Annotated in this window: 91 protein-coding genes and 1 pseudogene; 52 read left to right on the top strand and 40 right to left on the bottom strand. The window is 60.6% G+C overall.

The window, feature by feature from the left end; genetic code table 11:
- The first annotated feature begins 918 nt into the window (after nucleotides 1–918).
- From NKH04_RS18980 to NKH04_RS18965, 4 genes are read left to right on the top strand one after another with little or no spacing between them, the layout of a single operon-like run.
- A complete protein-coding gene (locus NKH04_RS18980) occupies nucleotides 919–2,139 on the top strand; it encodes a glycosyltransferase (protein WP_352472459.1) in 1,221 nt (406 codons plus the stop codon).
- Nucleotides 2,136–3,392 carry an O-antigen ligase family protein gene (locus NKH04_RS18975; RefSeq protein WP_352472460.1) on the top strand — a complete coding sequence of 419 codons (1,257 nt, stop codon included), beginning with the start codon at nucleotides 2,136–2,138 and terminating at the stop codon, nucleotides 3,390–3,392. Before NKH04_RS18980 ends, NKH04_RS18975 begins: the two co-directional genes overlap by 4 nt.
- A gap of 4 nt (nucleotides 3,393–3,396) precedes the next feature.
- Complete coding sequence (gene asnB, locus NKH04_RS18970; protein ID WP_352472461.1) at nucleotides 3,397–5,391, top strand: asparagine synthase (glutamine-hydrolyzing); 1,995 nt, start codon at nucleotides 3,397–3,399, stop codon at nucleotides 5,389–5,391.
- Nucleotide 5,392: 1 nt separating this feature from the next.
- Nucleotides 5,393–7,609, top strand: coding sequence for a GumC family protein (locus NKH04_RS18965; RefSeq protein WP_352472462.1), 2,217 nt, complete (start codon nucleotides 5,393–5,395; stop codon nucleotides 7,607–7,609).
- Between the two features lie 295 nt (nucleotides 7,610–7,904).
- Here NKH04_RS18965 and NKH04_RS18960 read toward each other — a convergent pair whose 3' ends face one another.
- From NKH04_RS18960 to NKH04_RS18940, 5 genes are all read right to left on the bottom strand, one after another.
- Nucleotides 7,905–8,954 (bottom strand): class I SAM-dependent methyltransferase, encoded by a 1,050-nt coding sequence (locus NKH04_RS18960; protein WP_352472463.1) that lies wholly within the window; start codon nucleotides 8,952–8,954, stop codon nucleotides 7,905–7,907.
- A gap of 99 nt (nucleotides 8,955–9,053) precedes the next feature.
- Nucleotides 9,054–10,103 carry a glycosyltransferase family 2 protein gene (locus tag NKH04_RS18955; RefSeq protein ID WP_352472464.1) on the bottom strand — a complete coding sequence of 350 codons (1,050 nt, stop codon included), beginning with the start codon at nucleotides 10,101–10,103 and terminating at the stop codon, nucleotides 9,054–9,056.
- On the bottom strand, nucleotides 10,100–11,467 hold the full coding sequence (locus tag NKH04_RS18950) for a lipopolysaccharide biosynthesis protein (protein ID WP_353044753.1): 1,368 nt from the start codon (nucleotides 11,465–11,467) through the stop codon (nucleotides 10,100–10,102). The genes NKH04_RS18955 and NKH04_RS18950 overlap by 4 nt, the downstream gene beginning before the upstream one ends.
- 343 nt (nucleotides 11,468–11,810) lie before the next feature.
- Nucleotides 11,811–12,914, bottom strand: a complete 1,104-nt coding sequence (locus tag NKH04_RS18945) for an NAD-dependent epimerase (RefSeq protein WP_352683283.1) — start codon at nucleotides 12,912–12,914, stop codon at nucleotides 11,811–11,813.
- A 279-nt stretch (nucleotides 12,915–13,193) separates the two neighbouring features.
- Nucleotides 13,194–13,904: a helix-turn-helix transcriptional regulator gene (locus NKH04_RS18940; RefSeq protein ID WP_352472466.1), complete on the bottom strand. Its 711-nt coding sequence runs from the start codon at nucleotides 13,902–13,904 to the stop codon at nucleotides 13,194–13,196.
- A gap of 358 nt (nucleotides 13,905–14,262) precedes the next feature.
- Here NKH04_RS18940 and NKH04_RS18935 point away from each other — a divergent pair, with 358 nt between their 5' ends.
- Complete coding sequence (locus tag NKH04_RS18935) at nucleotides 14,263–15,930, top strand: PAS domain S-box protein (protein WP_353020669.1); 1,668 nt, start codon at nucleotides 14,263–14,265, stop codon at nucleotides 15,928–15,930.
- Between the two features lie 183 nt (nucleotides 15,931–16,113).
- Here the strand turns inward: NKH04_RS18935 and NKH04_RS18930 are convergent, their stop codons facing one another.
- A complete protein-coding gene (locus NKH04_RS18930) occupies nucleotides 16,114–16,791 on the bottom strand; it encodes a LuxR C-terminal-related transcriptional regulator (protein WP_023675618.1) in 678 nt (225 codons plus the stop codon).
- A 511-nt stretch (nucleotides 16,792–17,302) separates the two neighbouring features.
- On the opposite strand from NKH04_RS18930, the gene NKH04_RS18925 reads away from it, so the two are divergent.
- The 6 genes from NKH04_RS18925 (at nucleotide 17,303) to NKH04_RS18900 (ending at nucleotide 23,482) form a co-directional block, all read left to right on the top strand.
- The gene (locus tag NKH04_RS18925) at nucleotides 17,303–18,025 is read left to right on the top strand and encodes a nucleotidyltransferase family protein (protein ID WP_023675619.1); all 723 of its coding nucleotides are present in this window, start codon (nucleotides 17,303–17,305) and stop codon (nucleotides 18,023–18,025) included.
- Between the two features lie 53 nt (nucleotides 18,026–18,078).
- Nucleotides 18,079–19,215, top strand: coding sequence for a DegT/DnrJ/EryC1/StrS family aminotransferase (locus tag NKH04_RS18920; protein WP_352472522.1), 1,137 nt, complete (start codon nucleotides 18,079–18,081; stop codon nucleotides 19,213–19,215).
- Nucleotides 19,212–19,886, top strand: a complete 675-nt coding sequence (locus NKH04_RS18915; RefSeq protein WP_352817195.1) for a sugar transferase — start codon at nucleotides 19,212–19,214, stop codon at nucleotides 19,884–19,886. Before NKH04_RS18920 ends, NKH04_RS18915 begins: the two co-directional genes overlap by 4 nt.
- A 74-nt stretch (nucleotides 19,887–19,960) precedes the next feature.
- Nucleotides 19,961–20,965 carry an SDR family NAD(P)-dependent oxidoreductase gene (locus tag NKH04_RS18910; protein WP_352472469.1) on the top strand — a complete coding sequence of 335 codons (1,005 nt, stop codon included), beginning with the start codon at nucleotides 19,961–19,963 and terminating at the stop codon, nucleotides 20,963–20,965.
- Nucleotides 20,962–22,233 (top strand): hypothetical protein, encoded by a 1,272-nt coding sequence (locus NKH04_RS18905; RefSeq protein WP_352472470.1) that lies wholly within the window; start codon nucleotides 20,962–20,964, stop codon nucleotides 22,231–22,233. Before NKH04_RS18910 ends, NKH04_RS18905 begins: the two co-directional genes overlap by 4 nt.
- A complete protein-coding gene (locus NKH04_RS18900) occupies nucleotides 22,220–23,482 on the top strand; it encodes a polysaccharide biosynthesis/export family protein (protein WP_352541721.1) in 1,263 nt (420 codons plus the stop codon). Before NKH04_RS18905 ends, NKH04_RS18900 begins: the two co-directional genes overlap by 14 nt.
- A 58-nt stretch (nucleotides 23,483–23,540) precedes the next feature.
- Here NKH04_RS18900 and NKH04_RS18895 read toward each other — a convergent pair whose 3' ends face one another.
- Nucleotides 23,541–24,839: an HlyD family type I secretion periplasmic adaptor subunit gene (locus tag NKH04_RS18895; protein ID WP_352472472.1), complete on the bottom strand. Its 1,299-nt coding sequence runs from the start codon at nucleotides 24,837–24,839 to the stop codon at nucleotides 23,541–23,543.
- 239 nt (nucleotides 24,840–25,078) lie between these two features.
- Nucleotides 25,079–26,830, bottom strand: coding sequence for a type I secretion system permease/ATPase (locus NKH04_RS18890; RefSeq protein ID WP_352472473.1), 1,752 nt, complete (start codon nucleotides 26,828–26,830; stop codon nucleotides 25,079–25,081).
- Between the two features lie 399 nt (nucleotides 26,831–27,229).
- Here NKH04_RS18890 and NKH04_RS18885 point away from each other — a divergent pair, with 399 nt between their 5' ends.
- The gene (locus tag NKH04_RS18885; RefSeq protein ID WP_352472474.1) at nucleotides 27,230–27,922 is read left to right on the top strand and encodes a N5-glutamine methyltransferase family protein; all 693 of its coding nucleotides are present in this window, start codon (nucleotides 27,230–27,232) and stop codon (nucleotides 27,920–27,922) included.
- Nucleotides 27,923–28,021: 99 nt separating this feature from the next.
- Here NKH04_RS18885 and NKH04_RS18880 read toward each other — a convergent pair whose 3' ends face one another.
- The 8 genes from NKH04_RS18880 to NKH04_RS18845 form a co-directional block, all read right to left on the bottom strand.
- Nucleotides 28,022–28,288, bottom strand: coding sequence for an acyl carrier protein (locus NKH04_RS18880; protein ID WP_023675628.1), 267 nt, complete (start codon nucleotides 28,286–28,288; stop codon nucleotides 28,022–28,024).
- A 56-nt stretch (nucleotides 28,289–28,344) separates the two neighbouring features.
- Nucleotides 28,345–29,901, bottom strand: coding sequence for a class I adenylate-forming enzyme family protein (locus NKH04_RS18875; RefSeq protein ID WP_352835880.1), 1,557 nt, complete (start codon nucleotides 29,899–29,901; stop codon nucleotides 28,345–28,347).
- Entirely contained in the window at nucleotides 29,898–31,919 is a 2,022-nt protein-coding gene (gene asnB / locus NKH04_RS18870; protein ID WP_352835877.1) for an asparagine synthase (glutamine-hydrolyzing), read from the bottom strand. The genes NKH04_RS18875 and asnB (NKH04_RS18870) overlap by 4 nt, the downstream gene beginning before the upstream one ends.
- A 3-nt stretch (nucleotides 31,920–31,922) precedes the next feature.
- Nucleotides 31,923–32,906, bottom strand: a complete 984-nt coding sequence (gene nadE / locus NKH04_RS18865) for an NAD(+) synthase (RefSeq protein ID WP_352472523.1) — start codon at nucleotides 32,904–32,906, stop codon at nucleotides 31,923–31,925.
- A complete protein-coding gene (locus NKH04_RS18860; RefSeq protein ID WP_502896435.1) occupies nucleotides 32,903–35,641 on the bottom strand; it encodes an AMP-binding protein in 2,739 nt (912 codons plus the stop codon). Before NKH04_RS18860 ends, nadE begins: the two co-directional genes overlap by 4 nt.
- A 253-nt stretch (nucleotides 35,642–35,894) precedes the next feature.
- Entirely contained in the window at nucleotides 35,895–36,143 is a 249-nt protein-coding gene (locus tag NKH04_RS18855) for a hypothetical protein (RefSeq protein WP_352472478.1), read from the bottom strand.
- A 486-nt stretch (nucleotides 36,144–36,629) separates the two neighbouring features.
- Nucleotides 36,630–37,529 (bottom strand): proline iminopeptidase-family hydrolase, encoded by a 900-nt coding sequence (locus tag NKH04_RS18850; RefSeq protein WP_352472479.1) that lies wholly within the window; start codon nucleotides 37,527–37,529, stop codon nucleotides 36,630–36,632.
- A gap of 173 nt (nucleotides 37,530–37,702) precedes the next feature.
- Nucleotides 37,703–38,428, bottom strand: coding sequence for a LuxR family transcriptional regulator (locus NKH04_RS18845; RefSeq protein WP_245274646.1), 726 nt, complete (start codon nucleotides 38,426–38,428; stop codon nucleotides 37,703–37,705).
- Between the two features lie 329 nt (nucleotides 38,429–38,757).
- On the opposite strand from NKH04_RS18845, the gene NKH04_RS18840 reads away from it, so the two are divergent.
- The 10 genes from NKH04_RS18840 (at nucleotide 38,758) to NKH04_RS18795 (ending at nucleotide 49,397) form a co-directional block, all read left to right on the top strand.
- The gene (locus tag NKH04_RS18840) at nucleotides 38,758–40,401 is read left to right on the top strand and encodes an ABC transporter substrate-binding protein (RefSeq protein ID WP_353044752.1); all 1,644 of its coding nucleotides are present in this window, start codon (nucleotides 38,758–38,760) and stop codon (nucleotides 40,399–40,401) included.
- A gap of 107 nt (nucleotides 40,402–40,508) precedes the next feature.
- On the top strand, nucleotides 40,509–41,537 hold the full coding sequence (locus tag NKH04_RS18835; protein WP_352921058.1) for an ABC transporter permease: 1,029 nt from the start codon (nucleotides 40,509–40,511) through the stop codon (nucleotides 41,535–41,537).
- Entirely contained in the window at nucleotides 41,537–42,511 is a 975-nt protein-coding gene (locus NKH04_RS18830) for an ABC transporter permease (RefSeq protein WP_352541714.1), read from the top strand. Before NKH04_RS18835 ends, NKH04_RS18830 begins: the two co-directional genes overlap by 1 nt.
- Nucleotides 42,501–43,526: an ABC transporter ATP-binding protein gene (locus tag NKH04_RS18825; RefSeq protein ID WP_352472482.1), complete on the top strand. Its 1,026-nt coding sequence runs from the start codon at nucleotides 42,501–42,503 to the stop codon at nucleotides 43,524–43,526. The genes NKH04_RS18830 and NKH04_RS18825 overlap by 11 nt, the downstream gene beginning before the upstream one ends.
- Complete coding sequence (locus tag NKH04_RS18820; RefSeq protein ID WP_352472483.1) at nucleotides 43,523–44,515, top strand: ABC transporter ATP-binding protein; 993 nt, start codon at nucleotides 43,523–43,525, stop codon at nucleotides 44,513–44,515. The genes NKH04_RS18825 and NKH04_RS18820 overlap by 4 nt, the downstream gene beginning before the upstream one ends.
- Nucleotides 44,516–44,826: 311 nt before the next feature.
- Nucleotides 44,827–46,035 (top strand): ABC transporter substrate-binding protein, encoded by a 1,209-nt coding sequence (locus tag NKH04_RS18815; RefSeq protein WP_352921060.1) that lies wholly within the window; start codon nucleotides 44,827–44,829, stop codon nucleotides 46,033–46,035.
- A gap of 11 nt (nucleotides 46,036–46,046) precedes the next feature.
- Nucleotides 46,047–46,820 carry an ABC transporter ATP-binding protein gene (locus tag NKH04_RS18810; RefSeq protein ID WP_352472485.1) on the top strand — a complete coding sequence of 258 codons (774 nt, stop codon included), beginning with the start codon at nucleotides 46,047–46,049 and terminating at the stop codon, nucleotides 46,818–46,820.
- A complete protein-coding gene (locus tag NKH04_RS18805; protein ID WP_352472486.1) occupies nucleotides 46,813–47,523 on the top strand; it encodes an ABC transporter ATP-binding protein in 711 nt (236 codons plus the stop codon). Before NKH04_RS18810 ends, NKH04_RS18805 begins: the two co-directional genes overlap by 8 nt.
- A gap of 7 nt (nucleotides 47,524–47,530) precedes the next feature.
- Nucleotides 47,531–48,418: a branched-chain amino acid ABC transporter permease gene (locus NKH04_RS18800; protein WP_352921062.1), complete on the top strand. Its 888-nt coding sequence runs from the start codon at nucleotides 47,531–47,533 to the stop codon at nucleotides 48,416–48,418.
- A 1-nt stretch (nucleotide 48,419) separates the two neighbouring features.
- Nucleotides 48,420–49,397, top strand: coding sequence for a branched-chain amino acid ABC transporter permease (locus NKH04_RS18795; protein WP_352683173.1), 978 nt, complete (start codon nucleotides 48,420–48,422; stop codon nucleotides 49,395–49,397).
- Between the two features lie 19 nt (nucleotides 49,398–49,416).
- On the opposite strand, the gene NKH04_RS18790 is transcribed toward NKH04_RS18795, so the two are convergent.
- Genes NKH04_RS18790 through NKH04_RS18775 form a run of 4 tightly spaced genes read right to left on the bottom strand, consistent with a single transcriptional unit; the run spans nucleotide 49,417 to nucleotide 53,446 of the window.
- The gene (locus tag NKH04_RS18790; RefSeq protein WP_352683176.1) at nucleotides 49,417–50,592 is read right to left on the bottom strand and encodes an ABC transporter ATP-binding protein; all 1,176 of its coding nucleotides are present in this window, start codon (nucleotides 50,590–50,592) and stop codon (nucleotides 49,417–49,419) included.
- On the bottom strand, nucleotides 50,585–51,727 hold the full coding sequence (locus tag NKH04_RS18785; protein WP_352683178.1) for an extracellular solute-binding protein: 1,143 nt from the start codon (nucleotides 51,725–51,727) through the stop codon (nucleotides 50,585–50,587). The genes NKH04_RS18790 and NKH04_RS18785 overlap by 8 nt, the downstream gene beginning before the upstream one ends.
- 22 nt (nucleotides 51,728–51,749) lie before the next feature.
- The gene (locus tag NKH04_RS18780; protein ID WP_352821405.1) at nucleotides 51,750–52,571 is read right to left on the bottom strand and encodes an ABC transporter permease; all 822 of its coding nucleotides are present in this window, start codon (nucleotides 52,569–52,571) and stop codon (nucleotides 51,750–51,752) included.
- Complete coding sequence (locus NKH04_RS18775) at nucleotides 52,568–53,446, bottom strand: ABC transporter permease (RefSeq protein ID WP_352851013.1); 879 nt, start codon at nucleotides 53,444–53,446, stop codon at nucleotides 52,568–52,570. Before NKH04_RS18775 ends, NKH04_RS18780 begins: the two co-directional genes overlap by 4 nt.
- A 248-nt stretch (nucleotides 53,447–53,694) precedes the next feature.
- Here NKH04_RS18775 and NKH04_RS18770 point away from each other — a divergent pair, with 248 nt between their 5' ends.
- The 7 genes from NKH04_RS18770 to NKH04_RS18740 all read left to right on the top strand — a co-directional run bounded on the left by NKH04_RS18770 (nucleotide 53,695) and on the right by NKH04_RS18740 (nucleotide 60,655).
- Nucleotides 53,695–54,621: an ArsR/SmtB family transcription factor gene (locus NKH04_RS18770; RefSeq protein WP_352683182.1), complete on the top strand. Its 927-nt coding sequence runs from the start codon at nucleotides 53,695–53,697 to the stop codon at nucleotides 54,619–54,621.
- A gap of 4 nt (nucleotides 54,622–54,625) precedes the next feature.
- Nucleotides 54,626–54,787: a hypothetical protein gene (locus NKH04_RS18765; RefSeq protein ID WP_352541706.1), complete on the top strand. Its 162-nt coding sequence runs from the start codon at nucleotides 54,626–54,628 to the stop codon at nucleotides 54,785–54,787.
- Between the two features lie 18 nt (nucleotides 54,788–54,805).
- Nucleotides 54,806–56,317 (top strand): arabinosylfuranosidase ArfA, encoded by a 1,512-nt coding sequence (gene arfA, locus NKH04_RS18760; RefSeq protein WP_352921066.1) that lies wholly within the window; start codon nucleotides 54,806–54,808, stop codon nucleotides 56,315–56,317.
- A 49-nt stretch (nucleotides 56,318–56,366) separates the two neighbouring features.
- Nucleotides 56,367–57,458, top strand: a complete 1,092-nt coding sequence (locus NKH04_RS18755) for an ABC transporter ATP-binding protein (RefSeq protein ID WP_352921068.1) — start codon at nucleotides 56,367–56,369, stop codon at nucleotides 57,456–57,458.
- A gap of 19 nt (nucleotides 57,459–57,477) precedes the next feature.
- The gene (locus NKH04_RS18750; protein WP_502896440.1) at nucleotides 57,478–58,395 is read left to right on the top strand and encodes a carbohydrate ABC transporter permease; all 918 of its coding nucleotides are present in this window, start codon (nucleotides 57,478–57,480) and stop codon (nucleotides 58,393–58,395) included.
- The gene (locus NKH04_RS18745) at nucleotides 58,392–59,240 is read left to right on the top strand and encodes a carbohydrate ABC transporter permease (protein WP_352921072.1); all 849 of its coding nucleotides are present in this window, start codon (nucleotides 58,392–58,394) and stop codon (nucleotides 59,238–59,240) included. The genes NKH04_RS18750 and NKH04_RS18745 overlap by 4 nt, the downstream gene beginning before the upstream one ends.
- A gap of 95 nt (nucleotides 59,241–59,335) precedes the next feature.
- Nucleotides 59,336–60,655: an ABC transporter substrate-binding protein gene (locus tag NKH04_RS18740; RefSeq protein WP_352921074.1), complete on the top strand. Its 1,320-nt coding sequence runs from the start codon at nucleotides 59,336–59,338 to the stop codon at nucleotides 60,653–60,655.
- A gap of 284 nt (nucleotides 60,656–60,939) precedes the next feature.
- Here the strand turns inward: NKH04_RS18740 and minE are convergent, their stop codons facing one another.
- Genes minE through minC form a run of 3 tightly spaced genes read right to left on the bottom strand, consistent with a single transcriptional unit; the run spans nucleotide 60,940 to nucleotide 62,763 of the window.
- A complete protein-coding gene (gene minE / locus NKH04_RS18735; protein ID WP_352683186.1) occupies nucleotides 60,940–61,212 on the bottom strand; it encodes a cell division topological specificity factor MinE in 273 nt (90 codons plus the stop codon).
- Nucleotides 61,209–62,024: a septum site-determining protein MinD gene (gene minD / locus NKH04_RS18730; protein WP_023677152.1), complete on the bottom strand. Its 816-nt coding sequence runs from the start codon at nucleotides 62,022–62,024 to the stop codon at nucleotides 61,209–61,211. Before minD ends, minE begins: the two co-directional genes overlap by 4 nt.
- Nucleotides 62,025–62,043: 19 nt before the next feature.
- Nucleotides 62,044–62,763 (bottom strand): septum site-determining protein MinC, encoded by a 720-nt coding sequence (minC, locus tag NKH04_RS18725; RefSeq protein WP_352817232.1) that lies wholly within the window; start codon nucleotides 62,761–62,763, stop codon nucleotides 62,044–62,046.
- Nucleotides 62,764–63,001: 238 nt separating this feature from the next.
- Here minC and NKH04_RS18720 point away from each other — a divergent pair, with 238 nt between their 5' ends.
- Entirely contained in the window at nucleotides 63,002–63,862 is an 861-nt protein-coding gene (locus tag NKH04_RS18720) for an alpha/beta hydrolase (RefSeq protein WP_352851241.1), read from the top strand.
- Nucleotides 63,863–63,956: 94 nt separating this feature from the next.
- Here NKH04_RS18720 and NKH04_RS18715 read toward each other — a convergent pair whose 3' ends face one another.
- The gene (locus NKH04_RS18715) at nucleotides 63,957–65,063 is read right to left on the bottom strand and encodes a glycosyltransferase (protein ID WP_352921077.1); all 1,107 of its coding nucleotides are present in this window, start codon (nucleotides 65,061–65,063) and stop codon (nucleotides 63,957–63,959) included.
- 8 nt (nucleotides 65,064–65,071) lie between these two features.
- Nucleotides 65,072–66,622 carry a GumC family protein gene (locus NKH04_RS18710; RefSeq protein WP_352472503.1) on the bottom strand — a complete coding sequence of 517 codons (1,551 nt, stop codon included), beginning with the start codon at nucleotides 66,620–66,622 and terminating at the stop codon, nucleotides 65,072–65,074.
- Nucleotides 66,623–66,789: 167 nt separating this feature from the next.
- Here NKH04_RS18710 and NKH04_RS18705 point away from each other — a divergent pair, with 167 nt between their 5' ends.
- Nucleotides 66,790–68,103 carry a VpsF family polysaccharide biosynthesis protein gene (locus NKH04_RS18705; RefSeq protein WP_352472504.1) on the top strand — a complete coding sequence of 438 codons (1,314 nt, stop codon included), beginning with the start codon at nucleotides 66,790–66,792 and terminating at the stop codon, nucleotides 68,101–68,103.
- An 18-nt stretch (nucleotides 68,104–68,121) separates the two neighbouring features.
- On the opposite strand, the gene NKH04_RS18700 is transcribed toward NKH04_RS18705, so the two are convergent.
- Nucleotides 68,122–69,564 carry a glucosamine inositolphosphorylceramide transferase family protein gene (locus NKH04_RS18700; RefSeq protein WP_352821397.1) on the bottom strand — a complete coding sequence of 481 codons (1,443 nt, stop codon included), beginning with the start codon at nucleotides 69,562–69,564 and terminating at the stop codon, nucleotides 68,122–68,124.
- Between the two features lie 201 nt (nucleotides 69,565–69,765).
- On the opposite strand from NKH04_RS18700, the gene wecB reads away from it, so the two are divergent.
- From wecB to NKH04_RS18685, 3 genes are read left to right on the top strand one after another with little or no spacing between them, the layout of a single operon-like run.
- Nucleotides 69,766–70,920, top strand: a complete 1,155-nt coding sequence (gene wecB, locus NKH04_RS18695) for a non-hydrolyzing UDP-N-acetylglucosamine 2-epimerase (RefSeq protein WP_352472506.1) — start codon at nucleotides 69,766–69,768, stop codon at nucleotides 70,918–70,920.
- Nucleotides 70,913–72,244 carry a UDP-N-acetyl-D-mannosamine dehydrogenase gene (gene wecC, locus NKH04_RS18690; protein ID WP_352921080.1) on the top strand — a complete coding sequence of 444 codons (1,332 nt, stop codon included), beginning with the start codon at nucleotides 70,913–70,915 and terminating at the stop codon, nucleotides 72,242–72,244. The genes wecB and wecC overlap by 8 nt, the downstream gene beginning before the upstream one ends.
- Nucleotides 72,241–73,044, top strand: coding sequence for a WecB/TagA/CpsF family glycosyltransferase (locus tag NKH04_RS18685; protein ID WP_031211886.1), 804 nt, complete (start codon nucleotides 72,241–72,243; stop codon nucleotides 73,042–73,044). Before wecC ends, NKH04_RS18685 begins: the two co-directional genes overlap by 4 nt.
- A gap of 31 nt (nucleotides 73,045–73,075) precedes the next feature.
- On the opposite strand, the gene NKH04_RS18680 is transcribed toward NKH04_RS18685, so the two are convergent.
- Together NKH04_RS18680 and NKH04_RS18675 are read right to left on the bottom strand one after the other, a co-directional pair.
- Nucleotides 73,076–73,924, bottom strand: a complete 849-nt coding sequence (locus tag NKH04_RS18680) for an isocitrate lyase/PEP mutase family protein (RefSeq protein ID WP_352541697.1) — start codon at nucleotides 73,922–73,924, stop codon at nucleotides 73,076–73,078.
- Between the two features lie 267 nt (nucleotides 73,925–74,191).
- On the bottom strand, nucleotides 74,192–75,631 hold the full coding sequence (locus tag NKH04_RS18675; protein WP_352541696.1) for a lipopolysaccharide biosynthesis protein: 1,440 nt from the start codon (nucleotides 75,629–75,631) through the stop codon (nucleotides 74,192–74,194).
- Between the two features lie 169 nt (nucleotides 75,632–75,800).
- Between NKH04_RS18675 and NKH04_RS18670 the strand changes: the two genes are divergently transcribed.
- A complete protein-coding gene (locus NKH04_RS18670; protein ID WP_353044751.1) occupies nucleotides 75,801–76,919 on the top strand; it encodes a glycosyltransferase family 4 protein in 1,119 nt (372 codons plus the stop codon).
- Here NKH04_RS18670 and asnB (NKH04_RS18665) read toward each other — a convergent pair.
- Both asnB (NKH04_RS18665) and NKH04_RS18660 read right to left on the bottom strand, forming a co-directional pair.
- Nucleotides 76,893–78,818, bottom strand: coding sequence for an asparagine synthase (glutamine-hydrolyzing) (asnB, locus tag NKH04_RS18665; RefSeq protein WP_352683199.1), 1,926 nt, complete (start codon nucleotides 78,816–78,818; stop codon nucleotides 76,893–76,895). The two genes, NKH04_RS18670 and asnB (NKH04_RS18665), sit on opposite strands and share 27 nt — an antisense overlap.
- A 167-nt stretch (nucleotides 78,819–78,985) precedes the next feature.
- The gene (locus NKH04_RS18660) at nucleotides 78,986–80,227 is read right to left on the bottom strand and encodes a glycoside hydrolase family 5 protein (RefSeq protein WP_352683201.1); all 1,242 of its coding nucleotides are present in this window, start codon (nucleotides 80,225–80,227) and stop codon (nucleotides 78,986–78,988) included.
- 116 nt (nucleotides 80,228–80,343) lie between these two features.
- On the opposite strand from NKH04_RS18660, the gene NKH04_RS18655 reads away from it, so the two are divergent.
- From NKH04_RS18655 to NKH04_RS18645, 3 genes are all read left to right on the top strand, one after another.
- Nucleotides 80,344–82,272, top strand: a complete 1,929-nt coding sequence (locus NKH04_RS18655; protein WP_352821392.1) for a heparinase II/III family protein — start codon at nucleotides 80,344–80,346, stop codon at nucleotides 82,270–82,272.
- Between the two features lie 239 nt (nucleotides 82,273–82,511).
- On the top strand, nucleotides 82,512–83,507 hold the full coding sequence (locus NKH04_RS18650) for a sterol desaturase family protein (RefSeq protein WP_352821389.1): 996 nt from the start codon (nucleotides 82,512–82,514) through the stop codon (nucleotides 83,505–83,507).
- A complete protein-coding gene (locus tag NKH04_RS18645) occupies nucleotides 83,504–84,673 on the top strand; it encodes a GNAT family N-acetyltransferase (RefSeq protein ID WP_352472515.1) in 1,170 nt (389 codons plus the stop codon). Before NKH04_RS18650 ends, NKH04_RS18645 begins: the two co-directional genes overlap by 4 nt.
- Before the next feature lie 145 nt (nucleotides 84,674–84,818).
- Here the strand turns inward: NKH04_RS18645 and NKH04_RS18640 are convergent, their stop codons facing one another.
- From NKH04_RS18640 to NKH04_RS18615, 6 genes are all read right to left on the bottom strand, one after another.
- Nucleotides 84,819–85,130 carry a UBP-type zinc finger domain-containing protein gene (locus NKH04_RS18640; RefSeq protein WP_352821385.1) on the bottom strand — a complete coding sequence of 104 codons (312 nt, stop codon included), beginning with the start codon at nucleotides 85,128–85,130 and terminating at the stop codon, nucleotides 84,819–84,821.
- Nucleotides 85,127–86,818, bottom strand: a complete 1,692-nt coding sequence (locus NKH04_RS18635; RefSeq protein ID WP_352921086.1) for an FAD-dependent oxidoreductase — start codon at nucleotides 86,816–86,818, stop codon at nucleotides 85,127–85,129. Before NKH04_RS18635 ends, NKH04_RS18640 begins: the two co-directional genes overlap by 4 nt.
- 359 nt (nucleotides 86,819–87,177) lie before the next feature.
- Entirely contained in the window at nucleotides 87,178–88,104 is a 927-nt protein-coding gene (locus tag NKH04_RS18630; protein ID WP_352449638.1) for an NADP-dependent oxidoreductase, read from the bottom strand.
- A gap of 113 nt (nucleotides 88,105–88,217) precedes the next feature.
- Complete coding sequence (locus tag NKH04_RS18625; RefSeq protein ID WP_352472517.1) at nucleotides 88,218–88,655, bottom strand: CBS domain-containing protein; 438 nt, start codon at nucleotides 88,653–88,655, stop codon at nucleotides 88,218–88,220.
- Nucleotides 88,634–88,786, bottom strand: a complete 153-nt coding sequence (locus NKH04_RS18620; RefSeq protein ID WP_353044750.1) for a hypothetical protein — start codon at nucleotides 88,784–88,786, stop codon at nucleotides 88,634–88,636. Before NKH04_RS18620 ends, NKH04_RS18625 begins: the two co-directional genes overlap by 22 nt.
- A gap of 375 nt (nucleotides 88,787–89,161) precedes the next feature.
- The gene (locus NKH04_RS18615) at nucleotides 89,162–90,037 is read right to left on the bottom strand and encodes an AraC family ligand binding domain-containing protein (protein ID WP_502896436.1); all 876 of its coding nucleotides are present in this window, start codon (nucleotides 90,035–90,037) and stop codon (nucleotides 89,162–89,164) included.
- Nucleotides 90,038–90,235: 198 nt separating this feature from the next.
- On the opposite strand from NKH04_RS18615, the gene NKH04_RS18610 reads away from it, so the two are divergent.
- From NKH04_RS18610 to NKH04_RS18585, 6 genes are all read left to right on the top strand, one after another.
- The gene (locus NKH04_RS18610; protein ID WP_352921088.1) at nucleotides 90,236–91,702 is read left to right on the top strand and encodes an alpha-glucosidase/alpha-galactosidase; all 1,467 of its coding nucleotides are present in this window, start codon (nucleotides 90,236–90,238) and stop codon (nucleotides 91,700–91,702) included.
- A 120-nt stretch (nucleotides 91,703–91,822) separates the two neighbouring features.
- Nucleotides 91,823–93,907, top strand: coding sequence for an ABC transporter substrate-binding protein (locus NKH04_RS18605; protein ID WP_352541688.1), 2,085 nt, complete (start codon nucleotides 91,823–91,825; stop codon nucleotides 93,905–93,907).
- 112 nt (nucleotides 93,908–94,019) lie between these two features.
- Entirely contained in the window at nucleotides 94,020–95,027 is a 1,008-nt protein-coding gene (locus tag NKH04_RS18600) for an ABC transporter permease (RefSeq protein WP_352452370.1), read from the top strand.
- Between the two features lies 1 nt (nucleotide 95,028).
- On the top strand, nucleotides 95,029–96,162 hold the full coding sequence (locus NKH04_RS18595) for an ABC transporter permease (RefSeq protein WP_352467677.1): 1,134 nt from the start codon (nucleotides 95,029–95,031) through the stop codon (nucleotides 96,160–96,162).
- A 10-nt stretch (nucleotides 96,163–96,172) separates the two neighbouring features.
- Nucleotides 96,173–97,840 carry an ABC transporter ATP-binding protein gene (locus NKH04_RS18590; protein WP_352541732.1) on the top strand — a complete coding sequence of 556 codons (1,668 nt, stop codon included), beginning with the start codon at nucleotides 96,173–96,175 and terminating at the stop codon, nucleotides 97,838–97,840.
- 21 nt (nucleotides 97,841–97,861) lie between these two features.
- A complete protein-coding gene (locus tag NKH04_RS18585; RefSeq protein WP_352921090.1) occupies nucleotides 97,862–99,232 on the top strand; it encodes an alpha-glucosidase/alpha-galactosidase in 1,371 nt (456 codons plus the stop codon).
- A 26-nt stretch (nucleotides 99,233–99,258) separates the two neighbouring features.
- Here NKH04_RS18585 and NKH04_RS18580 read toward each other — a convergent pair whose 3' ends face one another.
- Nucleotides 99,259–100,461 carry an ROK family transcriptional regulator gene (locus tag NKH04_RS18580; RefSeq protein WP_352921092.1) on the bottom strand — a complete coding sequence of 401 codons (1,203 nt, stop codon included), beginning with the start codon at nucleotides 100,459–100,461 and terminating at the stop codon, nucleotides 99,259–99,261.
- Between the two features lie 243 nt (nucleotides 100,462–100,704).
- On the opposite strand from NKH04_RS18580, the gene NKH04_RS18575 reads away from it, so the two are divergent.
- From NKH04_RS18575 to NKH04_RS18545, 7 genes are all read left to right on the top strand, one after another.
- Nucleotides 100,705–101,976, top strand: coding sequence for an ABC transporter substrate-binding protein (locus NKH04_RS18575; protein ID WP_352969756.1), 1,272 nt, complete (start codon nucleotides 100,705–100,707; stop codon nucleotides 101,974–101,976).
- Between the two features lie 71 nt (nucleotides 101,977–102,047).
- On the top strand, nucleotides 102,048–102,932 hold the full coding sequence (locus NKH04_RS18570; RefSeq protein ID WP_023677182.1) for a carbohydrate ABC transporter permease: 885 nt from the start codon (nucleotides 102,048–102,050) through the stop codon (nucleotides 102,930–102,932).
- Nucleotides 102,932–103,783, top strand: a complete 852-nt coding sequence (locus NKH04_RS18565; protein WP_352921098.1) for a carbohydrate ABC transporter permease — start codon at nucleotides 102,932–102,934, stop codon at nucleotides 103,781–103,783. The genes NKH04_RS18570 and NKH04_RS18565 overlap by 1 nt, the downstream gene beginning before the upstream one ends.
- Before the next feature lie 61 nt (nucleotides 103,784–103,844).
- Nucleotides 103,845–104,984: an ABC transporter ATP-binding protein gene (locus NKH04_RS18560; RefSeq protein ID WP_352921100.1), complete on the top strand. Its 1,140-nt coding sequence runs from the start codon at nucleotides 103,845–103,847 to the stop codon at nucleotides 104,982–104,984.
- A gap of 18 nt (nucleotides 104,985–105,002) precedes the next feature.
- A complete protein-coding gene (locus NKH04_RS18555) occupies nucleotides 105,003–107,144 on the top strand; it encodes a beta-galactosidase (RefSeq protein WP_352921102.1) in 2,142 nt (713 codons plus the stop codon).
- Between the two features lie 223 nt (nucleotides 107,145–107,367).
- Nucleotides 107,368–108,609 (top strand): acyl-CoA dehydrogenase family protein, encoded by a 1,242-nt coding sequence (locus NKH04_RS18550; RefSeq protein ID WP_352541731.1) that lies wholly within the window; start codon nucleotides 107,368–107,370, stop codon nucleotides 108,607–108,609.
- 7 nt (nucleotides 108,610–108,616) lie between these two features.
- Nucleotides 108,617–109,633: a phosphotransferase family protein gene (locus NKH04_RS18545; protein WP_352769551.1), complete on the top strand. Its 1,017-nt coding sequence runs from the start codon at nucleotides 108,617–108,619 to the stop codon at nucleotides 109,631–109,633.
- A gap of 43 nt (nucleotides 109,634–109,676) precedes the next feature.
- On the opposite strand, the gene ftsZ is transcribed toward NKH04_RS18545, so the two are convergent.
- Nucleotides 109,677–110,684 (bottom strand): cell division protein FtsZ, encoded by a 1,008-nt coding sequence (ftsZ, locus tag NKH04_RS18540; RefSeq protein WP_023677189.1) that lies wholly within the window; start codon nucleotides 110,682–110,684, stop codon nucleotides 109,677–109,679.
- A 222-nt stretch (nucleotides 110,685–110,906) separates the two neighbouring features.
- The gene (locus tag NKH04_RS18535; RefSeq protein ID WP_352817273.1) at nucleotides 110,907–112,025 is read right to left on the bottom strand and encodes an NAD(P)/FAD-dependent oxidoreductase; all 1,119 of its coding nucleotides are present in this window, start codon (nucleotides 112,023–112,025) and stop codon (nucleotides 110,907–110,909) included.
- Nucleotides 112,026–112,191: 166 nt separating this feature from the next.
- Between NKH04_RS18535 and NKH04_RS18530 the strand changes: the two genes are divergently transcribed.
- Nucleotides 112,192–113,568: an aspartate aminotransferase family protein gene (locus tag NKH04_RS18530; RefSeq protein WP_352823277.1), complete on the top strand. Its 1,377-nt coding sequence runs from the start codon at nucleotides 112,192–112,194 to the stop codon at nucleotides 113,566–113,568.
- Nucleotides 113,569–113,958: 390 nt separating this feature from the next.
- Here the strand turns inward: NKH04_RS18530 and NKH04_RS18525 are convergent.
- Nucleotides 113,959–114,228, bottom strand: a pseudogene (locus NKH04_RS18525) (transposase); the annotation flags it as partial.
- Nucleotides 114,229–114,306: the final 78 nt, after the last annotated feature.

Raw genomic sequence — 114,306 nt, 5'->3', positions numbered from 1 at the left:
TAGCGCCCCGCGGATGTCTGCCTACTAGAGGGTGTATATTAGCGCCAAATCACATACCTGCAGGCTCTGATAGAATGGTTGATCGCCAATAGGAATGCTGCACGGAAGGAGTAACTTCCATGGACATAATAAATAAGTAACAAGAATATGATCCCATCAAAAGGGCCGTGTTTTATCCAGCCCATCTGGTTAGATTGAAAGACAGATAGTTAAATATCTAGAGCGTATCTTGCAGATCGCTGAAATAAACTTGTAAATTATGTTTCTATCTAACTGTTCACCCGCGCATTGAGAGATCAGACAGACGTTCACCTAAGAGCCAGACCCCTCCACAGTCTCAATCCCGCAACCAATTAGTTGTGGATAATTCGTAGGTGTCCGCGCGTTCGTCGCGTGAAATCGGTCGGCAGATCAGGTCGCCGGCGTCGGAACGGTCCGAATCGGCTTATCCGCTGGTCGCAAGGAGGCAGGTTGCGCCAGGAGTTGTGGCTGAGGGGTCGACTATCATGCCTGGTAGCACAAGCGGGACAAGCTGAGGCGCGAACCCGGACCGGGAGCTTAGGAATCCGACGCGCCCAGCGTAGAGCAGCCGTACAACGCACGACTGTCGGAAGCGCTTTCTTCGGTTGCCTTATCAGTTGCAAGTCCGGCTTGGCCGAACCCCTAGAGTTCGAGGCGCAATTCATCACCGTACCCGTTCCTATGCACCACCAGATGCCGTCGAGGCGGTTCGCGATACCCGTAAGGCCGTGATCCCCATGCAGTTTGCCTCATTCAAACAGACGAGGACAGTATGCAAGCCTCCTCCTACCGTATCCTTTCACGCGCACAGAAGTAACGAAGCAAAACCATGAAAGCAGATGCGAAAGGCAGTTACTTCACGCGACCGGAACACGGCGCACGGACGGGAGCTTCGGGATGAATCCGCATCTCGTTTGTGTGGGAGGCGAAGATCACGCCCTGAGAATTCCGTTCCTAATGTCGCTGCGCGAAAGCGGCTTCCGGGTCACGGCAGTTTCAACCGGCGATGAGGCTGCGTTTTTGCGGCATGGCATTCCGCATCGCCGCTACGGTTTCGACCGATTTGCCAGCGGCACTGGCGAGTGGACCGCTGTAAGAGCGATTCGGAAATTGCTTGCGGAACTTCGGCCTGACATCGTCCAAAGCTTCGATACCAAGCCTAACCTGCTGACACCCATTTCGGTGCGCGGAACGGTCCCGGTCGTGCGCACGATCAACGGCCTGGGCTGGACATTCTCATCGTTGGAACCGCGTGCTCTGGCCTTACGTCCAATTTTTTGCGGACTACAATGGCTTGCCTCCTTCTGGACGGCAGCGACGGTATTTCAGAATCGGGACGATGAGGCTTTCTTCAAGCGCTTTCGATTGATTGAACCTGGCAGCGGAAGAGTGATCCGCAGTTCTGGCATCGATGTCGATGCGTTCGCTATGGCGAGGCATCTTGCTCCGCCGGCGGCGAAAATGCGCCAGGAACTCGGGCTCCAGTCAGCAGAGATCGTAATTTTTGTGGGCCGGCTAACCCGCCAGAAGGGCATCCCGACGCTGCTCCAAGCAGTCCCCCGCGTCCTTTCTAAAAGGCCTAATGCGCGTTTCGTGCTTGTCGGCCCTTGGGAGTCCGAAGGTCCATTTGCATTCGACAAGTCGGAAATCGATAGACACGCTCCTCATATCATCGCGCTAGGCCCACGACGCGATGTTCCAGCCCTTCTTGGCATGGCCGACGTGTTCGCCTTCCCCACACAATATCGAGAAGGAATCCCGCGCGTCCTGCTCGAGGCAGGGCTGGCGGGATTGCCCATGGTCGCCTCAAAGATGCCCGGCTGCAATGAGGTGGTCGAGGATGGATGGAACGGCTACCTAGTCCAACCCTACGACGCCGATGGCCTTGCATCTCGAATAGTCGACATCCTGTCCGACCGCAGTCACGGAAAAATCATGGGCGGTCGTTCTGTCGAACTCGTCCGTGAGCAGTTCGCGCTGCCGCGGGTGGTCGCTCAGTATTGCGATCTGTACGAAAATATCCTTGGCGCCAAATCCCACGGTGGCCTCGCCCGACCGGCGTATCCGGTCTTAATTAGAGACGATGCTGTCAGCGGTAGATTGGATGTGCGCCGATGATCCGGGACGCGATCCTGGCCTGCGGGCTCGCAACGACCTATGCGGAGCAACTCGACATTCCCGGGTCGCCCTTGGGGATTGGCGAACTGTTCCTCGTGCTTTGGATCATGCTGTCGATCGCGCGCGTCCTTGCCGGCGGTCGCCTGGAGACCAGGCCGGCGCTGACACTCCTTGCAAGTTACTGGACGATCATGGCGCTGGCTCTGGGGGTCGGCACCGTTGTCGGCTATCTGACCACAGTTCTATACCTGACGGGCCTGATGCACGATACGATGGCCTACCTGCTGTTGGTCAGCGTCACCTGCCTTGCCGCTGCAGAACCCGACGCCGACCGCCATCTCCGTCGTACTGGCTGGTGGGTCGTGGGTATCGCGAATATGGCCCTTGCCATTCAGCTGGGACAGGGCTGGGGCTGGATCCCCCGAGCTGGCGTCGATCCCTGGTACTGGGACCGCTTTCGCGGCTGGTCGCACAATCCAAATCAGCTCGCGCTCTACTGCGCAATCTTTGGCCCGCTAGCCTTGCATCTTGCGACCACCACCAGCAATCGATGGGGCAGGTTTCTTGGGATCGCCAGCTTGTTCCTAACCTTCTATGTCGGGAGGCTGACAAAGAGCGATACCTATTTGTATACCAGTATCCTGACCTGCCTGACGTTCCTCGGGCTGCGGATCAGGACATGGCTCAAGACCGGTGGCAACAGGGGCAGCTTTTCACGGCAAGCCGTCCTCCTGTTGCTCGTCGGTATCCTTCCGTTGGCGATCGCGATAACCCCCTACGCCGTGACGGAGGCGAGCGTCCTCGAAAACTTCGCCAAGGGCCTGACCAAGGACAAGGGCGGCGAGGCCACTGCCGAAACCGCCGCACTCCGCGTGCATCTCTGGGACGAAGCAATAGAGAAGGGCGCGGAATCCGGGTCGTTGGGCCTTGGTCCAGGTCCGCATCTCGAGCGCCCATCAGTGTTCGAATCGCAATTTCTGGAACGACCCTTCGAGGCTCACAACACGATCCTCGACCTGTACACTCAAGGTGGACTTATTGCGGTTCTGGCGCTGGTCTGGATCGTCAGCGCCGCCATCGTGTCGGTATGGCGTGCGAAGCTCGACGCGCTGTTAGCGCTCGTGGTGTCAATCGCTATTTTCGGAATGCCGCACCTGATCATCCGTCACCCGATCGTGTGGTTTGCGCTGACCATCTGCCTTGTCGCCGGTGCTCCGAAAGCAGTTTCTGCAATCTCCAACAATCCGGGTTAATGGCATGTGTGGTATTGCCGGAATTCTTCTTGCCCCCGATTCAGCCGACACGAAGCCGCTCAAGGCAATAGAGCAAATGACGGCCGCGCTTCGTCACCGCGGACCGGATGGCGAGGCATTCTGGATACACAGCGAAGCCGGGCTTGCCTTCGGTCACAGGCGTTTGGCCATTGTTGATCTGTCGGAGGCGGGCTGCCAGCCAATGCATTCCGAAAGCGGCAGATACGTCATTACGTTTAACGGCGAAATATACAATTTCCGCGATCTGCGCTGCGAGCTGGAAAGTACAGGTAGTCATTTCAGGGGCACCAGCGATACCGAGGTCATGCTTGCCGCCATTGAGAATTGGGGCCTCGAAAAAGCACTCACACGCTTCGCCGGAATGTTCGCGCTAGGACTATGGGATCTGAAGACGAGGACGCTCCATCTCGCCCGCGACCGAATGGGCAAAAAGCCGCTTTATGTCGCCTCAACACGTGATGCGCTTGTTTTTGCCTCTGAGTTGAAGGCGATCACCCGTTTTCCAGGTTTTTGTCAGGAGCTCGATATCAATGCGGCCGCGGCGATGCTTTCGAACGGATGGGTACCGGATGACAGCTGCATCTGGCGAGGCGTGTTCAAATTACCGCCGGGTTCGGTCCTGTCGGTGACGGCCGCTGACTTCGCCGCGTCGCGAAGTGCCGCCTCGCTAGCGCATCGTATTCGATACTGGTGGTCGCTAGCCGAAACCGCCGCCAAAGGGCGGGCGGAGCAGGTCGTCGGCAGTGACGAAGAACTTACCACTGAACTGGATGGCCTGCTTCGACTTGCCGTTCGGGAGCGCATGATCGCTGACGTTCCGCTCGGGGCCTTCCTGTCGGGCGGAATAGACAGCTCGACGGTTGTAGCCCTGATGCAGGCTCAATCGGACAAGCCGGTGCGCACGTTCACGATCGCTTTCGGAGAGGGCGGGTTCGATGAGGCTCCCCACGCGGCGGAAGTCGCGCGGCATCTGGGCACCGACCATACCGAACTCCACCTTTCGGCTGCCGTAGCGCGCGAAGTCATTCCAGAATTGCCGCAGATCTGGGACGAGCCTTTCGCTGACGAATCGCAGATACCAACTCTGCTGGTGGCGCGGCTCGCCCGCCGGCACGTTACGGTGGCTCTGTCGGGTGACGGTGGCGACGAATGCTTCGCCGGCTACGCCCGCCACTTCATGGCTGCCCGCCTGCGACGACAGCATACTCTGCCGTCGGCACTGCGTCGGGCGCTCGCGGCAGGCACTGGGTTACTGGCCCGTGCAGCCCGTCACGATCTCGTCGGGAAGCTGCCGCTTTCGGAGGGTGCACGGCATGCGCTGCGGGGCGACCGGCTGGATCGCCTCGCTCAGCTACTCGCTGCAGCCGATGAGGACGAGTTGTTTCGGCGACTGACGAGATCGTCGACCGAGAACCTCAGCCTGCACCAGCCCCCCTCATCAATCCACGTCGAGCACCGGCTTGATGGGCTGCTGTCCCGTCTTTTGTATGACGATATGGACGGCTACCTGCCCGGCGATATATTGGTGAAGCTGGACCGCGCCAGCATGGCCAACAGCCTCGAGGGGCGGTGCCCGCTACTCGATCATCGGGTTGTCGAATTCGCCTGGCGCCTGCCGACGAATACCAAGGTTCGTAATGGCAAAGGTAAGTGGATCCTTCGTCAGCTGTTGCGCCGGTACGTTCCGCAGCGACTGATCGAGCGGCCAAAGCAAGGTTTCGATGTTCCTATAGCAGTCTGGCTGAGGGGCCCGCTGCTCAGTTGGGCAAACGATCTTGTCGCCGATATGCGCATCTCCGGAGACGGAATTTTCGACCTTGCGAAGGTGGATGCGTGCTGGCGCGGTCACGTCGATGGCAGGCACGACCATTCTCGCGAATTGTGGCCGGCTTTGATGTTCCAGGCCTGGCACAACGAGGCAAGGCGGCCATCGCCGCCAGCAACGGGTTCTCGCGTGCCCGAACTTACAGGAGATTAAGATGGAAGGGTCCATAGTTAGCCGCATCCACCTTCCGCACGTTACCGAAATGCACTTGCCTGCGCGCGAAATCACTCCGCGCATGAAACGGCCGTTACGTGAGCAGATGGACACGCAAACCCCGCTCCATCAGCTCCTCGTTACCCTCTCAAGAAAAAAGTGGTTCCTCCTGGCCATGGTCGTCGCAGGCGGTGTCTTGGCCGCGCTTGGAGGGCTTGCACGGCCTGCCCTATACGAGGCCACCACGCAGGTAATCGTCGACGCACCTAGTAGAGCAGCCCCTGCCGGCGGCTTGATCTCTGCTCAGGATCAGCTGGATTCCAGCATTGACGACCATATCACCATGCTCTCATCGCAAAGCCACCTGCGAAGCGTAGTGGCAGCGCTGCGCAAAACGGATGCTGCCAATGGTGCTAAACAGGCTGGTGCTCGAACCGGAAACCATCCTCCGAAGCCTGTTGGCGTCGAGCCGCTGAATTTGCGCTCGGTTCCAGCCGATTTGCTGGCCAAAATTTGGCCGCGAAGCACGCCGGCGGCGCCAGATGCGGCTGAACTCAAGGTGCTGCGTGAAGGTATGAGGATCGGCCAGGAGCTGCGATCGAGAGTTATCAGTGTCGGCTTCACCGATCACGATCCGGCGCGAGCCGCTCTGATCGCCAACACGTTCGTCGAAGTGTATATTGGCGATCTGGCAAGGAAAAGCCAAGCGTCGGACAGGCTGGAACTCGACTCGATAGTCTCCGGGCTGCCGACTATACAAAGCAGTCTGGCAGAAGCGACCGATCGTCTGGAGAGATATCGGTTGAGCCATGGCGCGGTCGATCAAGGTGCGGCGGACAATGCTGCCAAGGAGACAGCCGAACTCACTCAGCAAATTTCCTTGTCGAAAGCGGACCTCTCCGCAACGGAATCCCGACTCCAACACATTCAGGACTTGCGAAAGGGGGGCGCGCCCGTTGCCTCGGTAGCCGAAGCCATCGGATCACCCTTGCTGGCCGATCTCTTGGCAGGCCAGGCCAACGGCACGGCAGATGAGAATGTCACAAATGCGATCGATCGTGAGATCGAACAAGAAATCGCCCGCGTCGCTGCTGAGGCAAACATCTATCGCTCCCAGATTGCGGCGCTGCAAAAGCGTAAGGATGTCCTAGATGCGGTTGTGGCCGATACAGCCGGCCGGCTTTCCGGACTGCGTGCTCTCGAGCCGCAGGTCAGCATCCTGACGCAGCGCTACAACGACCTTTTGACCCGGCAACAGGACTTGATGCGGCGTATTGCAAGTCCATCCCCCGGAGTCAGGCTTCTCTCAGCGGCGTGGCCCCCTACCAATCCAACGACTCTTTCGCCAATTTTTCTTATTCCGCCTGGCATGGTCGTGTTTGGCCTGATTGGAGGGATTTTCATACTTGTCCGCCAACGCTTCGATCGCACTTTGCGCGGAGAGGCCGAAGCTGAAGCAGCGCTCAAGGTTCCGTGCCTCGGGCTAATACCCCAGGCTCCCACAACGCACGCGAAGCGACTGCAGCAGCTGGTTTCAGGCCAGCAGGGGTGCAGATACAGCCGCGCCGTGACGTCCCTGCTTGTCGCCGCGGCGCCCCAACAGGCAAGGGATTACTCGAACATAATCTTGATAACATCCTGCGGTGAGGATGATGGCAAGACCGAGCTCGCATGGAGCATGGCCTTGGCGGCCACCAGACTTGGAGGGCGAGTACTCTTCATTGATCTGGACCGCACGGACCACCGCCTTACGGGCGAGTTTGTGAAGGAATTCAGCGCACGTAAGCCGCACAATTTTTTCGGAGACTATGTGAGTGACCGTTGTGCACTGCACGATGCGATAGCAGGAATGTCGGCGATCGGGATCGACTTCATGGCGCTCGCACCGTCGGAGGATCTGCTGCCCTTGCTGTCCAGTGTCGACGGCTCCCCTTTCAAAGATGAACTGCACTCGATCTATCGGGTCGTCATCATAAATGGACCGCTGGGGCTTGAGGGACCAGAGGCCAGGCTCCTGACAGGCTGGGGTGACGTGGTTCTTTTCGCCGTTCGCTGGGCGAAAACGCGACGCAGCATCGCGCGAGGCGTTCTGGACCTGCTTGCGGGCGATGCACCAGCTTCGGTCCCCGTCGCAAGCGTTCTCACGAAGGTTAATCTCAGGAAGCACGCTGGTTACCGGTTCGGGGACAGCGCTGACCTCTTGCTGGAGAGGACATGACGAGCGCGGCTCTTGTTGTTGCGCACTTCCCGCTTGGTTGAAAATCACCGCGCTAGGCGCTGCGCCGATCGGCTGCTGGGCGCGGGCCATCCGGCAGTAGCTGGGGTTGTCGCGGAGAGATCCATCCGGAGCGTGGGTCCGAAGTGTCACAACGGAACCTACGGCCAGGAGCCGCCGGACGGGCATTCATGAATTCCGGACCCCATCTGAGGCAACGCGCCTGACGCCGTCCTTCGTCTGCTTGGCGTTCACCGCGCGCCTAGTGGTGTCGAAATCACCCTTCACGCGGACCCGCTCATCGCTGCTTGGCTTGGCGATGAATCCGTAGCGCAGGTGACGAGACTTTGTCGATCTTTGCCCAGAGTGCGCTCCCCCCCATCGTCGATGCATTCCTGACCGCGTATGCCCATGCCGGCAACCGCGATGGTGAAATCGCAAGGGCAGTCAAACCTTGCGCAATCCGTTGCGCTTTGCTTCGCGGCAGGGCGCGCACGAACTCACTCACGCTACCTGGTTTCTCTCCCTTTCGGAAAAAGCTGTGGACGATGTCTTGTTTCAGGAATTTGGCGAGATTGAACGGCTCCCGCTCGCACTTGCTCAATTGCAAGCCGTGCCGCTGACATATGGCATCGAAGGCTTCTTTCGTCCATCGGCCGATGTGGTTTGGTGGCATGTCTATGAGCGAGCCATGGGACTCCATGTAGTAAGTTCTGTTTTCATTTGGCACGGCGATAAAGGCAGATCCTTGCGCCTTCAGAAGATATTTCAATCGAGCAAAAACGTCGTCCACTTGGTCCATATGCTCGAAGACTTGAAACATGAAAATAAAGTCGAAGGACTCTTTCATAGAATCGAAGCTGTCCATCCGAAAATCGCCTGAATAGGTCTTAAAGCCTTTCGACGCCAGTACAGACCTCGCCGTTTCGTTGTAGTCGACCGCAGAGATGTCGGAAACATGGAAGAATTTATTCTTGATGCGATCGAGAAAATATCCGAACCCAGACCCCACTTCGAGGGCAGTTTTTCCGCCAGTCTTCAGGCCCGCGAGCTCTTCGATAGTCCTTGAATATTCCCATTTCATGGTCGGATAGGAAGGGTACGCCCAGGCTAAGTTATAAAATTCAACGCCGCCAGCGACGAAGGGATCTGCAAAACCGAATCCGCAATCTGCGCATTTGCGGATATCGCATGTGTTGCTGCCCCAGAGATCCGACAGGTGGCTTGTTAATTTTCGAGAGCGGTCGGGGTCCTGACGCGGATTGATGAAATGTCGAGAGGCCTCATCTGCTGTCACTTCGAACAATTTCGCGGTTGATACACTGGCACACGCCGGACAAATGGTCATCTCGCTTACCCCTAAAGGCCAGACCGAAGGAAAGCCGCCTTCGACGGTATATGATGCGCCCCAGCCCGCCCGCCGTCGCGCTCGACGATGCCGCCATGCTCAGAAGCTAAATCGTCTCAGGCTACGCAATCGACCCAGTCTCGGGCGGATCGCGAACACGTAAGTAAGAATGTGCTGGCTCGCTATTTTCATAACTGACGGGCGAAGAATTTGCATCGCATCTCGGATCGTCGCCCGCCAGGGTTGCTGGTGGAATCTGCTGGGAAGACGAGCAACCCGCAGCGCCCGTAACAGAGTCTCAGGGCAGGGAAGATGTTTACGATCCTCGATGAGGTTCCAGTTAAGCTCTTTGACGGCAAGCGTTACCTGATCGACCTCATCGAAACTCTTGGTTGTAGTGATGCTCGGGTGGTTCGTCGCGTCGTAGAAGATCAAGCCATCGTTTATCGCGACCATGTCTCCGTGGCAGGCCAGATCGACAAAGAACAGCTGGTCGACTCCAGCTGGGATTGAATTATGGGCGCGCATCAGGCAACCCGCGTGAATGACGTCGCGGTTGATCAAAAGCGTCGATGGGATGATCCCAAGGCTCCGCGTCGTGCGGACCAGATAGAGGTCCGTCAGGCATTGCTGGCTTGAGTAGACGGAAATTCGTTGCCGCCCCTGCGGTGGCAATCGGAATTTCATCCGATCGTCCTCAATTATATTGGCTGCACAGGTCATGAATGCAGCTGAGGGATGCTTGGTGGAAACCTCGGCAAAGGTCTTGAGTGCGCCCGGGGCGAGCCAGTCATCGTCATGGAGCAGCTTGATCCATTTTCCGGCGCAAGCGAGCATGGCATTGTTGGTATTCTCTACCTGACCGCGGCCCCGGCAGTTTTCGACAATTCGGATGCGAGGCTCGGTCCGCGCATACTCGGCCACGATTGCCCAGGTCGGTCCGTCCCGGCCCTCGTCGTCGCTGACGACCAACTCCCAACTGGAAAAATTCTGACTCAGAATGCTATCCATTGCCCGGCGGATCGTGTCCGGTCGGCGAAAGGTTGGGATTGCAACTGAAATGAAAGGGCGCAGTCGCGAAGCATCAGCGCGATGATGTTGGTCAACCACAGCGGTCGTTTGGAGCTGATCAAGCTGCGATTGTTTCATGGTGCTTTTCCCTCGAGATGATGACCTTGTTTTGGTATGGCAGCTCCCGCTGGTTTAATGGCATGGCTCAAAATATACAGAGAGGCCGCCGTTTTCAGTGCAAACCCGACGCCGCCGCCGGCCGCCATCAGATAAATGACCTTGAGTGGTTCCCAACCTGCCTCAGCACCGGCAAGAAGCGGACCAAACACCAGCGCCGTCCGCGCGCCGTCGACGAGAAGCCGTAGCTCCTGCCGGCGCAGGAGAGCTGGGACATCTTGAAGCGGCGTCGCCAACGCCTGCGCAGCCCCCATGAACGCCAGCGCGGTCATAATGTCTGCGGCGGGAACCCAGGGCGGGCCCAGCAGGGGGACGACAATATATGGCGCAGCCAGGCCAAGCGCCAATATTGGCAATGCAGTGAGGCAGGCTGAAAGCATCAAGAGGCCGCGTGCGGTGCCGAGCAGATGTCTGCGATCACTGTTTTTGTTCGCCTCGGAGACAAAAACATTGCTGAGCGGGGTGGCGATCAGCGTGACCGGCGCAGTCACCAGCCGCGCTGCCACTCCCAGGTAACCCGCAAAAGCGGCGCCAAACAGCGAACCAACAAGTATTGCGGGAAGATTGATAATGGCGAAACTCGCGAGAGCTGAGGGAATGTCAAATAACGGAAACTTGTATTCTCGCCTGGCGACGGCAAAGACGGTACGCCACGGCGCTCGGGCGACGCCGTGTAAGTCCTTCCAGCTCAGAATCCGAGAGCCGAGGAGTCCGATAAAAATGAATTGGCTCAGGATATGGGCATGTACCATCGACTCACCTCCGAAATGGGCGAGCCCAAAAATCAATTGCAGCAGGGCCATGGTCGCCGGCAAGATCAGCCGGCCGAGGGCGAAGTCTCGTAGCAGGCCTGCGCGCAGGCTCCAGCAGTTCATGGCTTCGACGAGACCTGCGCCCGCCATCCCAAGTGGAACGAGCCAGGCGAGGTGGCCGACCCGCGCTGGAGCGATGCTCGCCCACAGCAGTCCTGCCGCAAAGGCGAGGACACTCGTCACCGACACAGCCAGGAGAATGAGCTTAACAGTCACATACGCCCGCGCATTGTCCTTGACACCATAGAGAGAGGCCTCGAAACGCAGTGCTGCGATCGCGCCGAGGATGTTTACGATCGAAAGATAAATCGTGAAGATCCCGAAATCTGCCGGGGAATAGAGCCGGGCCAAAACGGGAATAGCGGCGACGAGAGTCAACTGACCGGCAATCGCCATGGCCGAAACGCCTCCTGCCGCGCGCAGAATACTGCCGATCGGGCTTGGAGGAACACGGGTGATTATTTTCTCGACCGTAGGAACCGTCCTGGATCTCAGAAAGTAGCTTTGGGACATGAGCTCGCGATTCCGAGGAGGCAAAATGCGGTTGACCGGAGCTTACGATGGGGCCTGAACGTCACCATCATCCATCTGAATGACATCGTTCGGCGGAGCGGCGATGTAGCGAATTCTTTGTGCTCCGGGCGGGGCACAACTGCAGCTCTGAAATTGAGACCGCTCGTTGGACTTGCCCGCGATGAACTGATTTCTGCGGGGATCGCGCGGGCATCGATGCTCGGGAATGTCGTCGTCACGTTATGCGGTACCAACTGGATCTTTTGACCAGACCAGCAGCCGCGACAAGGATGGCCGACGCGTGGATTCGTCGCTCCGACAAGGCGCGGATTACACGGTGGGCTTACACATGCATTAACGTTTGTTGCTGTGTGCTGGCTGCGATGTTCGTTCCATGAAAGTCCCGGTACCATTCGACAAAGCGTTGCACTCCGTCCTCGAGCGTTGTCGCCGGGGCGAAGCCGACAGCGTTACGAAGATCACTCACGTCGGCGCGAGTCTCCAGAACGTCGCCCGGTGGTAGAGGCACTTCCACGCGAATCGCCCGGCAGCCAAGGGCGGTCTCGATGAGCGAAATCAGCCGGTTAATCTCCTCCGGCCGGTCGTTGCCAATATTATAGACGCGGTACGGTGCAGAACTTGTGGCGGGATCTGCGGTAAGAAAATCCCAACCCGGGTCGGGTCGCGGCGGTGCAGCGAGTGCTCGAACCACCCCCTCAGCGACGTCGTCGATATAGGTGAAGTCTCGCCACACGCGGCCGGCATTGGCTACTTCGATTGGTTTCCCCTCGATAATCAAACGCGTGAACATGTAGACTGCCATGTCGGGCCTGCCCCAGGGGCCATAAACGGTGAAGAAGCGCAGTCCGGTCACGGGCAAGCAGAATAAATGACTGTATGAATGCGCCATGAATTCGTTTGAACGCTTGGTTGCGGCGTACAGACTGACAGGATGGTCTGCGCCGTGATGCTCAGAAAACGGTGTGGTTCGATTTGAGCCGTAGACGGAGCTCGACGAAGCGTAGACGAGATGACTAACGCCGAAATGCCGGCAGCCCTCAAGGACGTTGAGAAACGCCACTATGTTCGATTGCACATAGCAATGCGGGTCAGCAAGTGAATGACGCACGCCGGCCTGAGCCGCGAGATGGACAAAGTGTGAGGGGCGAAATTCTGAAAACAGCAACTGAACGCGGGCGGCATCCGCCAGATCAATTCGCATCGAAGTGAAGCCCGGCTCGGCACAGAGACGTGCAAACCGCGCTTCCTTGAGTCGTGGATCGTAGTAGGGGGTGAAATTGTCGACGCCGATGACTTCGACACCCAGACGCAAAAGCCGCAAGGCGACGTGAAAACCAATGAAGCCTGCAGCACCGGTGACGACGATCGGTCCTATCGGGGCGAGTTCCTTCACGGCGCGGTCTGACCGGGATCGGGCGGTTTCCATATTTTCCGCAGAAAGAACGGAACCACCGTTTAAATCATGATCCAATTTTTTGCCCCTTCGACGTCACTCGACAGTGTCGAATTGCCTATTCCGAGATCCCGGCCAATTGTGCCGGGATGTTATGTGCCGGGGCGTCGGCGTTCGGCACAGGTGAGCAGGCGCCGGCCATGCGCTGCGCAACGTGACCTGCCAAGCTGGTTGGAACGGCCTCCAGCACCGGTCGACCAAGCCCCGTCGCATGTGGATGCCGCCAACTAGACCCCAACAACTGCGCGGCCCTTACGGCAGGACCGAAATACGCCCAAGAAGGGCCACCAGTTCCGCCTGGCGTTTTGTTTCGGTCTTGGCGAACAGCGAGGCAAGCTGGGAACGGATCGTGGTGCGGCTGAGACGCCAGCTGCGAGCGATCTCCAAAGGTGCGTCGCCCTGGGCCAAGCGCAAGGCGAGGTGCGTTTCTGCGCTCGTCAAGCCAAACATTCTTTGCAGCGTCCGAGGATTTGGCCCCGACCTGTTGTCGCGATCCAGCAGCGCCACAATGCTCGTTCCGTCGGGAGCTATAACGCCGTTCTCGTTCAGTATCACCGGTCGGTCGCCCCTGCTGCGGATCACCACCCAAGACAATGAGCCCGGCAGGAATTGGCCCGGAACATTCGCGATCAGCCGCCTTAGGGCGGCCGTAAGTCCGCTCGCCGTGTCGGCCGCTTCGCCCTGGCGCTCAAGCGTGGTTTGGGCGGCTGCGTTCCACTCGACTACTTTTCTTTCGCGATTCAACACGAGATAGCCACAGCCAATGCGATCAAGCACGCCGGTTATGGATTCCAGACTGCGGCCTTTTGGTTCGCCGAACCTTGCGCCCAATGGATCCGATGCGCGATCGGGAAGGTGACCAGAAGAGGGCCGCGTATTCCGCGCTTCAAAATCATACTTGGTCCTCGTAACAATATACCGATTGTTCGAAGAAGCATCGACCTGTCTATCGATCAGATTCATTTTCTACCCCTAACCCAAAGTTTCACACGCCCGAAATAAGTATTCGGGATTCATGTAGTCTTCTATGTGTAGCTGGATTATAGTCTTCTATGCGCTGACGGATAATACGTTCATCATCACCTTGAAAACTTAATATGATCCGACAGTTCTAAGGCAGCTCTTAGGCCCCGCTGCGTCCGATAAAATGCGCGCTATGATAGCGGTATGGCAATCCGGCAGTGGTACTAAGCTGTACGTTTTTTGCTCTAGTCTCGACGGGCTAGTCAGAAGGTTGTAGTCTGTGTCCATGAGCTCGCAGTCGCGCAGGTCGAATTCGAACCCGTCGGGCAGATTGCTAACTCATATTGCGTCTGCATCGGTGTTAGCTGCCACACTGATATTTGAAATAAAATCGTCAGCCTATATTGGGCAAGGCGCAAGTTTTCTGGAATTTATTCCGGCTATTATTATTATCGCTTATCTCGAAGACCGCGTACCTGCGCTCGCTGCGACCATTCTGATGGTTGCTGTCGGGCTGTGGGCACGAGGACACGATCAGATTTCAAGTGGAGACTGGGCACGCGCAATCCTGCTTCTGGTTTCGGGTGGCGTGATTGCCATGACCTTCCATCGTCTGCGGCAGGACTTGCGTGAGTTGCTGGAAGTCGCGGAGGCCAGGCTCGCTGCCGTCGAGGCGACCGAAAGCCGCTATCGTTGGGCCTTCGAACGTGCTGCCATGGGATTCGCGAACACCAACAAGAAAGGTGAGTTGCTGCAGTCCAACAGACGCCTTTGTGAGATGACCGGGTACAGGGAGGAGGAGCTTGCCCAATTACAGCTTGATACGCTCGCCCATCCGAACGACCGGGATACCTTGGCGCAATTGCTGGCGAGGCTGGGCAATGACATTTCTTCGTTCGTTTCGGAGGTGCGTCTGTCACGAAAGGACGGTACGGCATTCTGGGCCAGGCTAACGCTTTCTTCGTCCGTGCCCGAGGGTGGCCTCTCGGAGAGCATCTTCGTGGTGGTCGACGATATTTCGGAACGACGCGCTGTTCACGAAGCGCTTCGGGCCCAGAAGGAATGGCTGGACCTCGCTCTGTCTGCTGGACGCTTGGCCACGTGGCGCATAGACCTTAAAGACGGGATAGTCACGGGCTCGGACACGTTCTGGGACATTCTCGGCCTGGCCCAGGCCAATAGCCGCAGTTTGGAGGAGCTGTCAGCTGTCGTTCATCCGGCGGACTGGCCGAAGCTGGCGGCATCGAGAAAGGCCGCACCATCGGTCACGAATTACGATGTCGAGATACGCGTCCGCCGACCGGACGGACATATCCGCTGGGTTGCGCTGCGCGGAAGGGAGGAAAGACATGATGATGGTGGACAGCGGCTTGGAGTGGCCGCCGACCTGAGCGAGAGACGACAAACCACGCTGCTGCGCGCCGCGGCAAAGAAGCGGGAGCGCATTATGCTCGAACAACGCCACAGGTTCGGCAACGTTTTCGCGGTGATCACTGCGCTCGTGAAAATGGTCGATGCTCCTGGAAACAATGTTGCCAAATACAAGGAAATGCTGATCGACCGGATACGCGCGCTTGAGGCAACCCATCTGCTTCTTTCACGCAACGGCAGCGTATCGGGGACGCTAAACGATCTCGTTGCTCAAGAATTGCAACCATATATGGGAACACGCGCCATATCGGTCGGCGGTCCTTCCGTGACGATGTCGGGAGGCGCCGCCGAGAGTTTTGCGATGATCGTTCACGAGCTTGCCACCAATTCCATGAAGTATGGAGCGCTTGGCGATCCAAAAGGCCGGATCGACGTAAGCTGGACGTTCGCACCTGAAGACACAGGCAGCGAGATCGGGTTCGAGTGGGTGGAATCGGGGCGGCGGCGGACCTCGAGCGTAGTCCGTCATGGCTTCGGTTCCATGATAATCGGAGTGGATGGAGCGCCGCTTGTCGGTCACTCTCCCAGGCTGGAAATATCGGACCAAGGGTTACGGTATTCGCTGCGGCTGTCACGCAAGGAAATCGGATTGTAGTGCAGTGCTCCAATCGGAAAGCAGATATCTAAAGGCGGGTCGCGCTGAGCGGCCTTTGAGATGCGCAGGGTTCCTTCCAAGAATGTCGTCGGCCCAAAGCTGCGCCGCGGCTTTGGGATATGCAGTAAAATGCATGAGGAGTCTTGCGACGCCGTTTGCACGTCCAAAAGGACGCGCGGCGCTCTAGCTGGCATGTCTCGAAAGCCAAGTCTTCAGCATAACGGCAGCCTCGGTCCGATTGCGTACCCCCAATTCACGCAGAACCGCAGCAGCGTGGATTTTCGTGGTCGCCTCCGCGATTTCCAGATCGCGCGCAATTTCCTTGTTTGAATAGCCTTCCGCCATCAGCTTGAGGACTTCCTTTTGCCTCGAAGTCAGCCTGCCAAGGTTGACGCCAGCGGTACGCCTCTGTGGGCCTTTGTCGTCGGAATGGGTATGCGCGTGGGTTGTTTGCGTCGCTCCCGGGCGTGACAGAAGTGCAGGAACATAGATGCGGCCGGAGAGGATTTCATTGACGGCCAAAACAACCTCTTCGTCCGTCTGCGATTTTACGATGTAGCCGTGAAGCCCGATCGACAGAGCTGTGAGTATTTCCGAGCGTGAATCGTTTCCGGAAACGATCGCAAATCGCGTGTCCGGATAGGCAGACAGGATCCCGCCGAGCACTTCTTGATTGAACAGGCCCGGCATATTCAGATCCAGGATCGCAAGATCCACGAACGACTGCTCCGCCAGCAAACTGAGCACCGCGTCGAAACAGGACGCTTCAAAGATCTCCACACCTGGAATGCCTGCGGTCAGTGCCAATCGCAAGCCGCGACGATACAAGCCGTGATCGTCGGCGATGACGATTCGATACATTGAACTACCCCAACGCCTATCTGAATGGATTGAACGGTAATGGCCTGAAAATCGTGGCCATCCACTCGTCGATTCATCCAGCCGACGCTGCGGCACCCCCAACACCGCAAACGCCAGATTTCTAATATAATCTTAAATGACGGGAAACGCTCCTCTTTTTTTGCCCCTTGTGAGCGAAACCCGCCGAACGTCGTCGAACATACGTTCTGACCTTTTGGACAGCTGACAGACCGGCCGGTCGTTCAGCAGTGCTATAGGCCTAAAGATATAGAACAGCAAAACGGCTGAATTGTTACCATTCGAATGCACGACGACATCCACCCTGACGGCCACATACCATCCAGATGCAATGTCCGGATCAGGGGACAGTGGAGTAATCTCACCGGTCTTCTACGGGAAATCTCACCGGTTCTTCTGAGGGGACAAGAACGCGTTTCCCGGGTGCTGACCAGGGCAGGATAGCCGGCCCGTGACGATGGCGTTCAGGCCGAATGAACAAGGGAGGACCAGGATGAAAGCGGTTATTCAATGTGGAGGAATGGGAACACGCCTCCGCCCCTTCACTTCGGTCTTGCCGAAGCCGCTCATGCCGATCGGCGCACGGCCGGTTCTCGAGATGCTTCTGAAATGGTTGCGACGCAACGGCATTCAGGAAGTTTATATTACAACCGGGTATCTCGGCCACTTGATCCGCACCGTGTGTGGAGATGGCTCGCAGTGGAACCTGAAAATTCGATATACGCAGGAGATGGAGCCGCTTGGCACCATCGGGCCACTGTCTTTGATCAGGGATGAACTGACGGAGCCATTCATCGTTCTCAATGGCGATGTCCTCACGGATCTAAGCCTCAGTCGATTTGTAGCAGCGCACCGTAAGCACACCGATCCAGTGACAATCGCAACAGCCTGTCGCCTGATCAAGATGGATTTCGGCGTCATCGACGAAGTCGACAATACCGTGCAGGTCTTTCGCGAGAAGCCGACGCTTTCGCATCTGGTCAGCATGGGAATTTACTGCATGAACCCGGATGTTCTGCAGTTTATCCCATCCGGCATACCCTTTGGGTTCGACGACCTGATGCTGCAGATGATGCAGAACGGCACAACCGTGCACGTGTACAAGCATGAGGGTCTCTGGCTCGATATCGGGCGCGTCGACGATTTTCAGAACGCACAGACCATTTCCTGGGAAGACCAGTCGGCCTCGATCGAGGTCACTGCGACGGCTGCATGATGATGATGAAGTCACGAGCCCGGTTCCCACAGTTATCAGTCTAGGAGGTTGTGATGCTCTTGGTCAGTGCCCCGATCTTGGGTGTGCCGGAGAAGACTGCTTTGACCAGGGTCATCGACAGCGGCTGGCTGACCATGGGGGAGCAGGTACGAGCCTTCGAACAAGCTTTTGCCGACGTTCATGATGCGGAGGATTGCGTCGCGGTCAGTTCTTGCACCGCAGCGCTTCATCTCATTTTGCACGCACTTGGCATCGGACCGGGCGACGAGGTGCTGGTGCCATCCTTGACGTTCGTGGCGACCGCAAATGCGGTCCTCTATGTCGGTGCGACGCCGGTTTTCGTCGACATCGAGTCAGCCGACGTGCCGCTGATGTCGATCGTGGAAGCCGAAGCGAAATGCACGGCCCGCACCAAGGCAATCATTCTCGTTCATTTCGCCGGCTACCTCGCCGATCGGGAACAATGGCAGAGGTTCGCCCGTGCCCGGGGGCTACACATCGTCGAGGACGCCGCGCATGCGCCGGGCTTGAAGGAGGTGGGGACATTTGGTGCCGCGGCCGCCTTCAGCTTCTACGGCAACAAGAACATGACCACGGCGGAAGGCGGGGCTGTGATCGCCAGGGATGCCGGTCTGCTCGAGACAATCCGCCAGGCGCGTGGACATGGGATGACCACCGGGACACGTCAAAGGCTGAACAGCCGCACCCCTCAGTATGATGTCACCATGCTCGGATTCAACTATCGCATGGATGAATTGCGGGCTGCGATCGGACTGGTCCAGCTGCAAAATCTGCAAGAGTGGAATGAGATCAGGCGTATCCTGGTCATGCTGTATCGTCGTCTCATAGCGAAGCATTGCCCAGCCGTGACCATCCCGTTCCACGAGCCGCGGACGTCGGCCTACCACATCATGCCTATCCTTTTGCCACGTTACGCCGACAGGCAAGACGTCATCGACGCACTGCGCGGGCAAGGGATACAAACCACTATCCACTACCCGCCGGTGCACCAGATGACGCTCTATCGTGAGCTCATTCCCGGTACTCACTTACCGCGCACTGAAGATTTCGCCCAGCGCGAACTGACTGTACCGCTGCATCCGCAGATCACCGCACCTTTGGTCGAAACGGTGGTGGTCGCTCTTGCCGCGGCGGTCAATAACTGCGCTCAGACAGGAACGGCCGCATGAATGCCCTGGACCTAGCCATTCACAGGCCTAACGGCTCGAGCGCCGCCCATGGGTCTGCGAGACGAGCAATCGATCTCGTCATTGCTGCAGCCGCGGCGATCGTCTTTGGCCCGCTGATGCTGCTGATTGCCGTGGCGCTGCTGCTGGAAGGCGGTCGGCCCATCTTCTTCACACAGACCCGCGTCGGGGCCGGTGCTCGCCCATTCCGCATGTACAAGTTTCGCAAGTTCAGCGTGCAATGTGATCCCGGTGGCTTGGCTCTGACCATGGCCGATGACAGCCGCATGACGCCGATAGGACGGTTCCTCGCGGTCACCAAGTTCGACGAACTGCCACAGCTTTGGAACGTCTTCAGAGGCGAGATGGCAATCATCGGGCCACGCCCGGAGAGCCTTGCCTTCGCCGATTGTTTTCGCGGGGGCTTCGAAGACATTTTACAATACAAGCCAGGCTTGCTGGGTCCAGCCCAGGTTCTCTTCCGGCATGAAGCCCGTTTCTATCCGCGATCGATGGACCCGCTACTGTTCTATCGCCAGGTTCTGTTTCCTGCCAAAGCCAGGCTCGACCTTTCCTATTATCCGCAGCGCACGATCGGCTCCGATGTTGTGTGGATGGTGCGCGGCTTGCTGGCGGTGCTTGGCGTGGTTTCGCCGTCGCCGATCGGAACTTGAGAGCAGGTGGAAAACCCGCGCTCTCGTGGATTTGCAAAGTCAGTGCCTCACGTCATAGGGGGAACGCTTGGGTCATGGCATACAAGGGCAGGAAAGTTCTGGTTACCGGTGCCGACGGATTCATCGGGTCGCATCTCACCGAAGCACTCGTCCGTAGCGGCGCGGACGTCACTGCGCTGGCTCTCTACAATTCCTTCGACAGCCACGGCTGGCTGGACGATTTGCCGGACACCATTCGAAGCCAGTTGAACCTCATCCGCGGCGATGTTCGTGACAGCGCCTTCCTTAACCGGATCGTGCGTGGCCAGGCGGTCGTGTTTCATCTCGCCGCACTGATAGCTATCCCATATTCGTACGCCGCGGCCCAGTCCTATGTAGAGACGAACATCCTGGGCACGGTCAACGTCCTCGAAGCGGCGCGCCAATGGGATACGGAGCGTGTGGTGCACACCTCGACAAGCGAGGTTTATGGCACCGCGCTGACAATGCCTATCAGCGAATCGCACCCGTTGCAGGGACAGTCACCATATTCGGCATCCAAGATCGGCGCGGACATGATGGCGGAGTCCTACGCCAGATCGTTCGACATCCCTGTGGTTATCATGCGGCCCTTCAATACGTACGGCCCGCGCCAGAGTGAGCGGGCCATAGTACCGACCATTATACGCCAGGCTCTCGACAAGAAATGCCCGGCGATCATGGTGGGAGACACAAGCCCGATCCGCGATCTTACTTTCGTGGAAGACACCGCGGCGGCGTTTTTGACCGCAGGTTCCGCCGAGCTCGAATTTGGCCATGCCTACAATGCCGGAAGCCAGCGCGCCGTGACGATCTCGGACATATTGGATCTGGTGATCGAGTTGAGTGGCTGCAAGAAACCAATCCACCGGGACGAGCGCCGCCTGCGGCCGCAGAATTCCGAGGTGCGTGCCTTGCTGGCCGATTCTTCGCTCCTCGAAAGCAAGACTGGATGGCGTGCCCAGACCAGCCTGCGCGAAGGCCTGGAGCGGACCATCGGATGGTGGCAAGGGCGCCTCAGCGAAGGCCGGGTGCGACACGAGATGGGCTACATGACATGAGCTTTCGCCCGGGAGGATTGGCTCTGTTGATTGCGGCTGCCTTGTCGTTGGATTTGACCGTGGCAGGCAGTCGGCAAAGCAGCGCGTCGAGACAATTTGTTGCGCCAGTGACGATGGACTTGCCCGATTATCTCCAACCCGCGACCGACCCAGCCTTCGGGACAATTTTCATGCGCATTACCAAGCCTGGGGCCCTTGGGAATGGAGTCGTATGCGAGAAAAAATTCTGCAGCCACCGTTATTCCAGCGCCCAGGCCTGGAATTCGGACCAGACTCTCCTCGTCATCACCAACGGCTGCAATGGCATGTGCTTTTTCGACGGGCAGACCTATGTCCCGCTCTTCCGTCGTGCTCGATCGGCTGAATGCGAATGGCATCCGCAAAATGCCGATCTGATGATCTGCGTTCAGGACCGGAAAATTTCGACCTGGGCGCCGCGGACCAATCGCGAAGACGTCCTGTTCGTTTCACCGAATTATCGTGATCTTCAGTTCGGGCCGTCCAAAGGCAATCCCAGCCGTGACGGCGATCGCATAGCAGTGCGCGCAATCCGTGGGGATGGCGCGATGGTTGTATTTGCCTATGATCTCAAGCAGCGCCGGAAATTTCCGGACATCGATCTTGCTCAGCTTGCCGGAACCGTCAGCGCCTGCTCGATCTCCCCGCTCGGTGCGAACATCCTGTGCTTTCAGAATGTGAACGAGGACACAGAGCAGCGGGCTATTTTCTCCGTCGACGGGACGTTGCGGCAGAGGTGGACTGACCATCATCGCCCCGGCCATGGCGATATGACGGTGGATAAAGATGGCAGCGAAGTTTTCGTGGGCATCAGCAAGTCCGACCCTGACAAATATCACGTCATCAAAAGGAGGCTGGCCGACGGAAAGGTCACCTCACTTATGAAGTTTGGCGAAGCCGAGCATGCATCCCTGCGGGCATTGGACAGGCGCGGTTGGGTGTTCGTAAGCTATGGCGGCAAGCCGGAAGAGATATCTGCCAATCCCGACTGGGCGCCATATGCGCGAGAGGTGATCGCGCTTCGCCTCGACGGCAGCGGGGAGGTTCGACGCGTCACGCAAACTCACAACGTCCCGTCCGATTACTGGAGCGAGACCCATGCCTCGCCATCCCCCGACGGCTCACAGGTAATCTGGTCGAGCAACTGGGGCGTGCCTGGCGGGCCGGTCTACGAATTCGTCACCCGTCTCGATTGGCCGGAAGAGCCGCGGTCGAACCAGAAGGAGATTGCCGCCAATGGTCCTCGTTGATCGAATGCTTCTTGTCGTGTTCGGTATGCTGGCTGCCATGAATACGGCTGCTGCAGCGGAACCGCGGGTCGCCTATCGACTTTCTGCCGGCGACACCGTCGAGATTGGAATTGCCTCCATCCCGGAGCGAACGCAACGTGCGGTGGTCCAGATGGACGGCACGATCGCGCTTCCCGAAGTCGGGATGGTTTCGGTGGGGGGCTTAACTCCGGCTGAACTGCAAACGCGCATGCAGACGATCTTGCCGACCAAGATATTCCACCAGCGTCTGCCTGATGGGCGGGAGCAAATGATCGTCATCAAGCCGACAGACGTGACCGCCGTGGTTGCGGAGTACAGGCCGATCTATGTGACCGGCGACGTGCTCACTCCCGGACAGCAGGCCTACCGCCCGCTGATGACCGTGCGGCAGGCGATTGCCGTGTCAGGCGGTTTCAGCCTTTTGCGGTCCCGGGCAAACCAGGTTGGCCCGGATCCGGTGGATCTGCGGCGCGATTACGAGTCGCTTTGGGGGGAATATACGAGAGATTATTTTCATAGCGCCCGCATCCGCGCCGAACTTCAGGACAAACCGACTTTCGACATGCAGCCACCACAAGGATCTCCCTTGCCGGCAAGTTTTGCGTCGGCGATCGCGCAGGCTGAAGCGGAAGGGCTGAAGCTCTCGTTGGACAACTTCCGGCAAGAGCAGGGCTTTCTCGAAAAAAGTGGCAAGGATGCTGCTGCACAAACCGAGACCCTGCTCAAGCGCGAGCAGGCCGAAGCGGATGGAGTGAAGGCGGACGAAGACGAGCTGGCGCGCGTAAGGAAAGCGTTTGAGTCCGGAAATCTAACCAATACCCGGCTTGCCGATGTCCGGCGCGCTTTGGTTCTTTCTTCCAGCCGGGCACTCGAAACGTCGGTTGAGCTTATGAGAGCACGACGTCAGCAGGACGATTTTACCAGACAGCACGAACGCAATGTCAACCAAAGAAGAATGGGTCTGCTGACTGAGTTGAAGGATACCAACGTGCGTCTTGCCGACGTTGGCGCAAGACTTCGCGCCGCCAGCCAGAAGTTGCAGCCCACGGGAGCGGCCGCTCTGCCGTTGCCGGTTGCCGGCGAAACGATCCAGGCCGAGGTCACGATCATTCGCAAGGTCGGCGAAGAATGGCGAAAACAGCTTGCCCAAGAAGACACCGAGGTCATGCCGGGAGACACGATCGAGGTCAGATTCAGCAGCGCTCTCGAAAATGCGGCGACCCGATAGATCGGCTGCGCCCCGATCCAATCGGCCGCCGCACTGTCGGTTGAGTGTGGCAACCGCTTTACTGCCTGAAAGCTCTGGAAAACTGGTCGGTGAGGGGCTTCATCAAGTAGGACCAGACACTGCGCTCGTCGGTTCTTATGTGGACTTCGGCGGGCATGCCCGGTTTGAGGATTTTCTCTCCTGTCAGGCACGTCGCTTCATTCTCGACGTCGATACGCGCCGAAAAAAAGGAAAGCTGGCGTTGCTGATCCTTGATCAGATCCGCTGAGACGCGCTTGACCGAGCCTTCGCAAGCAGGTGTGGTGCCGGCGTCGAACGCTGGAAAGCGGATCGACACCTGCTGTCCGGGATGAATCTCGTCGATACGCGACGGAGGAATGGAAGCGTCGACGACAAGGTTGTCGGAATCGGGCACAATCATCATGAGCACCTCTCCCGCGCCAATCACGCCTCCTACGGTATGGACCGAGGATTCTTGTACTGTGCCCGATTGCGGGGCACGAATGTCTGTCCTGCTGAGTTCGTCTTCGGCCACCACCTTGCGCTCACTGAGCTCGGTCTGCTTGGCTTCCGTTTCGCGAAGTTCGTTGGTCACGTCGCTCCGCATTTGTTCGTCGAGCTGAAGCACCTGCAGGTCCGTTTCACTGATGTGAGCTTGGACCTCTGCTATCGCTGCGACAAGGCGTCCCGATTCGCCGCGAGCCCGGGTCTTGTCCAGGCTGACATTGCTCAACCTCTCCTTGGACACCAACTTCTTTGCGTAGAGAGATTCGACATCCGCAAGGTTCTTGGTCAGCAGATCCAGAGACTCGTCCGTTGCAGACTGCTGCGATTTGAGGCCATCGATCTGACGTTCCAGCTGCTTCGCGCGGCTTTGTAATTGTGCCTTCTGGCCAGCCAGCGCCGCAGCACGGCTTTCAAACAAGGCACGCTCGCCACTGACAAGTGCCGCCACTTGCGGGTCGCCCATTTGAGCGCGAAGGTCGGGCGGGGTCTGCATTTCCGGCAGACCCTGGCGCTCGGCCTCCAGTCGGGCCAGACGAATGGTGGCGCGATTGAGGTCCTCGGTGACTATCTGCAGGTTTGCTCGGGTCAATGTGTTGTCCAGCCTGACCAACACATCGCCGGCCTTCACATGATCGCCGTCCTGAGCGAAGATTCCGCCGATGGTGCCGCCGGTTTGATGCTGGACTTTTTTAATGTTGCTTTCGACCACCACGGTTGCGGGCGCAATCACCGCGCCGGCAATCTTGGTCAATCCCAACCAGAGCCCTCCGCCAAAGATCAACAGCAAGCTGGTTGCCAGGCCCAAGAGCAGATTGGCCCGGATGCCATCCGGCTCTGGCTTCGTCTCCAACGAACGGCCTTCGCCACCGGCTGCGACGTATGACACGGCAACAGCAGAGCGATACCTCGCATATGCCCGGCTGCACCCTTGTGCGGCGGAACGACAATGTGCTGCTAGGCTCCGGACCAGAGTACCCCAGGGTAGATTGGCTCGAATCCCATCCGGTTGCGGCTTCTGCCCGGTCGGCGGGCCTTCGCCGCCAACCGCAGCATATGACGACATGGTCACGTTAGACACTAAGCAATACCTCACGCATGCCCGCTTGCACCGTGCTGCAGCGGAACGACAATGTTTGGCTTGTCCGGGCGCGGGAAGGGCCGGACCACATTTGCCAGAACGTCTTCGCGCGAGCCGAACGAATGGAGCATCCCGTTCGACAGGACGAGTACCTGATCGATGTTGACGAGAGCGGAGGGGCGATGCGCAACGACGATCACGATACCGCCGCGCCGACGCACTGCCAGGATTGCGCCGGCCAAAGCAGCATCACCGTCTGCATCCAGATTGGAATTTGGTTCGTCAAGAACGACGAGGAATGGATCGCCGTAAAGTGCCCTGGCAAGCCCGACGAGCTGCCTCTGCCCAGCCGAAAGGGCCGCGCCGCCTTCTCCGATGCGTGTTTGAAAACCCTGCGGAAGACGCATGATCATCTTGTCCACGCCCGCAGCCTTGGCAGCTGCCAGCACGCCTTTTGCGTCGCTTTTACCGCCGAACCTCGAAATGTTGTCGGCGATCGTCCCGTCGAACAGCTCAACGTCCTGCGGCAGGTAGCCAATATGAATGCCGAGCAGTTCTGAGTTCCACTGATCGAGCGAGGCGCCGTCCAATCTTACCGTGCCACGAAGCGGCTTCCATGCGCCGACCAAAGCGCGCACGAGCGTGGTCTTGCCGGAGCCGCTCGGGCCGACGACCGCCAACCCTGCGCCTCTCGCCAAGCGGAAGCTTACATTGAAGATGGTGGGCTTCTGCAGGCTTGGTGGCGCGACGGTCAATTCCTCGACCGCAAGCTCAGCCTTCGGGCCGGGCAGTTCCATTGGCTCTTGCTGGCTATCAAAAGCATCCAGGGCTGCCGCCAGCTCGGAATAGCTTTTGCGGGTTGCCAGAAACCCTCTCCAGTTTGCGATCGCCACATCGACCGGTGCCAGCGAGCGGCCCAGCAATATGGACGATGCAATGATCACGCCGGGCGAGGCCTCGCCGCCGATCACAAGGTAGGCACCAAGCCCCAGCACACATGATTGCAGGGCCATTCGGAGCGTCTTCGACAGTGAGCTTGCTGCGCCGACGACGTCGGAGAGCCGTTCCTGGTTCTTCAGATAAAGATGACTGACCTCGTTCCAGCGCCGGCTAAGCGGGGCGGAAAGGCCCATCGCCTGAACAACCTCTGCGTTGCGGCGGCCGGAGTCGGCCAGAAGCCGCTGCGCTACGAGTGTCTCAGATGCACGAGCCGCTGGTTTGCGGCCGATGATCTCGGCAACCACCGTCAAAAACACAACGGCACATGCGCCGAGCGTTGCCAGCACGCCAAGCGCGGGGTGCAGCAGATAGATGACCACCATATAAAATGGTATCCAGGGAGCGTCGAACAAGACTGTCGGCCCGAGCCCGGAAAGAAAGCCACGTAGCTGGTCCAGATCACGAAGCGGGTGTACCCGGTTCGCATCCGGCCCGGCGACGAGGGGCAGGGAAAGCGAGGCTGCGAACGCTTTTTGCTGCAGATTTCTATGCAGGCGGCTGCCGATGCGGACCAACAGGCGAAGCCTCACGAAATCGAGGAGCCCATAGGCCGCGTAAAGTCCCAGCATCCCGACTGTAAATCCGATAAGAGTCGGCACGCTCTGCGAAGGCAGCACGCGGTCATAGACCTGGAGCATGTAGACGGAGCCGGTCAAGGCGAGGATATTTATCAATGCCGAGAAAACGCCTACGCCGACGAGGCCGTGCACACAGCCGAACATTGCGGAGCGGAGATCGAGCGAGCGCCCTTTGGTCGACTTCATGATGTGCGCTCGTTGACGCGAAATTGCCGCGCAATCTCGTCGATTCTTTCGATGAGGGACAAACTTTAACCTTCCGGGAAGCAGCAGCCCCGCCCCGCTGCTGAACATTACGAATTGCTTACATACGTGCCTTCTTTGATTAAAATGTAGCAAAATCGTGACGCCAGGCTGAGAATTCGGCAACTGGCTCGCCAGGCTGGGGATAACCGGGTCAGGTAAGGAGATATTCCTAATCATGACACCCGGCAGAAGCTTATGATCATCTTTGTAGCATCAAGGCTTCAAAGCGTCTGGCGACGGATGGGTTTTGATTTTGTCGATCGAGAGTTAAACGGTTTTGAGATACACTTCATCGGTACGTCGGCCACCAACGCCGGCTAAATCGGGGAGGCGAGTGTCGTGAGCGAAGAGATCAATGTTGCCGATGCCTACGGCAGGGGGCGCAGCACCTTCATGGGATTGCAGTTGCTGGTCTCGCCCGGTGCGCTTGTTCCTCGGCCGGAAACGGAACTGCTCGGCAAGGCCGCTCTCGATGTCCTGAGCCAACTGAACCTGCCGGTGCCTCGCGTTGTCGACATGTGCTGTGGGGCGGGCAATCTGGCGTGCGCCATCGCGCACCACGCTCCCACCGCGCGCGTGTGGGCAAGCGATCTTACCGACGGATGCGTGGAGGTCGCGCGCCGCAACGTCACCCATCTTAAAATCGAGGACCGGGTAACGGTGCTTCAGGGCGACTTGTTCAGCGCCTTCTCAGGCTTGGAGCTCGACGGCACTATCGACGTGATCGTTTGCAACCCGCCCTACATTTCGGAAAAACGGCTCGAGGGCGACCGTTCGCATCTGGTCGAGCTCGAGCCGCGTGAAGCATTCGCAGCCGGCCCCTACGGCCTGAGCATCCACATGCGGGTGCTCAAGGAGGCGCCGCGCTATTTGCGGCGCGGAGGCATCCTGCTTTTCGAAGTGGGGCTTGGCCAGGACCGGCAGGTCATGAGTTTGCTCGAGCGTTCCAAGGCCTATGAGAGTATCCGGGCAGTCACCAACCAGGCCGGTGAGGTCAGGGTGGTTGTGGGACATACGAGGGCGCAGGCGTAAGCATCGCAGCCGCGGCAGGTAGACGCGCTGTCGCGGCTAGAAACGGCCGGGAAGCTGAAACAGAGTTGCGCGAGATTTCGGAAATCAGTTTCTCTTGCGTCAGTTTCTCTTGCGCATGACGTATTGCGCAATTCCCTCGATGGAATCGAGATTCTCCGGCAGCAGCTCGCTGTCTTCGACCGTGATGCCGAAGGTCTCCTCGATGAAGCCGATAACCTCGAGCACACCCGTCGAGTCCACGATGCCCTGGTCGAGGAGCGAGGTGTCGCTCTCCAGGCTCTCGGGATCGGCTATATAGAAATTCGAGGCCAGGAAAGCGCGAATTTGTTCGCTGCAGGTATCGGTTCTATCCTTGGTAGATAACATTTATTTCGCCTCCGGTACAAAAGATGAATGCTGATCAACTTCGCCCTGGTACCGACTCATGACAGGGCCGTTTTTTTGAGCTTACCCGTGTCGGTCATCGGCAGACTGGGTACGATGACGATGGACTTCGGAACCATGAAGTTTTCCAGCCGTCTCTGGCACTCTTTCTGCAACTGCTTTTCACCGATCATGCTTCCCTGCTCCATCACGACAAATGCCTTCACTGCTTGCCCGAGCAGTTCGTCCGGAACGCCGATGACCGCGGCTTCCCGTACGCCCGCAATGTTCATCAACACGTTTTCTACCTCCTTCGGCGCTATCTTCTCTCCGCGCGATTTTATGATCTCGTCGCCGCGACCGACGAAGTAGAGGTAGCCCTCGGCGTCCATCCGGCAGTAGTCGCCGGTGTATAGGACCTGCTCACCCGGCAGCGGGCCGGGCTTGAGCTTCCTGGCTGTCGCCTCCGGTTTGCCCCAATAGCCCTTCATCACCGTCGCTCCGCGGATGACGAGCTGACCAACGATGCCGGGGCCGACCCGCCTGTCATGCTCGTCGACAATCCACATTTCCGTATTGGGGATGGCGATCCCGACGCTCGACGGCTTTCGCTCCAGATCCTCCGGCGGCAGGTAGGTGCAGCGCTTGCATTCGGTAAGGCCGTACATCGAATAGATGCGGGCGCCAGAAAACAGCTCTTGCAGCAGGAGAATGTGCTTGAGCGGCAGGGCGGCCGCAGTGTTCGTGACGTAGCGAATACTCGAAAAATCCTGATCCCTGAGAGACCTGAGCTCCCCGAGTGCGGCGAAGATGGTCGGTACGCCGGGAAAACCCGTCACCCTTTCTTGCTTGATCAGCCCAAGGATCTGCGCCGGGAAGGCGAATGAGCGCTCAAGCACCAGCCGGGCGCCCGCGCCGAATGCCATGATCATCTGGTAAAGACCGTAGTCGAAGGCGAGCGGCAGGACATTGAGGATCACCTCGTCTTCGGCAAGCGCCAGGTATGAGGAAATCGAGGCGCACGCGGCGATCATGTTTCGATGCGTCAGCATCACGCCCTTGGGCTCGCCCGTCGAGCCGGACGTATAAATGATCGCAGCGAGATCGATGTCGATGCAGCGGCGCCAGGGCGGCGTGCTGCCGGCTGCCGCGACCGCAGCGTCCCAGCGCACAGCATGCGGCAATTCTTGCAGGTCGCTGTGTTCGATCGGCCCGGAGACGATCATGCGGCGCAACGATGGGCAATTCCGCGCCGGCTCCCTGAAAATCGAGTGCAGGTGTTTGTCGGTGATCAGTGCCGTCGGGCGGCAATCGTTGAGCAGATAATCAAGCTTGTCGCTTTTGGTGAGCGGATTGACGATGCACACCACGGCGTTGGCCTTTAGCACCGCCCAGAACGCAATGACGGCCTCGACAGTGTTGTCGGCGAAGACCACCACGCGATCGCCACGCGCAATTCCGGCATCGGTCAAATGGTGCGCTATGGCGTTCGAACGCATATCGAGATCGCCATAAGTGACGCGTTGATTGCCGCACACCAGGGCCACCTTCTCGCCGAGCCGGCTGGCAGAGTGGGTGAGATAGTCGTGCAGGAGCGGTACGGCGCCATGCATCATGCGAGCACCTCTTCGCGGTGTTCGCGGTCGATATCGATGCTGAGCTTGAGCGTGCGGGCCCCACTTGGACGGCTCGCGATAAATTGCCGATGGAGAAGCTGCGTCGACAGCACTCCGACCAGCGCCATATTGTCGGAGTTGGACAGGTCGCCGCCGCCGGCGCTGGCCTGGCACTTGCTCAAGAGCCGGGTAACCGACTTGGGATCGAAGACGTTCGCTTCGCGCAGCGCCGCCTCCGAAAGTGCTTCGCGAATGTAGGCCGGAGCGCCATCTGCGACAAAGCAAAGCGCGTTGGGAGCCCGGTAAGGCTGCTTCTTGCGGGTGACGATTTCCGACGGCACGATCGGTTGCGCTACGCGCTTCAGCACATGCTTTTCATCGAGCACGCGCAGCTTGTAGGCGGCCGGAAGCGAATTCGCGAGTCTCACGAGTTCATGATCGAGGAACGGGAAGCGCCCCTCGACGGAATGAGCCATCAGCATTCTGTCCCCTTGTGAGGAAAGCAGGTATCCCGACATCAGCGTCTGAATCTCGATATACTGGTCCTGCGCAAGAGAGCCCCATCGCGAAAACTCCGGCGGCAGGCGGGCAAGCAGCTCGGACACGGCGTTATGGCGCTCCGTTTGGGCGCGCATGTCTGCCGAAAACAGCCGCTTGATGGCGCTTGTGGTTCGCCAGCGCGTGCCATGCGCAAAACCAGGCGCGTCACAGGCGTGGATGTCGCGCCCGAAGAACTGGCGTGCCATCGCCTGCTGCTGTACCGGCGAGCGGCTGAGATAGGGATAGAGGCGCTCCAGCAGCCGCGAGCGTCGCGTCGAGGCGGGCTGGCGTCCCCAGAAGCGGCGGACCTTGCCTTCGCGGAACAAATCGTAGCCGGCGAACATTTCGTCGGCCCCTTCGCCGGTCAGCACGACCTTGATGCCATGCTGGCGCACCAGTCTCGAGAGCAGGAACAGCGGCGCCGGCGCGGTCCTGAGGATTGGCCGCTCGGTGTGGTAGATCACCTCAGGGAAGATGCCAGCGATATCGCTGCGCGAAACAACCACCTCATGATGGTCACTGCCGGCCACGCCGGCAACCAGGCGCTGGAAATGCGTCTCATCATACTCGGCGTCGGCAAAACGCAGCGAGAAAGTCTGGAAGCGCTCGCCCGCGAAGCGTCTCCCCAGCGTGGCGACCAGCGAGCTGTCGAGCCCGCCGGACAAATAGCAGCCGACCGGCACGTCGGCGCGTACTATCCTGAGCGCCGTCGCGGCGTCCAGGGCGCTGCGCACTTCCTCCACCGCGTCATCAAGCGAGCCGGTGAATTCATCATCGCCGGGTCCGTCAACCTCTGGATAGTCAGGCTTCCAAAAAGCCCGCTCCCGGACGACGCCGCTGTCATAAATGCGGATATGCCCCGGCGTGAGTTCGCTTACTCCTCCAAACACGCCTTGTGGCGGCGCGACAGTCCAGAGTGTGAAAGTCTGATCGATGCCGGCTGGATCGAAGGCGCGGGGTATATCCGCATCGGCCGCGAAAATGGCCTTCACCTCGCTGGCGAAGTAAAGCCGCCCGCCATGCTCGCAAAAGTGCAGCGGGCAAATGCCGAACCGATCCCGAGACAAGACGAGACGAGCTGCCACGGAGTCCCAGATGGCGACTGCCCACTGCCCATTCATTCGCTCGAAGGCGGCCTCGCCCCACGCATGATAGGCATGGACGATGACCTCGGTGTCGCTGCGTGTGCGGAAGCAATAACCGAGCGCAACCAGATCTTGTCGCAGCTCGACGTAATTGAAGATTTCGCCGTTGAAGACGATCCACATTGTGTCGCCCGCGCCGGCGAGTGGCTGCTGGCCGCTTGCGAGATCGATGACGGACAGGCGGGCATGCGCCAATCCCGCACGTCTGTCCCGGTAAAGGCCGCGTTCGTCCGGGCCGCGATGCGCCAGCGCCCCCGCCATGCGTATCAGCGCATCCCGGGAAGGGGGCGCCGCTGCGGCGCTCAGCGACACAATTCCGGCGATGCCGCACATCGCCTAGCCCTCGCCCATTGAAGAGGACACCAACGGCCGCGCGTGAAGATAACGTGCGGCGCGCCGCTTGCTGTCGATATCCTTGAAAACCTTCTGGACCTGCATCACCGTGAGGCTGGTTGCCTCAGCGACGTCTTCGTCGGCGATCCCATGGTTCAAGCCGTAGAGGCACAGATCCATCAGATAATAAGGAAGCGCGAAGTAGAACTCCTCCTGACTCTGCGCCATCGAGAAGGTGTCCGTGGTGGGCGGTCTGCGCCGGACCTCTTCGTCCACCCCAAGATATTCGGCCAATTGGTAGACCTGGGTCTTGTAGAGGTGGACGATTGGCATCAGGTCGGCAATTCCGTCGCCCTGCTTGACGAAGAAGCCCTGGTCGTACTCCAGGCGGTTCGGCGTGCCCGCTACCGCGTAGTTGAGGCGGTCGGCATGGTAGTATTCGGTCATCTTGCGCAGGCGCTGCTTGTAGTTGGTTGCAGCGACGATCTGCAGATAGGCTGCCGACGGCAGGCGCACTGTGTCGGTCCTGCCCTCGGGGTCCTGAACCGTGAGGCGCGTGATGTTGAGACCGTTGCTCTCGAGAACCGAGGCGAGCACCAGCTTGCATTTCCAGCCGTCCCCATATTCGGGAACGACGGTCTGGATTGCTTCGGTCTGCCGTCTATAGGCGCCGGTCGCTTCCAGGGCCGGCGTTATATCCTCCAGGATCGTTTCGATACCAAGGTGTGCGGCGACAATGCGGCCGAGCCTCAGTGAGTCGCCGGAGGAATGGCGCTCCGGCATGAATATCCCGAGGACCTTGCCTTTCCCAAAGGCGCGAACACACAACGCCGCAACGACGGAGCTGTCGATGCCGCCTGAGAGGCCGACAACCACGCCTCGACGTCGCAGCGTGCCAAGGACCTGCTGGCGCAAGATCTGGACGATGCGATCGACTTCCGCGCCAGCGTCGAGCACCAGGGCGTCTTTGCCGAATGATGAGATCAGGTCGATGGCTTGTACTCCAGTTTGCGAGACTCGATTGGCGAATAGGTTTTCGCCACCGCTTTCTCGATAAGGGGACGATTGGTGGTAAGGTGAGGCTCTACAACCAGATCGATGTGGCTGCCGACGATCGGAATCACGTCCAGATGGGCGAAGACGTTATCCCAGCCGATTGCCAGAGGCATTCCGGGTCGAGCACAGCGGAACAGGGTGCCTGTGATCGGCAGAGCCGGCTTTGGCTCGGCCACCCACTGGAAGAAGGCTTGCGCGCGCAAAACCTCTTGCAGTTCTAGTTTGGTTCTAAAGCTCGTCGCGTTGAACTGTCCTTGAGCGAAGCGGTCGAGAAACTGGACCAGTTGTGCCTCGCGCTTCATTGCCACGGCAACTTTCGCGAGGGCGCGGCAAGCCATCCGGTAAGCGGACACGCGGTTGGTTCGGATTCGATTGACTGTGCGCGTAAACGTCTCCCAGCGGGCGCTTCGCTCCCCGACGAGGCTGGTGTCGAGGATGCCGAGGAACTTTACGGTTCGCCCCGCTGCCAGCAGCCGCGCCGCAACTTCGAAGGCAACAGCGCCGCCGAGCGAATGGCCGAGAAGTCGTACATGGCCCGAGGGTTGGGCGCGGCGGATCTGGTCGACGGCGGCGTCGGCCATATCGGCGAGGCTGTCTTGTCCGCGCAGTATCATAGCCAGGGCCGGATACCTGATCGGGGCAACACGGGTCACCTTGCCCATCGCTGCTGCAAAGGCAGCAAGGCTCGGGCCATAGCCGACGGACCCGGGGAACAGAAAAAGAATGGGAGGGTCGTGCTTCTGGGCGCGCGCGCTTTGATCGCCTGCCTGGGCGGACACGACCGCCTTGATCATTTGCTCCAGGCTCATCCCGACGGTGAAGGCCTCAAGGCCGAGTTCCTGCCCGATGGCGCTTTCGATTTCCATGACGCAGTGCAGCAGCTTTAGCGAATCTCCTCCGGCGTCATCCCAGCGTCCTGCCGCTACGCGCGTATTGAGAATGCTGGTCCATGCCCGCTGGACGACCTGCTGCGCGGTCAGCTTGCCTTGCGGCTCGAGCGGACGCGCGGTCGCCGCTGTCTCTCTGGCTGAAAGATCCATCTCTGCAAGTGTCGTGATGTCGACTTTGCCGCTCGGCAGACGCGGAATCTCGGCGATCGTGTGCAACCGCAAGGGACGCAGCGGCGGCGGCAGATTGGTCCTGACAAGCTGGCGAAGCTCGTCCGAAAAGGTCGCTTCGGCCGAGCGCCGAGGAATAGCAAAGGCGACAAGCTCATTCGCGGCCGTGACGATTGCCACGGCATCCGCGACAGAGGGTGCACAACGCAGCACCCGTTCGAGTTCGGCTGGCTCGACGCGTCGACCGTTGATTTTTACCTGGCGCCCCTTGCGACCGACGATGTGCAGTAGGCCTTGATCATCAAGTCGAACGAGGTCACCTGTCGCGAAAATCCGAAGGCCTGGATCGTGCGGGTCTGATGTTGCCGGCACAACCGCCCCCTCCTCCCAATGGCCAAGCAGGACATACGGGCTCCTGGTCAGAAGCTCTCCGCTGCGGCCCGGTTGAACGCGGCGGCCCGCTTCGTCGACAATTGCGAAGGCGATTCCAGGCAGCAGCCAGCCAACTGGAACCGAATCTCCATGCTCTGGCCAGTCTCGCGGCAGGAACCATTGCGAGCCGGTGGTCTCGGTTGACGAATAACCGATCTGGATAAGGCACGTATCGGAGACGGCCTTGCGCAGCAGGGCGATGTCGGTCCAGGGCACCTTCTCGCCACCGATCCGGGCGACTCTGAGTGAATGGAACGCTTCTGCAGGTCCGTCTGCCATAAGCGCGCGAAGCAGTGCCGGCACCAGATAGGTGATTGTCACGTCTTCGGATCGCACCAGGCGTTGAACGGCGCGCAAGCCGACCGCTTCGACTTCGACCAGATGCAAGGTGGCGCCGGTGAGAAGAGCAGCAAGAATCTCCCGGCACCCGGCGATTGTGGCCGGTCCGGTCAATGGCAGGAAAACGTCATCCGAGTTGATGTGGCACGCATCGACATATTGCTGGACCCGGCACAGCAAGCTGCGCTGGCTGTTAACGATGCCTTTGGGCCGGCCCGTACTCCCTGACGTATAAAGCACGATGGCGGGCGCATCGACCGAGACGGAATAAGAACGAGGCACTTGCCCAGCCTGCGAGGCCGCACTGGTCGACACATCGATCCAATTGACCAGGTGAGGCAAACCATCGGGTCGGACATTGCCCTCGCCCAGGACAGCCGAGAGCCGCGCCCCGGCCACGATTTCAAGGATACGCGAGCTAGGATCTCGCGCGTTGAGTGGCACCGAAGGCCGCCCAGCCGTCATGCTTGCCAGCATGGCAATGGGATACCAGGCCGAGTTGGCCTGAAGAATCCCTATCGCCTGTCCGTCTGGGACGGCCGCCGCGATCTGGTGGGACAGCGTCTCGACTGACCGGAGGAGCTGGGAATAGGTCAGACGATTGGCGCCGTCGCTGATTGCAAGCTTGTCGGGGTACTGGCGGACGACATTTCTCAGGTGATCGAAGGCCGCAATGTTGGTAAAATCGACGCCCAATCTTTGAAATGGGCGCAGTACGGGACCACCCTGATCCAGTGCGTATTGTGGGACACTTGACCAATTATCCGAGGTCGTTGTCTGACAATCCACCGCTAGATCCTGATCCGCGACTTCTGATCCCAAATATGCCGAAGACATGAGTTGCCTACGCTAAGATTAGGGTCACTTATCGCCCCCCGCCCCAATCTTTTCATCGATCATTCTGATGATGCCCCGATCTTCGCTCAATGACGCTTGGTTAGTCACTTCGCCTGTTTCGCAAGCCGCCGGCAGAGCCAATCATGCCGGGCTCGCTGGCTGTTGTGGTGCGCATGACACGGACACATGCCAAGGCGGGCTCGAAGACCAAGGTGGGGTCGAAGATGGAATTGCCGCTATTCAGGCATATTGCCTATTCGGTGGTTCTTCCGGACGATACCGCCGATGTTTCGGTGTCGGAATAGCTGCCGGGGACGAAACAATAGGCATAGATCTGTCCCCGATTTTCGTCGGTCACGCGGATCCAATCCTTTTCCCACGTTCGGAAGGTAATACGCCCGCCCGTCATCATAGCTGCGGCTCTGAACGGACTCGGCGCGTTGACAACGCGCACCGAGATAACATCGTCGCCGTCCATACGCTCGACGAGATACGTCTGCATGAAAGCCTCCCCATGCCCCGCTAGATCACCCGCACTTTAACGCCGGCTAATGAATTCGGTTGCAACTGCTTGGCGAAACTTTGGGTCCGATACTTTCCGTACCCACCGGCAACTTGGTCCTCCGTATCCGTCAGGTTTTTCAGCGACGGGATGCCAGTTCAGGGGATGGCAGGCTGATTGCGGCCATGCCGGCGACATGCCAATCTGCGCCGCAACGTTAGGCCTTCGCCTCCGCGGGCAATGGAAAAGGCGCTCGAATGGGCTCCTTTATGCTGTCCGTGATCTGGCATTCTGCCCGTGATTTGGCCTCATCGGACGACCCTGCAGGCCTTTGCGAGACATCCACATAGCGTGGCGTCGCCATCACCGAGGCATAGCAATGTGCGTCGGCGGAGAAATGGGACGGTTCGAGGTTTTCTGAACCTGCCTCACGACGACTGCGTCGTGTCGACGATCCGTTGGAACAGATGGCCTGGTGCTGGAACGTCAATCGTATTTGGCCAGGAAGCGCCCGACGGCGCTGAGGCAGTCGTGCTTTTCCTCCACATGCGGCATGTGGCTGGAATTCGGGAAGACCAGGCCTTCAACGCACGGGATAAGATCCAGAAAGGGCTGGACGCAGGCCTCGGTCGCTTCGTCGTAGAAGCCGCGGAAAACCAGGGTCGGCGCCTCGATCCGATGCAGGCGGTCAACGATGGTCCAGTTCCGCATCGTGCCGATGACGTGGAACTCATTCGGACCGTTCATGGTGTGATAGACGGTCGGATCTTCCTCGATTGCCGCAAATGTCCGGGCGACCTCTGGCGGCATCGGAACGACGCGACAGACATGACGGTCGTAGAAAGCCTTCGTCGCCGCAACATATTCGGGCTGATCGGTGGTTCCCGCCGCTTCGTGCCGGTCGAGCGCACTTTGCACATCGGCTGGCAACTCGGCGCGCAATTGCCGGGCTCCTTCCACCCACAGCGCCATCGAGGCCAGCGAATTGGCCAGGATCAATGCCTTCAGCCCCTCAGGGCGGCGCACGGCGTGCTCGGCCGAGAGTATGCCGCCCCAGGACTGGCCGAGCAGGGCATAATGGCCGGCAATGCTGAGATGGGCGAGCAACGCATCGAGTTCGCCCAGGAAGAAATCGACGGTCCAGAAGTCGCCGCCCTTGTCCGGCAGATGGGTCGATTTGCCGTTGCCGATCTGATCGTAGTGGATGACGGCTCGCCCGGTTCCGGCAAGCTCCTTGAATGAGTCCACATAGTCGTGGGTGCAGCCCGGTCCACCATGAGCGACGACCAGGGGCACCTTGCCCGACCCGATGTCCCCGGTCACACGGTACCAGGTGCGATAGCCCTTGTAGTCGCTAAATCCTTCGGTGATCGCATGTGCCGTCACAGTCCAAGCTCCGCATCATGGCGCGGCAGGAGCCACTTTGGTGCACCCCTCCCAAGCCTTGTTTGCGGCCGACGGTACTAAGCGGCCCAGCGCATTTACAGCTAGCACTATTTATAGGTTCGCCGGTTATGGGTTCGCCCGAGGCAAGGCCGATCGCCCGCAGGTCGCGAGCCTCAATGCTCCGGTTCGAGCAGCCGGTAATGGGCGGCGAGCGCGATGGCATGGAAGCGGTTGCGCGCGCCAAGCTTTCGCGTCGCCGCGTTGAGGTGCAGCGTTGCGGTAGGCACCGCGCGGCCAATCTCACGCGCAACCTGCTTGGCCGTCAGTCCGGCAGCGGCCAGGCGCAGGCACTGACGTTCGCGCGACGTCAGATGGACATGTTGGCAGGTGCGGATTCCGGCGTCGAAACCGGCGTAGGCGGAGTCATGCAGCAGATGACCCAGATCTCCGATCTCGGCGATCAAGGGTCTGGCTTCGAGCTCGAACCCGGCCTCCGGATCGGCACGGATCGCAGTGAAGGTGGCGAGATCGCCGCCGGCAAGGCGAATGGGTACGGTGACGCCGCAGGTCATCCTGGTGTCAAGCAAATAGCTGACCACAGGATCGTGCTTGGACTGGAGCACGCGCTGCATGACGGTGCTCTGAACGCCGCTGTGCGACCAGAGAAACGGTCTCGATACGGTGAGCGCGGCCTCCTGCACCGGGTCAAGCTGATAATATCCGCCCTTGCACCAGAGATCCTGCATGTCGCGCGGCACGTTGCGCAGAGCCATCAACGAGGGCGTGATAAGCTCGCCCTTGTGACTGACCGGCACGGGCGTATAGTCGTAGATGAATGCGGTGAAACCGATAGGCTCCAGCACCTCCGTTGCCACCGCCATGGCAGCGTCGATGCTCATTCCGGTTTGGAACCGGCTCTCTAGATCGCCTGGAAGGCTTTGCATCGGGCAAGCTTACCCGCTGATGATTGCTTGTCAAATAGCCATGTCGGCCGGCTGCTCAACAAATAGGCGGGGATAAGCCTGTCCGACCCTATCTATCTTAATAGCTATCCCGTCCGGCTTCGCTCGCCGTAGTCTTTTGCGATTGGGCCAAGTAGCGGACACCGTTCGCAAACCCAGACTGTTTCAGCCGCGCAATGGTCGATCGACCGGGCTCAGCGCGGCAAAAGCCGAGACGCCTCCATGAGGGAACAAATATGCGACCCCAAAAAGCATTTGCAGCGTTGATGCCCTGCCTGGCTCTGCTCGGCGTGTCCATGATGTCGCCGGCAAACAGTGCCCTGGCCACCGAGGGCAAGCCAGGCGGCACACTCCGACTGCTGGCCAATGCCGCGGCAGGCACCGCCGATCCGCACATCAACTACACGCTGCAGTATTTCCAGATCAATTATGTCCTCTACGATGGCCTGGTGACCTACAAGAAGGCCGGGGACAAGACCGGTTTCGAAGTCGTCGCGGACCTGGCGGAAAGCCTCCCGCAGGTCGAGAACGGCGGCAAGACCTACGTCTTCAAGCTGCGCAAGGGCATCAAATTCGCGGATGGCTCGGATGTCACCACGAAGGACGTGGTGGCTTCGTTCCAACGCATCTTCAAGATCAGCGGGCCGACGGCCGGGACCTTCTACAAAGGCATCGTCGGCGCGGATGCGTGCTTGAAGACGCCTGCGACGTGTACCCTCGAAGGTGGCCTGTCAGTCGACGACGCCGCCGGAAACATTACCTTCAATCTGGTCCAGCCGGATGCCGAGTTCCTGCAGAAGCTGGCTGTTCCGCATGCGTCGATCCTGCCGGCGAGCGCGCCGCCGAAGGACGCCGGCACCGATCCGATCCCGGGCACCGGACCCTACATGATCGCCAGCTACGATCCCAACAAGCTGATGAAGATTGTGCGCAACCCTCATTTCAAGGAATGGAGCAAGGAAGCGCAGCCGGCCGGATATCCGGACGAGATCGACTACGAATTCGGCCTAACCGACGAGGCGGCGGTGACCGCTGTCGAGAACGGCCAGGCGGACTGGATGTTCGACCCGCCGCCGTCCGACCGTCTCGCTGAACTCGGCACCAAATATGCCAAGCAGGTCACGGTTCATCCGCTGACAGCGATGTGGTACGCGCCGATGAACACCAATCTGGCGCCGTTCAACGACATCCGCGTTCGCCAGGCAGTGAACTTCGCGATCGACCGCGCCGCGATCGTCAAGCTGTTCGGCGGCAGCAATCTGGCGCAGCCGGCCTGCCAGATCCTGCCACCGGGCTTCCCGTCATTTGCGGCCTATTGCCCGTTCACCGCCAATCCAGGCGAGAAGTGGTCAGCACCGGATATGGACAAGGCCAAGCAATTGGTCGCTGAATCGGGAACCGCAGGTCAGGAGGTGACGATCATCACCGAGGACACCACGGTCTCCAAAGCGATCGGCGTCTACCTGCAGGATGTGCTCAACCAGCTTGGCTACAAGACGTCGGTCAAGCCGATCTCGCAGAACATACAGTTCACCTACATCCAGAACACCAATAACAAGGTGCAGATTTCGATCTCGCAATGGTTCCAGGACTACCCGGCGCCATCGAATTTCCTGCAGGTCTTGTTCAGCTGTGCCTCGTTTACGCCGGGCTCCGACGCCTCGGTCAATATTTCGGGGTTCTGCGACAAGTCGATCGACGCATCGATGGATGAGGCAGAGGCAGCCACCATCGCCGATCCGGCCAAGGGCGCGACACTCTGGACCGCCATCGACAAGGCTGTGACGGACAAGGCTCCGGTCGCTGTCCTGTTCACGCCAAAGCGCGTCGATATGATCTCTTCCAGGCTGAAGAACTTCACCTTCAGCCCGCAATTCTACTGGATTGTCAGCCAGTCCTGGGTGGAATAGCCGACCGGAGCCAATGCAACGGAGTGCCGCTGGCTCTCCGTCGCATTTCCTTTTCCGGCGGATCAGCGCATCTTCCAGGCCGCGATTTTTCCCAGGCAATCCTGTTCATGGTCAATGTCATTGCGGATCAGCCTGCCATCCCGGTTCGCCGGGCCACCGATGGCCCGTGGCGCACCGCTTGGCGCAAGCTGAAAGGCGATCGTTCGGCAATATCTGCCTTCGCCGTGCTCGTCGTCATCGTGATCGCCTCGCTCGCGGCGCCGCTTTATGCGCGATACGTCTCCGGCACCGATCCATTTGTGACCAATCTCAATGGCGAGATCGTCGTCGATGGGGTGACCCAGCCGGTGCTGCAGCCCTCCACCGAAGGCCTTGGCCTCGGCATGACGCCGGTCGGGCCGACCTCGCGCATCGGACCCTATATGCTGGGTGCCGACAACCAGGGCCGTGACGTCGCGGCGCGGCTGCTTTACGGCGGACGGGATTCGCTGTTGATCTCGGGTGCTGCAGCCGTGCTGTGCCTTGTCCTCGCGACATTCCTTGGGGTCGTTTCCGGCTTCTTCGGCGGCATCGTCGACATCGGCCTGTCGCGCATTCTCGACGTGCTCTGGGCTTTTCCGATTTTCCTGTTGGCAATTTCATTGTCGATCGTGCTGATTGCGCAGAGTATCCAGATCGGTCCGTTCGAAATCCGCTCCGGCAGCCTGTGGCTACCGGTCTTCATCATCGGCATCGTCTATGTGCCCTATGTGGCGCGGCCGATCCGCGGCCATGTCCTGACCTTAATGCATGCCGAATTCGTCACCGCTGCGATCGGCCTTGGCGCATCGCCCTGGCGCATCCTTTTGCGCGACATCATGCCCAATGTGGTGACCCGCATCATCGTTTTCGTGCCGTTGATCCTGGCGCTCAACATGATGACGGAATCCTCGCTGTCGTTCCTGTCGATCGGCGTGCAGCCGCCGGATGCCAGCTGGGGCACGATCATCCAGGACGGCCAGGGCCTGCTCTATTCGCGGCCGGTCGTGGCACTGGCGCCGGGGCTAGCCATTGTGATCACGGTGCTGGCTCTAAACATTCTGGGCGACGGCGTGCGCGACGCGCTCGATCCGAAATCCTCGCCGAGGGGCGTCTAGTGGTTGCCGCGCTCGGCTTCCGGCTTGGCCAGATGGTGCTGGTTATGTTCGGTATCAGCGTCGTCGCTTTCCTGATCTTCTTTGCGACGCCTGGCGCTGATCCATCGGCGCGCATTGCTGGCCGCAATGCTTCGCAAGAGACGCTGATCCAGGTGCGCCACGATTTCGGTCTCGACCGGCCATTGCCGGTGCAATATGGGCTGATGATGAACCGGCTTTTCGTCAGCCGCGATCTCACCTCCTTCGTCAATCGCGGGCAGCGCGTCATTCCGACCGTGATAAGCGCCATTCCCGTGACGCTGTCGCTGGTCGGCGGCGCGGCAGTGCTGTGGGTGCTCGGCGGATTGATCGTCGGTGTGATCGCAGGCGCAACGCGCGGTACATTCATTGATCGCGCGCTGATGATCCTGAGCCTGGTAGGTGTGTCGATCCCGGTCTTCTGGCTGGGCGAGGTCGCCAACCTGCTGACGCAAAGCCGCTGGCACGACAACTGGCTGTTTTCCTGGGTTCCTCCGCTCGGCTACATCCCCCTGACCGAGAATCCCTGGGGCTGGTTCAAGGCGCTCGTCATTCCGTGGTTCACGCTGGCAACCCTTTATGTCGGCCTCTACGGCCGGGTGCTGCGGGCAAGCCTGATCGAAATGATGCAGGAGGATTTCATCCGCACCGCCCGGGCCAAGGGGATCGGCGAACGCCGGGTGCTGCTGCATCATGGCCTCAGGACCTCTTTGGTCGCATTCGTCACCATGTTCGGCCTCGATTTCGGTGCCTTGGTCGGCGGCGGCGCGCTGTTGACCGAAGTGGTCTTCGGATTGCAGGGTGTCGGAAAACTGACGTATGAGGCGCTGCAGACCCTCGATCTGCCGATGATCCTGGCCACGGTGATTTACGCCGCCTTCTTCGTGGTGATGGCAAACTTCGTCGTCGACGTCGTCTTCGTCATAATCGACCCGAGGGCGCGCAATGTCGGCTGATGCTCCCCTTCTGGTGGTCAAGGACCTCACTGTCTCCTTCCGCAGCGACGAAGGCCTGGTGCGGGCGGTGGGAGGTGTTTCGTTCTCCGTCGAGCAGCGCGAGATCGTCGGTGTGGTCGGCGAATCCGGTTCGGGCAAAAGCCAGACCTTGCTCGCCATTATGGGGTTGATCGACAGCCCCAACGCTATCGTCTCCGGTTCCATCCGTTTCATGGGACAGGAGCTGATCGGGCTCAAGCGGCGTGCGCTCGATGCCATCCGCGGCCGCCAAATCGCGATGATCTTCCAGGATCCGATGTCTGCGCTCACCCCGGTGCATACGATCGGCAACCAGATCGGCGAGCAGGTCCGCGCGCATGAAAAGGTGTCGGCGAAAGCGGCACGGGCGAGGGCCGTGCAATTGCTGGATGCCGTCGGCATCGCAAATCCGGATCGGGTCATCGACAGCTACCCGCACCAGCTTTCCGGCGGTATGCGCCAGCGCGCGGTGATTGCCATGGCGCTCTCGTGCAACCCGGCGCTGCTCGTCGCGGATGAACCGACTACAGCCCTCGATGTTACCGTGCAGGCGCAGATCCTCGAACTGATCGGACGATTGCGCGACCAGTTCGGTTCCGCTGTGATCCTGGTCACGCATGATCTTGGCGTCGTCGCCGAAGTCGCGGACCGGGTACTGGTTATGTATGGCGGACGCTTTGTCGAGGAGGGCGGCAAGAGCAGCGTGTTCCGGGCGCCGCTGCATCCCTACACATGGGGCTTGTTCGGCTCGATCCCGCCGATGGAGGGACCACGTCCAGCCCGGCTCGCTGCCATTCCGGGAATTCCGCCGTCGCTCTCCAACCTGCCGAAAGGCTGCGCCTTCAGCCCCCGCTGCGCCTTTCGCCACGACGCCTGTCTGGTTCAACTGCCGATCATGCAAGGCGAGAGCCATCGCGCCGCGTGCCTGTTGCCGGAGCCTACGCGCAGACAATTCGCTGCCCAGAGGCCTGGCGGCGTGGTGGAGATGCAACGATGAATGCCATGCCACGCGAACGTCCGCTGCTTCGTGCCGGCGACCTGTCGAAGCGCTATAGCGTCGGCCGCTCGATCTTCCCGGCGCAGCGCCGGACCGTGCATGCGGTTGATACGGTGTCGCTAGACATCTGGCCCGGGGAGACCCTCGGCATCGTCGGCGAGTCCGGTTGCGGCAAATCCACGCTTGGCCGGTGTCTGGTGCGTCTGACCGAAATCAGCTCGGGGTCGCTGGAATTCGAGGGCCGCGACATCAGCGACGCCTCCCAGCGCCAGCTTCGTCCGTTGCGGCGGCAGATGCAGATGGTCTTTCAGGATCCCAGCGCTTCGCTCAATCCGCGCCGGCGGGTCGGCGATCTGCTGGCCGATCCGTTCCGCATCCATGAACGCCTCTCGGCATCGGAAATGGCGGACCGCGTGGCCGAGCTCCTGCGCCGGGTCGACTTGTCGCCCCAGCACGCATCGCGCTACCCGCACGAATTCTCCGGCGGCCAGCGCCAGCGTATCGGCATCGCCCGCGCGCTGGCGCTGCGGCCACGGCTGATCGTGGCCGACGAGCCGGTCTCGGCGCTCGACGTGTCGATCCAGGCGCAGATCGTCAATCTGCTCGCCGACCTGCGCGAGGAGTTCAACTTGACCTATGTGTTCATCGCCCACGATCTTTCCGTGGTGCGTCAAATCTCGAGCCGTGTGGCGGTGATGTATCTGGGGTCAATCGTGGAGAGCGGGCCGACCGACGAGGTCTTTGCGGCGCCCAGACATCATTACACCGCGGCGCTGCGTTCCGCCGTGCCGATACCCAGCATCGACCGGGCGCGGCGCGGCCGGCTGGTGCTCAAGGGTGATCTGCCCAGCCCGATGAACCCACCCTCGGGGTGCCGGTTCCACACCCGTTGCCCAGCTGCCACCCCGATCTGCCGCAGCGAGCGCCCGCTTCTCCAAAGCATTGGCGAGGGCCGCCTGGTTGCTTGCCATCATCCAGCCGGCGGTTGACGAGGGAATTCTCGTTCAACGATATCCGGACCGTCAGCCGTAATCATTGCTTCGGCGAGAATAGAGGCCGATCTGGACGCCGCACGATCCGGCGCTATGTTGCGCTTCGGCGGCCGGGCATCGCGGATGCCTAATACTAAAGTAACTGTTCTCGCGTTGCCGAGCGATGCTACGATTTGAAGGACGGCGGCCGTACAGCGCTGCGTGATTTTGCGCCGGCGAGGACGGAATGTGGGAGGCCACTCTTCGTGCTGCAGCAGGCTGCCGCCGACATGTTGCTCGGTTGTCGACCATAAGGGAGGAAGTCACCAATGAAGATATCGTACCTGGTCTCGGCCGCGCTTCTTGCAGCGACCGCGATGCCTGCCGCAGCCGCCGAGATTTCCGACGGCAAGATCAAGATCGGCATTCTCAACGACCAGTCGGGCGTCTATGCCGATTTCGGCGGCAAGTGGTCGGTCGAGGCCGCCAAGATGGCGGTCGAGGATTTCGGCGGCAAGGTACAAGGCTCGCCGATCGAGATCGTCAGCGCCGACCACCAGAACAAGCCGGACATCGCCTCCAACATTGCGCGGCAGTGGTATGACACCGAACAGGTCGATTCCATCATGGAACTGACCACCTCCTCGGTGGCGCTCGCCGTCCAGGGAATTTCCAAGGAAAAGAAAAAAATTGACATCGTCACCGGCGCCGCGACCACCGAGCTAACCGGTAAACAGTGCTCGCCCTATGGCTTCCACTGGGCCTACGACACGCATTCGCAGGCAGTGGGGACTGGTGGCGCTCTCGTCCAGCAAGGCGGCGACAGCTGGTTCTTCGTCACAGTCGATTATGCATTCGGCTATTCGCTGAAGGAGCAGACCGCAAAGTTCGTCGAGAGCCATGGCGGCAAGGTGGTTGGCGAGGTGCGTTACCCGCTCGGCTCGACCGACTATTCATCCTTCCTGCTGCAGGCGCAATCGTCGGGCGCCAAGGTTATCGGCCTGGCGAATGCCGGCCTCGACACCTCCAACTCGATCAAGCAAGCGGCCGAATTCGGTATCGTGCAGGGTGGTCAGCGGCTTGCAGCACTTCTGTTCACGCTGGCCGAGGTGCATGGGCTCGGTCTCGAGGCGGCGCAAGGCGTGGTGCTGACCGAAGGTTTCTACTGGGATCGCGACGACAAGAGTCGCGAGTTCGCCCAGCGCTTCTTCAAGCGCACCAACCGCATGCCGAATATGATCCAGGCCGCCACCTATTCAGCGGTGACCCAGTATTTGAAGGCGATCGACAAAGCCGGCACCGATGGAACCGAGGCGGTCGCAAAGGAATTGCATGCGATGCCGGTGAACGATGTCTTTACGGCAAACGGCAAAGTGCGGGCCGACGGCAACATGGTTCATGACATGTATCTTTATCAGGTCAAGTCGCCGAGCGAGAGCACCAAGGAGTGGGACTATTACAAACCGCTCGCTACGATCCCCGGTAACGAGGCGTTTCTGAGCCCCAAGGAGAGCGGCTGTCCCATGGCAGGCGAGTGATTGGCGGACCGATGGCGCCGCCTGAACCGGATCGGCCGCGGGTGGTGCTTTCCGCCCGCGGCCTGCGGCGTGACTTCGCCGGCTTTGTTGCGGTCAGGAATGTCGATCTCGACCTCTACCACGGCAACATCCACGCGCTGATCGGACCCAACGGCGCCGGCAAGACCACCGTCTTCAACCTGCTCACCAAGTTCCTGCCGCCGACCAGCGGCAGGATCGAACTGCTCGGCCACGACATCACCCGCACCTCGCCGGCCAAGGTCGCGCGGATGGGCCTGGTGCGCTCGTTCCAGATCTCGGCGGTGTTTCCACATCTCAGCGTGCTCGACAATGTGCGTGTTGCGCTGCAGCGGCCGGGCGGGCTCAGCGTTCAGTTCTGGCGCTCGCTGTCTGCGCTCGATCGATTGACGCCGCGCGCCGAGGAGCTTTTGCGGTCGGTCGGCCTCGACGATGCCAAGAACAGGCCCGCCGCCGATCTCTCCTATGGCAGGAAACGCGTGCTCGAGATCGCCACGACGCTGGCGCTCGACCCGAAAGTGCTGCTGCTCGACGAGCCGATGGCCGGCATGGGGCACGAGGATGTGCGCACGGTTTCCGACATCATCCGCTCGGTCGCCAGGGAGCGTGCGGTGCTGATGGTCGAGCACAATCTGACTGTTGTAGCCGATCTTTGCGACTGGATAACCGTCATGCAGCGCGGCGAAATCCTTGCCGCCGGCGACTACTCCACGGTCAGCCGCGACGAGCGGGTGAGGATCGCCTATATGGGCACCGCCGATGAGTGACGCCGCGCCGCTTCTCGCAGTCCGCGGCCTCAACGCCTGGTATGGCGAGAGCCATGCGCTGCACGGCGTCGATCTTGAGGTCTTTCCAGGTGAAACTGTGACGTTGCTGGGCCGCAACGGCGTCGGCAAGACTACGACATTGCGCGCCATTATCGGGCTGATCCGCCAGCGGACCGGCCAGATTTTTTTCGACGGCAAGGATCTGATGCGCCTGCCATTGCACCGGACCGCGCATCAAGGCATCGGCCTGGTGCCGGAGGAACGCGGCATCTTTGCGACGCTGACCGTGGACGAGAATCTGGTTCTGCCGCCGATCGTCGCCGAGGGCGGCATGAGCGTGCAGGAAATATTCGATCTTTTCCCCAATCTGAAGGAGCGCCGCAACAGCCCGGGCACCAGGCTGTCGGGCGGCGAGCAGCAGATGCTGGCGATCGCGCGCATGCTCAGAACCGGCGTGAAAATGCTGCTTCTCGATGAGCCGACCGAGGGCCTGGCTCCGGTCATTGTGCAGCGCATCGGCGATCTGCTGGCGACGATGAAAAAGCGCGGCATGACGATCCTGCTGGTCGAGCAGAATTTCCGCTTTGCCAGCCGCGTCACCGACCGTTTCTACCTGATGGAGCACGGCAAGGTCGTGGCGGGCTTTCCGGTCGGCGAACTGCCGGATCGCATGACGCTGCTGCATGAAGTGCTGGGTGTATGATGGCGCCATGACGATGATCTTCGGGATACCCGTTCAGGCATTCCTCGGCCAATTGCTGGTCGGCCTCATCAACGGCTCGTTCTACGCAATGTTGAGCCTGGGCCTGGCTGTCATATTCGGCCTGTTGCGCGTCATCAATTTTGCCCACGGCGCGCTCTATATGCTCGGCGCCTTCGTCGGGTACCTGCTTCTCACCCGGTTCGGCATCGGCTACTGGCCGGCTCTGATCCTGTCGCCGCTGATCGTCGGCGGCTTCGGCGTCGTGGTCGAGCGCCTGGCGCTGTCGAGGCTTTACGGCATCGACCCGCTTTACGGGCTGCTTTTCACCTTTGGCCTCGCGCTCGTGCTCGAAGGGGTGTTCCGTTACTACTATGGCGTATCGGGAAGTCCTTATTCCGTGCCGCCGCTGCTCTCCGGGGGAACCAATCTCGGCTTCATGTTCCTGCCCAATTATCGCGGCTGGGTGGTGGTCGCCTCGATGATCGTCTGTTTCGGCACCTGGGCGCTGATCGAGAAGACCAGGCTGGGCTCCTATCTGCGCGCGGCGACGGAGAACCCCGGCCTGGTGCAGGCTTTCGGCGTCAACGTGCCGTTGCTGCTGACCCTCACCTACGGCCTCGGCGCCGCTCTTGCCGGACTTGCAGGGGTTCTCGCCGCGCCGATCTATCAGGTGAGCCCGCTGATGGGATCTGACCTCATCATCGTCGTCTTCGCCGTCGTCGTGGTCGGCGGCATGGGATCGATCCTCGGGGCGATCGTCACCGGTTACATGCTTGGCCTCGCCGAAGGCCTGACCAAGGTCTTCTATCCCGAAGCCTCCAATCTGGTGGTCTTCGTCATCATGGCAATCGTGCTTCTGGTCCGGCCAGCCGGCCTGTTCGGAAGGGATGCCTGAGATGGCCGAACTGACACTTCGCGAGACGCGTGCCAAGAATTCGGCACGGCTTGAATGGGCGCTGGTCGGGCTCGGCATCCTGGCGCTGCTGGTGGCGCCTTTCTTCGTCTATCCGATCTTCCTGATGAAGATGCTGTGCTTTGCGCTGTTTGCCTGCGCGTTCAACCTTCTGCTCGGCTACACCGGGCTGTTGTCCTTCGGCCATGCGACATTCTTCGGCGGGGCGGCCTATTTCACCGCATACGCGGTCAAGGTCTGGGGCTGGCCACCGGAAGCGGGCATCCTGCTCGGTGTCCTGGGTGCCGCGCTGCTCGGCCTTGTGATGGGCTTCTTTGCCATCCGCCGGCAAGGCATCTATTTCGCCATGATCACGCTGGCGCTGTCGCAGATGTTCTTCTTCTTCTGCGTGCAGGCGCCGTTCACCGGAGGTGAGGACGGCATCCAGGGCGTGCCGCGCGGCAGGCTGCTTGGAATGCTCGACCTGAACGTCTCGATGAACATCTATTATTTCGTGCTGGCGGTCTTCCTGATCGGCGTGTTCGCCATCTGGCGCATCATCAACTCGCCTTTCGGCATGATCCTGCGTTCCATCCGGGAAAACGAGAGCCGGGCCATTTCGCTTGGCTATTCCGTCGCCAACTACAAGCTGGCGGCTTTCGTCATGTCGGCAACATTGGCCGGGCTGGCCGGCGCGCTCAAGGCGATCGTTTTCCAGTTTGCCACACTCACCGACGTCACCTGGCAGATGTCCGGCGAGGTGATCCTGATGACGCTCCTCGGCGGCATCGGCACCATGGTCGGGCCGATCATCGGCGCCAGTCTGGTCGTCGGCCTGGAGAACACGCTCGCCACCTCGAATTTTCCAGTGACCATCGCCACGGGCCTGACCTTCATGGTCTGCGTGCTGGTTTTCCGGCGCGGTATTGTCGGTGAGATCTATGCGCGATTTCTCGGGCCAAAGGGTGACGCGAAAGACTGAACGGGTCAGCGCCGCCTCGCTAGGCGATGCGTACACCTTGCGCGTCGAGAAGTACGCAACCCAGCGGGTCGAAGCAGACATCGACCGTTTCGCCTTCGCGCAGCGGCTGTCCGTCGATCAACGTGTTGGCGCGCACCAGCGTGCCGGCGCCGATGTCGATCTCGTAGACCGCATTGCCGCCGAGATAGGAGGTCGAGACGATCCGTCCCGCCAGCCTGTTGGCAGCACCGGCGGTACCGACGGTAAGCTTCTGCGGGCGAACGACGACGGTGACCGCGCTGCCGGTCGCGAGCGCCTTCGGCGCGGCCGCCTTTACGACATGGCCGGTGGCCAGCGCGATCGTCGCCATCTTGCCGTCCATCACTGTCACGCTGCCGGGCAGCATGTTGGCCTTGCCCAGGAAATTGGCGACGAATGCGGTGGCCGGCTGGTCATAGACCTGCGCGGGGGAGCCGATCTGCTCGATCAGGCCGGCGTTCATCACGACGATGTGGTCGGACATCGACAAGGCTTCTTCCTGGTCGTGCGTCACGAAGATAGCGGTGATGCCCGTCTCCCTCTGGATTTTCTTGATCTCGACGCGCATGTCCTCGCGCATATTGGCGTCGAGCGCCGACAAGGGCTCGTCCAGCAGCAGCACTTCCGGCTCGAAGACGATGGCGCGGGCCAGTGCGATGCGTTGCTGCTGGCCGCCCGAGAGCTGCGACGGCAGCTTTGTCTCACTGCCGGGCAGCCGCACCATATCCAGCGCCTTCTTGACCCGGCGCACGATTTCCGGTTTCGGCACGTTCCGGTATTTCAGGCCGAATGCGACGTTGTCGAAGACGTTCTTGTGCGGAAAGAGCGCGTAGTTCTGGAACACCAGACCAATGTTGCGCTTATAGATCGGGATGTCGTCGACCCGCTTTCCGCCGATCGAGATCTGGCCACTGGAGAGGTCGACCAGGCCCGCGATCGAGCGCAGGATCGTCGTTTTGCCGCACCCGGACGGCCCCAGCAAGGTGACGAAACTACCTTTGCGGATTGCCAGTGAAAAATCGCGCACAGCGGCGAACTTGCCGTAGAAAATATCGATGTCGCGAAACTCGACCGCAGGCTTTCCTATCGGCTGCCGCTCGCTCTGGGCGAGCGGGTCGCCATCAGCCCCGGCCGAAGCCGGCCGGGGCTGCTGGTCGTGGCTGTTGTCGTCATGCACCTTTCGACACCCTGTCCCATTGCTTGGTCCAGGCGTCTTCGTTCTTCGCCCAGTAGAGCGGATCGGCGAAGGTCAGCGATTTCATCGATCCAGTCGGGTCGAAGGCCGGAAGCGCCGCGATCTTGTCGGTCAGCTTCACCTTGGTGGGGTCAAGCGATGGCGGATAGTTCTGGCCCTCGGCGACGGCGATCGAGGTGGCAGGATCCAGCATGAAGTTGATCAGTTCCTCGCATTCGGCCATCGGCGAACCCTTGAGCACCAGCATGTCCTCCATCCACGCGTATGAGCCGGCAGGGTCGAGATAGCCGATCGGCTGGCCCTGCTGCTGCAGGGCGGCGACACGTCCTGACCAGGCGTCGGTGACGACGATCTCGTTGCGCGACAGGAGGTCCATCAGTTCCGCGCCGGAACTCCAGAATTTCTTGGCCAGATCGCGGGTCTCGCGAACCTTGGCCCAGACGACGTCCATGTCCTGGATGTTGTTGGGGTCCTGTTTCGTCTGCAGCGCCGCATACCAGACGCGCGTCGTCATATCGGCGTAGCCGCCGATCTTGCCGGCATATTTCTTGTCGGTAAGCAGGTTGGCGCCCTTTTCCTTGGCTTCCTCCGGCGAGATGACCTTGTTGTTGTAGGCGATGCCGGTGGTGCCGTAATCATATGGCACTGCCGACAGCTTCGGCGTGATCTTGCGGAACGGCTCGATCATGGCGGTCAGGACATTCGCCATGTTCGGAATGTTTGCCTCGTTGATCTCCGAATTGAAACCGCCATTGACGTATTTGATGTAGTAGTTGACGCCGGAAGAATGGACGATCTGGAAGTCGCCTGGTTTCGACGTCTTGATCTTGGTGATGATCTCGTTCTCGTCGCCAAAGGTGCCCTGGACGACCTTGACCTTGGACTTGGCGGTATAAGGCTGGAACGCGTACTTATCGATCGCCTCCTGCACCACGCCGCCCCATCCGTCGAAGCGCACTTCCGAAACCGCGGCCAGCGCCCGTCCCATCCAGGGCATGGAAAGCCCGGTGGCGGCAGCAGCGGCGGCCGTCAGCGTCAGGAATGATCGCCGGCTGATGTCGCCATTGGCATAGCGTTCGTTGAGCCGTTCCAGTCGTTTGGTGGTTGTCAGTTTCATTTCCATTCTCCCATTTTCATTTTCACTTGCCTGCCTTGAACCAGGTGAGGCTTTGCAGGATGAGCCCGCCTGCCAAGGGAATGCCGACCGTCAAAAGGATCATGACGGTTCCGAGCGCGTTCACCTCAGGGCTGATCGAGATCTTCAGCATCGAAAGGATTTGCGTCGGCATGGTCTCGACGCCGGCCGGCCGCCAGAACAGGCTGGCCGAGGTGTTGTCGAACGAAATGGTGAAAGCGAGCAGAACACTGGCAAGCACTGCGGGAATGAGCAGCGGCAGCGTGATTTCGCGGAATGTCGACACGCGCGGCGCCCCGAGCGAAAGCGCCGCCTCCTCATAGGAACGTTTTATGCCGACCATGCGCGCCTGGACGATCAGCACCACGTAGGGGAGCGTGAGCATAATGTGGCCGAGCACCAGCAGCGTCATGCTGCGCGGCTGGTCGACGGCTTTGATCATGACCAGCAGGCCGACGCCGAGTATCGTTTCGGGGACCAGCGCGGGAAGAATGACAAGCGTGTTGATCGCCTGCTTGCCACGGAACTCGAAGCGCACCAGCGCCAATGCCGCCATGATGCCGAGCAGCGTCGTCACCGTTGCCGTCACCAGGGCAATCCACATCGATGTCCGGAAGGCGTCGAGAACCGGCTCGTTGGTGAGCAGCTTTTCGTACCATCGCAGGCTGAAGCCGGTGAGGGGAAAGCCGCCGAACATCGAGGCATTGAAGGAAAGCACGACCGTGGCGAGGATCGGCGCAAACATGAAGACGTAGACGCACACCGTGATCGCGCCGGTCAGCCGCCACACCCATCTGCCTTCGCGATCGGGATGGTCCGCTCTCATGCACTGAGGCCCTTCATGATCTGCGATAGGCCCATATAGCGGCTATAGGCGGCCGCGGCCGCGCCGAGCAGGACGAACAGGACGATGGAAAGCGTGGCGCCCATCGGCCAATTGAGCTGCCCCATGATGGTGTCGTAGATCAAGTTGCCGAACAGCGCATCGCGGCTGCCACCGAGCAGCTGCGGCGTCACATAGGAGCCGGCCGCCAGCACGAAGCAGAGCAGCAGCCCGGCGCCCAGCCCGGGCATCGATAGCGGCAGGGTCACTTCGCGAAACGCCTGCGCGCTGGTACAGCCCATCGAGCGGGCGGCGGCGATCAGCGTGCGGTCGATGCTTTCCAGGCTGACATAGACGTTCAGGATCATATAGGGCAGCAGAAAATGCAGCAGCCCCATGATGACGGCGCCCTCGGTGTAGAGCATCGGCAACGGCTCGTTGATAATCCCCAGCCTGATGAGCACGACGTTGATCAGCCCCTGTTCGCCGAGAATATGGATCCACGAGAATGTCCGGATGGTGAAGCTGATCCAGAACGGCACGATGAGCAGCAGCAACAACAGCCATTTGTGCCTGAAGGTCGTGGCCCAGATGAAATAGGCGGGAAAATAGCCAAGGATCGCGCAGATCACAGCGGTGATGGCGCCGACGCGAACGGTCTTCCAAAGAAAACCGTGATAGTAGCTGTCGGTGAGGAATTCCTTCCAGTTGTCGAAGGTCAGCACCGCCGACTCCACCCCCGCGGTGACGAAGGTGAAAAACGTGTAGACCGTCATCATCGCGATCGGCAGCAGCAGAAGCAGGGTAAGCAGTAAAAGCACAGGCGCGACGAGGACCCAGGCCAGTCGCTGATCGTATAATTTCCACCCTTTGGTCACGACCCGTCCAACCCCTTTATGTGCAAGCCGCCATCACCGGGCTCGGCTCCGGACTAGATTGGGCGATCGGCGTTCAGGTGTCCACTCTGCATATGGCTCCTGCACAAATTCTGTGCAGGGCCCCGCGCGACCCTCGCCCTGCCGGATTCAACAAATTGCCCGGCGTTCCGCCTGCACATTGATTAAATCAGGTATCCCGATATACAGGGTAATTTCGGATATGGATTTTACATGGGCCGGGCAATTTCATGAGTCGCAATTTTCTGGTGATTGAACCTGAGGAAGGCATTGCCGTGCTCAAGGGGCTTGCCTCCTCGGCGCGGATCTCGATGCTGAAACTGCTGCATGAGAAGGGGCCGATGAATGTCAACGAAATCGCCGCCGTGCTGTCGCTTCCGCAGTCGACCGTCTCGACCAACATCCAGGTGCTGGAGGATGCGGGGCTGATCCGCACCGAGAACCTGAAAGCGAAGAAAGGCAGTCAGAAAATCTGTTATCCGACGGCGGAAGAAGTGCTCGTCGTGTTCAAGAGCGAATATCGTGCGGTCAAGAACGACGCGATCGAAGTGTCGATGCCGATCGGGCTTTATACCGGCTTCGAGGTTACCGCGCCCTGCGGCCTTTGTTCGCCGGACGGCATCATCGGTCTACTCGATGTGCCGAACACTTTCCTCGATCCGGACCGCATGAAAGCCGGTCTGCTATGGTTCACGCGCGGTTTTGTCGAATACCAGTTCCCCAACAATGCCAAGCTCGCCAATGCCGAAATCACCGGACTCGAAGTTGCGATAGAACTGTCTTCGGAAGTGCCGGGCACCAGCGCCGATTGGCCCTCGGACATCACGCTGACGATCAATGGCGTCGATGTCGGCACCTGGACGTCGCCGGGGGATTTCGGCGACAAGCGCGGCGTCTTCACGCCCTCCTGGTGGAAGCTCAAGGGCTCGCAATACGGTAAGCTGAAGAACTGGCGAATTGCCAATGACGGCACCTATGTCGACGGCCTCAGGATGTCCGAAACCGGGCTCGCCGCACTCGATCTGAAGAGCCATCATTCAATCCGCGTCCGTATCGGCGTCAAGGACGACGCCAAGCGCCCCGGCGGGATCAATATTTTCGGCAAGGGCTTTGGAAATTACGATCAGGACATCCTGCTCAGGATCAAAACTGGTTGATATCATGAAACCGGGTTCTGAAGATAACGCAGCAATTTCAACTATCTGGCTTTCTGCTGTTCCAAAGCGTTCGTCTAATTGTCCTACATTTGGCTATTTTGGCTTGACGAAGGGCTGCCAATTCCTCTTTGATATCGGGCAAGATGATTTAAATCATCGTTTGTGATATCGATGGGAGGAATGCATGAAGGCAGCCGTTACGGCTCATCCGCACTATGTTGTCTCGGAAATCGATCCGAGGCTCTACGGATCCTTCATCGAGCATCTGGGGCGGGCAGTTTACACTGGCATCTATGAGCCCGGCCATCCGACAGCGGATGCCAACGGCATGCGTCAGGACGTCATCGATCTCGTCAGGGAACTCAATGTTCCGATCGTCCGCTACCCCGGCGGCAATTTCGTCTCGGCCTACAATTGGGAAGACGGCATTGGCCCCAAGGAACAGCGTCCAGTGCGCCTCGACCTCGCGTGGCACACGTCGGAAAGCAACGAAGTCGGCCTGCATGAATTTGCCGATTGGTGCACCTCCGCCAACACCGAGATGATGCTTGCCGTCAATCTCGGCTCGCGCGGCCTCGATGAAGCCCGCAACCTGCTGGAGTACGCCAACCATCCCGGCGGCAGCAAATGGAGCGACAAGCGCATCGCCAACGGCCGCAAGGAGCCGTTCGACGTCAAGCTCTGGTGCCTCGGCAATGAAATGGATGGCCCCTGGCAGATCGGCCACAAGACCGCGGACGAGTATGGCCGGCTGGCGCATGAGACGGCCAAGGCCATGCGTGCCTTCTCCAACTCACTTGAGCTGGTGGTCTGCGGCTCTTCGAATGCCAAGATGCCGACCTACCCTGAATGGGAAGCGACGGTTCTCGACCATACCTACAACGAGGTCGACTACATCTCGCTGCACATGTATTTCGACAACGAAGCCAACGACGCTCCGAACTATCTCGCCATGAGCGAAAAGCTCGACGACTACATTGTCTCGGTCGCCGGCGTCATCGAGTATATCAAGGCCAAGAAGCGCTCCAACAAGCAGGTCTACATCTCGTTCGACGAATGGAACGTCTGGTACCATTCCAAGGAGCAGGACAGGAAGATACTCGGCGGCAGCAACGGCTGGCCGTTCGCCCCGCCGTTGCTCGAAGACATCTATAATTTCGAGGATGTGCTGCAGGTCGGCCTGATCCTCAACACCTTCATCCGCCGTTCCGATGTCGTCAAGATCGCCTGCCTGGCACAACTGGTCAATGTCATCGCGCCGATCATGACCGTTCCGAATGGCCCGGCATGGCGGCAGACGATTTTTTATCCCTATCTGTTTGCTTCTAACTATGGTCGCGGCAATGCGCTGGATCTCAAGGTGGAAAGCCCGACCTACAAATCCAGCGTTGCGGGCGATGTCGCTTATGTCGATGTTGCCGGCGTGCACGACAGGCAAACCGGCCACGTCACCTTCTTCGCGGTCAACCGCCATTCGAGCGAGGCAATCGAAACAGTGGTCGACCTCACCGGCTTCGGCGCGGCGGAGATCGTCGATCACCAGGTGATGGCACACGCCGATCTGAAAGCCGTCAATTCGGCCGAAAACCCTGGCAATGTCGGCCCCAGGAAGGGCGAGGGCGCCTCGCTCGCCAGCGGCAAGCTGAGCCTGTCACTGCCGCCCTATTCCTACCAGGTCATACGCCTGAGGCTCTGAGTTCAGGCGGATCATCGAGAAAGCGCAAACGCTGAGGAGGAGCGTCGACGTGACGGCCGATATCGAGATCAGGAACGTGAGCAAGCAGTTCGGTGCCATGACGGTGCTGGATCATCTGTCGCTCTCCATAAGGGCACGCGAATTCATCGTGTTCCTGGGCCCGTCCGGCTGCGGAAAATCGACGCTTCTTCGAATGATTGCCGGGCTCGAAGCTGTCGATAGCGGCGAGATTGCCATCAACAACGAGCGCATCGATCATCTGCCACCGGGCAAGCGCGGCATTGCCATGGTGTTCCAGTCCTATGCGCTTTATCCGCACATGACGGTGCGCGACAACATGGCCTTCGGGCTTGCGAATATCGGCGTTCCAGGCAAGGTCATCGAGGCGCGCATCAACGAAGCCGCCCGCATCCTCGAAATGCCGCATCTGCTCGATCGCAAGCCGGGCCAGCTCTCCGGTGGTCAGCGCCAGCGCGTCGCCATCGGCCGTGCGATCGTCAAGGAGCCGAAGGCCTTTCTGTTCGACGAGCCGCTTTCCAATCTCGATGCGGCGTTGCGCACCCGCACCCGCATCGAGCTTGCCCAGCTTCACCAGCGGCTGCAATCGACGATGATCTTCGTCACCCATGACCAGGTCGAGGCAATGACGCTGGCCGACCGCATCGTCGTCATGAACAATCGCAAGATCGACCAGATCGGTACCCCGATGGAGATCTACGAACGCCCGGCGACCAAATTCGTCGCGGGTTTCGTCGGCGCGCCGGCGATGAACTTCGTCGATGCGACGCTTGACAGATCCGGCGAGAACGCCACGGCCAGGTTTGCGGACGGCGTCTCGGTGCAGACCAAGATCGCCTCCAGCCAACTGACCGATGGCAAGTACACTTTCGGCATCCGTTCTGAAGACGTGCGCATCGTTGCCGCCGGACAGGGCAATGCCGGCGGCGTGGTCGATGTGCTCGAGCGGCTCGGCGAACGCACCCTGATCTACGCGCGGCTGGGCGATGGCCAGCAGATCGTCGGCTCGGATGCCGGCAACAGCCGCGTCGCCGTCGGCGACAGAATCGGGCTCGCCTTTGACGGCCAGAAATCGCATCTGTTCAACGAGACCGGCCGCGCCTGGCATGCGAGGGAGGCCTGAGATGGCTGACCGGCTGGCGATGTCCCCGACCGCGACACTTGCTGTCGGCGTCAGAGCCCCTACCGCCGACATCTATGCGCCGCAATGGCGAAACGTCATTTTCGTTGCGCCATTCTTGTTCTTCTTCACCACGCTGCTGCTCTTCCCGCTGCTCTGGGGGATGTGGCTGAGTTTCCACAAGGCCGACACGTTCTCGTCCGGAAATTTTGTCGGTCTCGGCAATTACGCCAGGCTGTATCACGACAAGGTCTTCCTGCAATCGATCTGGAACACCTTCTATTTCGTGCTTCTGACGGTGCCGACGCTGGCGCTGATCGGCCTTTTCCTGGCGCTTTGCCTCAACCGCCGCACGCGCGTTGCCGCGGTTTTGCGGACGCTGTTCTTTTCCTCGTCGGTGCTATCGGTCACCATCGTCACGCTGATCTGGCGCATCGTCTTCATTCCGAATGTCGGGCTGTTGTCGACGATTTACGGATGGTTCGGCGCAACGGCTCCGGCCTTCATTTCCGATCCCAGCTTGGCGATGGTCGGCATCGCCATTGCCACCATCTGGTGGTGCATCGGCCTGCCGATGATGCTCTTTCTCTCAGCACTCCAGCAGATCCCGCAGGACATTTACGAGGCGGCAGCGCTGGACAATGCCAATCGCTGGCAAACGCTGCGGTCGATCACGCTGCCGTCGATCAAGCGGACCTTCATCCTGGTGATCATCATCCAGATCGTGCTGCAATTCCAGCTGTTCGGCCAGGCCTGGCTAATGACGCGCGGCGGTCCGAACAATCTGACCAAGCCGATCGTGCTCTATATCTACGATACCGCATTCCGTCGCTGGGATCTCGGCCTGGGCGCCGCCGCATCGGAAATCCTGTTCATCCTCATCCTGGTCGCGGCCATGGCCCAGTACCTGGTGACACGCAGCAGGGGAGACCAGGCATGAGCGCCCCAGCAGCTTCCATCAAGGGCCGGGCATTTGGCGACCATTTGTTATTGGCCCTGGTCATCCTGCTTTCGATCGTCATGATCGCGCCGGTTCTGTGGGTCGTCGGTCTATCACTCAAGGACAATACGGAGCTGATGGCCGATCCGAACTCGGTGTTTCACGCACCCTATACGCTGAAGAACTACATCAACACCGTCGGCACCTCGTCCGTGTTCATCTGGGTGCGCAACAGCATCATCGTCTCGGGCGGATTGACGCTCGGCACGTTGATCCTGTCGTCGCTCGCGGGCTACGGTTTTGCACGGCTGAATTTCCCCGGCCGAGACGCGCTGTTCGTGATCGTTCTGTTCGGTCTGGCGGTCCCGGAACAGGCCGTGCTTGTCGCCCGTCACCAGATCTTCAGCATGCTGAAGTTCCACAACACCTATCAAGGGCTCATTCTGCCGGGCCTTTCGGCTCCGTTCGGTGTCTTCCTGATGACCCAGTATTTCAAGGCCATCCCGAAGGAGCTGGACGAAGCCGCCATGCTCGATAACGCCAGCCGGCTCAGAATTTTCTGGAAGGTGCTTCTGCCGCTCACGCTGCCTGCGCAGGCGACGCTCGGCATCTTCACCTTTCTCGGCGCCTGGAATGACTACTTCTGGCCGCTGATTTCGGCGACGAGGAAGGACATGTTCACGCTGACGGTCGGCATGGCCTCGACCCAGACCAACTTCGCCCAGTCCGAAGGCATCGGCTTCCTGATGGCGCAGGCGGTGTTCGCCGGTGCACCGATCCTGATCGTCTACCTGTTCTTCCAGAAATACATCGTCACGGCAGTCTCCGGCGCTGCGGTGAGATAACGAAGATTGCCTGACGGCCGGGGGGAATGCGCAGCAATTGAAGCACGAAAGCCAATCCAGGGTGGAGCGGCGGAAACTCAGTAGGAGGAACTGATATGAAACTGAAGAAAATACTGTTTGCCGCAGTCTCTGCGGGCGCAATGATGCTCGCAAGTCCAAGCTTCGCGGCCACGGAGCTGAGCGTGCAGCGCTTTTTCGGCGCCTGCGATGCCGATTTCGGCACCAACACCGATGCCACCAAGGCCGTTGGCGAATGCGGCATCATCACCTCGCTAATCAACAAGTTCAACGCCGACAATCCCGATGTCCATGTCAACGTCACCACCGTGGAATGGCCCGGCTATGATCAGCTGACCGCGCAGTTCGCTTCAGGCGACGCTCCGGACATCGTCACGATCCATGAATCCGTACTGTCGGATTATCAGTCGAAGGGCCTGTTGATGCCGCTCGACGATCTCTTGAAGTCGGTCGGCGTGACACCCGACGCCTTCACCGACGCGGCACGCAATGGCGCCACCAAAGACGGCAAGGTCTATGGCCTGCCGATCGACAGCTGGACGATGCTCTATCACGTCAACATGGATCTTTTCAAACAAGCCGGCCTGGTCAATGCCGACGGCACGCCGATTTTTCCAAAGTCGGCCGAGGAACTGCTCGCCCAGGCCGAACAGTTCAAGCAGAAGACGGGCAAGCCTTATTTCGTCCAGAACCTGACCAATGAGACTGCACTCTACACACGCAACCTCTATACCTATCTTTTCCAGCAGGATTCCGATTTCTTCGCCGATCCGAAGCATGTGAAGTTGAATACGCCGGAAGCCAAGAAGGTCATCGAGATGTACAAGGCGATCTTCGAGAAGGGCTACACCACCAAGGATCTCGATTATGGCGGGTCGATCAACGCCTTCCTTGCCGGCGAGGGTGGCGTCCACCTTAACGGCACCTGGGTGGTCGGCGATTACAACGCGCAGTCCGAGACCAAGGGTACGGCGCTCAACAAGGGCGGCTATGCGGTCTATCCGTATCCGCAGCTGTTTGGCGGCGCCCACGCGCAGTATGCCGACGGCCACACCTGGGCCGTTTCGCAGAAAGACCGCACGCCCGAACAGATCGCGGCCATCGGTAAATTCCTGAAGTTCTTCGCCGACAACGACTTCGAATGGTCGCGCACCGGTCACCTGCCGGCCTATAAGGCCGTCATCACCTCGGACGCCTTCAAGGCCCTGCCGCATCGCAACACGATCTCTGCGGTCGCTGATCTCGGCAAGCCGCTGCCGTCCGCCGTACAGCGTCAGTTTGCGATCCAGGACATTATCGGCGAAGAGATGAGTGCAGCAATCAGTGGCCAGAAGGACATCGACACCGCCCTTGCCGACATGGAAAGCCGCGTCAACGAATTGCTCGCCAACATCTGACCACCGGTTTCGAAAGGCCCTCCCAAGGCACCCCGCGGCTGGAAACGGCCGCGGGTTTTTAGTGAGGCAGTGATTATTGTCCTCGAATTGCGCGACTTGCCGGTGGCGACCGGGTCAAACACGCCAACCACGGCGCCGCAACCTCGGCAGCAGCCGACGCAAGCCCTGACTGGAGGATTCCGCTAAGCATTTTGCAGCCAAGTGGAACCACTTGGCGTCGCACAAATGCGGCTGAAACAAACAGATAGAGCGGAATGCCCGATTCGATCCAAATGCATTCCGCTCTAGAACGCCGCGGCTATGGGCATTGCGACCTTGTTGGGGATCTGGATGTCGATCTCCAATCTCGACGTCGTTTCGCCGTGATCCATGCTCACCTGCAGGAAATCCTGGTCGACCTGAACATGCCGGGCGATCACCGCCATGATCTCCTCGCGCAACACCGAGACGAGATCGGGCTGGTTGCGGCTTCGACGCTCGTAAGCCAACAGCAGTTGCAAGCGCTCGCGCGCCACCGGCGCGCTGCCGCGGCGCTTGAAGATATCGAGCAGGTTCATGCTGCCCTCCTTCCCAACAGCCGGTCGAGGAGGCCCCTCCGCTCGAAAGGCAGAATGACCGGCAGGTCCTCGCCCTCGAGTCTTCTTGCCGCGTCGATATAGGCGCGTGCGGCGGGGTTAGTGTTTTCGCTGAGCGTAACCGGCGCGCCCACATTGGATGCGCGCAGCACGTCCTGGCTCTCGGGAATTATTCCCAGCAAGGGCGTCGACAGGATCTCGAGCACGTCATCGATGCTCAGCATCTCGCCGCGGGCAGCGCGCGCAGCATCGTAGCGCGTGACGAGGACGTGTTTGACAATCGATTCACCTTGCTCGGCTTTCATCGTTCTAGAGTCGAGCAGGCCGATGATGCGATCGGAATCTCGGACCGAGCTCACTTCCGGGTTGGTGACGATTACCGCCTCGTCGGCAAAGCGCATGGCAAGTTGCGCGCCCCGCTCTATGCCGGCCGGACTGTCGCAGAAGACGTAGTCGAAAACGGAGCGCAGCTTGTCGATGACGTCGGCGACGCCTTCCTCGGTGAGAGCATCCTTGTCGCGCGTTTGCGAGGCCGGCAGCAGGAACAGCGTTTCGAGCCGCTTGTCACGGATCAGCGCCTGCGAAAGCTTGGCGGTTCCCTGAATGACGTTGACGATATCGAAAACAACGCGCCGCTCGGCGCCCATGATCAGATCGAGGTTGCGCAGGCCGACGTCGAAATCGACGAGAGCCACCCGCTTGCCGGTTTTCGCGACCGCGGCGCCGAGAGCGGCCGTCGAGGTCGTCTTGCCGACACCCCCTTTGCCGGATGTGACAACCACTACCTTGCCCATATTTGTGCCTCCAATGTTGTTAGTTGAGCGGTGCGACGCAAAGTGCGCCGTCCTCGAGAAAGGCCTGTACCGGCCTTCCTCGCGAGGAGGCGTCCATCTCCTCGGCAGTGCGGTACCAGCCGTCCACCGCCAGAAGTTCGGCTTCGTTTTTCCGGCAAAAGATGCGAGCCGCGGAATTTCCCGTGGCGCCGGCGAACGCACGTCCACGCAGCGTGCCGTAGACGTGGATCGATCCTCCGGCGATGATCTCGGAACCGGAACTGACGGAGCCGACAATGACCACATCGCCATCGGGATGAAAGATCGACTGGCCGGAGCGGATCGGTGCCTTGATCATCAATGAGTTCGGCGCCTGCGGCTCTTCCGTCTTGGCCTCAGCTGCGGCCTTCGGGTCCGGCTGCACGTAAAGCGCGTCGGCGGTGGCCTCCTTGGCGCCAACGAGGAGCGGCGGCAGATCGGCATCGAGAGCTACATTGCCATCGGCCTCGATCGCGTAGATGCGAATCCCGCGCTCCGCGAGTTGTAAGACCAGATCCCGCATCTCGCCCACCTCGGGCTTGAGTATATTCAGATCGAGCACGACCGGGCGGCCGGCAAAGAAGCCGGGAGAGTTTTCGGTCCAGTGATCGAGGCTTTGCAGCCATTCCCCTAGCGGGGCCTCAGGGGTGAGGGTGAAGGCTACAAACGAGCGCGCTCGAAAGCGTATGGACTTGTTTTGAATGGGAGCGACGCAGGTCACAGAGGCGAGTCCTTACTGATTGGTTAAGGCTAGCCCGGCATGGTTAACGAAAAGTTAATGGCGGCTTTCCGAGGCGTTGGCGGAGGCATTCTTTTTGTCCCTGATCGTCCCGCCGGCGCCCTGCTTCCGGTGCACGACGAGGTCCTCCTCGCGGCTGCCTGGAGGCGCCTCCAGTTCACGAGGTCGGCCGACCGGTATATTGTTGCCGGAACGCCGGGCCTATTAAGGAGTTATCGATTTGACAAGCGTTGCCAGGGGACCTGTCGCGGATCGCGGTCGCGCTGCCTATGACCTTGGCGCGACCGCCATCTTTGCTTCCAAATCAGACCCGCGCTTTCACTATTGCCTGTATGTGCCTCCCGCGGTTGGGGAAGGGGCCAAAGTCGATCTGATGGTCGCTGTCCATGGCACCGGCCGCACCTCTTTTCTTGGATTCCGCGACGCGTTTTCCGAGTTCGGACGCTGGAACGGCTGCGCCGTTTTGTGTCCGCTGTTTCCAATCGGCGTTCTCGGGGATGATGCCCGCAGCGGGTACAAATATTTGCTCGAGGGCAACATACGCTACGATCAGGTGCTGCTCGCCATGGTTGAGGAGGTCAGCGCCAAATACAGTCAGGATTGGAGCCGCTTTGCCATGTTCGGATTTTCCGGCGGCGGACATTTCACGCATCGTTTTGCTATCCTGCATCCCGACAGGCTCTGGGCGGCCTCAATCGGCGCGCCAGGTTCGGTGACCTTGCTCGATCCGACGCATGACTGGTGGGTGGGCATTCGCGATCTGCCGGAGAAGTTCGGCATCACCTTCGATGCCGCAGCGCTGGCAAAAGTGCCTTTCCAGATGATCGTCGGCGGCGCTGACCTGGAGACTTGGGAAATCACTCATGTCCAAGGCAGCACCCATTGGATGCCAGGCGCCAACGATGCCGGGCGAACACGGCCGGAACGCCTCGTGGCATTGTGTCGATCGTTCGAGGAGGCGGGGGCGCGCGTGCGCTTCGATTTGCTGCCAGGCATATCTCATGAACGGGACGCGGTTCTCGATTCGGTCAAGGATTTCCTTGCCCAACAACTCAAGGAACGAGGAAACGTCTCACGATGAATTCGTTGCGCCCCAGCCCGTGAAGAGATTATCGCAATCAAAGCCCGACTACGTCGACCGCATCCAACGCCGATTTGCTGCCAGTGCGTAACGACTAGAGCAACGCTTCGTATTGATTGCCAATCTTGTCGACTGTGAAATCCACCGCCCTGTTTTTCAGCACGGCAGCAGGGGTGGGGTGGTCCAGCGTCTCGGCCATCGCCTTCGCCAGGGCCGCGGCGTCACCGACCGGCACCAAGGTGCCGAAGCGGCCGTCACCGAGTATTTCGCGCGGGCCGTGCGGAGCATCGGTGGAGATTACGGGGACACCGGCGGCCATGGCCTCGACCAAGACGTTGCCAAAGCCTTCGCTCGTGGATGTAAGGACGAACAGATCGGCTGCGGCATAGCAAGCCGCGGGATCGTTGACGTAGCCGGCAAAGAGTACGTCCTGGCCAATGCCGATCTGCTCGGCACAGGCGTGCAATTCGGCAGCCAGCGGACCTTCGCCGAAGATGACAAGCCGGGCAGGGCGGCCGGCGCGCAGGGCAGCGAAGGCCCGCAGCAAAGTCCGGTGGTCCTTGACCGGCACCAGGCGTCCCGCGGTGGCGATGACCGGGCCATCGCCCATCGCCGCCAACGCTGCCTGCCAGGCATAGGAATTCCTCTGCGGTGCTACAGCTGGCGGCAGCGGGTTATTGATGACGACAACCTTCGATTCGGGGAAGCCTCGGGCGATGATGTCACGGCCGACACCCGCCGAAACGGCGATGGCCTTGGTTGCGCGCGCTGCAACCAGCGCGGAAAGCCAGATCGCCAGCCTGGCGCCGAGGCCGCTGGCAGGCAGCGAGGCCGCGGCATGGAAGCTTGGAAAGAATTTTGCCCGGCTTCTGGCCAACATGAGTGACAGCGCCATCACCAGATTGGCGAATTCCGGGGCGCTATAGACCGCATCAGGATCAAGGCGGCGGAACAAATTTGCGCTTCGCACGATGCCTTTCAGCGTCGCCGACTTGGCGTAACCCTCGCCGCGCAAGGGAAGGCCGAAGTCGACCAGATGCACGGCAGCGGAACGCAGCGCGGCGTTAGGGCCTTCCGCGTTCCAGGTAAAAAGCGTGACCTCGTGGCCACGCGATGCCAGTTCATTTGCCATCAGGACGAAAACACGTTCGGCGCCGCCGCCCCTCAGGCTGGCGATGTGGAAAACGATGCGCTTCACCATGCCTTGCTTCAGGCTCGGCTGGCGGCAACGCCTGATCGGTTCGGCGGCCGGCGCATGTCGCGGATGATGCCCATGCCGATGGCCAGCAGCATCCCCAGGGCAAAGCCTGCGAACGCTCCGGCGCCTGCCACCAGGGCAGTGCGCGGGGGCCATGAGCGTGCGGGCGGGGGCACTGCGGTCGAAATCACCTGTACGTTTGTGGTGTCGATCTGCTCGCGCTCGCTGATTTGGCGCGCACGTGACAGGAAGCTCTCATAGACCGCTCTCTTCGACGCGGCATCGCGTTCAAGTTCACGCAGGGCGACTTCGGATTCGCTGTCGGTGAATACATTGCCCTTCAGATCGTTCATCCTGGCGTTGAGAGAAGCCAACGAGGCCCGGGCCTTGTCCAGGCTGGCCTTTGCCGTGCCGACGGTGCGGGAGAACTCGGCCCGGAGTTGCGAGTTGACGGTCTCGAGTTCCGTCCTGAGCCTGACAATCGTCGGGTGGCGCGGACCGAAGGTCATCGACTGTGAGTCGATCTGCTGCCGCAGGCTGTTTGACCTGTCGCGCAGCGCAGCGAGCGCTTCCGAAACCGTGGGGTCGGGATTGGCCCCGTTGATACCGGAGGCAACCAGGGCGTCGTAGCTTGCCTGCGCGGCGATGACACGCGATTGCGCATCGACGATTTCGCCATTGAGCTGCGTCAGCGTCTGCGAACTGACGAGCTGGCCATTGCTGGACGACAGGTTGTGGCTGCGCCTGTAGCTCTCGACCTTCTCTTCGGCTGCCTGCACGTCGCTCTTGAGTTGGCCAAGCCGGCTGTCAAGGGCAGCCGCGGCACGGCTGGCGCCGGCAGCTTCGGCCTTAGCCAGTTCTTCCTGGAAGTTTTTGACTATGGCCTGCGAGATCAGGATCGCCTTGGCGGTGGTTTCCGCAGATACCGAGAGGGTTGTGACAAACGAGGTCGGATCCGCGATGGCGTCTACCCGGTCCGCCAGGTTCTTCAAGGCGATGAGCCTCGGGTCGGGCTTCGCCACAGCGCCGGACGAGGATGTGCTCCGGTCCGGATCGAAAAACTCCGGATCGTGAGTCAGATTCAGTTCGTCCACCACACGGGAAAGCACGTTGCCCGAGGTCAGGATGCGCTGCTTGCTGCGCGTGCTGAGCAACTGGCTATCGACCTGGCCCGGTTGCGAGTAGAGGTCGTTTTCCACAACCTGCAAATTGGATGGGTTGATGAGGACCTCGGTCGTGACGGTGTAACGCTGCTTGCTCAGCAATGCATAGGCGCCGCCGACAATGCCGCCGACTACCGCCAGCATGAAGGCCAGGGCGAGGCCGGCCCGCAGCCAGACGAACAGACGCCGAAAATCGAGCTCAAGGAAATCGCCGATCTTGTCCAGGGTCACCGTTGCGACAGGCTCTGGAGGTTGCGGCGTCACCGGCGCGGAGCTTAGCCCCGCGACTGGGCCATGCTGTTGCAGCAATGCCCTGCGCCGTGCATTGGCGATACGCTCGAATGCACTGTTATTGGAAGCCGTCGCGGAGATAGGGGGTGTGCCGGAACCGGCAGACATGGTGACAACCCTTGTTAAATCATTACGCTTGGCCTGCTCTACAGAAACATCGTTAACATCTTATTTTCCAAGTTGGCCCATTTTACCGCTCTCGCTGTCCGTCCGGCGGACGTTGAAGGGGTCTCGTTGCCCGGAATGCTGTTTGAATACCTTCACCTGGATGGGCCATGAGCTATCCCGCTGCCGCATCGGAACGATTGTTGCCCAGTCGAGCGCGCCGTGAGAACGCGCTGTCGCTGCTGTTTTTCCTATGCGCCGCCTTCGCGCTCCTGCTTCGCTTTACGGTGTCGCCGCAGGTGATGAACATGGTCGTCGACTATACGGCCCAGGGGGGCTCGTTCTACGAGAAGCTGCATTTCGGCACCTATGCGATCTTCCTGGTCCTTGCCGTCGTTCTTTTCAGCCGACCGTTTCTGCTGCAGGGCGACGAAATTGGGATATTCAAAGCGTTGATTCGCTTTTCGGTGCTGATGTTCGCGCTGGTGCCCTATCTGTTCGTCACCGGCCGTGCGGGCTCCTCCGGGTTCATCATCGATTCTTATCTGGTGGCCGGCGCCGCAGGCCTGTTGATGCTGGCCTTGAACGCGGAAGTGCGGCGGGCGTTGGGCGACGTCGTGCTTGGAATGGTGATCCTCAGCGCTGTGCTCGGCACGATCGAAGCGGTGACTCAACATCGATTTATGCCTTACGGTCTCAACGAACTGCAGTTCAGGCCAATTGGCCTATCGGCGCACCCGCTGGCGCTAGGCGCGCTCTGCGCCACAGCCATCGGATTCGTGCCGCTGACGCGCTGGCGCATATGGGTGCGGGTGGCATCGATTCTCGTGTTGCTCGTCGGTTGTGCTGCGTCAGGCGCCCGCGCCGCCCTGATGCTCGCTGCGGGAGAAACCCTCATTCTGCTGCTGTTCGTGCCTTGGCCGCGCCTGACTCTCAAGCACCAGCGGCAGGCCAAGTCCGTCGTGCTGCTGTTCGCCCTGGTGAGCGGCGCAGTGCTGGTGGCCATACTATTTTCGGGCGGGCTGCTGAATCGATTCGGCAACACGATCTTTGACGAGAATTTCATGGCGCGGGTGACGATCTACCAGATATTCGGACTTGTTAGCTGGAAAGACATCCTGTTTGGCATGAACGTCGACGACCTCCTGGCGATCGTCAAAGAGAAGCTGCATCTGCCCTATATCGAGAGCGCTCCGGTGGTCATCACCATGCTCTTCGGCTTGCCGATAGCTGTGCTCTTCATAGTGCTGGTATTCTGGTTCATTTTTCGGCTGCTGCGCGCGGCGCCGCTGCCGGCATGGATCGGCACCATGACCTTCCTGCTTGCTGCGCTGTCGAACAACGCGCTCTCGTCAAAAGCGCCGGATATTACGACTATCGTGGTGTTGCTGCTTGCCTATAGAAACGTGCCGTATAGAAACCAGCCGAAGAGCACGTCTTCGACCGCTGTCGCATCCGAGCCGAAACTGGATCGGCTTGGATAAGCGCAGGCTCCAGACGCATCAGCCGGCGCTATCCACAACCTCGACATTGCCTGCGCGATTGAGCGTGTGGATGCCCGCCCGCGCCCATGCCGGTCCTGGGCCGATCGGGTGGGGCGGTGCAAACAGGACATCGAAGTCGTCAAGGCGATCCAACCGCATCAATCCCAGGCCGCCGCCATAGGCTCTAGACCCGTTTTGCACGGGCAGTAGCAAAGCGTCGCCCTGGCGGATGAAAGCGCCGCCCGGCCGAGTGGCCGAGTGATCGACGGCGACGGGATTGAGCGCGTGCGCAGCCCACGGCCCACGCAGCGCCGGGGCGGAATAGACGGCCATCGTGTCGGACGCGCTGCCGTAACCGAACCGCCCCGTCCCCAACAGCCAGAAACGGCCGTCGGATTCGAGCAGCGTGGCGTCGTTGAAATCCCTGTCCGTCATCAGCACCGTATCGCGTACCCAGCGATCCGGAAACTGCACGGCACGGTAGAGCACCAGTTCTCGCGCCGTAGCGCTTTCAGGGATCATGAAAATCTCGCCGGAGTGAGCGAACACCTGCGGATATGACAGATGATGCGCTTCCTCCAGCACCACTTTCGGTACGCCGAAAGTGCCGTCGGTGCCAAGTTCAGCGACGGAAATCACCCCGCGGCCGGTGGAGTAGGGAAACTCCTCGACAAACAGAAAATGACGGCCGTCGCGCTCGAGAACGAACGGATCGGCGTAGAAGCGCTGCCCGTCATCGGCAAGCACGGTGAAGGGCTTACCATCCAGCAGTCCGGTTTCGGCGACGCCTGGACCGTCGATCAGCCGATAAGCAACCTGCCAATAGAAGGGACGCCGACCACGTCGCAGTTTTTGCACGGCGCGGTCGACTAACCCCCTGCCGAAAAAGGGCAGATAGTGCCCGATAAATCCGCCTTTCTGCAGGGGCGGCGCCGGGCTCTCGGCAATCGGCGCAAGTTTGCCCGCGGAAAAGCGGGCGACACATTGGGCAATCAGGGAGATGGCGCCGGCGAGCAGGTCGTTGCTGGTTCGGGACAGCCACAACCGGTCGCTGATCATCGGCCGCGCCCTGGCGACGGCAACGCCGTCGAGGCGCGCGGTGAGTTCGGGCAGCCGCCCGCTCGCCAGCATCTCGGTCATGCCTGCGGCAAAGCTGCTTTGGCCGCAAAATTCGAGCGTCAGGACAGGCGTGCCGCGTCGTGCGGCGGTAGCCGTGAGATCGACTATAAGATCGACTGGGCCGGTGTCGCCGGACGGCAACGGCCGGGAACGGCTTGCCAGTGAGGGGCCGAAGCGCCGGCCCTCGAGCGCCAGCACATTATCCATCGTGCGCGCATTGGGTTCAGGCGTCGGCGCGCGGCAACTCGAAACCGCATGTCCAGCCGCACTCAACCGCGCCAGAAGCTCATTTTCCCAGCGCCGGGATGGGTCGGCGTGGCCGATGATTAAAATATTAGTCAATCCAATATATTCTTTTTCAAGACTACTGCCATAGACTACTTGTCAGCCCAACCTTTCACAAGAGTTAAACCGGGAGAACGCGGCCTTGGTTGTTAATCATATATTAAGAATTGAGATCACGAAGGCGCTTTCCGGCGCTATTATGACTCTTGCGGGCAATAGTCGGCATGTCCCGAAGGCTGCAGGCGACCAGGATCAGCGATGAACGTCCTTTCACGTCCAAAACTGCCATCCAGGCAGAAACTGCTGATCGTGTTCGGCACTAGGCCGGAGGCACTCAAATGCTTTCCAGTGGCGCGTGCCGCCCTCGCTCATCCAGGCTTCATCACCGAAATATGCATAACCGCCCAGCATCGTGAAATGGTCGACCAGGTTGTCGAGCTGACCGGCTTGCCTGTGCACCACGATCTCAACATCATGCAACCCGGCCAGTCGCTGTTCGATGTGACCTCGCGCGTGCTCCTGGGCATGGCCGAGGTGTTGGACAAGGCGAAGCCCGATATCGTCATGGTACAGGGCGACACCACCACGGCAATGGCCGCGGCTCTTGCTGCCTTCTACAAGCGTATCCCCGTCGCTCATGTCGAAGCAGGATTGCGCAGCCACAACATCAACTCGCCGTTTCCTGAAGAACTGAACCGCAAGATTGCCGGCGACATCGCCACCTGGCATTTTGCGCCGACCGTTCAAGCGCGCGACAATCTCATCGCCGAAGGAAAGGCCGAAAGCACCATCTTCGTGACCGGCAACACGGTGATCGACACGCTGTTGCATTTTTCAAGCGCGATCGATGCCGACAGGCTGATGAAGGCGAAGCTCGCTGCCAGCTTCCCCTTCCTCGACCCTTCCAAGAAGATGATCCTCGTCACCGGACATCGCCGCGAGAATTTTGACGGCGGCATCCAGCGCATCTGTACGGCGTTGAAGGGATTGGCGGCGCGCGGAGACGTGCAGATCGTCTACCCTGTCCATCCAAACCCCAATGTGCGCTCGGTGGTCAACGCAGAGCTGGAAGGCGTGCCGAACATCCATCTGGTCGAGCCGCAGGACTATCTGCCGTTCCTGTACCTGCAGAAGCAGAGCTATCTGGTGCTTACCGATAGCGGCGGCGTGCAGGAAGAAGCGCCTTCGCTCGGCAAGCCGGTGCTGGTGATGCGCGAAAATACCGAGCGACCCGAGGGGATCGTGGCCGGCACCGCCCGCCTTGTCGGCACCGATGTCGAGAAAATCCTGTTCAACGCCAATCGCCTGCTCGACGATCAGGCTGCCTATCGCGGCATGGCGGAACGACACAACCCATATGGCGATGGCCGGGCCAGTAACCGGATTGTTGAGGAACTGCTGCATCATGGCTGAAATCAAAACCGTTTCCGTAGTCGGCATGGGATATATCGGCCTGCCGACCTGCGCCATTTTTGCCAGCCGCGGGCTCAACGTCATTGGCGTCGATGTCAACGGAGCGGTGGTCGAGAAGGTCAATCGTGGCGAAATCCACATCGTCGAGCCGGACCTTGACGGTCTGATCCAGAAGGTCGTGGCGAACGGCAAGCTCATGGCCTACAGCACGCCGCAGCCGGCGGACGCCTATATCATCGCCGTGCCGACCCCGATGACCCACGATCATAAGCCGGACGTGACCTACGTGCTCGCGGCGGCACGAAGCATCGCCCCCGTGCTGAAGCGCGGAGACCTTGTGGTATTGGAATCGACATCGCCGGTTGGAACCACGCGTATCATGACCGGGCTGCTTGCCGAGTTGCGGCCTGATCTCAAATTTCCTGTCCAGCATGGCGAAGACGCCGATGTGCTGGTCGCCTATTCCCCCGAGCGTGTGCTGCCGGGAAAGGTGCTGACCGAGCTGATCAACAACGATCGCTCGATCGGCGGATTGTCCCGCAAATCGTCGGAGCGGACCGCGGCACTCTATTCGACCTTCGTCACCGGCGACCTGTTCATGACAACGGCCGAAAGTGCTGAGCTGGTGAAACTGACGGAGAACGCGTTCCGCGACGTCAACATCGCCTTTGCCAACGAGCTTGCCGCCGTGTGTCAGGATCTGTCGCTCAATGTATGGGAAGTGATCGATCTCGCCAATCGACACCCTCGCGTGAACATCCTCCAGCCGAGCCCGGGCGTTGGCGGTCACTGCATTGCGGTCGATCCATATTTTATCATCGACGCCGCACCCAACAGCACGCGGCTGATGGCTTCGGCACGCCGGATCAATTCCGAACGGCCCATGTCGGTGGTCAGGGATATCGAGGCCTTGCTTGACCCCTCCCGCAAACAGACGATCGCCTGTCTTGGCCTCAGCTTTAAAGCCAACATCGACGATTTGCGCGAGAGCCCGGCCGTCGAGGTGGTGAAACTTCTGTCCGATATCCCCAATGTGAAGATCATTGCGGCTGAACCCAACACAAATGCGCTGCCGCATGAGCTCGAGGGCAGGGGCATCGTGTTCACCGACGCACTTTCGGCCATCGACAAGTCCGATATCGTCGTCCTCCTGGTCGACCATCGGCAGTTCAATCTGGTCGACCCCGAAGCGCTCAAGGATAAGAAGCTCGTCGATACGAGGGGTCTGTGGACATGGCGCAAGGCACGCAAGCCCGACGCCCGCATCGAAGGCAAGAAACCAGAGGTCGCACAAGTGACACCTGCAAGGGAGCAGGCCGCATGAACGCGCACGCCCCGGCATGGGCGCAGCATTCCCTGTTGGCATCACGGCGCCGGGAGTTCCTTGGCGCACCGATCCATGCGCTGACCATGGCCGAGACACTGGCCATCGCCGACGAGGCGATGACCCTGGGGCGGCCGCTGCATCATGTGGTCGTGAACGTCGCCAAACTGGTGACCATGCGCCAGAATGCCGAGCTGCGCGAGGACGTGGCCGGGGCGGACGTGGTCAATGTCGATGGCATCGGCGTGCTTTGGGGTGCACGTCTGTGCGGCGTCGCGCTGCCCGAGCGGGTGGCGGGCGTCGACATCATGATCAATCTGCTGAGCCTCTGCGCGAAGCGTGGATTCAGGCCGTATCTGCTGGGGGCCGAACAGCACGTTCTCGACGCGGTTGTAGTGAGACTTGCCAAGGACCATCCGAGCCTCGTCATAGCGGGAATGCGCAACGGCTATTTCAAGCCGGAGGACGAGGCCGGGATCGTCGCGGCGATCAACGCCTCGGGCGCCGACTGCCTGCTGGTGGCCATGCCGACACCGCGCAAGGAACGCTTTCTCAAACGCTACCGCGATGAACTCGCCTCAAGTTTCGTGATGGGCGTGGGCGGCAGTTTCGACGTCTATGGGGGCAAGGTTGCCCGCGCGCCGAAGCTGATACAAGCGGCCGGCCTGGAGTGGCTGTTCCGCGTCGTCCAGGAGCCGCGACGCTTGTGGCGCCGCTACTACGATACCAACACTGCCTATGCGGGACTGCTGTGCCGGGAGTTCTGGGAGCGTCGCTGGCGCCGAAACGCCGGTTTATAGTTTCGCCTACGGGGCTCCAGCGGCGCGGCGCCTAATGTCCGGAACGCAGGCGTCGCCCCCTTTCGACCACAGGCTTAGGATCGCGAAGACTGTTCCAGGCCAGAGCGCTTTCCAACGCCGTATATTTCCCGGTTGCGATCTCCTGGCATATTTTCATTAGTGCTCCGCCAGCGGCGCGCGCAAGTGAGCCGCCCACGCTTATCCGCCGTACACCGGCCTCGGCAATCTGCTCGAATGTGAGACCGGAAACACCTTGGCCAAGGACATGATTCACTGGTGCACTGACAGAGCTGCAAATCTGCTCGAGAGACGCCAGGTCCGGGACGCCCGGCGCATACAGCACCTCAGCGCCAAGAGCTTCGAAGGCCTTCAGGCGGCGAATTGCCTCGTCGAGACCATATACGCCTTTACCCATCCCATCGGCGCGGGCGGTGAGTACGATGTCGTATTTTCGAGCAGCCGCAACCGCCGCCGCTACACGTGCCATCGCGGTATCAAAATCGCGTATTGGCTGGCCGGGATTTGGTTGTCGATCTTCGATCGAAAGTCCAGCCAATCCCGCTTCGGCGGCAAGCCGGACGGTTTCAGCCACGCCTTCTGGTGTGTCTTCATAACAATCTTCCAAATCGGCAGTGACCGGCACGGTCGTCGAGGCTGCGATCTCGGCGGCATATGCCAAGCTTTCGGCGCGGCCGACTTCCTTTGCTCCGTCCTTCTTCCCCTTCGAAAAGGCGTAGCCCGAAGAGGTGGTCGCCAGCGCCCTAAAACCCAGACCAGCCATCATCCGCGCGCCGGCTACGTCCCAAGGGTTTGGGATCACGAAGCAGCCGGATTTATGAAGAGCGCGAAATTGTTTAACCTTCTTGGATCGGGAAATCACATTGCCCCCTCAGACTTGGACAAGAAGCCGGGTTCGACTAAATGCCGATGATTGCAGCTTTTCAATCATCCGTTTCTCGCCCGACTGCGATCCCGCGGATTCGTTGGCATTTTTCCGCCGAGCGCGACGTGCGGACCATTATGGCGCCTCGCTCTCATGACCCGAACACCCGGAGACCGAATGTCGGATATGCAACGAGCCCGTCCCCGGCAAGGTACACCATGTGTTGTAAGCCTCAGAAATACCTGCTTACAGATCGCTTGGAAATTACGCGATCCGTAGCCGCGCTCGCAGCTGGGCGACGAATTGCGTCGCTGCCACGGGGTGGAACAACGAGGTCAGCCCGAAGAAAACCGCGGCGCCGGTGGTGCCGCCGGCGACAAGCGAGAAGATCGCCGGCAGGTCGCCGGCCACCATGCTGGCAAGCTTGGCGGCCACCCCCGTGCTGAGCGAGATGATTACCGAAACACCGATGTCGCGCCACGGCACCGGCACCGGTGTGAGCCGCTCGCTGATGATGATGCAGGTTATGGAGCCCACCACCGAGCCGCCCGCCAGCGCCAAAGCGGCGCCGATCTCCGCCATCGGGGGGATCAACAGCAGGGACAATGCGATTGTTGCCACCGAGCCGAAGAGATTGGCGATGATCAGCAGCCACGGCCGCTTGTGCGCGTGCACCACGACGCCATAGACGAAGCTGGTGAGGTTGGCGCACAGCACGCTGAAGGCAATGATCGGAAACAGCAGGCCGAAGCGGCCGTGATATTGCGAGGGCAGCATGAGCTCGGTGATATCGCTGCTGAGCGCGACCAGCATCGCTGCAATCGGCAGGCAAAGCCGCATCATCAAGGCCATTAACTGCGACAGCAACCGACCCGATGCCGCGGGCCCATCCTCGTCGAACCGGCTAACCACCTCGGGAAAGGCGCCCATGTTGATGGCGTTGGCGACCATATCGATCGGCTGGCGGGCCAGCGCATAGGCTGCGGCGAAGATCGCCACGGCGCTGGCATCGTAATAGAACTTGAGGAACAGACGCTCCGCGCTGTTGAGCCCGAAGCCAACCAGCGCCATGATGATCAGCGGCACACCGAGCGCAAAGAAGTCCCTGTGGGTGAAACGCGGCGGACCGGCAACGAGCCGTCGCGATGCCATGATGCCCGCCACGATGCCGGCAATCAAGGCGCCGAGGCTCGAGCCGAGCGACACCGTCAGAAAGCTATCCTGAAAGACAAGGATAGCGCCGATCGGTAACGCGAGTTGCAGCAGGGCACGCAGGGCTTCTAGCATCGAATAGACCGAATGGCGCTGCTGCATCTGCAGCACCGTCAACGCGAAGCGGCTGATGGACCCGGCGACCAGATAGCCGCAGACTGCGATCGCGAACTCGATCCAGCGTTCAGGCACGATCACCGCCGACGCGCCTACCGATATGACCAGCGCCAGTGCCGTGGTGGCAAGCAACACCTGCCCGGCCAGCATCAGGCTGCCGCGGCTGACTTCGCCCTTGCCGCCAAGCCTGAGCAAGGCGATGCGCAGCCAGTTGGTGACGGCAATGTCGGTCATTTCGCCGACGGTCACCACCAGGGTGAGCAGGCCATACTCGGTCTGGTCGATCAAACGCGTCACGACGACCAGCAGGAGCAGCGCCGAAATTCGCGTCAGCAGGATCGCCGGAGCATAAATGAGCGTGGAACGGAGCAGCAAGGGCGTGTCCCTGGAAAACTCACCTTCGACTAGCCGCCGACTGGCGGAAAATCCAGCCCGATGACGCCGAAGGGTGAACAGATTCAGTTTGAACTAAAAGATTTGCCGTAAAACTTATCGGGAACGTTTGCTTTGCAGTTACCCGGTCTGTGTTATTTAGAGTACCATCATGTTGCAGCGCCTCATATCCGATCGAAAAATACATGTCCTGGTCGCGACGCCCTCGGGCGTTTCGGGGCAGGGCGGCATCGACCGCATCATGGGCGCGCTGAAGCAGGAGTTCGAACGGCAAGAAATCGCCGACATCGATGTGTGCTTCCTTGCCAGTCGTGGCCCGGGGCATGTCGGATTTTCGATCTTCTATATGCTCGGTTTTTGCTTACGGATGCTTAAAGCGCGTCTGGCTGGACGCGCCGATGTCATTCATATCAACATCTCAGTTTCCGGCAGCACCTACCGCAAGATGGTGATCGCCGCCTGCGCACGGCTGCTGTCGATACCCTATGTCCTGCATTTGCACGGGGCGCAGTATCAGACATTCTGGAAAGCCGACCGCGGTTTCATTAGCCGCCGTATCAAAGCTCTGTTCGAGCATGCCGATCGGGTGATCGTTTTGGGCAGGCTTTGGCGCGATTTCGTCGCCAGCCGGGCGCCGGGCGCAGCCGGCAATATCGTGATCGTGCCCAATGCGACCGAAGTCCCGTCGCTGGCGCATGTCGGCGGCGGCGACCATGTGCATATCCTGTTCCTGGGCCGCATCGGCGACCGCAAGGGCGTACCGCAATTGCTCGAGGCACTGCACCGCATGAGCCCTGTCAAGAATTGGCGTGCCACGATTGCCGGCGATGGCGAAGTCGAGGCGGCACGGGCAAAATCGGCCGCGCTGGGGATTGCAGACCGGATCGCCTTTCCGGGTTGGGTGGGACCGGACGATGTCGCATCGCTGATTTCTTCGGCCGATATTCTGGTTCTTCCATCCTTCGCCGAAAATCTGCCGATGTCGGTGATCGAAGGCATGGCAGCCGGTTTGGCGGTGGTGGCGACCCCGGTTGGCGCCGTCGAAGACATAATCACCGACGGGCAATCCGGGCTGCTGGTGCCGCCAGGCGATGTTACAGCGTTGACCGAGGCGCTGAGCCGCCTCGTGGAGAACCCGGCACTGCGGGCAAGGCTTGGTGCCGGTGCCATGGCCGTGCATCGGGAACGGCTTGAGCTCGCCCCGTTTGTTGGCGCAATCTGCGATGTCTGGCGGTCGGCCGCGTCAAGCCGTCAACCGGTCAAGCGCTGAGGCCGACGATCGCGGCGGCGCGTCGAGCCTGAATTCGCGGTGGAATATCTCCAAATTCAACAGCGCCCATATCAGCTTTTCGTGGTCTGCAGCACGCGTTGTGTGTTCCGAGACGATTTGATCTAGCTGTTTCGGACTCAGATAGCTGCGAATGACGGAGTGAGGCGAGCAAAGATGGTCATGCACGTAGTTCCTCATCGATCCGCGAAACCATTCGGCGACCGGTACCTTGAACCCGACCTTGCGGCGGCTGAGAATTTCCTCCGGGAGGATATTGGCCATGCTGTCGCGCAGGATCTGCTTGCTGTGCAACCAACCCAGCCTGTAGCGATCGGGCAATTTGCTAACGAATGAAACCAGGTCTCGATCGAGGAACGGCATTCTTCCTTCGATTGAACCGGCCATCATCATGTGGTCGCCTCGTTCCAGGAGATTGTCAGGCAGCCACGATGTCTGATCGAAAAACAGCACGCGGCGAAGATGGGAAGCCGCAGCGCTTGACGAGAACGGAAAGTCGTTGCGCTCATAACGGCGATTTGCGGACGCGCCGATCAGGCAGGCGCTCTGCTGCGCCGAAACGGCTCCAAACCAGGAGACCATCCGGGCGGCAAAGTCCCTTTCGCCCGCGGTGCGGGCAAATGTATCGACCTTGGCCGACGCGCCCGGCATGGCGCGTGCCAAAGGGGAAAGGACGTTATCGTGCAGCGAGGCTGGAACAAGCGACTGGTAGATCCCGGCCAGTGATTCCGCGCGATGCTTGGGATAGCCGCCGAGAATCTCGTCGGCTCCTTCTCCGGTGAGCACCATCTTGACGTCTTGCGAGGCTCGCTCCGACATCAGGTAAATTGGAATATCGCTGCTTTGCGAAACAGGTGCCCCGCGTTGGCGAACCATCGTCGGCAGATGATCCATCAGATCGCCTGGCTGGATTACAAGTTCGCAATGATCGGTCTTGAAATGATCGGCAACGCGTCGGGCGAATGCAAATTCGCTATAGGCTGCGTTGTCGAACCCGACGGAAAACGTGCGAATGGGCGTGGCGCTGTGCCTGGCCATCAGCGCGACGATAGCCGAGGAGTCGAGCCCTCCGGAGAGAAAGGCCCCAAAAGGTGCATCGCTGCGCATCCTGATCTCGACGGAATGGTCGAGCAATTCCAGAAATCGCCGCTTGGCGGTTTTTCCGTCGATCCGCTCGGTAACGGCCGCCTGGTCCGGAGGCGTATAGTAGCGCGTTTCCTTGACTACCCCTTGCGACCAGACAGCATAGCTTCCGGGATTGAGTTTGCGGATCTGTTTGAAGAGCGTGCGCGGTCCCGGCACATAACGCCAGTTCAGATACTCGTGCACGGCATCCAGATCGAGTTCCTGAGCATCTTGCTGCGATGACAACAATGCGTTGATCTCCGAGGCAAATAGCAGCAATTTTTCGCTTTGCATGAGGTAAAGCGGCTTTTCCCCGAAGGGATCCCGGGCGAGGATCAATTCCTGCCTCTGAGCATCCCAGAGTGCAAAGGCGAACATGCCGCTCAGCCGGTCGAACATTGACAAGCGCCACTGATCGTAGGCTCGGAGCAGCACCTCGGTATCGGAGCGCGTTCGAAAATGATGGCCAAGGCCGATCAGTTCCTGGCGCAGCTCGATGTAGTTATATATCTCGCCGTTGAAAATTATTTTGAGACGACCGTCCTCAATCTGCATCGGCTGATTCGACTCGGGCGCTAGGTCAATGATCGCCAGACGGCGATGAACCAATGCCAATTGTTGCTCGCCGGTATTCAGGTCCAATATCTCGGTGCCTTCGGCATCGGGACCGCGATGCCGCAATGCGTTTGACATTTTGGCGGCCCGCTCTTGTGGATTTTTAGCCCTTCGCCCGATCCATCCGGCAATTCCACACATTGTTCCCCCCTAGGCGCGCGCATTCCCCACTCAGTACAACAAATGTGTTAAACACTTCGTGCCAATACAACCCAACCGGGAGAAAGCTGCCACGGGCCGTTCCTCGATCGAGTCTGGCCGTCAGGGGTTGCCACCGGTTGTTCGCTGGTGAGGGCGAGTGATGGCACCTATGGCAGGCCCAATGCCTGCAGCATCTCCGGGTCGGGAACTGGGGGACCATCGGGCGGGATGAGGCTCATCCCATAGGGATTGGAGAACTCCCAGGCAGACCATGGGATCGCGAAGCGTTCGGCCTCTTGGCGCACTGCCTTGAGATAGCGCGAACGGTCGGCCTCAAAGGCGCCCATGCGGCCGTCCGCGGACATGAGGATAGCGCCGAATTCGCCCATGAAGAGCCGCCGGCTGGGAATGCCATGGCCTTCAGCCCAGTCGACAGCCTGGCGAAAGCTCGCCTCCAGTTGGCTCTGGCCCCAGTTCTGCTCGAAATAGTTCGCGATTGCTTGGCGCGCGGTGGCCATGTTCATGACCTGCTCGACCCTGCTCAAGCCGGCAGCGTCCATCCGCGCTCTAAGGGTTTCGGTCACCACTTCGGGTGTACTGCTGTCGGCCGGCCAGGGAAGTCCCGAAGCAAAGCTGATCGTGTCATCGGGCCGCTGGTGGGTGAAGCTGTGCGGCTCATACATATGGAAGCTGTAATAGAGGTTTGGGTCATCAAAGCCGGGGCTGAGGTTGACCAATCCGGCAATGCTGCCGCCGCAGGCGCCGGTTGCAACGATGGTAAGTTCGCTGTTGACCGCTCGAATGTCGTGGACGGTCCCTGCCATGATCCGCTGCCAGTGATCGCTGCCGCTCGCATCGCAAGGGTAGTATGCGGGCTCGTTGTAAGGTTCGAGGGCGACTTTGTCGGTGCCTATCTTGACCAGCATGGCGGCGACCGCCACAACCATGTGACGATAGCGGGCAACGCCCTCGCTGTCGGCGCCGCCATAGATCATCTCCATGCTGTAGTCGGGAACCTGAGTGACGCCATGCAGGTCGAAAACCACCTTGAGGCCGGTCGACGTGATCCGCTCGACGGCGGCGGCAAGTATGTCCAGCGCCTGCTGCCGCTTGGCGTCCCCGCTGGCAAGCAGCGGGCCGGGATCGACGCTCAGCCGGACGAAGTCGAAGCCCATCGATCGGATGTGGGCAAACACCTCCCCGGCCGGCCAGTCGGTGAGCGGCCTGCTTTCCGCAAGCCACTCCTTTTCGCTGCGATAGGGCGGCCAAACGTAGGTTCCGTCTTTCGCCACCGGCGACCAGTTGAGCCACTGATGCACGCCAACGCCGCGCTTGAGAGGGATGGGCTCTGCCTCGGCCGCCACAAGCAAGGCGAGCACCCAGGCAACAAAATACACCGCTTTTCGCATCGCTCCCTCCGCATGCTCGCGGGAGATATTAACCGCAACGAACGGGAAAGAAGATTGCCGGCCCGCAGCTTTTCGACGGCATGGTATACAAGGACCGAAACGTTGACGGGGCGTGCATGAGAATCGGCTGGTACATCAACCGATTGCGCAGCATGGGACCGGCCGAGGTGTTGCACCGGCTGGGCGAGCAACGTCGAAGGATCGCGTCGCGCCGCCGCGATGATGGGTGGGAACGCTATCCATCGCCGCAGTTGCACCCAGTGCTGCCCGGATTTCGCCATGCTGCGCTGGCAGCGACCGACGCTCAACGGCAGGCCATAGCGGCGGCCGCGCAAGAGATGCTTCATGGCCGGTTTTCGGCACTCGGGCGGACATGGCCAAAGCGTGAGCCCGATCGTTTGTTTCCTGCTGAGCTTTGGCGTCTTGATCCGGTAACCGGCAGGCTTTGGCCTGGCGCCGAGGCTCATACTTTCGATATCGATTTTCGCGATGGCGGCGACCTTGGCGATATAAAATATGTCTGGGAGATCAACCGGCTGCAGCAATTGCCAGTACTGGCTGCACACCTGCTCCTCAGCGAGGACAATCGATCCAGGAGTGCCATTGAGGCGGCAATCGGCAGTTGGCATTCCGCCAATCCGCCGTACCGAGGCATTGGCTGGGCTTCCGGCATCGAAGTAGCGCTGCGAGCCATCAGCCTCATCGTCACCCTGGACCTTATCGGTGACCGGCTTGACCCGGCGACGCTGCGGAAAGCCGGTGAGATACTCGCGGCAAGCGCCTATTGGCTGCCGCGGTTTCCGTCGCGATATTCCTCCGCCAACAACCATCTCGTCGCAGAGTTGGCTGGCGAATATCTGGTTGGCCTGGCGCTCGGGGCCGAATCCGAAATTGCCCGCAGCGCCCTCTTAAATGAGACGCACAAGCAGATTCTTGCCGACGGCGCCGGTGCCGAGCAAACGCCGACCTATGCAGCCTTCAGCGCCGAACTCATCTTGCTGTGCGCCGCCGCGGCGCGCCAGGCGGGAACGCCGTTTCCCTCGGCCGTCGAAGCGCGTCTGGGCGCCTTCGCCAATTTCGTCGGCTGGCTGCCACAGAAAGCCGCCCGCTTCGGCGACGACGATGAGGGCCATGTGCTGAAGCTGGGCGACGAGCCGAACTATATCCGATCCGTCGCGGCCGCCATCCACGGCTTACTGGGGACGCCGGGCAACGCGCCGGAGCCTGACGATTTTCGTTCGCTTTTCTTTGGTGCGCCGTCAGGCCCGGCGCCCGCGGTGCATGGCTTGCAGACATTCACGCAAGGCGGGCTCTCCGTCTGGCGCGGAGCAATGAATGGCCGCAATGTCGAACTGACGTTCGACCATGGACCGCTCGGCTATCTCTCGATAGCGGCGCACGGCCATGCCGACGCGCTGTCGCTCACCCTGTGCATCGACGATGAGCCGGTGCTGGTCGATCCCGGCACTTGGCTCTACGGTTCGGGAGGCGCATGGCGCGACTGGTTCCGCTCCACACCGGCGCACAACACGCTGAACATCGAGGGCAAGAGTCAAAGCACCATCGCTGGAAATTTCAACTGGTCGCACAAGGCAGTCGCAGCGCTGGTGGAGAGCGAACCGGAACCGCACTGGAGGCTGAGCGCCCGGCATGACGGCTATAGAAGCCGCTTCGGCGTCGTGCATCAGCGCACTTTGGCGCGCCAGGCCGATGGCATCCTCATCACCGACCAACTGCTCGGCGGCAGGCGCCAGTCCGAGATCGTCTTCCAACTGGCCCCCGGCCTCCATGCCGACCGGCACGAAGATACGGTCGCGGTATTGCGCGGCGACGAGGTACTGTTGGCCATCCGCTTTCCTGATGCTGTGCTCGATATCGGCGCCGGCGGTGACATGCCGGGCCAAGGCGGTTGGGTTTCACTGCGTTTTGGCAGCAGGCAGCAAGCCGAACGCCTCGCCTGGCACGGTGAAGTGGGCGAAGCCGGGATCGATATCCATCTTGCCCCAATTCACCCGCCGCGACAGCAAAAACCGGTGCCAACGTAGAGTTGCCGCGTGAGTTCCAGCCGTATTCGACATTAATTACGTTTGGACATTTAGCGGTTTCGTTACCGTTGATCTGCTAGTCTCGCACCATCCAGCCTGCTTTGCCCGCTGCGCCCCGCAACAGCCACTGGTTGCAGGCGGCGTAGCGAGTTTGGCGGGAATTTTGTGCTTTGCTATTCGCCAGATCGCCTTCTTACGACCCCCAGACTGCCTTCTTACGACCAGGAGCCGCTGCATCAATGTTTTCCGAATTTGCCAGAGCGATTGTGGAAAAGCTTTCGAACGTCAATCTGACCACGCTCGGCCTGCTTCTCCTCACCGCACTGGGCAGCGCGGTGATCGCCTACTGGCGAACTGCCGAACATAAGTCCCTCAGGGACTTTTTCGACTTCGCCTTCCCACAGGAAGTCATCCTGCACCCGTCGGCGCGAGCCGACGCCATGTTCTGGATCACGAAACGGGCGATGATGCCTTTCCTGCTTATTCCTGCCGGCGTCACCTTCGTCGTCGCGGTGGGCTATGGCACACGCGAGGCAATTGGCTGGCTCCTTAACATCCACGCGCCGCTTCTCGGCGCCCCGGCGGGACCGGTGACGATCGTCATCTTCACCGCAACCATGCTGGTCGCCTATGATATTTCATACTACCTCTACCACGTCGCCCAGCACCGTTTCCCGTTCCTGTGGGAATTGCACAAGGTACATCATTCGGCCGAGGTGATGGTGGGGATCACCAAGGACCGGGTTCATCCGCTGGACGATCTGATGAACCGTATGTGGGATGGCGTCATCCCGGGCATCTGCTTCGGGATCTGGAGCCTGATCGCACTCGATCCGGTAGAGGTCGCTATCTTCGGCATCAACGTCTACGTCATCCGCAACATCCTGATGATGGACTTTGTTCGCCATACGCATCTCAAGATATCGTTCGGCCCGTTGAACAACATCATCCTGTGTCCGCACTGGCACCAGGTGCATCACAGCATCGACCCTCGTCATTATGACAAGAATTTCGGCCTGCTTTTTTCGTTCTGGGATCGTCTGTTCGGAACGCAATTTGTCCCGGAGCCCGATGAAGACCTGAAATTTGGCCTGGTCGATCGCGATGTGCGCGATTACCAGTCGCTCTTTGGGCTCTACATCCTGCCGCTCAAGAAGATGGCAAGGCATGTCATGCGACTGTTTCACAGACGGCCCAATGTGGTCGCGCAGCCACAGGACAGTTCTCCTTCATGAACACCGCTGTTTCCATCGACGTCCTAAGCGCGGAGCGCCTGGAAATCGTCCGTTCGGCGGATCGCCTGGCTGCGATCGAAGCCGCTTGGATGGAGCTTTGGCATCGTACCGACGGGCTGATCTTTCAAAGCCATGCCTGGATTTCGGCATGGTGGAGTACCGTACAACGCCGTGACCAGCGCGCGTTGCGGATCGGCCTGGTCTGGAAGGGCGAGAGACTCGTTGCTGTCGTTCCGCTGGCGATCGGCAGGCGCAGGGGGCTGCGGTTTCTCGAATGGGCGGCCGGCAGCTATACCGACTATGGGGATATTCTCGTTGCTCCGGAATGCTCGTTATCGGCGCTGCAGGAGCTATGGACCCAACTCTGCGATGCCGGCGGCTTCGACCTTGCCTTGATCAGTCGTCTCTCGCCGGATGCGGCGGCCCGCAAAATTTTCACGCCGGGAGCTTCCGGCGGCATCAGGCTTCGTCCGTTTCACCGAACGGAAGTCAGCTATCGCGTTGCCGGACAATGGGAAAGCGGAGCGGCATGGTTCGCGGGCCAGTCGAAAAAGACGCGCCAGAACTATCGGCGCGGCATCAAAGCGCTGGAAGAAACCGGAGAGGTGAGATTTCGCCTGCTTGCCCCCGACGAGCCGCTGCAACCGGTACTGGAGCGCCTCGCGGCCTTGAAGCGGAAATGGCTGACCGAGCGCATGCGTGAGTCAGACCTGTTCGAAGAGGGCGTCCCGGTACTCGCCGCGCTCGTCGGTGCGTTGGCGCGCGCCGGCGTGCTGCATATCTTCGTCCTCGAATGCAATGGCGTGATGGTCGCGGTGTCGATCAATTTCGTCCAGCACGACGTGATGATGGCCTTCGTGACGACGTTCGATCCGGATTTCGGCCGGGCGTCGCCGGGTGTGATCCTGTTGATGGATTACGTGCAGTGGTCGATAGATCACGGTTTGAGCATGGTCGATTTCCTCTGTGGCGCAGAGTCGTTCAAACACAAATTCTCAACGCAGGCGGTTACGCTGGAATCCGTCATCGGGACGCGCACGGCACAGGGCGCGCTGGCATTTCTTGCCGATCGTGTCCTCCAGACGGTCAGGCATATGCGCGAGCGGTCATCGGCACCACCAGAGGGACGCGATGCGCCCGCTCAAGCCGAAGCAGCCTTGGACTAAAGCGCGTCGCGTTCGATCGGCCTCATGCAACGCGCTTTAGATTCTTGTTTTATACATGTCGTTATCGCAAAACCGCTGCACACTTTTGCGCGACATGCTTTAGAACGGTTCATCGTTTCACGGAAACGGCCCGCTCGCAAAAAGCTCAAATGAAGCGCGGTATCGGACCGTTTTGCGGCGTGGTGCGGTCGCCGAGGTCGAGGAAGATTTCGTCGATGTAGCACCATCCCCAACCTTCCGGTGGATCGTAGCCTTCGATGACAGGATGGCCGGTTGCCCGAAAATGCTTGGTGGCATGACGGTTGGGCGAGTCGTCGCAGCAGCCGACATGGCCGCATGTGCGGCAGAGCCGCAGATGCACCCACTGCGAACCGCTCTTCAGGCATTCCTCGCAGCCGAGCGCGCTCGGTGTCACGTCGCGAATGTGCCCGGCGTGCCTGCATTCGTCTGCCATCATACGCTCCTGACCAGTTGTGGCGCCACGGCAAGACTGCCGTTTCGCGCGAGATATGCATGCAGCGCTGCAACCACCTGGGCGCCTTCGCCGACGGCAGCGGCGACGCGCTTGATCGAGCCGGAGCGGACATCGCCGATGGCGAACACCCCGCCGCGGTTCGTCTCCAGCGCACCACGTTCCTGGCCAATGTCAGGCCCGGTGCGAACGAAGCCCTTCGCGTCCAACGCCACGCCGCATTGCGCCAACCAGTCGGTGTTCGGATCGGCGCCGATGAACAGGAAGAGGTGGCGGATCGGACGTGCTGTCTCGGTGTCGCGGTTGCGCCAGCGCACTTTGCCAAGATTGCCGTCGTCGCCTTCCAGTGCCGCAATCTGCGTCTCAGCCAGCACTTCGATGTTCGGCTGTGCCCTGACGCGCTCCACCAGATAGCGCGACATGCTCGCATCGAGGCTGCTGCCGCGCGCCAGCAGCCATACCTTCTTCACATGCGCCGCCAGGTAGACGGCAGCCTGACCAGCCGAATTGCCGGCGCCGACCAGGGCTACCTCTTGCCCGGCACAAAGCTGCGCTTCGATCGGCGAAGCCCAGTAATGCACGGAGGTTCCCTCGAATTGCGCCAGGTTTGCCATGTCGAGGCGGCGATAGCGCGCTCCGCTGGCGATCACCACCGACCGTGCCCGCACGGTCTCCCCGCCGCCGACGGCGAGCGTATAGTGGGCACTGGACGTGTCACTTGCGCTGCCCAGCCACTTCGCCTCGTCCGGTATCACCATCTCGACGCCGAATTTCTGCGCCTGGTTGTAAGCGCGCGCCATCAGCGCCATTCCCGAAATGCCGGTCGGAAAACCGAGGTAGTTCTCGATGCGCGAGGAGGCACCCGCCTGTCCGCCGAAGGCACGGCAATCGAGCACGATCGTCGACAACCCTTCGGAAGCCGCATAGACGGCCGCCGCGAGGCCGGCCGGTCCGGCGCCGACAATGGCCACGTCGTACAGCCTGCCGGCGTCGATCGGCCTCACCAGGCCGATGCAGCGGGCAAGCTCGTTCTCTCCGGGATTGAGCAGCAGCTTGCCGTTCGGACAGAGCACGATCGGCAAATGGTGGATGTCGACATGGAAGCGTTCGATCAGGGTCCTGGCGCAGGGATCGGCAGCCGAATCGAGAATGCGATGCGGCTGACCGCTGCGAGCCAGAAAACCTTGCAGCCTCAAAACGTCGCCGCTGTCGACCGGTCCGACAATGATCGGGCCGGCTGTGCCGCTCTCGAGCAGGCCGACACGGCGCAGGATCAGCGCCCGCATGACGCGCTCGCCGAGGTTTGCTTCCTGCACCATCAGGTCCCTCAGTCTTTGCGAGGGGATGACGAGCGCCTCGACCGGCTCGACCGCCTCCACATCCACCAGTGAGGGTCGGGCTGAAAGCTGCGCCAACTCGCCGACGAAATTGCCAGCACCGTGCGTGACGATTGTTTCGCGCCGGCCGAAGCTGCCGCCCTGGATGATATCCACCTTGCCGGACAGGACCACGATCAGACCGGGCGCCAGCTCGCCGGCTTTGACGATCTGTTCGCCTGCAGCATAGGACACGGCTTCGCCGAAACGGCCCATGCGGTCCAGGTCCGCCTCAGCCAGCACTGGAAACATCTGATCGCGACGGGCAATGGAGATCGGATTGGCGGGTTGAGACATGGTTCGAACCTATCGCCGGTTTCCGACAGTTTGAAGCGGTTTTTGCGGCTTGCGGCCGGTAGGAACCTGGCCCGCCTGTCGGTAAACGCTATGTCCTTCGCTTCGCAGTTAACTGATCGCAGCCGTGCGACGGTGTCGTCGCGACGTGCCTCACGATCCGTTGCATCTCCTTGATTTGTTTGATTTGCGCATCCCGGCAAACCCGGCGCATGCTGCTTTAGCCGGCACCTGCCTAAGCCGGCCAGGCCCGGCGGGCCGTCCTGTGTCAAACTCTCGGCCGCCGGGCTTCTGGACAGCAGAAAACGGCCTGTGTCCGAGCACTCCGCAAACTGGCCCGCGGCCTGTTGTTCGGCGAGTGCTCAGGCAGCTACCTGAAGCACAATCTTGCCGCGCGTGTGCTGCTTCTCGAGCTGTTCCTCGGCCCTGGCGACTTCCTCAAGAGGATAGATTGCCTGCACGAATGGCCTGACCTTCCCGGCGTCGATGAGGCGGCTGATCTCGGCAAGCTGCGCCGCGTTCGGCTTGGTCAAATAGGAAACGCCGCGAGCCCGATGCAGGCGGGCCTTCTCCGCCGACGGTTCGGAAAGCGTTGAGACGAGCGTCCCGCCGGGCTTGAGCACGTCCCACGAGCGGTCCTGTGTTTCACCCGCTACCAGGTCGAAGACGAGGTCGACGTCCTCGACAAGCTCCTCGAAGCGCTGGTTCTTGTAATCGACCGCCTGGTCGGCGCCAAGCGCGCGGACGAAATCGAAATCCTGCGCGGACACAGTCGTCGCGACAAACGCGCCCGCGGCCTTTGCGAACTGCACCGCCAGATGACCGACGCCGCCGGCGCCGCCATGGATAAGGACCCGCTGCCCGGATTTGAGGCCGCCGTGATCGAAAAGGCCTTGCCACGCGGTAAGGCCCGCAAGTGGCACGGCGGCGGCTTCGGCGTGGCTTAAGCGTTGCGGCTTCGCCGCCGCCTCCGTTGCCTTCACGACGACATATTCGGCGTTGCCGCCGCGGTCGTTGCCGAGCATGGCATATAGCGGATCGCCCTTCTTCAGCGTATGGGCCCGCGTGCCGCACAGTTCCACCACGCCGGATACGTCGCGGCCGAGCGTGACGGGCAGATCCGCGCCCGAAGAGCCCTCGCGAACCTTGTAGTCGACGGGATTGACGCTTGCCGCGTAGACCTTGAGCGTGACCTCGTCGTCATGCGGCTGAGGCAACGGAACCGCGTCCAGCGAAAGAACCTCCGGTCCACCAAAATCGTGGATACGGACGGCCTTCATCGTAATCATGGCTTGCTCCTCGTCGGGTTGCAGTCCAGTTCGCTCTGAACAGTTTCGCCGGCAGGCCGGCGTCTATCCAGCCGGCGGTTCGGTCGTAGCAAAGGCCGGCCGGTGGTGCGCCGTCAGTGTATCGTTTGCGAATGCTCGCCGCCGGGTTGCGAGATGCCGCTCAGCGCTTCACCTGCTGTCGCCGTCTCGCTGTTGGTGGCGAGGTCGCCCAGCGAAACGATGCCGACCAGGCGCTTGTCGCGGTTCAGCACCGGCAAGCGGCGCACTTTCAGGTCAGCCATGTTACGCAGAACATCCTCTGCGTCTTCGTCTTCGAAGCAATACCTGACCTCGGTGCTCATCACTTCCCGTACCTTGGCGTCAGGTGTCTTGCCTTGGGCGACGCCGCGGATTGCGATGTCGCGATCGGTTACCATGCCGACAAGCCGATCGTTCTCGCCCACCGGCATTGCGCCGGCGTCGAGGCGACCCATCATTTCAGCCGCATCGCGCAGGGTTTGCTGCGGACTGGCGATCTCGACGTCCTTTGTCATGCAGTTGCCAACTTTGATTTTAACCTCCCTTGGTTGCAGGGCCCGCCGCCGGTTTCCAGGATGAAAGGGTGAATGAGCGCCAGCGCAAAACGTTCCATGGCAAGACCCGTTTCGAGCGCTTCGCCGAAATCACCCTTGCCATCCTCCACCCGACTGCCCTTCAGGCGGTCGGCCCGGGAAAGGTCGGTTCCGAAGGAATTTCGGAAGGCGTGCCGGGAGGAACTCCGATCGGCTCCTGGTCCGGCGTCGGAATTGGATCCGGCGAGGGCGGGGGTACGCCTGGAGGTTCTCCCGGCGGAGTCTCCGGCGGGGCAGGCGGCCGGGCCGGCTCCGGATTGGGATTGTCCGGCAGTGGATTCGGGTTGTTCGGATCGGGGTTGTTCATCGATCACTCCCTGACATCTGTGGCCTGATCTCCGCCAGAGCGGGGGTGCCGCAGCGGCGAGCAGGCTCTCTTGTCCTAAACCGAGGGGAAGCAAAAGCGTTCCCGCATCCGATGCCAAGCGCGGTGCCAATCTATCGGGCTATCGGGCGGTTCCCAGGCTGGCATACATCCCGTTGGTGCGGAACTGCGTCGGGTTGATGCCGTAGAGGCGGCGGAAGACCTTCGAAAAATAATTGGCATCCTCGAAGCCGCACATGATGGCGACTTCCTTGACCGGCAGGAAATCGGCCTTCGTCAGCAACTTCGCCGCGAGCTGCAGTCGCTGCTGCAGCACGAATTCGGCGGGCGGAAGTCCCTCGCTCTCGGCGAAGCAGCGCGAGAAATGCGCGCGGCTCAGGCCGCTGATCTCAGCGAGATCGGCAACGCGGAGCGGCCTGTCGAGATTGGCCCTGATGTGATCGATGACCGGCTGCATGGCGCTCTTGTCGTCGGTGACGGCATGCGAGCCGAAGACATCGTCGTAGAGCGCCATGGCTGCTTCATAGGCGACGGCCGAGGCGGCTCCCGGCGAGACCGCGCCCGTGATCAGGCGCACACTGCAATCAGCCAGATGATCGATCGTCGAGGGCTGCAGCCGCAGCACCGGACCGACGGCGGCAAGGATCGACCTGTGGATGCGCAGTGCCTCCTCGCCGTTCATCGATATCCAGAAGAACTCCCAGCGTTCGCCCTTGGCCAGCCAGTAACGGTGGTTGTGCGGCACGAGAACCAGCAAAGTGTCGCCCTTTTGCAGGCGGTAGTTCCGGTTCTCGTAGCGCAATCGGCCGGTGCCGCTGATCGTATGCTGGAGCACGGTAAACGGCGTCAGGCCGCGCTTGCGCCCATCCCAGTCGTAGACCTCGTTCTCGCGCACTTCATAGCCGGTGCTTGTCGGCATGGTGTGTAGGCGCTGGCGCCCGCGCGGCAGCGATACCGTCCTGCCCGCCGGCCCGATGTCGATCAAGTTCCGCAGCACAAAATTACCCCTAAAAGCATAATCCTTCTCTGGTCGCGTGCCGAATAAGGCGCATAATCCCTCGAGAAAAGCAAAAGAAACCGCGGTCAAAGAGCGGATGGGAGGAAGTGCTGGATTCCAGCCTGCATAGCGTCGCAGGCGGGCCAGCCTCTTTTCGCCGCCTTTGCCCTAGCGTTCGATCAGGTCGAGGTGAGGCTGATGAGTTTCAAGATCGCTATCATCGGTGCGGGAAGCGTCGGGTTCACCAAGAAGCTCTTCACCGACATTTTGTGCGTTCCTGAATTCAGGGATGTCGAATTCGCATTGACCGATCTCAGCGAGCGCAACCTCCAGATGATCAAGTCGATCCTCGACAGGGTCGTCGAATTCAACAGGCTGCCGACCAAGGTTACGGCAACGACAGACCGCCGTGCTGCCCTCGAGGGCGCACGCTACATCATCAGCTGCGTTCGCGTCGGCGGTCTCGAAGCCTATGCGGACGACATCCGCATTCCCTTGAAGTATGGCATCGACCAGTGCGTCGGCGACACGATCTGCGCCGGCGGCATCCTCTATGGCCAGCGCAACATTCCGGTAATCCTCGATTTCTGCAAGGATATCCTCGAAGTCGCCGAGCCTGGGGCGAAATTCCTGAACTACGCCAATCCGATGGCCATGAACACCTGGGCGGCGATCGAATATGGCAGGGTCGATACCGTCGGCCTCTGCCACGGCGTCCAGCATGGCGCCGACCAGATCGCCGAAGTGCTCGGCGCCAAGTCGCGCACCGATCTCGACTACGTCTGCTCCGGCATCAATCACCAGACCTGGTTCATCGACCTGCGTCTCAACGGCCGCAAGATCGGTAAGGACGAGCTGGTTGCCGCCTTCGAGGCGCATCCGGTCTATTCGCAGCAGGAAAAGCTGCGCATCGATGTCCTGAAGCGCTTCGGCGTCTATTCGACCGAAAGCAACGGCCATCTTTCCGAATACCTGCCCTGGTATCGCAAGCGGCCGGACGAAATCACCCGCTGGATCGACATGTCAGACTGGATCCACGGCGAGACCGGCGGCTACCTTCGCTATTCGACCGAAACGCGCAACTGGTTCGAAACAGAATTCCCGCAATTTCTGGAGTCCGCCGCGAGGCCGATCGACCCCGCCAAGCGCTCCAACGAGCACGCCAGCCACATTCTCGAGGCGCTGGAGACGAACCGCGTTTATCGCGGCCATTTCAACGTCAAGAACAACGGCATCATCACCAACCTGCCGCAGGATGCGATCATCGAGTCGCCCGGCTTCGTCGACCGCTTCGGCATCAACATGGCCGCCGGCATCGCGCTGCCGGAGGCCTGCGCCGCCACTTGCATTTCCTCGATCAACGTCCAGCGCATGTCGGTTCATGCGGCGATCTCCGGCGATATCGACCTGCTGAAGCTCGCGGTCCTGCACGATCCGCTGGTCGGCGCGGTTTCGACGCCGGAAGAGGTTTGGCAGATGGTGGACGAAATGGTCGTCGCCCAGGCCCGCTGGCTGCCTCAATATGCCGATGCGGTGCCGGCCGCGAGGGAGCGGCTTTCGAAATCCAGGGTCAAGACCCGCGAATGGGCCGGTGCGGCAAGGCGCGACGTCCGTTCGATCGAGGAATTGCGTGCGGAAAAAACGGCTCTCAAGCAGGCCGTCTGAATTTCGCCAGGACGGATCGCGCCGAGCTTTCGGGAGGATTTTTCCGCACCCGTCTGTACATTCGTTCGAGGAGAAATGGAGCGGCGTCAACGCGCTCCTGAACAACAGGGAGGAGAGACGATGAGGAATTTTCGAAACATTGGCATTCTCGCCGGGCTGGCGCTTAGCGTCTCGGCCTCGGCGCTGAACGCGTATGCATCCGAGCCGACCGTGCCGCCGGTGCCTGCGCAATTTCCCGCCGAGGGAAAGATCAAATACGTCGCGCGCGACTCCATCCTGGAGTTCAAGGCACTTCCGGAATACCACGAACCCGATTGGGTCACCGACAAATACGTCAAGGCAGGCAAGCTGCCGCCGGTCAAGGACCGGCTGCCGAAGGAGCCGCTGGTCTTCAAGACCGGCAATATGCCGGACGGCGTCGGTGTCTACGGTGATACGATGCGTCATGTCATCGGCGGCCGGCCGGAGGGCTGGAACTACGGCGCCGGCCAGACGCAAGGCTGGGGCGGTATCGACATCGGCCTTTCCGAATGCCTGACGCGCACCGCGCCGCTGTTCCAGGTCGAGGCCAAGGACACGGAGCCGCTGCCGAACCTCGCCAAGAGCTGGGACTGGTCGAAGGACGGCCACACGCTGACGATGCATCTGGTCGAAGGCGCCAAATGGTCGGACGGCGTTCCGTTCAACGCCGACGATGTGATGTTCTACTGGGACGACGAGGTGATCGACCCCAATGTGTCGCCGCTGAACGGCGCGACGCAGGAGACCTTCGGCGTCGGCACGACGTTGAAGAAAATCGACGACTACACCGTCGAGTGGACGTTCAAGGACGCCTTTCCGAAACAATACCTTTACGCCATGGCTTACGGCACCTTTTGTCCGGGACCGTCGCATATCCTCAAGCCGCAGCATCCGAAATATTCGAAGAACACCTACGAGCAGTTCAAGAACGCGTTCCCGCCGGAATATATGAACATGCCGGTGATGGGTGCCTGGGTGCCGGTGGCATACCGCCCCGACGACATCATCGTCATGCGTCGCAATCCGTACTATTGGAAGGTCGACGAGAAGGGCAACCAGCTGCCGTATCTCAATGAACTGCACTACAAATTGTCGACCTGGGCCGACCGCGACGTTCAGGCGGTATCGGGGGCGGGCGACTTCTCCAATCTGGAGCAGCCAGAGAACTTCGTCGCCTCGCTGAAGCGCGCGGCGCAAAAAGACGCACCGGCACGGCTTGCGTTCGGCGCGCGGCTGATCGGCTATAATCTGCGCATGAATTTCTCAGCCAATGGCTGGGGCAACCCCGACGAGCGCGGACAGGCGATACGCGAGCTGAACCGCAACGAGGACTTCCGCAAAGGCGTCACCATGGCGCTCAACCGCAAGGCGCTCGGCGACTCGCTGGTCAAGGGTCCGTTCACTGCCATCTATCCGGGCGGCTTATCCTCGGGCACGAGCTTCTACGACCGGAAGTCGACGGTCTACTACCCCTTCGATCTCGAAGGCGCTAAGGCGGAACTCGCCAAGGCAGGCCTGAAGGACACGGATGGCGACGGCTTCGTCAATTTTCCTGCAGGTACCGCCGGCGGCAAGAATGTCGAGATCGTGATGCTCGTCAACAACGACTACACCACCGACAAGAGCCTTGCCGAAGGTGTCGTCGCCCAGATGGAAAAGCTAGGGCTGCGGATCGTGCTGAACGGACTCAACGGCACCCAGCGCGATGCCTCGCAATACTCCGGCCGCTTCGACTGGCTGGTACGGCGCAACGATCAGGAGCTGACTTCCGTCGTCCAGAATACCGATCAGCTGGCCCCGGTCGGTCCACGAACCAGCTGGGACCATCGTGCGCCGGAAAACGGCGAGGTCGATATGATGCCTTTCGAGAAGGACCTCGTCGACATCGTCAACAAGTTTGTCTCGTCCGCGGACAATGACGAGCGCGCCAGCCTGATGAGAAAGTTCCAGAAGATCTCGACCGAGCACGTCTACAATGTCGGCCTGACGGAATATCCCGGCGCGCTGATCATCAACAAACGCTTCTCCAACATCCCGCAGGGCACGCCGATCTTCATGTTCAACTGGGCCGAGGATTCGATCGTCCGCGAGCGGGTCTTTGTCGCTGCCGACAAGCAGGCCAAGTACGAGCTGTTCCCCGAAGAGCTTCCCGGCAAGCCCGGAGACAAGGGCCCGATGAACTAGTTTACCCACCCCTGAGTCACAACCCCGGCCGCGCCAGTGGGCGCGGCCGGACAAAGCAAACCTCCGTACGCTCAAAGAGAGCGACCGGCCAGACAAGGAAGCGGACCGACCGATGTTGCGATTCCTGCTCACGCGCATAGCGTCGGCGATCCCGGTCCTCGCCATTCTGAGCCTGGTCACCTTCGCCATCATCCAGGCGCCGCCGGGCGACTATGCCGACTACATCCGCTCGCAGTTGATCAATCAGGGCGGGGCCTCATTCGCCGAGGCCGACGCGCAGGCCAAGGCCTATCGGATAGAACACGGTCTCGATAAGCCGCTGCCCGTCCAGTATTTCAACTGGATCGGCGGCATCATCACCCGCGGCGATTTCGGCTACAGCCTCTATTACAACAAGCCGGTGGCCGATGTGGTGGGCGAGCGGCTGCCGCGCACGCTGCTGCTGGCGCTGGTGTGCCATCTGCTGGCCTCGGTCCTCGGTATCACCTTCGGCATATGGGCGGCGACCAGGCAGTACAGCTGGATCGACAGTACGCTGTCAGCGATTTCCTTCCTCGGCATGACGGTGCCGCGCTTCCTGATGGCGCTGATCATCGTCTATCTGCTGGTCTTCCAGTTCAACGTTTCCGAGATCGGCAGCTTCTTTTCGCCGCAATTTGGCGGGGCGCCGTGGTCCTGGGCGAAGTTCGTCGATCTCGTCCGGCATGTCTGGCCGGTTGTCGCCATCGCCACCTTCGGCGGGCTCGCCTACAACATGCGGGTGATGCGCGGCAATCTGCTCGACACGCTGAACGCGCAATATGTCGAAACCGCTCGCGCCAAGGGCCTTAGCGGCGGTGCGGTCGTGATGCGCCATGCGGTGCCCAATGCGCTGCATCCGCTGGTCATGTATCAGGGCGTGGTGCTGCCCTATATGCTGACCGGCGAGATCGAGACCGCGATCATCTTTGCCCTGCCGACCGTCGGCCCGGCGATCGTTGGCTCGATGGCGGTCGGCGACGTCTATGTCACGGCGACATTCATGATGGTGCTGTCGGCGACGCTGATCGTCGGCAACATCATCGCCGACATGCTGCTCGTCATGCTCGATCCGCGTGTGCGCCAATATGCAGGGTCCTGAGATGCTTGCTTTCGAGCCCTCGCTGCCGCCACTTGCCGAGGAACCGGCCAAGATCAAGCCGCGCGGCAATGAGAGTTACATCGCACTCGTCTGGCGCCGCCTGAAACGGTCCTGGACCGGCATGGCCGGGCTCATCCTGGTCGCGTTTCTGGTGCTGCTGGCGGTGTTTGCCGACTTCTTCGCACCGATGGATCCCAAGGTGACCGATGTCGGCTTCGCCCCGCCGCAGATGATGAGCTTCCATGACAAGGACGGCAACTTCGTCTTCCAGCCACGCGTCTATGCCCTGGCGGATTCGGAAGACCTCGACCCGGTCACCTTCCAACCCGTCGTCGGGCCGGACTACGACCATCCGCGGCTGCTCGGCTTCTTCGTCAAGGGAGCGGAGTACAGACTGCTCGGCCTGCTTCCCGCGAACCGGCACTTCTTCGGCTCGACCGACGGCCAGCCGGTGCACTTCCTTGGCACCGACAAATTCGGTCGCGATGTGCTGGCTCGTGCGATCTATGGTTCGCGCATCTCGTTGATGATCGCATTGACCGTGGTCTTCATCGTCACCGTGATCGGCACGACGGTCGGCATGGTGTCGGGCTATTTCGGCGGCACATTCGACGTCTGGGTCCAGCGCTTCGTCGAACTGGTGCTCGCGTTTCCGCAATTGCCGCTTTATCTGGCGCTGACCTCGCTGGTTCCGGTGACGGCGCCGACGAATGTCTTCCTGGCCTTCGTGATCGTTGTCATGTCGGCACTCGGCTGGGCGCAGATGTCGCGCGAAGTGCGCGGCAAGACCCTGGCACTGGCGCGGATTGATTACGTTCGTGCGGCGATGGCGGTCGGCGCCACAGATGGCCGCATCATCATGCAACACATTTTTCCAAACGTGATGAGCCACGTGATCGTTGCGGTCACGTTGGCAATCCCCAGCGTGGTTCTGCTCGAATCCTTCCTCGGTTTTCTCGGCTTCGCGGTGAAGCCGCCGCTGATCTCCTGGGGCCTGATGCTGCAAGACACCGCGACGTATTCGGTCATCGGCACCTATCCCTGGATCCTCTCACCGGTCGGCTTCGTGCTTGTCACCGTCTTCGCGTTCAACGCGCTTGGCGATGGACTGCGCGATGCGGTCGATCCTTATTGAGCATGAGATGATGCAACACGCGCTCGTCAAATCCTTCGCACCGCCTGTCCGGCTCGACCATGACGGCCGTTCGGAAAACCCGGTCATTGATGCCCGCAACATCGCCGTCGATTTCAAGGTCGAACACGGCATGATCGAAGCCGTCAAGGACATCTCCTTCCAGCTCTATCGCGGCGAGACGATCGCCATTGTCGGCGAGTCGGGATCGGGCAAGTCGGTGACGGCGCGCACCGTCATGGGACTGTTGTCGAAGCGCGCAGTCGTGTCGCCGAAATCGACTGTCGAATACAACGGGGCGAACATCCTGAAATTTTCCGAGCGTGCGCGGCGCAAACTGCGCGGCGACCGCATTTCGATGATCTTTCAGGAGCCGATGAGTTCGCTTAACCCGATCTACACGATCGGCAGCCAGATCGTCGAGGCGATACGGGTGCATCGCAAGATGAGCCGCAGGCAGGCCGAAGCAAGAGCGCTCGAGCTGCTGCAGCAGGTACAGATTCCTGAGCCCCAGGCGCGGCTGAAACAATACCCGCACCAGCTTTCCGGCGGCCAACGCCAGCGTGTGATGATCGCCATGGCGCTGGCCAACGATCCCGATGTGCTGATCGCCGATGAGCCGACGACGGCGCTCGACGTCACGGTTCAGGCGCAGATCCTCAATCTCATCCGAAACCTGCAGAAGAAACTGCGCATGGCGGTGATCCTGATCACGCACGACCTGACCGTGGTGCGGCAGTTCTCCGACTATGTCTACGTCATGCAGCATGGGGAGATGCGCGAGCACAATGTGACGGAGAAGCTGTTCGCCAATCCGCAGCATCCCTACACCTGTCACCTGCTTGCCTCCGAGCCGCGCGGCCAGGCCAATCCGTTGCCGGAAAGCGCCGACGTTATTCTTGAAGCTAGGAATGTGCGCGTCTCCTTCATGCTGCGGCATGGCACGTTCATGAGGCCGGACCTGCGCGAACTCGTTGCCGTCGACAGCCTCAGCCTGACCCTTCGGCGGCACGAGACGCTGGGTCTCGTTGGCGAATCCGGATCGGGCAAGACCACCTTCGGCGAGGCGTTGCTCAGGCTCAACACCACGGACAGCGGTGAGATCTATTTCGATGGCCAGCCGATCCATGGCTGTTCGCGGGCGCAGATGCGGCCGTTGCGGTCGCGCATGCAGGTCGTTTTCCAGGATCCGTTCTCGTCGCTCAACCCGCGCATGACGATCGGCCAGATCATCGAGGAAGGGCTGGTCGTCAACCGCATGGGCGCCACCAGGAACGATCGGATCGAGCGGGTGCGCGAGGCGCTGATCAGCGCCGGCATGCCCGGCGATATCCTGTCGCGCTTCCCGCACGAGTTTTCCGGCGGCCAGCGCCAGCGTATTGCGATTGCCCGCGCCGTCGCGCTCGAACCGGAATTCATCGTACTCGACGAGCCGACATCGGCGCTGGATCTCTCGGTCCAGGCGCAGATCATCGAATTGCTGCGCAAGCTGCAGCGCGAACGGGGCCTGAGCTACATCTTCATCTCGCACGACCTCAAGGTCGTGCGGGCGCTGTGCCACCGCGTCATCGTCATGCAGCACGGCAAGATCGTCGAAGAGGGGCCGGTCGACGAAGTCCTGTCCCATCCCAAGACCGCTTACACCGAACGGCTGGTCAAAGCCGCTTTCGAGGTAGCCTAATTGCTTATGCCGGAGGTTGTTGTGGCAAGAAATCCCAAGGTCGCTTTCATCGGAGCTGGCTCGACGGTGTTCATGAGGAACATCGTCGGCGACATATTGCAGCGTCCGGCTTTATCCGGCTCGACGATCGCGCTGATGGACATCAATCCGCAACGGCTCGAGGAAAGCGCAATCGTCGTCGGTAAGCTGATCTCGACGCTTGGCGTAAAGGCCAAAGCCGAAACCTATTCGGACCAGCGCAAGGCGCTGGCGGGCGCCGATTTCGTCGTCGTCGCCTTCCAGATCGGCGGCTACGAGCCCTGCACGGTAACTGATTTCGAAGTTCCGAAGAAATACGGGCTGCGCCAGACCATCGCCGATACGCTCGGTGTCGGCGGCATCATGCGAGGCTTGAGAACCGTGCCGCATCTCTGGAAGATCTGCGAGGACATGCTCGCGGTCTGCCCGCAGGCGATCATGCTGCAATATGTCAACCCGATGGCGATCAACACCTGGGCGATCGCGGAGAAATACCCTGACATCAAGCAGGTCGGCCTCTGCCATTCGGTGCAAGGCACGGCGATGGAACTGGCGCATGATCTCGACATTCCCTACGAGGAGATTCGCTACCGCTCGGCCGGCATCAATCACATGGCCTTCTACCTGAAGTTCGAGCATCGCCAGCCGGACGGCTCCTACCGCAATCTCTATCCGGATCTGCTGCGCGCCTACAGCGAAGGGCGGGCGCCGAAGCCTGGATGGAATCCGCGCTGCCCGAACAAGGTGCGCTACGAGATGCTGAAGCGCCTCGGTTACTTCGTCACCGAGAGCTCCGAACATTTCGCGGAATACACGCCCTATTTCATCAAGGACGGGCGCGAGGATCTGATCGAGAAATTCGGTATCCCGCTCGACGAATACCCGAAGCGCTGCATCGAGCAGATCGAACGCTGGAAGGGGCAAGCGGAAGCCTATCGCTCGGCTGACAAGATCGAAGTGGAGCAGTCGAAGGAATATGCGTCCTCGATCATGAACTCGGTCTGGACCGGCGAGCCGTCGGTGATCTACGGCAACGTCCGCAACAATGGCTGCATCACGTCATTGCCGTATAATTGCGCGGCCGAAGTGCCATGCCTCGTCGACGCCTACGGCATTCAACCCACGTTCATTGGCGACCTGCCGGTGCAGCTCACCGCGCTGATCCGCACCAATATCAACGTCCAGGAGCTGACGGTCCAGGCGCTGATGACCGAGAACCGCGAGCACGTCTATCACGCGGCGATGATGGACCCGCACACGGCGGCCGAGCTCGACCTCGACCAGATATGGTCGCTGGTCGATGACTTGCTGGTTGCGCATGGCGATTGGCTGCCGGCATGGGCGCGTGGAGCGCGCAGCGTTCGAGCGGCCTGAGGCGCAGGGCTGTCTATTTCACTCGCCTATGCCGACCATAGGGCCGGCTTTGAAAGCGGAGCGGCGTTGCCGGCAGATGTTTCGAAATCAAAGAGCTTCTGCGTTACGAGAGCAGCCGCTCCCCTTGCCCAGGAATTGTCCTCCCAGTCCAGCAGCATTGGTGGTGCCGCGCGAAAGGTATTTTTCCCAAGCGTCAGCCGCATTGGGCCAAACAGCGCATCGCCAAACGACACGGCTTCACCGCCGACGACAATGACCTCCGGGTCGGTGATGTTGACAAGATTGGCGAGATGCCGGCCGATGCCATGTCCGGCTTCTTCGAGAATGGCGACGGCTCGCGGTTCGCGGTCTGCCAAGGCTGCCATAAGGCTGACTTTGCTATCCGTTTCGTTGTGCCCGGTGGCTTCGCGCCAAGTGCGCAGGATCGCCGGCTCGGCGTAATAGGCCATCAAGCAGCCGCGTTTTCCGCACTCGCAAAGGCGGCCGTTCTCCTCATAAGAGCTGTGGCCGAACTTGCCGGCGGCACCGTTCGCGCCGCGATAGAGTTTGCCATCGAAGACGAGCGCGCAGCCGATTCCGACACCGATCGCCAGCACAGCCATATGGCGGTGCTGGCGTCCGAGGCCGAAGAGTTGCTGGGCAATGGCATAGGCATTGGTGTCGTCCTCAAGCCACACGGGGACGTCCACCAGTTCGGCCAGCATCGGGCCAAGGGGAACGTTGTCCCAGTTGTAGCGATTGCTGCGGATACACACAGCCTTCTGGTTGTCTATGACGCCAGGCATTGAAACGCCGATCCCGGCAAGCTTGGCAGCGGGCCGATCGACAATGGAAATCAGCTCCGGTACCGCCTTGGCCAAGGTCGCTATGATATGGTCGGGATCGCTGTCCGAGAGCTTGACGCGCAGAGAGCCCAGCGGATTGGTCGCAAGATCGGTGACCACGCATTCGACCGATCCGACCATCAGCTTGAAACCTATGGCAAGGCCGTTGGCATAGTTGATATCCACCGGGATAGGGCGGCGCCCAGCCGAGCCCACGACTGTCTTGCCTTCGATCAGCAGGCCATCCTCGATGAGGTCGGCCACGACGAAGGTGACCGCTGCCGGACTAAGGCCGGTAACTGACGCTATGTCGGCCCGGCTGCGCGCTCCTTCCTGCCGCAAGAGATTGAGGATCAGTCTGCGGTTCATCGCCCGAGTCGTGCTCGGGTCACCCTTGAGCTTCACGGATCTGCTTTCTTAATTTTGTAAATTAATTATTGCCTCTCGAGAAAACATATGCGTAAGTTTGCCCGACTGTTCAACACCCGAACCGGGGGTCAGCGAAATTAATCCGGTTAGCAATGTCACCGCGCTCTGAAGGAGCGGGCAAGTATATTGCCTTGCCCGGGAGGTGAGCCGAGCCGGTGAGAAGAACAACCGCGCCGGCCGGTGTGCCAGTAGAGAATTGACAACACGGGAGGAGTAACAATGACGTTCAAGTGGATTGAAAAGCCGTCGACGCGGCGCAATTTCCTGAAGGGAGCTGGGGGCATTTCCGCTGGAGCCCTCGCGGGCTTCCCGATGCCGGCACTCAGCCAGTCGAGCGAAGTCACCATCATTTCAGACGAAAACAATGCCGATGCCCTGCGGATCTTGCGGCGCATCGCGGCCGACTTCGAGAAGCAGTCCGGCACCAAGGTTGTGATCAACAATATGGATCACGAGGCTCACAAGACCGCGATCCGCAACTACCTTGTCGCCGGCGCGCCGGATGTCTGCTTCTGGTTCTCCGGAAACCGCATGCGCGCCTTCGTCACCCGCGGCCTGTTCGACGACATTTCGGATCTGTTCGAGAAGGAAAAGTACAAGGACGTGCTGGGTGCCACGACCGGTGCCGTCACTGTCGACGGCAAGCAGTATGGCCTGCCGACTGGCGGCACGATGTGGGGCATGTTCTATCGCAAGGACGTCTTTGCCGAGCACGGACTGACGGTGCCGGCGACCTGGGACGAATTCCTTGCTTACGGCCAGAAGTCCAAGGCTGCCGGCCTTATTCCCGTCAGCATCGGCACCAAGGAACTCTGGCCGGCGGCCGGATGGTTCGACCAGATGAACCTGCGGATCAACGGTCTCGACAAGCACTTTGCCTTGATGAAAGGCAAGATGGCTTACACCGACCCGGCGCTGACGCCTGTTTTCGACCACTGGGAAGAGCTGATCAAGCAGGGTTTCTTCACACCGGATCAGACGTCGTTCGGCTGGCAGGAGGCCGGCGCCTTCCTCGCCCAGAAGAAGGCCGGCATGATGAACCTCGGCGCCTTCGTGAAAGCTACTTTCCCTGAGCAGGATCTCGAGCAGCTGACATTCGCGCCTTTCCCGAAGATTGACGGCGCCCTCGAACGCTACGAAGAATTCTCGGTCAATTCGGTCCACATCCCGGCCAACGCCAAGAACAAGGCGGGTGCCCGCGAGTTCCTCGCCTTCTTCTACCGGCCGGAAAATTTCGGCCCTTATCTGGAACCCGGCGGCAACGTTCCGCCGCGCAACGACCTTCCGGCCAGCAAGGACCCGCTGGTCAACGCGGCTGTGGAAAGCCTGAAGACGGTGGCCGGCACGTCGCAATATTACGACCGTGACACCGATCCCGACATGGCCCAGGCGGGTTTGGTCGGCTTCCAGGAATTCATGGCCAAGCCGGAGCGCCGGGACGCCATTCTTCAGCGTCTCGAGGGAACCCGTCGCCGGATCTTCAAGATCTAGCGCCTCCCAGCGGAGGGGAGCGGGGTTCGTGCTCTGCTCCCCGATGCTTTCCGTGAATGAGGTCCCCCAAAATGACGAAGCTTTGGCGCCGCCATCGCTGGTGGCTGACACCGACACTTCTGATCCTGCCAGCCGCTGTGCTGTTTTCCGTCGTCATTCTGGCCTCTGCGGTCGAGAGCCTATGGATCAGCCTGCACGAATGGGACGGCTTCAGCCCGATGGTCTGGATCGGCCTCGGCAACTACCGCGAACTGTTCGCCGACCCGCAGTTCTATGTTTCGCTGAAGAACAATCTGATCTGGTTGGTGATGTTCATGCTGGCGCCGCCGCTCGGCCTCGCCATCGCGCTGCTCGTCAACCAGAAAATCCGCGGCATGCGCCTGCTCAAATCGCTGTTCTTCATTCCGCTGGTGCTGGCTTCGGTTGCCGTCGGCGTTGTCTTCACCTGGGTCTATACGCCGGAATTCGGACTTCTCGCCCTGATCTTCCGCACCTTCGGCGCGACCGCCCCGGCAGTGCTGTCGGATGAAAACTTCGTCACCTTCGCCGTCGTGATCGCAGCGTTGTGGCCGCAGATCGCCTTCTGCATGGTGCTCTATCTCGCCGGCCTCAACAATCTCAGCGAGGACCTGATCGGCGCCGGGCGGGTCGACGGCGCCAGGGGCTGGAACATGCTGCGCCACATCGTGTTGCCGCAGCTGACGCAGGTCACCTTTATCGCCATCGCCGTCACCGTCGTCGGCGCACTGCGTTCCTTCGACATGGTCTCGGTGATGACCAGCGGCGGCCCCTTCGGTTCGTCCGAGGTGCTTGCCTATCAGATGTTCGAGCAGTCCATATTTTCCTACCGCTTCGGCTATGGCGCGGCCATTGCCTCGGTGCTGTTCGTGATCATGGCGGTCTTCATCGCCTGGTACCTGACGCGGATGATCCGCGCCGATGAAAGAGGCGGCTGATGTTTCCCCGCCCGATCCCCGAGACTGCTATTTCGCAGCGTGGCCTCTATGTCGTGCTGGTGGTCGGCATCCTGATTGTCTGGCTGGCGCCGCTCTTTGCCATCATCCTTACCTCGTTCCGCTCTATGCAGGATGTAATGGGCGGCAATCTGTGGGGCTGGCCGACCCAATTCGGCCTGGTCGACAACTACACGGCGGTCTTCACCCAGACGCCGATGGCCCGCTACTTCCTCAACAGCCTGACGATCACCATCCCCTCGGTGATGGGCGTTCTCATCTTGAGCACGCTCGCTGGGTTCGTGCTCGCCCGTTACCGGTTTCGCGGCAATATGCTCGTCTTCGCCCTGTTCGTCGGCGGAAACTTCCTGCCGCACCAGATCATGATGATCCCGGTGCGCGATCTCATGGTGCGGCTCAATCTCTACGACACGATGGCGGCCCTGATCATCTTCCACATCGCCTTCCAGACCGGGTTTGCGACACTGTTCATGCGCAACTTCATCGCCGCCTTGCCGGGAGAACTGTTTCAGGCCGCCAGGGCCGAGGGCGCGACGCCGTTTCAGACATTGGTACATGTCGTGGTCCCATTGGTGCGGCCGGCTCTCGCGGCGCTGGCCATCCTGCTCTTCACCTTTATCTGGAACGATTATTTCTGGGCGGTCGTGCTCACCATCAGCGATACCGTCAAACCGGTAACCGCCGGCCTAGCCAACCTGCGCGGCGAATGGGTCTCGGCCTGGAACCTGATCTCGGCTGGCACCATCGTCGTGGCTTTGCCGCCGGTTGCCATGTTCTTCCTAATGCAGAAGCACTTCATCACCGGCCTCACCATGGGAGCGGTCAAGGGATGAGCGATCATGGCTTCAAGGCGTCGCCCACCCGATCCGAAACTGATTTCGCAAGCAGGGCTCCATGACCAGTCTTGAACTCCGGCAGATACAAAAGAATTATGGCAGCTACCACGCGCTGCGCGGCATCGATCTCAGCGTCGAACAGGGCGAGTTCATTGTCACCGTCGGGCCGTCCGGCTGTGGCAAGTCAACGCTGTTGAAGATCATCGCCGGGCTTGAAACCGTCTCGACCGGTAAGATTCTCATCAACGGCCGTGATGTCACCACCACCGAGCCGGGTGAGCGCGGCATTGCCATGGTCTTCCAGTCCTATGCGCTTTACCCGCATATGACCGTCGCCGAGAACATGGGTTTCGGCCTGCGCATGGCGCATCGCCCCAAGGCCGAGATCGATGCCGCCGTGCTGCGAGCCGCCAAGATCCTTCGCATTACCGACCAGCTCGACAAGCGGCCGAAACAGCTTTCCGGCGGCCAGCGTCAGCGTGTGGCGATCGGCCGTGCGATAACCCGCTCGCCCGACGTGTTCCTGTTCGACGAACCATTGTCCAACCTCGACGCAGCGCTGCGCACGCAGATGCGCGTCGAGCTTTCCGATCTGCACGCCAGGCTCGGCGCCACCATGGTCTATGTCACGCACGACCAGACCGAGGCGATGACAATGGCGAGCCGTATCGTCGTGCTCAATCGCGGCTCGGTCGAGCAGGTGGGCGCTCCGCTCGAACTCTACCGCAATCCGGCCAATCTCTTCGTCGCGGGCTTCCTCGGCGCACCCCGGATGAATTTTTTCGAAGTGACGGTCGCCGCTGTCTCCGGCGGCGTCGCCACGCTGTCGACCGCCGGTCTTTCTCCTTTGACTGTCGAACTGACGGAAGCGGCATCCGTACAGGTCGGCGATAGGGTGACGATGGGGATCCGGCCGGAGAGCATCAGCTTGGCCGCGGAAGAGACGGTGAGTTTTGCCGCACGGGTACGGCTGGTCGAGCATCTCGGCCGCGAGACCATCCTCTATGCCGACGCCGGCCCGCTGCAATGCGTCAGTTCCGAAAGCGGCAGCGGCAACGTCACCGTCCAGATCGGCCATGCGAGTGCCGTCGCTGCCGATGCGACCGTCGGCTTCAAGGTCGAGCCGCGTGACGTCTATCTCTTTTCCTCTGTCGATGAGCGGACAATCAGTGCCCGCAAATCCACCATCACCGACTGACCTGCAGGAGTATCCTTCGTGAACAAGACTTCAAACGGCCGCGCCCTGTCGGTCTGGCGCACGATCCAGACCGACCGCTTTCTGGTCGGCGCGCCGCATTACCCCGAGCATGTGGACGAGAGTTACTGGGACAATGACGCCAGGCGCATGGCCGAGGCCGGCTTCAACGTCGCCCGCCTCGGCGAATTCGCCTGGCACATTTTCGAACCGCGTGAAGGCACCTTCGATTTCGACCTGTTCGACCGGGCAATCGAGGGCCTCGCGCGTCACGGCGTCAACACGATCCTGTGCACGCCGACCGCCACCCCGCCGCGCTGGCTGACGGCAAAACATCCGGAAATCCTGCGGCTTGATGGAAATGGCCGGTCGATGGGCCACGGCTCGCGCCAGTATGCCGACACCAGCAGCCCGGTGTTTCGCGACTACAGCCGCAAGATTACCAGGGCGATGGCGGACCACTACCGCGACAACGCAAATGTCATCGGCTGGCAGACCGACAATGAACTCAACACCAGCATGCCGGAATCCTATTCGCCGTCGGCATTGAAGGAATTCCAGGCTTACCTCCAGGAAACCTACAAGACGATAGACAGGCTGAACTTCGCCTGGGGTGGCGATTTCTGGGCGACGGCTTACGGCGATTTCAGCGAAATTGTCTTCCCGCTGGATTTTTCCCCGTCCTTTCCCGGTCCCGGTCACCTCCAGGACTACCACCGTTTTCTCGCCTTTTCGACAGCACGGTTCCAGCACGACCAGGTCGAGATCCTGAGAAAAGCGAATGCCAGTTGGTTCATTTTCCACAATCTCGGCGGATTGCGTGACATCGACTTTCGCGGCCAATTCTCCACCGATCTCGACTTCGTCGGCTACGACATCTATCCGTTCCTCTATGACGAGTTCTTTCGCCTCGGCAACCACGCCAAGATCCAGGCGCTGCATCTCGACATCTGCAGGGGATTTTCCGGCAACTACATAGTGCCGGAACAACAGTCGGGCTTTGGCGCCCAGCCGGGCTTCTGCACGCTGACGCCGGAGCCGGGCGAAATGCGACGCATGGCGATGTCGTCGGTTGCGCGTGGCGCCGATGGTATCATGTTCTTCCGCTGGCGCCCCGCGCATTTCGGTGCGGAGATATACTGGATGGGCATCATCGACCACGATGATGTCGCTCGCCGCCGCTATGACGAAGCCAGGCAGTTCGCCACCGAGGTGACGGCGCTTAAAGACAAGATCCTGGGCACCCATGTGCGGATGGATGTCGGCATCGCCGGCTCGGACTTCGACAATCAGGAAGCCCACAAGACCTTCCCCATCGGCCTGCCAAGTCCGCAGGATGATGCAACCTTGCTGCATCAGTATTGCTATGACCGCGGCATCGCCTGCGGCTTCATCCACCCGGAAGACGATCTATCGAAGCTCAAGGTCTTCTACGTGCCGCATTGGGTGATCTGGAAGGACAGCTGGACCGAGCGGCTGCAAGTCTTTGCCGAAAATGGCGGTACCGTCATCATCGGCGCGCGCACGGGAACCCGCGACGAAAACAACCACGTCATCCGCGAGACAGCGCCGGGCCGGTCGCTGTCGAAGCTGACCGGCGTTCGCGTCGAGGATTTCGGGCGGCTGGCGGCACCTGGGGCCAATGGCCTGTTCAATACCATGTCGCGCTCCGGCGGGCTCGTCATTCCTCCCGACAGACCGGCCGAATCCAGCCGCCGTATCCGTCGTTTCACCGTCGGAAACCACGAGTTCGATGCCGGTTATTTCTATGAGAACCTCGCAGTCGAACCGGAAGTCGAAATTGTAGGGGTTTGGTCGAACCGCTACGCGGCGGGAACGCCTGCAATTACCTCCCGCGCCGTCGGCAAGGGCCGTGTGCTCTATGTCGGCACTTATCTAACGCCGGAGCTGACAGCTCAACTCGCTACGCGCACTTTCGTGGATGCGAATGTGGAGCCTCTGGTTCCGGATCTGCCGGACGGCGTCGAGGTCACGATGCGCGAGAATGACGAACGCCGGCTGTTGTTCGTGCAAAACGTCAAAGACACGCCCGTTACGGTAACCGGCGTTCCCTTCGGCAGCAACCTGCTCGATAGCGAAGGACCTGTCTCCGGAGTGTTGACGCTGGACGGCTATGGCTGCGCTGTCCTCGAATTGATCTGAGCATTGTCGCGGACGTCAGCGATACGAAACCTGAGTACTCTTTGATCCTGGAATTCGACCGCCATCGGCAGCACGCCGGCATCGATCCATATCGAACCGGCGCTTTGACGTGCGCAAGGAACGGCCGGCGAACTGCTGTTGCTCCCATTCAACGACGGCAGTTACACTACCGGCGCGACCATCGGAGCCGATGGCGGCATCTCGTTTCATCCTTGTGAGCGCCATGAATTTCGACATTTCCGTCCGAACCGAGGCCTTCCGCAGCCGGATCGCCGATTTCGTCGAGCGCGAAATCCTGCCGCTCGAGGCTGACAAGGCTTGCTATGACGGCCATGGCAATATTGCGCTGCCGCTGCTTGAAACGCTGCGCGGCAAGGCGAAAGCAGCCGGCCTGTGGTGCCTGCAGCTCAAACCCGAGACCGGCGGGGCCGGCCTTTCCAAGGTGGATATGGCCGTCTGCTATGAAGAGATGAACCGCTCGATCTTCGGTCCGGTCGTGTTCAATTCCGCGGCCCCCGACGATGGCAATATGATGATGCTGGAAGGGTTGGGAACGCCTGAGCAGAAGCAAAGATGGCTGAAACCGATCGTCGAGGGCAAGGTGCGCTCGGCCTTCGCAATGACGGAACCGCACCCGGGCGGCGGCTCCGACCCGTCGATGATCATGACCAGAGCCGAACGGCGTGGCGACAGATATGTCGTCACAGGCCGCAAATGGTTCATCACCGGCGCGCAAGAGGCGAGCCACTTCATTCTCATTGCGCGCACTTCGGACGATCCGCGTCACGGCCTTTCGGCCTTGCTGTTCCACAAGGACCAGCCGGGCTGGCGGATCGTGCGGCGCATCGAAATCATGGGACCGGAAGAACATGGCGGCCATTGCGAGCTGGAGTTCGACGGCCTGGAAGTCCCGGTCGAGGACGTGCTTGCCGGCGAAGGCAGCGGCCTCCGGGTTACCCAGGTCCGGCTCGGTCCGGCGCGGCTCACCCATTGCATGCGCTGGCTCGGTCTTGCCAAGCGCTGCATCGAGATCGCGCGCGCCTATGCCGCCGAGCGTAGCGGTTTCGGGCAGCTTTTGGCCGACCGTGAGAGTATCCAGCTGATGCTCGGCGACCTTGCTATGCGCATCGAGATCGGGCGGCTGCTGGTGATGAAGGCGGCCTGGGAGCTCGATCGCGGTGGCTTTGCCCGCAAGGAGGTCTCCATGGCCAAGATCCAGGTCGCCAACGTGCTGCATGACGCCGCCGACGTGGCGATCCAGATCAACGGCGCCCGCGGCTATTCGAAAGACACTGTACTCGAATGGATTTACCGCTACGCCCGCCAGGCTCGCCTGGTCGACGGCGCCGACGAGGTCCACAAGATGGTGCTCAACCGCTTTCTCAACGAGGAAGGTGCGGGCTTCTGGCGCTGGCATGTCGAAGCCGGCAGACAAGACGAAACAGGTCGCGGCGGGAACCGCTGAGCCGGCAATGAGGATGGATTTCGATCCAGTACGCCTGGAGGATTTTCTGAGAGCGCATTTTGGCGATGGCCAAATGTCGCTTGAGCGGATCGTCGGCGGCCAATCCAACCCGACCTATTTCGTCGACTATGGCGGCCGCCGCATGGTTCTGCGCAAGAAACCTCCGGGACCGATCCTGCGCGGCGCTCATGCGGTCGATCGCGAGTACCGGGTGATCGAGGCGCTAGCATCGACAAAGGTGCCGGTGCCGCGGCCGGTGCTCTATCACGACGGCGACGAGCCGCTCGGCACGCCGTTCTATCTGATGCAGCGGCTCGACGGCCGGGTGTTCCACGATGGCGCGTTGCCGGGACTGACGCCAGACGAGCGGCGCGGCATCTATTTCGGCATGGCCGAGGCGCTGGCAAAGCTGCACGCCGTCCGGCCGGAAGAGGTTGGGCTCGGCGACTATGGCCGTCCCGGGAACTATTTTGAGCGACAGATCGCGCGCTGGACCAGACAGTTGCGGGAATCGCCGAGCGAGCGCATTGCCGCGCTCGAAGCCGTCGCCGAATGGCTGCCGCGACATCTTCCGCCAGATGATGGCCACGTTTCGATCGCGCATGGCGATTTCCGTCTCGGCAATCTCATCTTCCATCCCGAGCGGCCCGAGGTGATCGGCATACTCGACTGGGAGTTATCGACCCTCGGCCATCCGCTTGCCGATCTCGGCTTCTGCTCGATGCCCTGGCATTCCTCATCGGACGAATATGGCGGCATCCTCGGCCTTGATCAGGCAGCCCTCGGTATTCCGACACAGCGCGAATTCCTCGATCATTACTTCGCCTACGCCGTGCCGACGGCGCCGCTGCAGCGGTTCCATCTGGTGTTTGCCATGTTCCGCTTTGCCGTGATCTTCGTCGGCATCGCCGACCGCGTGCTGGCCGGCAGCGCGGTTGCGGCCGATGCGGCGGATGTGGCACCGCTGGCCGGCTGTTTTGCTGTACGCGCCGTGGAAGTCATCGACGGCGCGCGGCCCTGGTGACGCGAGGCTGGCAGTCGGCTGAGCGAGTTGCAGCGATACGCGTTCAGTTCATGCGAACTTCCGGTTCGGCAAGCAGTGGGATCTCCAGGCCACGCCGCAAGCCGGTCGCCACGACCGACACCCTGAATTTTCCGGCGAGTGCCTTGTCGAAGATGGCGCCGACGATGATGTCGGCATCGTTGTCGACCTCCTCGCGGATGCGGGTAGCGGCTTCGTCGACCTCGAACAGCGTCATGTCCATGCCGCCCGATATCGAGACAAGGACGCCCTTGGCGCCCATCATCGAGGCTTCGTCGAGCAGCGGGTTGGCGATTGCCGCTTCCGCTGCCTTCTTGGCGCGGCCTTCTCCGGCGGCTTCGCCGGTTCCCATCATGGCGCGGCCCATGTCGCGCATCACCGACTTCACATCGGCGAAGTCGAGATTGATCAGGCCTTCTTTGACGATCAGATCGGTGATGCAGCCGACACCCGCATAGAGGACCCGGTCGGCCATGGCAAAGGCGTCGGCGAACGTGGTTCTGGCGTCGGCGATCCTGAACAGATTCTGGTTGGGAATGACGATGACGGTATCGGCGCTTTCGCGCAGGCGCTCGATGCCCTCATCGGCAGCGTACATGCGGCGCCTGCCTTCGAAGACGAATGGCTTGGTGACGACGGCAACGGTCAGTATTCCGGCTGCCCGCGCTGCCTGTGCTATAACAGGCGCGGCACCAGTGCCGGTTCCGCCTCCCATGCCGGCGGTCACGAAGCACATGTGCGTTCCAGCAAGGTGATCCATGATCTCGTCGATGGATTCCACGGCCGCGGCACGGCCGACCTCGGGCAGGGACCCGGCGCCGAGACCTTCGGTGATATGAGCGCCCAACTGGATCAGCCTCGTTGCCTTCGACATGGCAAGGGCCTGGGCATCGGTGTTGGCGACGATGAATTCCGCGCCCTGCAGGCCTTCGGCGATCATGTTGTTGACGGCGTTGCCGCCGCCGCCGCCGACCCCGACGACGGTGATCTTGGGCCTCATCTCCGAGATTACCGGCCTCGTCGCGGTGTTCATTGCCGTTCTCCCTGGATACGCCGAGTGGTCGCTGGAAGCTTGTCCCGGGCGCACTGCGAAAACTCTGAACCGGGCAGTGCGAATCAGGACAGCCCCAGAATGCAGGGAATCAGAGCGCGGAGCGGGCTGCAAGTGCGCGATGTGCCTCATAGGCGACTTGCGTCTGAAAGTTCACGCAATGCGCCTTGATACAGTGCAGATCGCGGCGCGGGGCGCCGCACGCTACAACTTCGGCGCGAGGCACTGCGCGACGTGGTCGGCAATCGTCAGGCAGGAGGTCAGGCCGGGGCTTTCGATGCCGAACAGGTTGACCAGGCTATCCACGCCGTGCACCGCCACGTCCTGGACGACGAAGTCGGCATTGGCCTCACCGGGACCGGACAGTTTTGGCCGGATGCCGCTGTAAGCGGGTTGCAGGCTGCCATCGGCCAGGTCCGGCCAGTATTTGCGGATCTCGCTGTAGAAGCGCTCGCCACGAGCCGGGTCGACGCGGTAGTCGAGTTGATCGGTCCATTCGACGTCCGGCCCGAAGCGGGCGACGCCATCAAGGTCGAGTGTCAGATGAACACCGAGCCCGCCGGGTTCGGGCACCGGATAGACCAATCGCGAGAACGGCGCCCGTCCGGCCACCGAAAAATAATTGCCCTTGGCATAATGGAGCTTTGGCACGAATTGCTGATTGAGCCCTTCAAGCGAACCGGCAAGTGCTGCGGCGCCAAGCCCGGCGGCATTGACGAAACGCGGAGTGGCGATCTCGAAGCGCTCGCCGCCGGCAGCGTCCACCGTCTCGAGCACGACGCGGCCTGCTTCGATGCGGCCGGAGGCGATGCGCGTGTTGAGACTAAGTGCCGCCCCGTGCTCCTCGGCGTCGCCCAACAGGGCGAGCATCAGGGCATGGCTGTCGATGATGCCGGTGGCGGGCGACAGCAGCGCCGCCGTGCACTTAAGGCTGGGCTCCAGCGTATGCGCCTCGGCTTCGCTCAAGCGCAACAGGTCGCCGGCGCCGCAAGCGCGTGCATTGGCCCGGATTGAGGCGAGCACCGGCTCCTGTTCGGCACTTGTGGCAACGATGAGCTTGCCGCAGCGCGCGTGTGGGACCGCCCGCTCCTCGCAATAGCGATAGAGTCTTTCCCGGCCGGCCACGCAGAACTGGGCTTTCAGCGATCCAACCGGATAGTGGAGGCCGGCATGGATGACCTCGGAATTGCGCGAGCTTGTCCCGGTGCCGATAGCGTTCTCGGCTTCCAGGACCAGCGTATCGATGCCGCGCTGCGCCATCTCTCGCGTGATCGCCAGGCCAACAACGCCGGCGCCAGCGACAATGCAGTCGACATGGTCCACGGTTAGGTCAAGCCGAAGTTCTGCATGCGTCCATCCATCCGCTGGCCCTGCCGAAAGCGCTTGACACTATACCGTTCGAGAAAGATGCATCAAACGGCATAACGCACGGGGACCTGCCGAGCCGGACCGGCGGCAGGATTGTTCCGCGTCAGCATCAGGAGCCGTCATGGACGCACGACCGAATTCACCCGAAGCCCGCGACATAAGCTTTCACATGCATGGCTATACGAATGCGCGCAAGCATCAGGAGTCGGGGCCGCTCGTCATCGAGAAGGGCGACGGCATCTATGTCGAGGACCTTGCCGGCAACCGCTATATCGAGGCGATGGCGGGGCTCTGGAGCGTCGCGGTCGGCTTTTCGGAGAAGCGGCTGGTCGATGCGGCAGTACGGCAAATGTCGAAGCTGCCTTACTATCACGATTTCGGCTCCAAATCGCATTCGCCGCTGATCGATCTCGCCGAGAGACTGGTGCAGATGGCGCCGGTGCCGATGAGCAAGGCGTATTTCACCAATTCCGGCTCCGAGGCCAACGATACGGCCATGAAGATGATCTGGTACCGGTCGAATGCGCTCGGCCAGCCGGCGCGCAAGAAGATCGTCAGCCGCAAGAAGGGCTATCACGGCGTCACCATCGCCTCGGCAAGCCTGACCGGACTGCCCAACAACCACACTTCCTTTGACCTGCCGATTGCCAATGTGCTGCATACCTCGACGCCGCACCATTGGCGCGAGGCGCTGCCGGGTGAAAGCGAGGAGCTGTTTTCGACGCGGCTTGCCGACGAACTGGAAAAGCTGATCCTCGCCGAAGGACCGGAAACCATCGCCGCCTTTTTCGGCGAACCGATCATGGGCGCCGGCGGCGTCATCGTACCGCCGGCGGGCTACTGGGAGAAGATACAGGCGGTCCTGTCGAGATACGACATCCTGCTCATCGCCGACGAGGTGATCTGCGGCTTTGGCCGAACTGGTGAGATGTTCGGCTCGCAGACCTTCGGCATCAGGCCCGACATCATGGTGTTATCGAAACAGATCTCTTCGTCCTACCTGCCGATCTCAGCCCTGCTGATCAATGACAAGGTATTCGAGCCGATCGCCGACGAAAGCAACCGTATCGGCACCTTCGGCCACGGTTTCACCGGCGGCGGCCATCCTGTTGCGGCAGCGGTCGCGCTCGAGAACCTGAAGCTGATCGAGGAGCGCGACCTTGTCGGCAATGCGCGTGCGGTCGGCGCGCATATGCTGAAGCGGCTGCGCACGCTCGCTTCGCACCCGCTTGTCGGCGAGGTGCGCGGCATCGGCCTGATTTCGGCGGTCGAACTGGTCGGCGACAAGGCGAACAAGGCGCCGTGGGGGAAGACCAGTGAACTGGGCGGGCTCGTCAACGGCTTCATGCAGCAGAACGGCGTCATCTCGCGCAATATGGGCGATGCGCTGGCTTTCTGCCCGCCGCTGATCATCACCGAGCCGCAGGTCGACCAGGTGATCGACGCGTTTGAACGGTCGCTCGAGGCTGCCGCCAAGCAGGTCCGATCGCAGAGCTGAATAGGCAAAGTCGATTTTGAAACCTGAAAACAAAAACGCCTCGGCGACGGCTGGCAGAAGGTTACCTCCACACCGATAGTGTTGAAAAAGTCCGGGTTGCAGCAGTCCTGAAGCACTTCTCTATTCGGCATGTTGAGGTCAAGCGCTTTCGAGCTTGCGGCTTCTCCGGCGTTTGACGTCTTTCGCGGGGCCTCGCTTCTCTACGGGATCGGCTTTAGCCCTCCCAGCATGGGATCAGGAGAATGAAGCGGCACAATCTGATTCGCGGCCTGATCGGCTGCAGTGAGCGACCGGTCCGAGTGCTTCAACGAACTCGCCTCATCCATCGTCCCGCGAAGGACGTGCTTCCGCCGGTGGCGGAACTTGTCTCTCTCCTTACGGCCTTCCCGGTCAGATAGCGGCTGGCGAGGCCTCCCGCGTCCAGCGGAATTCGGTGCCGTCCACCCACATGCGGTGCATGATGACCGCCAGCCGGCGGGCGAGTGCCACGATCGCTTTTCGCAGACCGCACCGCTTGGCGACATTCATCGCCCACGCCTTCAGCCATGACCACTTCTTGACGCGCGTTAGCATCACTTGGGCGGCTTCGTAGAGCAAGGTGCGCATCATCCCGTCGCCGCACAGCGAGACGCGACCCACGCGGTGACTTTCACCTGATTCGCGGCCTGATCGGCTGCAGTGAGCGACCGGTCCGAGTGCTTCAACGAACTCGCCTCATCCATCGTCCCGCGAAGGACG

Source organism: Mesorhizobium sp. M1365, from assembly GCF_040317865.1.
In the GTDB taxonomy this organism is placed as follows: Bacteria; Pseudomonadota; Alphaproteobacteria; order Rhizobiales; family Rhizobiaceae; genus Mesorhizobium.
This window is presented reverse-complemented; position numbering and strand designations above follow the sequence as displayed.

What these genes read in the sequence shown, in the direction of transcription:
- NKH04_RS18980 (WP_352472459.1), top strand. Translation starts at nt 919, where the DNA reads ATGAATCCGCATCTCGTTTGTGTGGGAGGCGAAGATCACGCCCTGAGA.
- NKH04_RS18975 (WP_352472460.1), top strand. Translation starts at nt 2,136, where the DNA reads ATGATCCGGGACGCGATCCTGGCCTGCGGGCTCGCAACGACCTATGCG.
- asnB (WP_352472461.1), top strand. Translation starts at nt 3,397, where the DNA reads ATGTGTGGTATTGCCGGAATTCTTCTTGCCCCCGATTCAGCCGACACG.
- NKH04_RS18965 (WP_352472462.1), top strand. Translation starts at nt 5,393, where the DNA reads ATGGAAGGGTCCATAGTTAGCCGCATCCACCTTCCGCACGTTACCGAA.
- NKH04_RS18960 (WP_352472463.1), bottom strand. Translation starts at nt 8,954, where the DNA reads ATGACCATTTGTCCGGCGTGTGCCAGTGTATCAACCGCGAAATTGTTC.
- NKH04_RS18955 (WP_352472464.1), bottom strand. Translation starts at nt 10,103, where the DNA reads ATGAAACAATCGCAGCTTGATCAGCTCCAAACGACCGCTGTGGTTGAC.
- NKH04_RS18950 (WP_353044753.1), bottom strand. Translation starts at nt 11,467, where the DNA reads ATGTCCCAAAGCTACTTTCTGAGATCCAGGACGGTTCCTACGGTCGAG.
- NKH04_RS18945 (WP_352683283.1), bottom strand. Translation starts at nt 12,914, where the DNA reads ATGGAAACCGCCCGATCCCGGTCAGACCGCGCCGTGAAGGAACTCGCC.
- NKH04_RS18940 (WP_352472466.1), bottom strand. Translation starts at nt 13,904, where the DNA reads ATGAATCTGATCGATAGACAGGTCGATGCTTCTTCGAACAATCGGTAT.
- NKH04_RS18930 (WP_023675618.1), bottom strand. Translation starts at nt 16,791, where the DNA reads ATGTATCGAATCGTCATCGCCGACGATCACGGCTTGTATCGTCGCGGC.
- NKH04_RS18925 (WP_023675619.1), top strand. Translation starts at nt 17,303, where the DNA reads ATGAAAGCGGTTATTCAATGTGGAGGAATGGGAACACGCCTCCGCCCC.
- NKH04_RS18920 (WP_352472522.1), top strand. Translation starts at nt 18,079, where the DNA reads ATGCTCTTGGTCAGTGCCCCGATCTTGGGTGTGCCGGAGAAGACTGCT.
- NKH04_RS18915 (WP_352817195.1), top strand. Translation starts at nt 19,212, where the DNA reads ATGAATGCCCTGGACCTAGCCATTCACAGGCCTAACGGCTCGAGCGCC.
- NKH04_RS18910 (WP_352472469.1), top strand. Translation starts at nt 19,961, where the DNA reads ATGGCATACAAGGGCAGGAAAGTTCTGGTTACCGGTGCCGACGGATTC.
- NKH04_RS18905 (WP_352472470.1), top strand. Translation starts at nt 20,962, where the DNA reads ATGAGCTTTCGCCCGGGAGGATTGGCTCTGTTGATTGCGGCTGCCTTG.
- NKH04_RS18900 (WP_352541721.1), top strand. Translation starts at nt 22,220, where the DNA reads ATGGTCCTCGTTGATCGAATGCTTCTTGTCGTGTTCGGTATGCTGGCT.
- NKH04_RS18890 (WP_352472473.1), bottom strand. Translation starts at nt 26,830, where the DNA reads ATGAAGTCGACCAAAGGGCGCTCGCTCGATCTCCGCTCCGCAATGTTC.
- NKH04_RS18880 (WP_023675628.1), bottom strand. Translation starts at nt 28,288, where the DNA reads ATGTTATCTACCAAGGATAGAACCGATACCTGCAGCGAACAAATTCGC.
- NKH04_RS18875 (WP_352835880.1), bottom strand. Translation starts at nt 29,901, where the DNA reads ATGATGCATGGCGCCGTACCGCTCCTGCACGACTATCTCACCCACTCT.
- asnB (WP_352835877.1), bottom strand. Translation starts at nt 31,919, where the DNA reads ATGTGCGGCATCGCCGGAATTGTGTCGCTGAGCGCCGCAGCGGCGCCC.
- NKH04_RS18860 (WP_502896435.1), bottom strand. Translation starts at nt 35,641, where the DNA reads ATGTCTTCGGCATATTTGGGATCAGAAGTCGCGGATCAGGATCTAGCG.
- NKH04_RS18855 (WP_352472478.1), bottom strand. Translation starts at nt 36,143, where the DNA reads ATGCAGACGTATCTCGTCGAGCGTATGGACGGCGACGATGTTATCTCG.
- NKH04_RS18845 (WP_245274646.1), bottom strand. Translation starts at nt 38,428, where the DNA reads ATGAGCATCGACGCTGCCATGGCGGTGGCAACGGAGGTGCTGGAGCCT.
- NKH04_RS18840 (WP_353044752.1), top strand. Translation starts at nt 38,758, where the DNA reads ATGCCCTGCCTGGCTCTGCTCGGCGTGTCCATGATGTCGCCGGCAAAC.
- NKH04_RS18835 (WP_352921058.1), top strand. Translation starts at nt 40,509, where the DNA reads ATGGTCAATGTCATTGCGGATCAGCCTGCCATCCCGGTTCGCCGGGCC.
- NKH04_RS18825 (WP_352472482.1), top strand. Translation starts at nt 42,501, where the DNA reads ATGTCGGCTGATGCTCCCCTTCTGGTGGTCAAGGACCTCACTGTCTCC.
- NKH04_RS18820 (WP_352472483.1), top strand. Translation starts at nt 43,523, where the DNA reads ATGAATGCCATGCCACGCGAACGTCCGCTGCTTCGTGCCGGCGACCTG.
- NKH04_RS18815 (WP_352921060.1), top strand. Translation starts at nt 44,827, where the DNA reads ATGAAGATATCGTACCTGGTCTCGGCCGCGCTTCTTGCAGCGACCGCG.
- NKH04_RS18810 (WP_352472485.1), top strand. Translation starts at nt 46,047, where the DNA reads ATGGCGCCGCCTGAACCGGATCGGCCGCGGGTGGTGCTTTCCGCCCGC.
- NKH04_RS18805 (WP_352472486.1), top strand. Translation starts at nt 46,813, where the DNA reads ATGAGTGACGCCGCGCCGCTTCTCGCAGTCCGCGGCCTCAACGCCTGG.
- NKH04_RS18800 (WP_352921062.1), top strand. Translation starts at nt 47,531, where the DNA reads ATGACGATGATCTTCGGGATACCCGTTCAGGCATTCCTCGGCCAATTG.
- NKH04_RS18795 (WP_352683173.1), top strand. Translation starts at nt 48,420, where the DNA reads ATGGCCGAACTGACACTTCGCGAGACGCGTGCCAAGAATTCGGCACGG.
- NKH04_RS18785 (WP_352683178.1), bottom strand. Translation starts at nt 51,727, where the DNA reads ATGAAACTGACAACCACCAAACGACTGGAACGGCTCAACGAACGCTAT.
- NKH04_RS18780 (WP_352821405.1), bottom strand. Translation starts at nt 52,571, where the DNA reads ATGAGAGCGGACCATCCCGATCGCGAAGGCAGATGGGTGTGGCGGCTG.
- NKH04_RS18770 (WP_352683182.1), top strand. Translation starts at nt 53,695, where the DNA reads ATGAGTCGCAATTTTCTGGTGATTGAACCTGAGGAAGGCATTGCCGTG.
- NKH04_RS18765 (WP_352541706.1), top strand. Translation starts at nt 54,626, where the DNA reads ATGAAACCGGGTTCTGAAGATAACGCAGCAATTTCAACTATCTGGCTT.
- arfA (WP_352921066.1), top strand. Translation starts at nt 54,806, where the DNA reads ATGAAGGCAGCCGTTACGGCTCATCCGCACTATGTTGTCTCGGAAATC.
- NKH04_RS18750 (WP_502896440.1), top strand. Translation starts at nt 57,478, where the DNA reads ATGTCCCCGACCGCGACACTTGCTGTCGGCGTCAGAGCCCCTACCGCC.
- NKH04_RS18745 (WP_352921072.1), top strand. Translation starts at nt 58,392, where the DNA reads ATGAGCGCCCCAGCAGCTTCCATCAAGGGCCGGGCATTTGGCGACCAT.
- NKH04_RS18740 (WP_352921074.1), top strand. Translation starts at nt 59,336, where the DNA reads ATGAAACTGAAGAAAATACTGTTTGCCGCAGTCTCTGCGGGCGCAATG.
- minE (WP_352683186.1), bottom strand. Translation starts at nt 61,212, where the DNA reads ATGAACCTGCTCGATATCTTCAAGCGCCGCGGCAGCGCGCCGGTGGCG.
- minD (WP_023677152.1), bottom strand. Translation starts at nt 62,024, where the DNA reads ATGGGCAAGGTAGTGGTTGTCACATCCGGCAAAGGGGGTGTCGGCAAG.
- NKH04_RS18715 (WP_352921077.1), bottom strand. Translation starts at nt 65,063, where the DNA reads ATGGTGAAGCGCATCGTTTTCCACATCGCCAGCCTGAGGGGCGGCGGC.
- NKH04_RS18710 (WP_352472503.1), bottom strand. Translation starts at nt 66,622, where the DNA reads ATGTCTGCCGGTTCCGGCACACCCCCTATCTCCGCGACGGCTTCCAAT.
- NKH04_RS18705 (WP_352472504.1), top strand. Translation starts at nt 66,790, where the DNA reads ATGAGCTATCCCGCTGCCGCATCGGAACGATTGTTGCCCAGTCGAGCG.
- wecB (WP_352472506.1), top strand. Translation starts at nt 69,766, where the DNA reads ATGAACGTCCTTTCACGTCCAAAACTGCCATCCAGGCAGAAACTGCTG.
- wecC (WP_352921080.1), top strand. Translation starts at nt 70,913, where the DNA reads ATGGCTGAAATCAAAACCGTTTCCGTAGTCGGCATGGGATATATCGGC.
- NKH04_RS18685 (WP_031211886.1), top strand. Translation starts at nt 72,241, where the DNA reads ATGAACGCGCACGCCCCGGCATGGGCGCAGCATTCCCTGTTGGCATCA.
- NKH04_RS18670 (WP_353044751.1), top strand. Translation starts at nt 75,801, where the DNA reads ATGTTGCAGCGCCTCATATCCGATCGAAAAATACATGTCCTGGTCGCG.
- asnB (WP_352683199.1), bottom strand. Translation starts at nt 78,818, where the DNA reads ATGTGTGGAATTGCCGGATGGATCGGGCGAAGGGCTAAAAATCCACAA.
- NKH04_RS18660 (WP_352683201.1), bottom strand. Translation starts at nt 80,227, where the DNA reads ATGCGAAAAGCGGTGTATTTTGTTGCCTGGGTGCTCGCCTTGCTTGTG.
- NKH04_RS18655 (WP_352821392.1), top strand. Translation starts at nt 80,344, where the DNA reads ATGAGAATCGGCTGGTACATCAACCGATTGCGCAGCATGGGACCGGCC.
- NKH04_RS18650 (WP_352821389.1), top strand. Translation starts at nt 82,512, where the DNA reads ATGTTTTCCGAATTTGCCAGAGCGATTGTGGAAAAGCTTTCGAACGTC.
- NKH04_RS18645 (WP_352472515.1), top strand. Translation starts at nt 83,504, where the DNA reads ATGAACACCGCTGTTTCCATCGACGTCCTAAGCGCGGAGCGCCTGGAA.
- NKH04_RS18640 (WP_352821385.1), bottom strand. Translation starts at nt 85,130, where the DNA reads ATGATGGCAGACGAATGCAGGCACGCCGGGCACATTCGCGACGTGACA.
- NKH04_RS18635 (WP_352921086.1), bottom strand. Translation starts at nt 86,818, where the DNA reads ATGTCTCAACCCGCCAATCCGATCTCCATTGCCCGTCGCGATCAGATG.
- NKH04_RS18630 (WP_352449638.1), bottom strand. Translation starts at nt 88,104, where the DNA reads ATGATTACGATGAAGGCCGTCCGTATCCACGATTTTGGTGGACCGGAG.
- NKH04_RS18610 (WP_352921088.1), top strand. Translation starts at nt 90,236, where the DNA reads ATGAGTTTCAAGATCGCTATCATCGGTGCGGGAAGCGTCGGGTTCACC.
- NKH04_RS18605 (WP_352541688.1), top strand. Translation starts at nt 91,823, where the DNA reads ATGAGGAATTTTCGAAACATTGGCATTCTCGCCGGGCTGGCGCTTAGC.
- NKH04_RS18600 (WP_352452370.1), top strand. Translation starts at nt 94,020, where the DNA reads ATGTTGCGATTCCTGCTCACGCGCATAGCGTCGGCGATCCCGGTCCTC.
- NKH04_RS18595 (WP_352467677.1), top strand. Translation starts at nt 95,029, where the DNA reads ATGCTTGCTTTCGAGCCCTCGCTGCCGCCACTTGCCGAGGAACCGGCC.
- NKH04_RS18590 (WP_352541732.1), top strand. Translation starts at nt 96,173, where the DNA reads ATGCAACACGCGCTCGTCAAATCCTTCGCACCGCCTGTCCGGCTCGAC.
- NKH04_RS18575 (WP_352969756.1), top strand. Translation starts at nt 100,705, where the DNA reads ATGACGTTCAAGTGGATTGAAAAGCCGTCGACGCGGCGCAATTTCCTG.
- NKH04_RS18570 (WP_023677182.1), top strand. Translation starts at nt 102,048, where the DNA reads ATGACGAAGCTTTGGCGCCGCCATCGCTGGTGGCTGACACCGACACTT.
- NKH04_RS18565 (WP_352921098.1), top strand. Translation starts at nt 102,932, where the DNA reads ATGTTTCCCCGCCCGATCCCCGAGACTGCTATTTCGCAGCGTGGCCTC.
- NKH04_RS18560 (WP_352921100.1), top strand. Translation starts at nt 103,845, where the DNA reads ATGACCAGTCTTGAACTCCGGCAGATACAAAAGAATTATGGCAGCTAC.
- NKH04_RS18550 (WP_352541731.1), top strand. Translation starts at nt 107,368, where the DNA reads ATGAATTTCGACATTTCCGTCCGAACCGAGGCCTTCCGCAGCCGGATC.
- NKH04_RS18545 (WP_352769551.1), top strand. Translation starts at nt 108,617, where the DNA reads ATGAGGATGGATTTCGATCCAGTACGCCTGGAGGATTTTCTGAGAGCG.
- ftsZ (WP_023677189.1), bottom strand. Translation starts at nt 110,684, where the DNA reads ATGAACACCGCGACGAGGCCGGTAATCTCGGAGATGAGGCCCAAGATC.
- NKH04_RS18530 (WP_352823277.1), top strand. Translation starts at nt 112,192, where the DNA reads ATGGACGCACGACCGAATTCACCCGAAGCCCGCGACATAAGCTTTCAC.